Below are 94,528 nucleotides of genomic sequence, written 5' to 3' on the forward strand. Positions count from 1 at the left end.
CTCGGTTTGGCGACCTGGCAGCGGCGCTGGCTGGGCGCCCAGGCGCCCCGGCTGCTGGCCGGCCTGGCCTACGTGGCGCTGGGGGTGATCCCGGCGACGTTCCTGGTGGGCCAGATCGGCCTGGTGGGGGAGCGCACGATCCCGTACCTGATGGGCGTCGCCGTGCTGGCGCTGGGCATCGGGGTGGTCGCCTGGCTGGCGGACCGGCGGCGGCGCGGCATCGGGGCGCTCGTGGGTGTCGGGTTCACCGTCGGGATGGTGACCGTGGACGTGCTGCTGGGCGCGCCGCTGCAGCTCAACACGGCGTTCGGCTACTCGGTGGCCGTGGCCGGGCGGTTCACCGGCCTGGGCAACCTGGCGTTCGCCCTGTTCGGCTCGGCCACGATCATGCTGGCCGTGCTGATCGTCGACCGCGCCGGCCGGCCCGGGCTGCGCGTCGCCTACGCCCTGCTGGTGGCGGCGATCGTGCTGGAGGGGCTGCCGATGCTGGGCGCCGACGTGGGCGGCGTCACGTCGATGGTGCCGGCCTTCGGGGTGACCGCGCTGCTGCTGGCCGACCGCCGGGTGACCAGCCGCGACCTGTGCATCCTGGTGGCGGTGACCGCCGGCGTGCTGCTGGGGTTCGCCTTCGTCGACGCGGCCCGCCCGTCGCAGTCGCAGACCCACCTGGCGCGCCTGGCGCAGCACCTGGTGGCGGGCCGGTGGTCGGCGTTCGCCGACACGCTGACCCGGCGCTGGCAGGCCAGCTTCGGCGGCGCCGAGCTGGCGGCGTGGGGGGCGGTGCTGGGGGTGATCGTGGTGACGGCGTTGTACGTGGTGCTGGTGGCGCTGGGGCGCGCCGGACCGGAGGCACCCCGCCGCACCGGGCCGTGGGTGGCCGGCGCCGGTGGGCTGGTGGTGCTGGCGGTGGTGGGCCTGGTGGCCAACGACTCCTCGATCGCGGTGCCGGCGACGATGCTGCTCGTGGTGGTGCCGGTCGTGGTGCTCCAGGTCCTCCGGGCGACGCCCGGTGGCATCCGGTGGACAGGATCGGCGGAGGGAGCGAGATGACCTCGAAGAGATGGCGCGGTGCGGCAGGAGCGTTGCTGGTCGGCGTCGTGCTGCTGGGGCTGGCGCCGGCGGCGGGGGCGCAGGAGGCGCCGGGCACCGAGGGCACCCGGGGCAGTGACGACGAGCCGCCCCAGCCCGAGAAGCTCCTCCTGCTGTCGCTCCCCGGGGTGACCTGGCGCGACCTCGACGAGCACGACCTGCCGGCGCTCGAAGGGCTGCTGGCCGACTCGTCGCTGGCCGACCTCGCCCCCCGTGGCGTGAACCCCCGGGCGTTGCCGGGCGCCGCCTACCTCACGATCTCGGCCGGCACCCGCGGGATCTCGGAGCCCTCGGTCGACGGCCAGCAGCTGGCGACCGGCGAGGAGTCGGGCGGCTCGACCGCCGGGGAGATCTTCCACCGCCGCACCGGCACCCGCCCCGACGGCGAGTACGTGGCGCTGGCGTGGCCGGCGCTGGTGAAGGCCAACGACCGGGAGCCCTACGACGCCGTGCTGGGGGCGCTGGGCGACTCCCTGCAGGAGGCGGGGCTCGGGGCGGTCGCGATCGGCAACGCCGACGGCACCGACACGATCGGTCCCTCCTACGAGCGCCAGGTCGGCCTGGCGGTGGTGACGAGCGACGGTGTGATCCCGGCCGGCAGCCTCGGCACCGGGCTGCTGGTCGACGATCCCTCTAGCCCCTTCGGCCGGCGGCTCGACATCGACGCCGTGGCCGCGGCGTTCCGCAGCGCCTGGGCGGCACCGGCCGGCCAGAACGGTGGGCTGGTGGTGGTCGAGGCCTCCGACCTGGCCCGCACTCTTCGCTACCGCGACCGGGTCGACAAGGCCCGCTTCGACGACCTGTGGGCCGACGCCCTGGCCGACACCGACCGGCTGGTCGCCCGGCTGCTGGAGGAGGTCGACCTCGACCGCGATGCGGTGCTGACCGCGGCCCCCTACAACCTGTCCAACGACCGCGACCTCACGATCGCCGGCCTGCACCTGCCGGGCCGGGCGCCCGGCTACCTGCGGTCGGCGTCGACCCAGCGGTCGGGCTTCCTCACCCTGGTCGACCTCGCCCCGACCGTGCTGCAGCGCCTCGACGTGGGCCGGCCGGTCGACATGGAGGGCCGCCCCGCCGAGCTGGTCGGCTCCGGCGACACCTACGAGCAGAAGGTCGACCGGCTGGTGACGCTCAACGCGGCATCGCGCTTCCGGGAGCAGACCCTGTTCCCGACCACGCTGGTGGTGGTGTTGCTGCTGGCGATCACGTGCGGCGCCGCGGCGGTGCTGGTGTCGCGGCGCAGCACGGGTCGGGCCCGCCGGGTGGTGTGGTGGCTGGCGCTGGTCGACCTGGCGCTGCTGCCGTTCTCGTACCTGGCCCGGGCGTTCCCGCTGGAGGAGTGGGGCAGCGGGTTCTACTGGGCGTTCATCGTGACCGGCGCCGTGCTGGTGGCGACGGCGGCGACCGTCGTCGCGACCCGGTTGGGCCGGCCCCGGCTGGCGCTGGTGGCGATGCTGCTGCTGGTGATGGGGGTGCTGCTGGGCGACGTGATGACCGGGTCGCGCCTGAGCCTCAGCGCTGCGTTCGGCTACTCGCCGACCGGCAACTCGCGGCTCTACGGCATCAGCAACTACTCGTTCGGGCAGGTGGCGGCGGCGGCGTGCCTGCTGGCGGCGTTCGTGGCCGCGCTCCCGCCGGAGCGGCGCACCCGCTGGCAGTCCCTGGCGCTGCTGGGGGCGGTGCTGGTGGTGATCGGCCTCCCGATCTGGGGGTCCGACGTGGGTGGCATCATCGCCTTCACGCCCACGATCCTGGTGTTCGCGGGGCTGCTGTGGCGGCGGGGCGTGAACGTCAGGAACCTGGTGATCGCCAGCCTGGCCACCGTCGCCGCGGTGACCGTGTTCGGCTTCGTCGACCTGGCCCGGCCGGCCGACGAGCGGGCGCACCTGGGCCGCCTGTTCGAGCGGATCGGCAACGAGGGACTGGAGCCGCTGCTGTCGATCGTCGAGCGCAAGCTGCTGGCCAACCTGCGGGTGTCGACCACGTCGTTCTGGATCGCGGCGATCCCGGTGGCGGTGGCGTTCCTGGTGTTCCTCGTCCGGTACTCGGGGCGGCCGCTGGAGGCGGTGCGGGCCCGGATCCCGACGCTGCACGTCGGTCTGGTGGCAGCGGCGGTGGCGGCGGTGCTGGGCAGCCTGGTGAACGACTCGGGCGCGATCGTGGGAGGCGTGACGCTGATGGTCATGACGGCCTCGCTGGTGTGCCTGGTGCTGGAGCCGGGCCAACCCCTGGTGGTGGACGATGGCGACGCCGACTGACGTCACCGAGGTCCCGCGCACCGCCCGCTGGTTCGTGGCGGTGCTGTTCGCCCTGCTGCTGGTGCCGGGCGTGGTCGGCTTCGACACGTGGCCGCTCACGGGCTGGCGGCTGTTCTCGGCGCTGCGGGACGAGAGCCAGAACCGCTGGGTGGTGCAGGCGGTCGACGGCTCGGGCGAGGCGCGGATCGTCAGCCTGGAGGAGCTGCCGCTGGGCTACCGCCATGCCGAGTGGCCGATGGCCGACCTCCCCGGCTCGTCGGAGGCGCACCGGCGGTCCGTGTGCCGGGCGCTGGCCGACGCGGTCGTGAAGGTCCGCCCCGACACGGTCGAGGTGCAGATCGCCGAGGACGCCCAGAGGTTGGTCGAGCGGGACGGCGAGTGGGTCCTGACCCACGACCCGGAGGTGGAGGCGACCTGCACGCCCCGGCGAGGGGAGCAGGCGTCGTGACCCGCTTCCGCCGCTGGCTCGACGACACCCTGTGGGGCCCCGAGACGGCCGCCCGGCTGGTGGTCGTGCACGTCGGGCTGTCGCTGCTGATCGGGGCGCGGGTCGCCCTGGGGTCGTACCGGCAGCTGGCCGACACGCCGCGGGCGCTGGTCGACCCGGTGCCGCTGCTGTTCTGGGTCGAGCGGATGCCGCCGGTGTGGGTGTTCGTCGCCCTCCAGGTGGTGGGGACCGTGGCCGCCCTCGCGGCCGCCTGGCGCCGCAGCCCCCGGGTGACGTTCGCCGTCGCCTGGGTCTGCTACCTGGTGCTGGCCGGGCTGCGGGGGAGCCGGGGCAAGGTGCTGCACAACGACCTGCTGCTGCTGTGGGCGTCGGCGCCGTTCCTGCTCGCCCCGGTCGGGGGTGCGGCCGCCCGGCTGAAGGATGCGTGGCGGTCGCGGGAGCCCCGGTCGGCGTGGGGCTGGCCGATCCGGGTGGCGACGGTGATCATCGTCCTCGTCTACTTCCTCGCCGGCTACCACAAGCTGCGGCGCTCCGGGCCCGAGTGGGTGCTGGGCGACAACATGCGCTACGTGATGCTGTGGGGGCCGAGCATCGGGTCGCCGGCGTGGGGCGACCTGGCCCGCTGGGTGGGGGAGCACGTGTGGGCGGCCCGGGTGTCGGCGGGGTTCATCCTCGGCATCGAGCTGACGTTCCCCGTGGTGCTGGTGGTGCGCCGTGTCCAGGTGCTCTACGCCCTGGCGGCGGCGGTGCTGCACGTCGGCACGTGGTTCCTGCTGGGCCTCGACTACTGGGCCTGGGCGATCACCGTGCCGCTGGTGCTGGTCGACTGGCCGGCCGTCGCTCAGCGCTTCTCGACGAACCGGGTGAACAGCTCGGCGAAGGTGCGACGTTCGTCGGCCGACCAGCCCTCCATGCCCTCCGCCATGTGAGCGCGGCGGACGTCCTGCTCCACCTCGAACACCCGCTGACCGAGCTCGGTGAGCGTGAGGTGGATGCGGCGGCCGTCCTCCTGGGAGGCCTCCCGCCGCACGAGCCCGGTGGCGACCGCGCTCGCGACGAGCCGGCTGGCGCGTGAGGCGTCGAGCCCGAGGCGTTCGGCGACGAGCCCGACGGTGACGTCCGCGCCGTCCGACGTCGGTTCCTCGACGGCGTCGACCACCGCCGCGGCGCCGGAGTCGAGCTCGATCCCGAGGCGCTCCTCGACCGCCCGCAGCATCGGCGGCCAGAGCGCCCGGCGGGTCTGCGACCGCCGCACCCCGACCATGGCCCGTTCCACCGCGGCGACGGTCGGGTCGTCGGGGGAGAGGGGCTTGCTCATCGGTGGGACACCGTACCCAACCAGGGAGTGTGCGATTCGCAATCAATTGCGATAGGCATATGGATGCGAAACGCACAGGAGGTACTTCGCATGACGACGCTCCCCACCCTCGATCCCGACGGCCGGCCCACGCCGGTGACCCTGTTCCTGGCCATCCACCATGCTCTGCGGCGCGATGCCCACCGGTTCCCGGTCGCGCTGCGGGCGGCGACCGACCTCCCCCGGGTCGCGCGGCACTGGGACCAGTACCGGGAGATCCTCGTCTTCCACCACGACCAGGAGGACGCCCTGCTGTTCCCCCAGGTGCTCGCCGAGGCGCCCGAGCTGGCCGGGGTCGTCGAGCAGCTCGCCGCCGACCACCACTCGCTCGACGACCTCCTGGTCCGGGTCGACGCGGCCTGCGCCGCCCTCCCGGCGGGGGCCGCTGCCTGCGCCGACCTCGTCGCCCACCTGGCCACCGTCCTCGGCCGGCACCTCGACCTGGAGGAGGAGCACCTCGTCCCGGTGATGGAGCGCGGCACGCTCGCCGACGGCCCCGCGCCGGGCGGCGGGCCGCAGAACCCGGCGTTCACCCTGCCCTGGCTCGCCGACGACCTCGCTCCCGACGTCGTCACCGCGCTCCTGGCCGCCATGCCGGCCGACTGGCGGTCGTCGTTCCCGGAGTGGCAGTCGGCCTACCGCACCGGCCCCGTTCCCTCCGCCGTCTGACCACCCGCGGCGCAGTACCGTCGGCGGGCTATGGCTGTCGTGGTTGCGTTCGTCGCAGGGGTCCTGGGTGCGGTGGTGGGGTGGAAGGCGCTCGAGCCGGCGTTCGGCGCCGAGGTGTTCACCCGGGAGAACTTCCGGCAGCGGACGTTGCCCACCGCCGTCGGGGTCGTCGCGGCGCTCGTGGTGGTGGCCGGGGCGGCGGTCGTGGCGGTCGCCGACGCGGCCGGGTGGGACCTCGACCCGGCGATCCCCGCGGGACTGGCGGCCGCCGTTCCCGTGGCGGTCGGCTTCGCCCTGCTCGGCCTGCTCGACGACCTGGGCGGCGTCGGCCAGAGCGGCGGCTTCCGGGGCCACCTCACCGAGCTCGCTCGTGGTCGCCTGACGACCGGCGGCGCCAAGCTGTTCGGCGGCGCCGCCCTGGGTGTCGTCGCCGCGGCGCCGTTCGCCGACGGCAGCGTGTGGCGCCTGCTGGCCGACGGGGCCCTCGTCGCCCTGGCCGCCAACCTCGCCAACCTCTTCGACCGCCGGCCGGGCCGCGTCGTGAAGGTCAGCCTCCTGGCGGGCCTGGTGCTCGTGGTGACCGTGGGCCTCGAACCGGAGCTGACCGGCGTGGCCCTCGCGCTCGGTGCTGCCGCCGGCCTCCTCGTCCCCGACCTCCGGGAGCGCCTCATGCTGGGCGACGCCGGCGCCAACGTCCTCGGCGCCGTCCTCGGCCTCGGCGTGGTGCTGACCTGCGCTCCCTGGGTCCGCACGGTGGTCCTGGTCGGCGTCCTGTGCCTGAACCTGGTGAGCGAGGTCGTCTCGTTCAGCAAGGTGATCGACGCCGTTCCGCCGCTGCGGGCGCTCGACCGGTTGGGCCGCCAGTCACCCTAGGTGCGGTCGGGGTCACGGATGGTGCTACGGTCCGCGGCTGGCGCGGCACGATCCAGGAGAGATAGATGAACAAGGTTCGAGCGAGTCTGGCGGCCGTCGGCGTGTCCCTCGCGGTGCTCGCACTGCCTGCGGCTGCTGGTGCGCAGGTCCCCGAGATGCCTTCGTTGCCGGAGCTCCCCGAGATGCCGGCCAGCGACATGGGTGGGGTCGGTGCCAAGGTTGCGGACGTCGGCATGACCGCCGGCCAGACCGTGGGCGAGCTCGCCGCCACGACCGTTGCCGAGCTCCTCGGCAGCACGGCCGCCTCGGTGATGGGCGGGATGTAGTCCCCGACGGCGCGCCGGCCGACGTTGTGTCGGCGCGCCGTCGACTGTTCGCACAAGGCGGGCCGGAAGAGGAACGAAGTGGAAGAGAGCAAGGACACGGGCGACGGGCGTGAGGCGTCGTCGTCGCCGGTCGCACGATCGAGAGGGATCACCAGGCCCCGCTCGGCCATCGTCGCCGCGCTGGCGATCGCCGGCGGCGTCGTGGCCGGTGGGGCCACCGCCGCCAACGCGGCACCGGTGGAGACCGCGCCGCCGGCCGCGGTGGTGAAGCACTTCGAGCTGCGGCAGATGCAGTCGCCCCTCGGGCTGGTGATCGGGACCGCCGAGCAGCTCCTGGGCATCAGCTGATGCGCGCCGCCCGACTGATCGTGGGAGCAGCCGTCGGCGTGCTCGCGCTGACGGCGAGCGCCGGTGCCGCGTCGGCGGCCGAGCCGCCGGCCGACGCGCTCACGCCGAGGAGCCTGGTGACCGACCTGGTCGGCACGGTGGCGCAGCCGGTCGACAAGATCGGCGACGCCGTCGTCAGCGCCGGTGGCACCACCATGACCCAGGAGCAGGTCACGCAGGCGATCCTCGACTGGTACCAGACCCAGCCCCAGCTCTAAACCCGTTCTGTCTTCGCTCAGCCGGCTATGCCGGGCTGAGCGAAGACAGAACGTAGTCTCGGGGGCTATGGAGCGACGTGGGGGTACCGGCGGCCGGCTGGGGCTGGCGCTGCTTATGCTGGGGGCCGGGGTGACGCACTTCGTCGCCCCGCAGTACTACGACAAGATCGTGCCCCGCTGGCTGGGCGACGCCCGCCGGGTGGTCCTCGTCAGCGGTGCGGCCGAGCTGGTGTGCGGGGCGCTGCTGCTCGACCGGCGCACCGCCCGCACCGGGGGCTGGCTGACCGCGGCGCTGCTGGTGGCGGTGTTCCCCGCCAACGTGCAGATGGCGCTCGACGCCGGCACAGAGCACCAGGCCGCCGACATGCCCGTCGACCGCTTCCGCCTGGTCGCCCTGTGCCGCCTCCCGCTGCAGCTCCCGCTGATCGTGTGGGCGACGCGGGTCGCCCGGCGTCCGTAGACCGACCACACCACGGGGGAACACAACATGCGGGCTGCAGTGCTGGAGAGCGTCGGCTCCCTGAAGATCGACGACGTCGACGTCGGGGAGCCACGCGCCACCGAGGTGCTGGTGAAGGTGACCGACTGCGGGGTCTGCCACTCCGACCTCAGCATGATCGACGGCGCCATCCCGGCCGTGGTCCCGTCGATCCTGGGCCACGAGGTGGGCGGGATCGTGGAGGCCGTGGGCTCGGCGGTGACCGACCTGCGGCCCGGCGACAAGGTGGTGCTGTGCCCGCTGCCCAACTGCGGCCGCTGCTACTTCTGCGTGCGCGACCAGCCCACGCTGTGCGCCAAGTTCTCGAGGTCGCTCTACACCGCCACCCGGGCCGACGGCACCAGCCCGTTCTCCCGGGACGGCTCGACCGTGTACCGGGGTGTCGGTGTGGGCGGTTGGGGCGAGTACACGGTCGTGCCCCAGGAGGCGGCGGTCAAGGTGCCCGACGACGTCGACCTCGGTGACGCCTGCGTGGTCGGCTGCGCGGTGCTGACCGGCGTCGGCGCGGTGCTCAACACCGTGGCGGTCGAGGCGGGAGCGACCGTGCTGATCACGGGCGCCGGCGGCATCGGCATCGCCGTGACGCAAGGGGCCCGCATCGCCGGGGCGTCGAAGATCGTCGTGGCCGACCCGGTGGCGGAGCGCCGCGAGGGCGCGCTCGGCTTCGGCGCCACCCACGTCGTCGACCCCGGGGCCACCGACGTGGCCGCGCACTGCCGGGAGCTGACCGGCGGCATCGGCGTCGACTACGCCTTCGAGGCGGCCGGCATCGGCGTGCTGGCGGAGACCGGCATCAAGGCCACCCGCAACGGCGGCACGACGGTGGTGATCGGGGCCCCACCGATCGACCAGGGCATCCACATCGCCATCGCGGCCGCGTTCGGGATCGCCGAGAAGCGGCTGGTGGGCTGTGCGCTCGGCTCGGTGAACGCCCAGCGTGACATCCCGCGGTACCTGGAGTTCGCCCGGACCGGACAGCTCGACCTCGCCGGCATGGTCACCGACCGCTTCGACCTCGACCACGTCGACGACGCCATCGCCAACCTGCGCGACCACAAGGGCGTGCGCACCACGCTCCGCATCGGTTGACACAGCGGCCGATAGCCGAGAAAGCACGGGGGGATCCACGGCCGCGAGGGGTGGTGGCGGTAGGCTGGGGTCCCGTGGCCAAGCACATCTTCGTCACGGGGGGCGTCGCCAGTTCCCTCGGCAAAGGCATCACCGCGTCCTCTCTGGGTCGTCTGCTGAAGTCCCGCGGCCTGCGGGTCACGATGCAGAAGCTCGACCCTTACATCAACGTCGACCCGGGCACCATGAACCCGTTCGAGCACGGGGAGGTGTTCGTCACCGACGACGGTGGCGAGGCCGATCTGGACCTCGGGCACTACGAGCGCTTCATCGACGAGCCGTTGTCGCGGGCGTCCAACGCCACCACCGGCTCCATCTACTCGGCGGTGCTCGCGGCCGAGCGTCGGGGCGACTACCTGGGCAAGACCGTCCAGGTGATCCCCCACATCACCGACGAGATCAAGCGGCGCATCACCCGCCTCGACCGCGACGACGTCGACGTGGTGATCACCGAGATCGGCGGCACGGTCGGCGACATCGAGATCCTCCCGTTCCTCGAGGCGATCCGGCAGTTCCGCCTCGACGTGGGCCGGGCCAACGTCTGCTACGTGCACGTCACGCTGGTGCCGTTCATCGGCCCGTCGGGCGAGCAGAAGACCAAGCCCACCCAGCACTCGGTCACCGAGCTGCGGGCCCGGGGCATCCAGCCCGACATCATCGTCTGCCGCAGCGAGCGGCCACTGTCCGACGCGCTGAAGCAGAAGATCTCCCGCCTGTGCGACGTGCCGGTGGCGGCGGTGGTCAACGCGGCCGACGCCAGCAACCTCTACGAGGTGCCGCTGACGCTCCACGACGAGGGCTTCGACGCCGAGGTGTGCGACCTGCTGGCGCTGGAGGCCAAGCCCGCCGACCTCACCGAGTGGGAGCGGCTGGTCGCCCGGGTCGACGCCGCCACCCGCAGCGTGCGGGTCGGGATCATCGGCAAGTACGTGAGCCTGCCCGACGCCTACCTGTCGGTGGTCGAGTCGCTCCGCCACGGCGGCTTCCACCACGGCACCCGCATCGAGGTCGAGTGGATCCAGGCCGAGGAGGTCGAGGGCCTGCTGGCCGACGGCCGCATGCACGACCTCGACGGCGTGGTGATCCCCGGCGGCTTCGGCGAGCGGGGCACCGAGGGCAAGATCGCGGCGGCCACCTACACCCGCGAGCACGACATCCCCTGCCTGGGCCTGTGCCTGGGGCTGCAGATGATGACCATCGAGTACGCCCGCAACGTGCTGGGCCTGGCCGGCGCCAACTCCACCGAGATGGACGCGTCGACGCCGCATCCGGTGATCGACCTGATGGACAGCCAGCGCGACGTCACCGACATGGGCGGCACGATGCGCCTGGGCGCGTGCGTCGCCGAGCTGATCCCCGGCTCGCAGGTGGCGCAGGCCTACGAGAAGACGGTGGTGTCGGAGCGGCACCGGCACCGCTACGAGTTCAACCCCCGCTACCGGGCCCGCTTCGACGAGACCGACTTCGTGTGCTCCGGCGAGTCGCCCGACGGGCGGCTGGTCGAGTTCATCGAGCTGCGCAACCACCCGTTCTGGGTGGGCACGCAGGCACACCCGGAGTTCAAGAGCCGCCCGAACCGCCCGGCCCCGCTGTTCCGCGAGTTCGTGGCGGCGGCGCTCAACCGGGCCGAGGGGCGCCGGCCGCACCTGTTCCCGGTCGACGACGAGTCGGTCACGCCGGCCGGCGTCGAGCCGACCGACACGGAGCCGGAGCCGCTCCGGGCCGTCCAGTGACGGAGGCGCGCTCGGGGTTCACGGTCGTCGAGGACCGCACCGTCTGGCAGGGCAAGCGGCTGCTGAGGGTGGCCGAGGTGACCGTCGAGTCGCCGGAGGGCGAGCGGCTGGAGCGCGAGGTGCTGCACCACCCGGGTGCGGTGGCGGCGCTGCCGCTGCACGACGACGGCACGGTCACGCTGGTGCGCCAGTACCGGGTGTCCACCGACTCCGACATGTGGGAGCTGCCGGCGGGCCTGCGCGACGTCGACGGCGAGCCGACCGCCGAGACCGCCCGGCGCGAGCTGGTGGAGGAGGCGGGGCTGGCGGCCGGCGAGCTCCAGCACCTGCTGACGTTCCACAACTCGCCGGGCTGCTCTGACGAGACCGTCGAGGTGTTCCTGGCGACCGGCCTGCAGCCGGTGCCGCACGATCGGCAGGGGCCCGAGGAGCAGCACATGCTGGTCGACCGCCTGCCGCTGGCGACGGCGCTGGCGATGGTGGACGACGGGCGGATCACCGACAGCAAGACCGTCATCGGCCTGCTGCTCGTCGCCCGCCGGGGCTGAGCCGGGCCGGGTGGGGCCGGTGGATCCGGTGGGACTGGTGGACGAGCCGGCGCTCCTCCCGCTCGACGTGGAGGAGTGGCTGTCGTGGCTGGCCGCCGAGAAGGGCCGCGCCCGATCGACCCTCGAGGCCTACCGCCGCGACATCCACCGCTTCTGGGACTGGCTGGGCCCGGGTGCCGAGCTGGGTGAGGTCGACGAGGCGACGGTCGAGCGCTACATCGCCCACCTGCGGGCGTCGGGCCTGGCGCCGGGGACGGTGAAGCGGGCGGTGGTGGTGATCCGGTCGCTGTACCGGTTCCTGGTGGAGGAGGAGCGGCTGGCGGTCGATCCCGGGGCCGACGTCGCCGTCCCCGGGGTGCCGGCGGGTCTCCCCAAGGCACTCGACGAGGCGGAGGTGATGTCGCTGCTCGACGCGGTGGTCGGCGACGAGCCGGTCGCCCGCCGCGACCGGGCCGTGCTGGAGACCCTCTACGGCACGGGGGTGCGGATCTCGGAGCTGGTGGGGCTGTCGCTGGGGGCGGTCGACCTGGAGTCGCGGCTGCTGCGGGCGTTCGGCAAGGGGTCGAAGGAGCGGATCGTGCCCATCGGCCGGCACGCGGCCGCGGCGTTGGCCCACTGGCTGGCGCCGTCCGGGCGGGGCGCGCTCGAGCCGAAGCAGTGGCGCCGGCGGGGCGACGCCGAGGCCGTGTTCCTCAACCAGCGGGGCGGCCGGCTGACCCGCCAGGGCGCCTGGTTGGTCGTGAAGCGCTACGGCGACGTGGTCGGACTCGGCGACCGGCTGACCCCCCACGTCCTGCGCCACTCCTGCGCCACCCACATGCTCGACCACGGCGCCGACATCCGCACCGTCCAGACGATGCTGGGCCACGCCTCGATCGCCACCACCCAGGTGTACACGAAGGTGTCGACCGAGCGGCTCTTCGCCGCCTACCGGGCCGCCCACCCCCGGGCGACGCTGTGACCCACCCGAAATCTCGACAGAAGTGGTGGCTATAACGCCATCTGTGTCGAAGTTTCGGGGTGTCCGTCGGTTCGCAGCGAGAGTGGCTCGCTACTCGGCGTGTCTCGCCGGAAGTCGCGACGTGGCCGTCCCGTCATTGCCGGTCGGACGCATCTGCCCTGCTCAGAGGCCTGTTCTTGCGGCTTGGCGACACTTCGGACGTGCATCGGCCCCGTCCGGTACCCTTCCTCGGGTGCCGGACAGAACCTTGCTCTCGACGTTGCGCGGCCGCCTCGTGGCCGAGAGCGAGCGACTCCGCGCCCAGATCGTGGCCCTGGGCGGCGAGGGCGAGCTGTCCTACGACGAGAACTTCGCCGACTCCGGTCAGGTCGCCGCCGAGCAGGGGGAGAACAAGGCGTTGCTCAACCAGCTGCGCGAGCAGTTGGCCGACACGGAGCACGCCCTCGCCAAGTTCGACGCCAGCACCTACGGCGTGTGCGAGCGCTGCGGCAACCCCATCGCGGAGGCCCGTCTCGAGGCGATGCCGGCCACCCGCTACTGCATCGAACACGCCTGAGGGCCTCCAGTGCCGGCGCACCAGGAGCCGAGCCGACAGGCGAGGCGTGGCCCGAGCGGCCCGGCGCCGCAGGCGCCATGAGCGGGAAGCTCGCGCATGGCTTGACCTCTCGGCCGCGAAGCGCCGAGGACTCGCAGACGTGACCTATCCGCACAACCTTTTGACGCACCTGGTCCATCTCGTCCGGCGGTTCCTCGGCTCGCTGTGGCCCGGTGGTCCCGCGGCCGGCGACGACGCCTGGGCGACGGCACAGCTGCTGCCCGGCGAGGTCGACCTGTGGCGGCAGATGTCGGCGGCCGACCGGCGTCATGCCGTGGGCGTCGCCCGTCGCACCGCCGCGGAGCTGGGCGACGCGGCGACACGGCCGGTGCTGGCGGCGGCGCTGCTCCACGACGTCGGCAAGGTGGCATCGGGCTTCGGGCCGTGGCGGCGGGCGATCGCCACGGTGGTGGGCGCCGTCGCCGGCCACCAGCGCGCCGAGCGTTGGCGGAGCGAGGGCCCGGCGCCGCTGGCCCGCGTGGGTCGCTACCTGTGCCACGACGCGATCGGGGCCGACCTGCTGGCGGCGGCGGGCAGCGACCCGCTGACCGTGACGTGGGCCCGGGAGCACCACCTCGCCCCCGAGCGCTGGACCCTGCCGGCGCCGGTGGGAGTGGCGCTGAAGGTCGCCGACGACGACTGATCCCGCTCTCCAGCTGCGAGACTGGTGGCTCGGAAGTTGGGGAACGCAAGACATGAACCACCCCGGGTGACGGGCGAACGACACGGTTGTGATTAACATCGGCTCGATGTCCTATGAGGTGCAGACCCCTGTCTTCGAGGGGCCTTTCGACCTGCTGCTGCACCTCATCCTGCGCGAGCAGGTGGACCTCTACGAGGTGAGCCTGTCGACGATCGTCGACGGCTACATCAGCTACCTCGATGCGCTCGAGGGCCTCGAGGGCCTCGACCTGGAGATCACCACCGATTTCCTGATGATCGCGGCCACGCTGGTGGAGCTGAAGAGCCGCCGCCTGTTGCCCACGGTCGACGAGATGGAGCTCGACGACGAGCTGGCCCTGTGGGAGGAGCGCGACCTGCTGCTCCACCGCCTCGTCGAGTGCAAGACCTTCAAGGAAGCCGCCATCGCCATGCAGGTGCTGGCGGGCGAGGCCGGTCGCTCCTACCCCCGCACGCTGGGGATGGAGGAGCGCTTCGTCGGTCTGATGCCCGACCTGCTGGCGGCGATCACCGGCGACGTCCTGCGGCGGGCCTTCCTCAAGGCCAGCGCCCCCAAGCCGATTCCCCGGGTCGACCTGGAGCACGTTGCGCCGATCCGGGTGTCGGTCACCGACGCCATCGCCGAGCTGGCCGACGAGCTGCCCCGGGTGGGGCGCATCACGTTCCGGCGGCTCACCGGCGGCCTGGTCGAGCGGCTCGACGTGGTGGTCCGCTTCCTCGCCATCCTGGAGATGTTCAAGCGGGGCCTGATCGACCTCGACCAGGGCGAGCGCTTCGGCGACATCGAGATCGTCTGGTGCGGCCCCGAGCGCGGCGACCTCGACCTCGGCGCCCTCGAAGCCATGGACGTCTACGAGGGATGACGGATCTCGGGGATCGGCTCAGGTCGGCGACCAAGCGGGCCATCGAGGCGTTGGTGCTGGTGGCCGAGGAGCCGTTGACGTCGCACCTGCTGGCGCAGCTGCTCGAGGTGTCGCCGACGGTGGTCGACGAGCTGTGCCGTGAGCTGGCCGACGGCTACGACGCCGACGGTCGGGGCTTCCAGCTCGTGCGGGTGGCCGGTGGCTGGCGCTACCAGACCCACCCCGACCTGGCGCCCTACGTCGAGCGGCTGGTGCTCGAGGGCCAGAGCGGCAAGCTGTCGGCCGCGGCGCTGGAGACGCTGGCGATCGTCGCCTACAAGCAGCCGCTGTCCCGGGCGCAGGTGGCGTCGATCCGAGGCGTGAGCGTCGACGGCGTGATGCGGACGCTGCAGCAGCGCGGCTACATCGACGAGATCGGCAAGGACCCGGGGCCCGGCCAGGCGATCCTGTTCGGCACCACCCGGCAGTTCCTGGAGAAGCTGGGCATCGACAGCCTCGACGAGCTGCCGCCGCTGCGGGAGTTCGTGCCCGCCGCCGACGTGGTGGAGCAGCTGGAGCGGGGCCTGCGCCCCGATCGGGAGCCGCTGCGGCCCGAGGACGCCATGCCGCGGGACGACACGGCCCTCGACGACGATCTCGACGGCGACGACCTCGGCCCGCAGGTCGAGGGCCTCGGGGACCTCGGGGACGACGAGGCCGAGGACGAGGACGACGACGTCGGTCCCGACGAGTCCGACGACCTCGAGGAGCTCGACTTCGTCGACACCTACTTCGACGACGAGGACGACACCCCCGCCGCCCGCAGCGAGGGTTAGTGACCGACGACGTCGAGGATGTCGAGGGCGAGCGGCTGCAGAAGGTGCTGGCCCGGGCCGGGCTGGGCAGCCGGCGGGTGTGCGACGAGATGGTCGCCGACAGGCGCGTCACCGTGAACGGCGTGCTCGCCGAGCCGGGCGCCCGGGTCGACCCGGAGACCGACCGCATCGAGGTGGACGGCGTGACGATCGGCGTCCGCCCCGGCCTCGTCTACTACCTGGTGAACAAGGCGCGGGGCGTGGTGTCGACGTCGTCCGATCCCCAGGGCCGCCCCACCGTGGTCGGCCTGGTGCCCGCCGAGCCCCGGGTGTTCTCCGTCGGCCGTCTCGACGCCGACACCGAGGGCCTCCTGCTGCTCACCAACGACGGCGACCTGGCGCAGCGGGTGGCCCACCCGTCGCACGGCGTCGACAAGGAGTACCTCGCCGAGGTGAAGGGCAAGCCCAGCCGGGGGGCTCTGCGGCAGCTGCGCGACGGCGTCGAGCTGGACGACGGTCGCACCGCACCCGCCAAGGTGTCGCTGGTGGGCGACGGCGCTCTGCGCATCGTGCTGCACGAGGGCCGCAACCGGCAGGTGCGGCGGATGTGCGAGGCGGTCGGCCACCCGGTGCGGCGGCTGGTGCGCACCCGCATCGGCCCGCTGACCGACCGGAAGCTGGCGCCGGGGGAGTGGCGGGAGCTCACGCAGGCCGAAGTGCGTTCCATGGAGCGCGCCACCGGAGCGGCGCGCCGCTAGTCTCGGTCCGCCATGCCCCCGACCATCCGCGCCCTCCGTGGCGCCACGACCATCGACGTGGACGAGAAGGAGCACCTGTTCGAGCGGGTGATCGCGCTGCTGGAGGCGCTCTTCGACCGCAACGACATCGACCACGACGACGTCGTCAGCGTGATCATGACCGCCACGCCGGACGTGCACAGCGCCTTCCCGGCCGTGGCGGCCCGCAAGTTCGGCCTCGGCGACATCCCGCTGCTGTGCGCCCAGGAGCTCGACGTCCGCGACGCCACCCCGCTCTGCATCCGGGTGCTGGTCCACCTGACCACCGAGCGGACCCGCCCCGAGCTGCACCACGTCTACCTCGAGGGCGCGCGCAACCTGCGCGACGACCTGCCCGACTGATCGTGGCGCTGGGTCAACCGCCCCTCCCGGGGCGCGCGATGGTGGTCGGCACCGGTCTCATCGGAGGTTCGGTGGGGATGGCGCTGCGGCGGCTGGGCTGGCACGTGACCGGCCGCGACCTCGAGGCCGACCGGGCGACGCAGGCGCTGCGGCTGGGGGCCCTCGACGCCGTCGGCGACGACCCCGAGGCCACCGTCACCTTCGTCGCCACCCCCGTGCGGTCGGTGGCGGGCGAGGTGCAGGAGGCGCTGGCGAAGACGTCGGGCCTGGTGACCGACGTGGGCAGCGTGAAGGCCCCGATCGTCGGGGCCGTGAGCGACGCCCGGTTCGTGGGCGGTCACCCCATGGCCGGCTCCGAGCAGGAGGGCGTCGAGGGCGCCACCCCCGACCTGTTCCAAGGCGCCACCTGGGTGCTCACCCCCACGGCCGGCACCGACGCTGGGGCCTACTCCCAGGTGCAGCAGCTGGTGGTCGCCTTCGGGGCCGAGGTGGTGGCGCTGTCGGCCGAGCGCCACGACGAGCTGGTGGCCGTGATCTCGCACGTGCCCCACCTGACCGCGGCGACGCTGATGCGCCTGGCCGCCGGGCGGGGCGAGGAGCAGCGGGCGCTGCTGCGGCTGGCCGCGGGCGGCTTCCGCGACATGACCCGCATCGCCGGCGGCAGCTCGGCGATCTGGCCCGACATCTGCGGCGAGAACCGGCTGGCCATCGTCGACGTGATGGACGAGCTGCTGGCGGCGCTCGGGGAGATGCGCGACGTGGTGGCCCGTGGCGACCGGTCGCAGCTCCTCGACGCGCTGGAGGAGGCCCGGGCCGCCCGGGTGAACCTGCCGGTGCTGATCGGGCCGGCCGACGACCTGCGCGAGCTGCGCATCCCCGTGCCCGACCGTCCGGGCGTGCTGGCCGACGTCACCACGCTGGCCACCGACCTCGACGTCAACATCGCCGACCTGGAGATCGCCCACTCGTCCGAGGGGCCACGCGGTGTGCTGATCGTCCTGGTGGAGGCCACCGCGGTGCCGGTGCTGCGGGAGGCGCTGGCAGCCAAGGGCTACCGCTCGTCGGTGCACCCGGTCGACGGCCTCCAGGCCTGAACCGACCGCTCCGGCCGCCGCCCGGCCGCCTGGCACACTCTCGGGAGCAGATCTCGTCGGCCGCAACGAGGTGGTGGGCACGGCGCAGCCGGACCGGGTGCTGACGTCGCCGGTGACCGGCGAGCCGTGCGTGTGGTTCGAGTGGCTGGTGGAGCAGTACCGGGAGACCCGCGACAGCAAGGGCAACGTGTCCGGGGGCTGGCACGACGTGGGTCAGCGCTCGTGGGTTCTACAACGACGCGGTGACGGTATTGCGCGACCGCCGGCAGGCGTTCCCCGGTAACTTGCTGGCGCGGTACGTGACGACCCCGTCATGGCACCTGTTCGACGCCCACGACCACGAGACCTACGTGCCCCCAGTCACCCCCCTTCCCTCCGGATGACGGAGTCGTCGGCCCCCCGAGCCGTCACTCCGCTGCCGGGCCCGGTCGACGCCACCGTTCGCCCCCCGGGGTCGAAGAGCCTCACCAACCGGGCCCTCGTCTGCGCCGCCCTGGCGGACCCTCCCGGCGAGAGCGACATCGGCGGCGCCCTCGACGCCGACGACACCCAGGCGATGGCCGCGGCCCTCCCCGTCGCGCTCGGCCTCGACCCCGACACCTCGGCGCGACCGGAGGAGGTGCCGACGGTGGACGCCCGGCTGTCGGGGACGACGGCCCGGTTCGTGCTGCCGCTGCTGGCGCTGGCGGCGGGACCGGTCCGGCTCGACGGTGCGCCGCCCCTGCGGAGGCGACCGATGGCCGACGGCATCGCCGCGCTGGGGCAGCTCGGCGTCGACGTGGTCGAGGAGGGCGAGCCGGGCCACCTCCCGGTGGTCGTCCACGGTGCCGACGTCGGCCGCCGCCGCTCGACGGTCGAGGTGGCCGGCGACGCCTCGAGCCAGTTCCTCTCGGGGCTGCTGATGGTGGGCCCGGTGTGGCCGGGGGGCCTGCGGGTGACGACGAGCGGTCCGCTGGTGTCGCGGCCGTACGTCGACATGACGGTGGCGGTGATGCGGGCGTTCGGGGCCACCGTGACCGACGACTCCCGGGGCTGGACGGTGGCGCCGAGCGGCTACCGGTCCACGTCGTACGAGGTCGAGCCGGACGCCAGCACCGCCTCCTACTTCTTCGCCGCGGCCGCGATCTGCGGTGGCCGGGTGACCGTCGAGGGCCTGGGCAAAGCGAGCCTGCAGGGCGACCTGGCGTTCGTCGACGTGCTGGAGCGGATGGGCTGCCGGGTGGAGCGGGGGGTCGACGCCACCACCGTGGAGCGCCGGGGGGAGCTGGTGGGCGTGGACGCCGACATGGGCGACATGTCCGACACCGCCCAGACCCTGGCCGCGGTGGCGGTCTACGCCTCGTCGCCCACGCGGGTGCGGGGCATCGGGTTCATCCGGGCCAAGGAGACCGACCGGGTGGGCAACGTGGTGCGAGAGCTGCGGCGCTGCGGCATCGCCGCCGACGAGGAGCCGGACGGCTTCCTGGTCCGCCCCGGCACCCCTCGCCCGGCCACGATCGAGACCTATCACGACCACCGCATGGCGATGAGCTTCGCCCTCCTCGGCCTCCGTGCCGAGGGCATCCGGATCGCCGACCCCTCCTGCGTTGCCAAGACGTTCCCCACGTTCTGGCAGGAGCTGGATCGGCTCCGATAATCACCGATATCAACTCATCACCGCGATATCATGGTGGTCATGAAGCAGCTCCTCCTCCGAGTCCCCGAGGACGTCCACGCCCGCCTCGCCGCTCGCGCCCAGCGCGAGGGGCGCAGCATCAACTCGATCGCCACCGAGATCCTCGACCTGACGGTCGACGTCGACAAGGGCGACCTCCGCGCCCGGGTCCGGGCGAAGGCCGCTGCTCTGGGCATGCTGCACCCGGGCACCACCGACGGCGGCCCGCGCATGACGCCGGAGGAACGCCAACGGGCCCTCGACTCGACACGCGGGCTCGGCCCGATCGCCGACCGGCTCATCGACGAGGAACGTAACCGGCTGTGATCGCCTACATCGATTCCTCGACGCTCGTGCGGGCCTACCTCTCGGATGAGCCCGACCATGCCGACGCGCTCGCGTTGCTGGCCGATGCGGACGTGGCGGCCGTCACCGGCAGCTGGACGTGGATCGAGGTGTCCGGGGCGCTCGTGCGGGCGGCCAGAGCCGGCCGGGGCGACGCGGACGAGTTCCTGAAGTCGCTCGACGAGGACCTCGACGCGGGCGGGCTGATCACCATGATGAAGGTGTCCCAGGTCGACGCGGAGGAGAAGGCGCTCGGGTTGGTGCGTGAGTACGGCATCCGGGCGATGGATGCGTGGCACCTCGCGGCGGCGTCGCTGATGCTGCCCGAGCTGGTCGGGCCGGGCCAGACCGCCGCGTTCGCCACGAGGGACGCCGATCAGGCGAAAGTGGCGAAGTCACTGGGGTTCGAGGTGATCTGACCGTGGCTAGGGTTTACGTTCCGTGAGGGTGATCGCGATCGATGGGCCGGCCGGATCGGGGAAGTCGACCGTGGCGAGGCTGTTGGCCGAGCGGCTGGGCCTCGAGTACCTCGACACGGGGGCGATGTACCGGGGGGTGACGTTCGCCGCGATCCGGCGGGGGATCGACCCGGCCGATCCCGAGCCCGTGGCCCACCTGGCCAAGGTCGTCGAGATGGAGATCACCGACAGCTCGATCCGGGTCGACGGGGTCGACGCGTCGATCGAGATCCGGGGTCCCGAGGTGTCGCGGGCGGTGTCGGTCGTGTCCGCCAACCCGCAGGTGCGCGAGGAGCTGGTGCGCCGCCAGCGCGAGTGGGCCTACAAGCGCGACGGCGGCGTGATGGAGGGGCGCGACATCGGCACGGTCGTCTTCCCCGACGCGGTGCTCAAGGTGTACCTCACGGCCCGGCCCGAGGTCCGCGTCGAGCGGCGGGCCGCCGAGGCGTCCGACCTTAGCTACGAGGCCGTGGCCGCCGACATCACCCGGCGAGACACCTACGACTCCGGCCGGGAGGCGTCGCCGCTGCAGCAGGCGTCCGACTCGGTGGCGCTCGACACCAGCGACCTCAGCCTCGACGAGATCGTGGAGGAGATCGTCGAGCTGCTGGCCCGGAGGGTCGACGAGGGTCACGTCGATGACTGACGTGGCGTCGGAGGAAGCGGAGAAGGACGAGGCCGCCAAGGCCACCAAAGTCGATACGGCCCGGGCCGACCCGATCGACGTCCACCCGCCCAAGTGGTACGAGCGGGCGGTCTACCGCGGGATCCACCTGCTCCTCACGGCGATCGCCGCGGTGTGGCTGCGGGTCGAGGTCGTCGGCAAGGAGAACGTGCCGAAGAACGGGCCGTTCGTGCTGGCGCCCGTCCACCGGTCGAACGTCGACTTCCTGCTGGTGGCCCTCGTGCGCACCAGCCGGATGCGCTACATGGGCAAGGCGTCGATCTGGAAGTACAAGTGGCCCGGCCGCTTCTTCAACATGCTGGGCGCCTTCCCCGTGCACCGGGGCCACGCCGACCGGGCGTCGCTGCGCACCTGCATGCAGGTGATCGAGTACGGCGAGCCGCTGGTCATGTTCCCCGAGGGCACCCGTCAGGCGGGGCCGGTGGTGCAGGAGGTGTTCGACGGCACCGCCTACGTCGCCGCCCGCACCGGTGTGCCGCTGGTGCCGGTGGGCATCGGCGGCTCCGAGGAGGCCATGCCCAAGGGCGCCAAGTTCCTCAAGCCCCACAAGGTGGTGCTGGTGGTGGGCGAGCCCATCCCGGTCCCGAAGGGCGACGGCACCGGCCGCGTGCCCCGCCGGGTCGTCCGGGAGCTGACCGAGGAGCTGCACACCGCGGTGCAGACGGTGTTCGACGACGCCCGCCGCCGCGCCGGCACCGCGTAGGTCGAGGCGGGGCCAGGGCCGGGGGCCGGGGCCGGGTCGAAATCTCGACAGAGATGGCGCCATAGCGACCGTCTCTGTCGAAGTTTCGGGTCAGAGGAGTGACAGCACGTCGCTGGCCTCGAGGTGGCGGTCGTTGAGCGACGGGCGGTCGGGGACGGAGCCACCGAACGCGAACGTGGCGGCCACGTCGATGCCGGCGAGCATGTCGCGCAGCTCGCGGGGCGGGGGGAAGTACTCGTCCTCGTCGGTGATGCGCACCTCCTCGACGCCCGCCGTCGGGGCGAGGTGGGCGATCACGGCCTCGACCAGCTCCTCGGGGGCCGACGCCCCGGCGGTGACGCCCACGATCCCCGTGAGGTCGTCGGGCAGCTCGGCGGCGCCGTTCACCCGGAACACCCGGGGGCAGCCCGACTCGACCGCCAGCCGCTCCAGCGCCCGCGTGTTCGACGAGTTCGCCGACCCGATCACCACCACCGCGTCGCTGCGGGGGGCGATCTCGGCCAGCGCCGACTGCCGGTTGGTGGTGGCGAAGCACAGGTCGCTGCGGCCGGGGCGCCACAGGGCGGGGAAGCGCTCGGCGGCCCGCTCGGCGATCGCCGACCAGTCGCGGTGCGACAGCGTGGTCTGGGCCAGGAGCGCGACGGGCGTCTCGGGGTCGGCGATCTCGATGGCGTCGACCTCGGCGATCGACTCGACCAGGTCGATGGCCTCGGGGGCGACGGCCATCGTGCCGACCGCCTCCTCGTGACCCTCGTGGCCCACGTAGACGATGCGGAAGCCCTTGCCGGCCCGCACCTTCACCTCGTGGTGCACCTTGGTGACCAGCGGGCACACCGCGTTCACCACGTAGGAGCCCTTGGCCCTGGCCGCCGCGACCACCTCGGGGGCGGAGCCGTGGGCCGAGAGCATGATGGGCTGGCCGTCGGGCACCTCGGCGATGTCGTCGACGAACACCACGCCGAGGTCGCGGAAGCGGTCGACCACCAGCTGGTTGTGGACGATCTCGTGGTAGCAGTACACAGGCGGCTCGAAGGCCCGCACCATCCAGGCGAGAGCCTTGATCGCCATCTCCACCCCGGCGCAGAAGCCCCGCGGCGCTGCCAGCAACACCTTCTCGACGGCCACCCACCAAGGGTACGCCTCGGCGCAGCCGAGACCGCTTGGGGGGGGCGGCGGGGTGGTTGGCGGGGGTATCGATCGGTCTCCGCCCAACATGCCTCAGGATGAGGGCCGGGTCGAGGGCCCAAGCGCCGTAAGCTGGCTGGCTATGTCCGTTCCCCGTGTCGTCGCTGTCGCGCCCGGTTCCCCTGCCGCGCGCGCCGGCGTGGCGGAGGGCGACGAGATCCTCACGGTGAACGGCGAGATGCCCCGTGACCTCATCGAATGGCGGATGCTGGTGGACGAGCCCCACGTCGTGCTCGACATCCGGCGGGGGACGCTGGCCGAGACGTCGCTGGCCGTCGACAAGCAGGCCGGCGAGCCGCTGGGCGTCGAGGTGCACTCCGCCCTGTTCGACCGGGTGCGCACCTGCGACAACCACTGCGAGTTCTGCTTCATCTACCAGCTGCCCCCGGGTCTGCGCCGCAGCCTCTACCTGAAGGACGACGACTACCGGCTGTCGTTCCTCTATGGGAACTTCACCACGCTCACCCGCTTCACCGAGGCCGACCTGGAGCGGGTCGTGACCGAGGGGCTCAGCCCGCTGTACGTGTCGATCCACGCCACCGACCCCGAGGTGCGGTCGGAGCTGCTGCGCAACCGGCGGGGCGCCACGAGCCTGCGCTGGCTGCGGGCGCTGCTCGACCACGGCGTCGAGGTGCACGGCCAGGTGGTGGTGTGCCCGGGCGTCAACGACGGTGCGGTGCTGGACGACACGCTGGCCGGCGTGCTCGACCGCTACCCCGAGCTGGCGTCGCTGTGCATCGTGCCGCTGGGGGTGTCGCGCTACAACCGGGAGGCCCGGATGCGGCCGCACACCCGGTCGGAGGCGGAGGCCGTCGTCGAGGCCGTGGACGACTGGCAGTCGGTCTTCCTGTCCGCCCTGGGCCGCCGCCTGGTCTTCGCCGGCGACGAGTACTACCTGCTCGCGGCCCGCCCGTTCCCGTCCGCGTCAACGTACGGCGACTTCTCCATGCACGAGGACGGCATCGGCATGGCCCGCTCGTTCGAGGCCGAGCTCCTCGGCCCCGCCGAGCAAGCCCACCGAAATGTGCACGGAAACGCACGGATTCCGTCCGCTTCGGTGCACATTTCGGGGTGTGAGCGCGGCGGCTTCTTCCAGTGGGCCGACGGCGACCTATCGAAGTCCGTCGACTCGGAGTACGAGCCCTACCGCACGGTCCGGTCGTCCGAGCAGTCCGAGCAGTCCGTGCAGCTGAGCCCCCGGAAGGACGCTCCCGTCGCCATCCTCACCGCCCCGTACGGCGCCCAGGTGCTGGAGCCGCTCGTGGCCCAGCTCGGCCGCCCCGAGGTCCGCCTCGTCCCCGTCGAGAACCGCTACTTCGGTGGCAACATCGCCGTGTCGGGCCTGATGGTCGGCGAGGACCTGCAGCGCGTGCTGCTCGACCAGCCCTCGGGCCACCGCTACCTGCTTCCCGACGTCTGCCTGTCGCAGGGGCGCTTCCTCGACGGCACCGGCCCCGAGGACCTGCCGCACCCCGTCGAGGTCGTCCCCACCACGGGCGCCGCGCTCCGCGACGCTCTCGGCCTGGTGACCTCGTGACCCAGCCCGTCGTCGCCATCGTCGGCCGACCCAACGTCGGCAAGTCGACGCTGATCAACCGGGTCGTCGGCCGCCGGGCCGCGATCGTGGAGGAGCGGCCCGGCGTCACCCGCGACCGCAAGGACCTCGACGCCAACTGGCTGGGCCGCGACTTCCTCATCGTCGACACCGGCGGCTGGATGGTCGGTGGCGACACCCTCGACCAGAAGGTGAGCCACCAGGCGGAGCGGGCCATCGCCGACGCCGACCTCGTCCTCCTCGTGGTCGACGCGACCACCGGCATCACCGAGGACGACAGCCGCGTCGCCGAGCTGCTGCGCCGCTCCGGCAAGCCGGTCCTCCTGGTCGCCAACAAGGTCGACGATCTCACCCACGAGAACCTGAAGTGGGAGCTCCTGTCGCTCGGCCTGGGCGAGCCCCTCACCGTGAGCGCCCTCCACGGCCGGGGTTCCGGCGACCTGCTCGACCGGGTGGTCGACATGCTGCCGCCGGCCGACGAGCCCGAGCTGGTCGTGGACGACGACCTCGACGCGGCCGAGAAGTCCGAGGACGAGACCGCTGTGTCGGTCGCCATCATCGGCCGGCCGAACGTGGGCAAGTCGACCCTCTTCAACCGCCTCATCGGCGACGACCGGGCCGTCGTCCACGACATGCCCGGCACCACCCGCGACGCCATCGACACCGTGATCGAGACCGAGCTGGGGCGCATCCGGCTGGTCGACACCGCGGGCATGCGGCGCAAGTCCAAGGTGTCGGAGGCGACCGAGTACTACTCGCTCGTCCGGGCGCTGGAGGCGGTCGACAAGTCCGAGGTGGCGCTGCTGGTGATCGACTCCGTCGATGGCGTCACCGGCCAGGACCAGCGGTTGGCCGAGCGGATCGACGCCGCCGGCTGCCCCATCGTCGTGCTGTTGAACAAGTGGGAGCTGCTCAACACGGAGCAGCGGGCCGACCTGCGCTGGCAGGTGGGTGACAAGCTGCGGTTCGTCGGCGAGGCCCCGGTGCTGCCGATCACCGCGATCTCGGGCAAGGGCGTGCACAAGCTGATGCCGGCGCTGGAGAACAGCATCGACGCCTACCACCGGCGGGTGCCCACCCGGAAGGTCAACGACGTGATCCAGGCGGCCCAGCAGATGCAGGCGGCGCCCGGCGGGGCCCGCGTCCTCTACGCCACGCAGGGGGCGACCGACCCGCCGACGTTCACGCTGTTCGCCAACCGCGAGCTGCCCCGGACCTACCTCCGCTACATCGAGCGCAAGCTGCGGGAGGCGTTCGACCTGGGCGCCACGCCCGTGAAGCTCCGCGTCCGCCGCCGGACGTCGTGAGAGGGGTCGAACGTTACGTGTACGCGTGCACCCATGTTTTACTTACGTTACGACTTGGGGTGGGGCACTCCCCGCGGCCCGGTCCGCGCCAGTAACATCTCGCCTGCGCATGAGTTTGGTCCTGACCCTCGTGGCCGTCGCGTGCTTCCTCGCCTCTGTGGTGTGGGGGCGGTCGGCCCTCCGTGTCCGCTCGGTGTGGCGCCGCGTGGAGGGTGAGCACGGGTCCGACGCCGACACAGTTGTCCTGTTCCGCTCGTCGTTCCGCAAGGACCTCCACAACGCCACTCTGTACGGCGCGGTGGCGGTCGGTGCCAGCGCCGTGGCGATCTGGGGCACGTCGGCGGCTCCGGTGTTCGCCCTGGTGCTCATCCCCGTCGCGGCGTCGCTCGGCTACAGCCGTGAGATGGTGAAGGACACCCACCTCGCCGAGGACCGGGCGTCGATCGAGCGCCGGGCCGAGGAGGTGCTCACCCAGGAGGAGCTGGCGCCGAGGCGCTGGGCCGCCCGCCTGGCGCCCGAGGACCTGCCCGACTTCGCCGGGTTCGAGCTCGGCCGGGTCTACCAGGCCGGCACCGGCATGATGGCCGGCGACTTCTACGACGTGTTCCAGCTCGACACGCACCGCATCGCCGCGGTGATCGGCGACGTGACCGGCCGCGGCATCGAGCCGTCGATCACGGCGTTCCAGGCGAAGTACCTGCTGCGGGTCTTCCTGCGCCAGTACCGCGATCCGGCGCAGGCGCTGGAGGAGCTGAACACCCAGATGTCGGCGCTCGAGCGCGGCGAGGAGTTCATCTCGCTGGTGGTCGTGGTGTTCGACACCGACGCCGGCACGCTGCGGTTCTCCTCGGCGGGCCACCCGGCGGCGTGGCTGTGGCACGACAAGGGCGTCAAGCCGCTGCGGGCCACCGGTCCGCTGCTGATGCTCGACCCCCACTCCCGCTTCCACAGCCGGGAGATCCCGCTGGCGCTGGGCGACCTGCTGCTGCTCTACACCGACGGGCTGGCCGAGGTGCGCAACGGCGAGCAGATCTTCGGCGAGGAGCGCATCGCCAACACCCTGCGGCGCGACCCGGGGGCGACGCCGGCGGTGCTGTGCAAGAGCCTGCTGGAGGCGGCACGCGACTTCGCGTCCGACCCGATGTCGGACGACGTCGCCATCCTCGCGATCCGCCGCACCTGACCCGTCCCGCCGGCCGGCCGGCTAGCGGACCTCGATGAAGTCCCAGGTGGCGGGGAAGGTGGGTGCGGGCCCGGTCGAAGTGGAGATGATGCCGACCGCCGGGCCGGCGGCACCGGAGAGCCACGACGCCGGGATCGCCTGCGGGGGGCCGACGGCCACCGGTGCGGCGCCGTCGAGCGAGTAGCTGGCCTGCACGGTCAGCGCGGCCGGGTCGACCCGCAGGAAGAGGTCGACCGTGGGCCCCGACGCCGGCCACAGCGGGCCCGGTGCGGTCACCGTGGATGCGGCATCCGCCACCTCCCGCACCAGGGTGAACCCGCCGGCTCCACCGTTGGCGGCGACCACCAGCTTCACGTAGTCGCTCTGGGTACCGGTCCCGAAGGTCACCCCGTAGGACTGGCCGCCGAACGCGGACGTCCCGGCGAACGGCGCCGGCAGCCGCGTCCGCACCGTGAACGGCTCCGACGACGCCGTCACGTCGATGCCGAACTGGAAGCCGTACTCCTGGCTGTTGGGCGCGCCCACGGCGTCCCCGTCGGCCACCTCGTCGACGGTGAGGACCCCCGCGGCGCCGCCCGCGGTCATCTTCGAGGGGTCGAACAGGCTGGCGTAGTCGGCGGCCCCGTTGGTCATGAGCCCGGTGAAGCCGAGGCCGAGGATCCCGCCCGCGGGCGGGGCGTCGTTGTCCCAGGTGTAGCTGACCGGCAGCGACGTGGTCCGGCCGTTGGCGGGGTCGCGGGCGAAGCGGTCGGAGGTGTCGGCCGCCCCGTCGTTGTCGTCGTCGGGGTCGTTGCGGTCGGAGGTGTGGTCGCCGTCGGCGTCGGGCGGGACGTCGGCGGCCGAGCACGGGTTGGTGCCGTTGTCGATCTCGTCGGCGTTGTCGAACAGGTCGCCGTCCTCGTCGACGCCGGGGTCGTCGGCGCCGGAGCAGACGAAGTCGGCGGGCTCGAACACGACGATGGCGTCGCCGACCATGTCGGCGACCCAGATCGTCCCGGGGAACGGATCGTCCACGCCCGAGGCGGTGAGGTCGAGCGGCAGCTCCGCCGCCGACGAGAACATCGCCGAGCTGTGGGTGACCGCAGTGCCGGCCGCGTCGAGTTGGATGCGGTAGATGCCCTTGTCATGGGAGGCGGCGAACAGGTCGCCCTGGAGGGCGCCGGCGAAGTTGGGGGCGGTGTACTCGTCGAGCCCGTTGGTCGAGAAGCCGAAGCTGGCCAGGGCGCCCCGCTCGACCTCGTTGCGGTAGTCGCACTCGACCGGGTTGGCGGCCGACACCGGTGACTGTGGGTTCGCCGGGTTGAAGGTGTTGCCCGGGTTGGCCCGGGTGGGGTTGGGGTGGCCGCCGTAGAAGCCGGGGCCGGTGATGCGCATGAGGGTGTCGCTGTCGGTGTCGCTCGACTCGACGGTGGCGTTGGTGCACGTGCCGCCGGGGCCGTCGGGCTGGGGGACCCCGCCCCAGCCGGCGTTGCCGCCGTTGTCGATGGTGTAGAGGGCTCCCGAGGTGGTGCGCACCAGGTCGTAGGGGTTGCGGAAGCCGGGCGCGTAGACCTGCACCGGGCCGCCGGGCACCAGCCGGGCCATGTTCTGGCCGTCGTTCCCGCCGAACGGGTCGTTGGCGTCGGTGGTGCCGGGGCGGTCCTCGTCGTCGAGCGTGGGCAGGTTGTAGGTGGTGCTGCCGATGGCGTCGAGGTCGATGCGCAGGATCGCGCCCGACAGGGCGTACTCGGGCAGGAAGGCGAAGTTGTGCGACGGCCCGCCCTTGTTGGTGTTGCCGCCGTAGGCGAGGAGCAGGTCGTTGGTGGCCGGGTCGAGGGACAGGCCGTTGCCGGTGTGGTTCTCCTCGGAGCGGGGCAGGCCGCGGACCAGGTCGGTCCTGGTCCAGGTGCTGCCGCTGCGCTGCAGGCGCGACACGATGCCGGAGTTGGTGTCGAGGTTCAGGTCGTTGCCGGCGGGGCCGCCGTCGGAGCCGGCACCGATGCGCGGGTCCGACGAGTTGACGTAGACCACCGGGTTGGCCGCCGTCCCGGTGACCAGCAGCCCGGTGACGAGACGGCCGGTGACCGCGGGGTTGGGCACGCCGTCGTCGTTGCGGTTGGGCAGGGCACCGACGAGGCCGATGGTCTCGGCGGCGGTCACCGCGTACGCGTCCTCGCCGGTGCGGGCGACGGTGAGCACCCGGATGGTGCCGTTCATCTGGGCGACGTAGAGGCGGCCGTCGGGGCCGAACTGCAGCGACGTCGGCGCGGCCAACCCGAGGCCGGCGACACCTGCGAGCTGCGACTTCCCGAACGACGGGTGGATCGTCGACGGCGGCGGGCCGGCGGTGCCGCCGAGGGGCACGACCAGCGGTGCGTTGGTGCCGGTGTGGTTGACGGTGAGGTTGGCGGACTTGGTGCCGGTGCTGCTGGCGAGGAACGCGACCGGCACGCTGGTCGACCCGCCGGGGGCGAGCACGACCGGCTGCCCGTCGGCGAACCGGTCGGTGAACATCTTGGCGTTGGTGCCACCGATCGTCGTCGAGGTGATCGTCAAGGGACCGAGGGTGCCGACGTTGGTGAGCACCACGTTCTGGGTGGAGGTCTGGCGGACGGTGGCCGACGCGAAGTTGGTGCCCCCGGAGGCGGCCAGCGTGGGGGGCGCGTCGTTGGAGGCGGTCACGACCTCGATCGCGCCGATGGCGGGGTTCTGCACGCCGTGGCTGAACGAGACGTTCACCGTTCCGTCGGACATGGCGGGCACCGAGAGGACGATCGCCTTGTTGGCGCCGGCGAGGGCGAAGACGTCGACGTCGCGCAGGGCGACGCTGCCCTCCACGACGACGTCGTAGAGGCGGGCGCCGACCGACTGGGTGGACGGGTAGGTGTCGGCCAGGTACAGGCGCACCGTGACCGGCAGCCCCGCGGTGACCGGGAACGCCCAGGCGAGGTTGGGTGACGGGGGATCGTCGTAGCGCTCGTTCTGCAGCAGTGCCATCGGGGTGCCGGCCGGCACCGACGGGTGGGTCATGTTGACGGTGGCCGTGCTGGTCGCCACCTTGTTGCCGGTGGCCGCCGCGTTGACGAGGGCCGACGGGGCGGCGGCGGTGTCGGCCGCCCATGCCGGGGTGCCCGCTTGGCCGACGACGGCGGGCCCGCCGGCGTTGACCCGGTGCAACACCACGGGCGGGGCGGTGGTCTGCCCGGTGCCGCTGAGCGACACCTTCACGGGCGAGTTGGTGCCGGTGTGGCTGACGACCAGCTGGGCGGCCCGAGCGCCGGCGGCCGTGGGTGTGAAGCGGGCGGTGAGGGTGACGGTCTCGCCCGGGTCGAGCACCACGGGCTGGTCGGCGAAGCTGTCGGAGAACATCGCCGCCGCCGTGCCGGTGACGCTGGTGGAGCTCACCGTGACCGTGCCGGAGGTGCCGGTGTTCGTCAGCACGACGTCGTGGTTGGCGGTCTGCCCCAAGGTAGTCGTGGGGAAGGCGACGGAGCCGGGCGTGGCCTGCAGGGGGTGGACCCCGAGGGGCGCCGCCACGGCCGTGCCCGCGATCGGCACGCTGAACGCGCCACTGGCGTTGTGGTTGATGCGCAGGGTGGCGTCGTGGGTGCCGGTGGCAGTGGGGGAGTAGGTGATGGCGACGATCGTGGTCTGGCCGGCCCCGAGCACCCGCGACGAGGCGTCGTCGAAGCTGTCGGTGTACATGGCGGCGCCGGTGCCGGCCATGCCCATCGACTCGAGTGTGATCGACCCGCTGGTGTTGGTGTTCTTGATGGTGAGGTTCTTGTTCACCGACTGCCCGACGGTGACCTGGCCGAAGTCGAACGGGTTGGGGGTCACCGCGATGCCGGCCGGCGTGACGAGGCAGCCGGTGAGCCCGGCGGCCAGGGCGGCGACGAGCGCGCCCGCGATCCCGCGACGACCCTTGCCTGCCCGTCCGCCCATGCCCTGTCCTGCCTTCGCCTGCGCCTCGCCGGCTGTTTGCCGTCCATTTACTAGCGCGGACCGGGCCGGCCGTGTCGAGCAACCCGGTGAAGGCCTTCGGCTTCACTGTCACACCGGTTAAGTAGCCTCGGTGGCATGACGGTGTTCGGTCCCGACGAGTTGCCCGAGGGGTCCAGCGAGCTGACCCAGCGGGTGGAGCGCGCGCTCGCCGGCAACCTCGCCAAGGTGGGCGACAAGCTGGCGAAGCAGAACAAGCTGTTCGTGCGCGACCGGCTGGCGCTGCTGCTCGACGAGGGGTCGTTCGCCGAGGACGCCCTGCTGGCCAACAACACGGCCGACGACCTGCCGGCCGACGGGGTCGTCACCGGGGTGGGGCGGGTCGACGGCCGGCCGGTGTGCGTGATGGCCAACGACCCCACGGTGAAGGCGGGGTCCTGGGGGGCCCGTACGGTCGAGAAGATCGTGCGGCTCACGGAGTACGCGCTGCACCACGAGCTGCCGGTGTTCTGGCTGGTCGACTCGGCGGGTGCCCGGATCACCGACCAGGTCGAGCTGTTCCCGGGCCGTCGGGGCGCCGGTCGGATCTTCTACAACCAGGTGCGGCTGTCGGGGCGGGTGCCCCAGGTCTGCTGCCTGTTCGGGCCGTCGGCGGCGGGCGGCGCCTACATCCCGTCGTTCTGCGACGTGGTGTTCATGGTGGAGGGCAACGCCTCCATGTACCTGGGGTCGCCGCGGATGGCCGAGATGGTGATCGGCGAGAAGGCCACGTTCGAGGAGATGGGCGGTGCCCGGATGCACGCCACCTTGTCGGGCTGCGGCGACAACCTGGCGGTCGACGACGCCGACGCCCTCGACCAGGCCCGCGCCTGGTTCAGCTACTTCCCGCAGACGTGGCGGGAGGTCCCGCCGCGCTACGAGGCCCGACCACCGGCCGCGGCGCTGACCGCGGCGGTCGTGCCCGCCGAGGAGCAGCTCGCCTACGACATGCACGAGGTGATCGACGGGCTGGTCGACGCCGAGTCGTTCTTCGAGCGCATGCCGCTGTTCGCCCCGGAGCTGATCACCGGCCTGGCGCTCCTCGACGGGCAGCCGGTGGGCGTGGTCGCCAACAACCCGCAGAACAAGGGCGGGGTGCTGTTCGTCGACTCGGCCGACAAGGCGGCCCGGTTCGTCTGGCTGTGCGACGCCTTCAACGTCCCGCTGCTGTTCCTGGCCGACGTGCCGGGCTTCATGATCGGCACCGAGGTCGAGCGGCACGGGATCATCCGCCACGGGGCGAAGATGGTCACGGCGGTGAGCGAGGCGACGGTGCCGAAGCTGTCGGTGATCGTGCGGAAGGCCTACGGGGCCGGGCTGTACGCCATGTCGGGGCCGGCGTTCGAGCCCGAGGCGACGATCGCCCTCCCGACGGCCCGCATCGCGGTGATGGGGCCCGACGCCGCGGTCAACGCGGTGTTCGCCAACAAGATCGCCGCCATCGAGGATCCCGACGAGCGCGAGGCCTTCGTCGAGGCGCAGCGCCGGGAGTACGAGGCCGACGTCGACCTGTACCGCCTGGCCTCCGAGCTCGTGATCGACGCCGTCGTCGACTTCCCCCAGCTCCGCGACGAGTGCATCCGCCGCCTCGCCCTGGCCACGGGCAAGCGGCGCGAGTTCTCGGACCGCCGCCACGGGGTGCCGCCGGTATGAGCGCGTCCGAGCGGGTGACGATTCGGGAGGTGGGGCCGCGTGACGGGCTCCAACCCGAGGCGGTGCAGCCGGTGACGGTGCGGGCGGGGTTGGTCGACCGGTTGGTGGCGGCGGGGGTGACGACGGTCGAGGCGGTGGCGTTCGTGTCGCCCAGGGCGGTCCCGCAGATGGAGGGCGCGGGCGAGGTGCTGGCCGCGGTGGAGCGGGTGGAGGGGGTCCGGTACCTGGCGCTGGTCCCCAACGCCAAGGGGGCCGAGCTGGCCGTGGCCGCGGGGGTCGACGGGCTGTCGCTCACGGTGTCGGCCTCGGCCGTCTACAGCCAGCGCAACGTGCGGATGTCGGTGGAGGAGTCGTTGGGCCAGGTGGCCGCGGTGCGCCGGGTGGTGGGCGCCGCGCTGCCGCTCGACACCGTGATCTCCTGCGCCTTCGGGTCGCCGTACGAGGGTGACATCCCGGTCGCCGAGGTGGCGGCCATCGCCGGCCGGGCCACCGACGCCGGTTCCACCAGCCTCACGTTCGCCGACACCACCGGCATGGGCGGCCCCCGGGGCGTGGAGGAGCTGCTGGCCGTGGTGGGCGTCGACGTCGGCCTGCACCTCCACGACACCCGCGGCACCGCGCTGGTCAACGCCTATGCGGGGCTCCAGGCCGGCGTCCGCCGCTTCGACACCGCGGTGGGCGGCATCGGCGGCTCCCCGTTCGCCAAGGGGGCGGGCGGCAACCTCGCCACCGAGGACCTGGTCAACCTGTGCGACAGCCTCGGCCTCGCCACCGGCATCGACCTGGCGCAGCTGCTCGACGTCTCCCGCGGCCTCGCCGACACCCTCGGCCACCCCATGCCCTCCCGCCTCACCGCCGCCGGCCCGTCGACGGCGCCTACGGCGCCTGAGAAGGGCCGCGGATAGGTCCGCCTCGCCCCGGAGCGAGGTGCTGTGCTGCCGGGAGGCCCCGCTGCCGAGCAGGTCGTCGGCCGCCGAATGCCCACGTGTGGGCTGCACGAACGCCCTGTTCGCGGGCCTCTACAGCAGGGTGAGCGATGTGGCGATCTCGTCGGCGACCTCGCGCTCGAGGTCGAGCTGGCGGAAGGTGAGGTAGGTCAGCTTCCACACCTGGCCGCCATGGACGAGCAGGTAGTCGACGCGGCTGAACGCTCCCGATGCGGTGTTCTCGACCCAGGCGATGTCGCCGGACGGACCGGTCAGCCGGCCCTGGGCGGGGTTGGTGACGCCCACGCCGGCGTAGGCGTCGACGAACGTACTGACCACCTGGTCGAGCCCCATGTCGCCGGGGTTCCGCTCGATCGCGACGAACGCCGGCTGCGCCGGGCCGGAGTCGGGAGCCTCGCCGTCGAGGGCGAGCAGACGGGGACCGGTGGAGGCGATCTCGGCGGCGACGTTGTCGGCGAACGTGGCGCCGTCGGGGCTGTCGGGCTGCAGCTGCGCCCCGACGCCGGTGGCGTCGCCGTCGAGCACGGCGTAGCGCCAGGTGCCCGGGAGGCGGATCGTGAACCCCTGGGCGCCGCCGTCGACGTCCTGCCAGGCGGGCTCGGGAGCGGTGGTGGTGGTCGTCGAGGTGGAGGTGGAGGTGGACGTCGTGGTGGTCGCCGCCGGCTCCTCCCCGGCGTCCTCGCCGGCGGCGGTGTCGTCCGCCGGGTCGTCGTCGCCCGACCTGGTGACGACGAACACGCTCGCCGCGGCGACCACGGCCACGATCGCCGCCAGCGCCACCCACAACCCGACCTTCCGCCCTGCCGGCGGCGGCTCGGCCGCCACCGTGTCGTCGCCCGTGCCGTCCTGTGTCCCGTCCGCCTCGTCGCCCATGGTGGCGAGACGCTAGCGCTGGCAGCATGGGGGGATGTCGTCGCCCGGGCCTGCGCAGAACCGGGTGACGCCGGGCGGGGAGATCGTGGCGCTCGACCAGCGGGGGATGTTCATGGGCAACCGGGGGTGCATCCACCGGCGGGTCGGGGAGATCGCCCGGCCGTGGCAGGTGCGCCGCTGGATCACCTGCCGGCTGGAGCACAAGGGCTGGGTGGCGCCCAAATGGGAGCCGAACCGCTGGACGCCGCTGTTCTTCTGGGACGAGGCGGTGGCGCTGGCGGCGGGCCATCGCCCCTGCGCGCTGTGCCGTCGGCCCGACTTCGACCGCTGGTGCGATGCCTGGGCAGCGGCGTTCGGGGAGCGCCAGCGGGTCGACCCGATGGACCGCCGGATGCACGACGACCGCGTCGACGCGACCCGTTCCCAGCGCCACCACCTCCTCGCCTGGGCCGACGTCCCCGCCGGTGCGTTCGCCCTGGTGGACGGCTCCCCGTCACTGGTGCTCCGCGACCGGGTCGTGCCGTGGTCGCCCGCCGGCTACGGCCCGCCGCACGACCGGCCGACCGTGGGCGAGGCCGTGGTGATGACACCGGCCTGCACCGTCGACGTGCTGCGGCACGGCTACGAACCGGTGGTCCACCCGTGATCCTGGAGTTCTGCGCCGACTGCGGCGCACCGCTGGGGAAGCCGCCGCCCTGCGCGTGCGCGTCCTGCGGGGCCGAGTTCTGGGACAACGCCAAGCCGTGCGGCGGCGCCTTCGTGACCCACCGCGGGCGGTTGCTCTTGGTCCAGCGGGCGCACGCACCGTGGGCCGGCCACTGGGACGTGCCGGGCGGCTTCTGCGACGGCGCCGAGCACCCGGAGGCGACCACCCTGCGGGAGGTCCGGGAGGAGACGGGCCTGGCGATCCGGCTGACGGGCCTGCTGGGGATGTGGATCGACCGCTACGGCGACGACACCACGTACGCCACCCTCAACATCTACTTCCACGCCGTGCCCGACCCCGACGGCCCCGACGGCCCCGATGGCGTCGATGGGGACGTCGTCGCCGCGGTAGTCGCCGAGGACGAGATCGCCGCCGTCCGTTGGTTCACACCCGCCGAGCTGGCCGATGCCCCGCTGGCGTTCTCGGATCACATGCGTGACGCCGTCGACCGCTGGCTCACGTGGGACGCGGGGCGTACATGATCACCGCCACGCCGAGGAGGCAGAGGGCGGCGCCGGCGAGGTCGTAGCGGTCGGGGCGGAAGCCGTCGGCCGCGACGCCCCAGGCCAGGGAGCCGGCGACAAAGATCCCGCCGTAGGCCGCCAGGATCCGGCCGAAGTTGGGGTCGTCCTGGAGGGTCGCGACGAACCCGTAGGCGGCCAGCGCGGCGATGCCGGCGCCGATCCAGGCGACGCCGCGGTGCTCGCGGACGCCCTGCCAGACGAGCCAGGCGCCGCCGATCTCGGCGACGGCGGCGAGGGCGAACAGCAGGAGGGAGCGCAGCACCGACATGGCGGCCGACGCTACCCACGCCGGGTGGTGCGGCGTGGGGCTTGACCTTCAAGTCGACTCGAAGGCTTACCCTGCCGTCATGGCCACCACGTACCGGATCGCCGAGGTGGCGCAGCGCTCGGGCTTCACGCCGGCCACGCTGCGCTACTACGAGGACATCGGCCTGCTCACGCCGTCCGGTCGCACCGCGGCGGGCTACCGGCTCTACGACGACACCTCGCTGGACCGGCTCCGCTTCATCGGCCGGGCCAAGCAGCTCGGTTGCAGCCTCGACGAGGTCGCCGAGCTGACGGAGGCCTGGGACGGCGGGCGCTGCGGGCCGGTGCAGGAGCGCCTGCGGGCGGCCGTCGACGCCAAGGTCGCCGAGGCCCACGCCCAGATCGCCGAGCTCACCACCTTCACGGCCGACCTCCAGCGGGCCGCCGCGGTGCTGTCGACACACCGCCCCGAGGGCCCCTGCGACGACCACTGCGGCTGCGTCTCGGCCGGCGGCGCCGACTCGGTCGGGGCGCCGGTGCCGCTGGTCGCCAAGGCCGACGCGGGTGGCGGGGAGCCGATCGCCTGCACGCTCGGCGCTGCCGACATGGCGGGGCGCCTGGGGGAGTGGCAGTCGCTGCTGGAGGGTGTCGTCGCCCGCCGGCCGCTCGACGATGCCGGCCTCCGCCTCGAGCTCGGCGCCGACGTCGACGTGGCGGAGGTCGCCCGCCTCGCCGCCGCCGAGCAGGTCTGCTGCCGGTTCTTCGGTTTCGCCCTGGTGATCGACGCCCGGGGCACCGCCCTGGAGGTCCACGCCCCGGCCGACGCCGCCGACGTCGTGTCCGCGCTCTTCGGCTAGGGGGCGTCACCCACACCGGCGAGGCCGGTCTGGTAGGCGACGACGACGAGTTGGGCGCGGTCGCGGGCGTGGAGCTTGGTCATCGCCCGGTTGACGTGGGTCTTCGCCGTGTGGGGGCTCATGACCAGGTGGCGGGCGATGGCGTCGTTGGTGAAGCCGTGGGCGACCAGTCGGGTGACCTCCCGTTCCCGGTCGGTGAGCACGTCGAGGCGCTCGGGGGCGACGGGCCGGGGTGAGCGGCGGGTGAACTCGTCGACCACCCGGCGGGTGACGGTGGGCGCCAGCAGGCTGTGGCCGGCGGCGACGGTGCGGACCGCGGCGTGGAGCTCGTCGGCGTCGAGGTCCTTGAGCAGGAAGCCGCTGGCGCCGGCTTCGAGCGCCCCGAACACGTAGTCGTCGATCTCGAAGGTGGTGAGCACCACGACCCGCACGTCGTCGAGCGTGGGGTCGGCGGCGATGGCACGGGTGGCGGCGAGCCCGTCGAGCACCGGCATGCGGACGTCCATGAGCACGACGTCGGGCCGGGCGGCGCGGGCGAGGTCGATGGCGTCGCGGCCGTTGGCGGCCTCGCCGACCACGACGATGTCGTCGGTGAGCTCGAGCATGGCCCGGAACCCGACGCGCACGACGGTCTGGTCGTCGGCGAGCAGCACGCGGATGGTCATGCCGAGGCAGCCGTGTCGGTCGTGGCGGGGAGGACGGCGTGGACGGCGAAGCCACCGCCGGGGACGGGGCCGTGCGAGAGGTGGCCACCGGCAGCGCCGGCTCGTTCGGTCATGCCGAGCAGGCCGTAGCCGTTCCCGGTCGGCGGCGCCGGGGTGGTGCCGTCGTCGGTCACGTCGACCACCAGGCAGTTGCCGCGCCGCCGCAGCGACACGGCGACCGTGCGGGCGTTGCTGTGGCGGACCACGTTGGTGAGCGCCTCCTGGACGATGCGGTAGGCCGCCAGCTCGGTCGCCGCCGGTAGCTCGACGGCCGCGGCAACTGGGTCCTCGTCGACGGTGACGGCGATCCCGGCGGCCCGGGCGGTGTGCGCCAACCCGTCGAGGCCCGCCAGCCGGGGCGCCGGACCGATGCCGTCGCCGGCGCCGTCGCGCATGAGGGCCACGGTGGCGCGCAGCTCCTGCAGCGCCTCCTTGCTCGACGCCCGGGCCTGGGCGAGGGCGGCGCGGGCCGTGTCGGGGTTGGTGTCGAACGCCGCGACCGCCAGCCCCATCTGCACGTTGACCGCCGCCATGGTGTGGGCGACGAGGTCGTGGAACTCGTGGGCGATGCGGGCCCGCTCGGCGTCGACCCGGCGCCCGGCCTCCCGCTCGCGCTCGGCGTGCGCCCAGGCGAGCAGCTCACGGCGATTCCGGGTCGCCTCGCCCAGGGCGAGCGGCACGAGCGGCCACAGCATCTCCATCACCGGCGACCCGCCGCGGGCGCCGATCGGGTCGCTGCTGGTGAACCCGAGCAGCCCCGACCACGCCGACGCCACCGCCCCGGTGACCAGCGTGGTCCGGCGGTCGTGGGACACGGCGACGGCGTAGAGGGCGACCATGGTGGGAAGGTTGAGCAGCTCGCCGTGGTGGCCGAGCAGGTACCAGCCGGTCAGCGCCGCGCCGCACACGAGGGCGGTGGCGAAGGGCCGGCGCCGCCGGAACCACAGCGCCCCGATCGACACGACGGTCAGGGCGTAGGTGAGGGCGTCGGCCTGGCGGGTGCCCGCCTCGTTCCACCAGGCATCCATCGCCGTCGGGAGGCCGACGGCGACGAGCACGGCCGCGTCGAGCACGGCCGGCGGTGCTCGACGCACCCGATCGAACCAGGTCACGGTCGCCACGGTACGCGAGCCGGCTCAGGAGTCCCGGGAACGCAGCAGCCACACGGCGCCGCCCACGGTCACGAGCGTGTAGGCGGCGACGACCGCCAGCGAGAGCCAGGCGCCGAGGCTCCCGACCGCCTCGGGTGTGGCGTCGCTGCTCTGGGTCATCTTCTGCAGGACCCCGTTGAGGGAGGCGCCGCCCACCCAGCGCTCGACGTCGCCCAGCAGCGGCGCGACGAGCCCGGGCACGAGCACCACGCCGACCACGGCGGCGATCGCGCCCGCGGAGTGGCGCACCATGCTGCCGACCCCGACGCCGAGCACGCCGATGGCGGTGATCGCCAGCACGACGCCGGCCAACGCTGGGAACGGGTCGCCGGTGGCGTAGCCGTCGCCGTCGAGCAGCACCCGGCCGATCCCGAACGCGGCCACCGCGGAGGGTGCCGTGACCGCGGCCACGACGCCGGCGACCACCGTGGCCTTGGCCGCCAGCACGACGAGGGGGCGGGGGCAGGCGGTGAGGGTGGTGCGGATCATGCCGGTGCGGAACTCGCCGGTCACCACCAGGGCACCCAGCGCGGCGGCGGTCAGCTGGGCGAGGACCGCGCCGCCCAGCAGGCTCGCCCCGAGGATGGTGTCGTCGGGCTGCAGGCTCCCGGTGGCGGCCACCACCGCCGCCAGCAACGGCAGCGCGGCGCCCAGCGCCACGGTGACCCCCACGGTCGACCGCACCGTGCGGAACTTGGTCCACTCCGACCGCACGGCCTCCCCGAACCCGGCCCGGGCGTCGCCCAGGTCGCCGCTCATCGGGCGACCGCCTCGGTCGGCGCGGCGTCGGTCGGTGGGAGGGCCCGGTACTCGACGCTGGTGGTGGTCAGGCGGGTGTAGACCTCCTCCAGGGTGGAGCGGAGGGGGTGCAGTGCGTGGAGGGGGACGGCGTGGTGGTGGGCGAGGTCGCCGATCGTGGCGGCGGACATCCCGGTGACGCGCCAGCCGCCGCCGGGGTCGGGTGCCACCACCGCGCCGGCGGCCTCCAGCCCCGCCAGCAGGTCGGCGCCCCGGGGCGAGCGGACCACCGTGACCGGCCGGGTGTGGGTGTCGATGAACTCCGTCACGGTGGTGTCGGCGATCAGGCGGCCCCGGCCGATGACCACCAGGTGGTCGGCGGTCAGCTCCATCTCGCTCATCAGGTGGCTCGACAGGAAGACCGTGCGACCCTCGGCGGCCAGGCGCCGCAACAGGTCGCGGATCCAGCGGATGCCCTCGGTGTCGAGGCCGTTCACCGGCTCGTCGAACAGCAGCACCGACGGGTCGCCGAGCAGCGCGGCGCCGATCCCGAGCCGCTGGCGCATCCCCAACGAGAACGCCCCGGCCCGCCGCTGGGCCACGTCGGACAGGCCGACGAGGTCGAGGACCTCGCCGACCCGCCGCTCCGGGAGGCGGTTCGAGTGCGCCAGGGCCAGCAGATGGTCAGCAGCGCGGCGCCCGCCGTGCAGCGCCGTCGCGTCCAGGAGCGCGCCCACCTCGCGCAACGGTGCCCGCAGCGACCGGTAGGGGCGGCCGTTCACCGTCGCCGTCCCGGACGACGGGCGGTCGAGCCCGAGGATCACCCGCATGGTGGTCGACTTGCCGGAACCGTTGGGCCCCAGGAAGCCGGTCACCCGACCCGGTCGCACGGTGAAGGAGAGGTCGTCGACCGCCGGCGTCCTCCCGTAGCGCTTCGTCAGGCCCTGCACGTCGATCATGGAACCGACGGTACGGACACCCGGCCGCCGGCCGCATCGCCCAACGGGACCGTCGGGCTACCACCGCTGCAGTACGCGTCAACTTCGAATTGACGTCGAGCTGTTCGTCAATCCATGATTGACGCATGGACGTCAGGAACCTCATCGCCGAGGTCGAGCGGGGCGCCACCAGCGACGAGCCGCTCGACCGATTGACCGCCGCCGTCACCCGCCACCGCGAGCTGACCGATCAGGCCGACCAGCTGCTCGACCACTTCGTCATCGCCGCCCGCGAGACCGGTTGCTCGTGGGCGCAGGTGGGCGAGGTGCTGGGCGTCACCAAGCAGGCCGCCCAGCAGCGGCACGGTCGCTGGCGGCTGCCCCGCGAGCTGCTGCGGGGCGTGCTCGGCAAGCGGCCGGGCCTGTTCCAGCGCTTCACCCCGCGGTCGCGCGCCGCCGTGGTCGACGGCGTGGAGGCGGCCCGCCAGCTGGGGCACGTCTCCATCGGTACCGAGCACGTGCTGGTGGGGATCCTCGGTCAGCCCGACAGCGTCGGCGCCAAGGTGCTGGCCCGGTGGGGGCTCACCCGCGACGGTGTGTTCGCCGACGTGGCCGAGCGGCTCGGGCGCAACGAGCCCGCGACCAGCCGTCGGCACATCCCGTTCAGCCCCCACGCCAAGAAGGCCCTCGAGCTGGCCCTGCGGGAGAGCATCAGCCTCGGCCACAACCACATCGGGACCGAGCACGTGCTGCTGGGCCTGATCCGCGTCGACGACGGGGCGGCCGCCATCCTCCGCGACCACGGCGTCAAGCTCGGCGACGCCCGCACCGCTGTCGTCGAGGAGCTGGCCGCAGCCGAGGCCGACGACTCCGACCCGGTCCACTCAGGCGAGTGACGCTCAGCGGCTGTAGCCGGCCACCGGGAGGGCGGGGGCGCCCTCCACCAGGAGGGTGAGCGGGAGGTGGACGACCGCCGTGATGCCGCCGCCCTGGGAGGCGTAGAGGGTGACGCCGATGCCGTGGCGGGCGGCGAGGTGGCCGGCGACGTAGTGGCCGAGGTACTTCGACGGGGCGATCGTGAACGACTCGGCGCCGGCGAGGCGGCGGTTGGCCCGGTCGATCTCCTCGGTCCGCATGCCCAGGCCGGCGTCGATCACGGCGAGGGTGTAGCCGCCGCCCTCGACGTCGGAGCGGCGCCCGCCGCGCACCTCGACGGCCTGGTCGGGCGGTGAGTAGATCAGGGCGTTGTCGATCAGCTCGGCCAGCAGGTGGGCCAGGTCGGCGGCCGCGACGCCCAGGATCATGGCGGGTTCGACGCCGCGGTCGACCACCCGCTGGTAGTCCTCGACCTCGCCCAGCGCGGCGCGGATGACGTCGTTGACCCGCACCGGCCCCGACCACGTCCGGGGCGGATCCACGCCCGCCAGTAGCAGCAGCGACTCGGCGTTGCGGCGCATGCGGGTGGCGAGGTGGTCCAGGCGGAAGAGGTTCGACAGGATCTCGGGGTCGGTCTCGTTGGCCTCGAGCTCGGTGATGAAGTTGAGCTGCCGGGACAGCAGGTGCTGGTTGCGCCGGCCCAGGTTGACGAACGAGTCGGAGATGTTGCGGCGCAGCACGGCCTGCTCCACGGCCAGGCTGAGCGCCGAGTCCTGCACGGTGTTGAGCGCGCTGGCCACGTCCGCGACCTCGTCCTTGGTCTCCACCTGGACGGACTCCACCGCCGGCACGCTCACGTCGTCGCCCAGCGGTGTGTCCAGGATCCCGACGACCGCCTCGGGGAGCCGGTGGTTGGCCATGTCGGTGGCCTGCCGGGTGAGCGCCCGCAGCGGTCCCGTGATCGACCGGGACACCACGTAGGTGGCGATCGCGGCCGCGACCACCGCGACGGCGGCCAGGATGCGGAAGAGGTTGACGCGCCGTTCGGCGGTCGACTTGATGTCGTCGGCCTCGGTGAGGAGCTGCGCGGAGAACTCGTCGCGCAGGCCGTTGTAGGAGTCCTCGACGGGGATGTTGGCCACGTCGAGCACGTGGGTGATGTCGACGTTCCCGGCGACCGCGGCGTCGACCACCTCCTGGACCTCCACGCCGAAGCTCTCCGGCACCCCGTTGGCGGCGATGCGGCGGTAGGGATCCGTGGCCTCCGCGATGGCCGTCTCGTTGCGGCGGGCCTCGGCGGCGTACCCGGAGATCAGGCGGATGTCGTGACGGTCGACGCCCCGGTTCAGCTCGCCCTGGATGGTCCCCCGGATCACGAGGGCGATCGTCTCGACCTGCCGCGAGGCGAGGTCGATCAGCTCGACGCCCTTGCGGAGGGTCGGGTCGTCGATGGCGAGGGCCAGGCGGCTGTTGCCGTCGTGGAACGGCGTGATGAGCGCGGCGTAGCGCTCGAACACCTGGTCCGCGAACAGGTTGTTGCCGTCGAGGGTGCGGGGCTCGTCGTTGGCGTCGATCTCCTGGCGGAGGGCGACGAGCTTCCCGAGCTGCTCGAGCGCGGGTCCGTAGGCGTCGGCCACGGCGCCGCCCTTGCTGGCCACCTCCCGCTGGAACTCGGCGATGGCCCCGTCGGTGTTCGCCCGGGTCTCCTCGTAGCCGGTGACCGGCATGGTGACCGTGGCCTGCTGCCCGATCAGCTCGACGACGGCCCAGGTGCGCTCGTCCTGGAGCCCGGTCATGAGCCCGGCCGGACCGACCGCGGCCGTGGCCATGTCGGTCTCCTCCCGGATCTCGGCGGCCCGCCCGGAGGTGCTCACGACCTCCACGAGGATGACGCCGAGCAGGCACAGGAGCGGTGCCGCGAGGGCACCGAGGAGTTTGAAACGGATAGGTATGCGGCGCACGGTGACCCCCAGCCTCAAAATGCCCCACTGCATTCAAAAGGCGCGCTGATCTGGGACTTTAGCGGCCTTCGATGGGTCGTTCGCGATGACGAACCGAGGGTGAGGAGACGGCTACGGGGAGCGTCCGGGGACCCGCGTGGGCGCCACGGTTTGGAAGACTGCGGCGGTGATCGAGGGGAGGGGCCGGGTCGCGATCGGCAGCGTCGTGGTCGTCGTGCTGGTGTCGGTAGCGGCGTGTTCGGTGCTCGACGACGGTGGGTCGGGCGCGGCGCGGTCGGTGGCGGCGCTGCGGGTGCCCGCGACCACGGTGACGACGTCCACCGCGACCACCCTCGCCGCCACCACGACGACGCTGCCGCCGACCACCGCGACACCCTTGACCACGGCAGCGCCGCCGCCGGCCGACTGCCGCGACGTCCCCGCCGACAGCCACTGGCACGCCCGGGTCGACGGACTGCCGGTGCACCCTCGCAGCGGCGACTACGTGGCCAGCATCGGTGCCGGCAGCGGCGTGAAGGCCGACTTCGGGGCGGGCCTCTGGGAGGGCGGGCCGATCGGCATCCCCGTCACCGAGGCGGCAGCGGGGCAGGCCGAGGTGCCGGTGTCGTTCGAGTACGCCGACGAGAGCGACCCGGGCCCCTACGCCATCCCGCCCGACGCCCCGGTGGAGGGCGGCCCCGACGCCGACGGCGACCGGCACGTGCTGGTGGTCGACCCGGGCCGGTGTCGCCTCTACGAGCTGTACGCCGCCCACCCGAACGCCGACGGCTCGTGGCGGGCGGGGTCGGGCGCCGTCTACGACCTGCGCTCGCACGACCTGCGGCCCGCGGGCTGGACGTCGGCCGACGCCGCCGGGCTGCCGATCGCCCCCGGCCTGGTCCGCTACGACGAGGTGGCGGCGGGCCGGATCGACCACGCCATCCGGGTGACCGTGCCCTCCAGCCAGGACGCCTACGTCTGGCCGGCCCGCCACGCCGCGTCCGACAGCACCGACCCGGCGCTCCCGCCGATGGGCCTGCGGTTGCGCCTGCGGGCCGACGTCGACCTGTCGGGGCTGGCTCCGCAAGCCCGGGTGGTCGCCGAGGCGATGCGGGACCACGGCGTGATCGTCGCCGACAACGGGTCGGCCTGGTACCTCGGTGGCGTGCCCGACGACCGCTGGGACAACGACGCCCTCCAGACCCTCGGCTCGCTCACCGGCGCCGACTTCGAGGCCGTCGACTCGGCACCCCTGATGGTCGACCCCGATTCCGGCCGGGCGGGCCCTTGAGGGGTGACGCGGGTTGGGATTAATGTAAATCCTCGTTTACACATTTGAGCGTTCACGGGGGTGGCGATGGCGTCGACGACGATCGTGCCGGCGACACTGGTCGAGGCGTTCCGCCGTGACGGCTACGTGGTGGTGCCCGACCTGCTGTCCCACGACGAGCTCGACCGCTACGCCGTCGAGGTCACCCGGGCGGTGGCGGCGCGCAAGGCGGGCGACGGGCGGGCGCTGGAGGAGAAGTCCCGCTACGAGCAGTCGTTCGTGCAGTGCCAGAACCTGTGGGAGGACTGGCCGACGGTCCGGCCCCTCACGTTCCACCCCCGGCTCGCCCAGGTGGCGGCCGAGCTGCTGGGCGCCGAGGGGGTGCGGCTGTGGCACGACCAGGCCCTCTACAAGGAGCCGCACGGCCGGGAGACCGACGCCCACCAGGACCAGCCCTACTGGCCGATCGAGGAACCGCTCACGGCGACGGCGTGGATCCCGTTCGAGGGGTCGACCCTGCGGTCGGGGGCGATGGGGTACGTGCCGGGGTCGCACCGGATCGGGCTCCGGCGGTTCGTGGACATCTTCACCGGGGAGCCCGACGACCTGCTCGCGGAGCCGTCGCTGCAGGGGCGGGAGCCGGTGTTCGTCGAGGTGCCGAAGGGCTCGGTGGCCTTCCACCACGGCCTGACCGCCCACCTGGCCCGGCCCAACGCGACCGACCGGCCGCGGGCGGTGCACACGGTGATCTACCTGGCCGACGGCTGCCACCGCTCGTCGGGCCGGCAGCGGCACCCGGCGGTCGACCGGCCCGGCATCCCGCCCGGCGGCCTCATCGCCAGCGGTGTCACCCCGATCGCCTGGCCCCGCCCTGCGGGTGACCTCCCACCCCGCCCGTCCGAGCCCTGGCCGTCGACGGCCCACGTCCGGTCGGGCGTCACCCCGACCACCGAGTCGCCCGAGTCGTCGGGCGAGACCGAGGCTCCGGGCGGGACCGAGGCGCCGGGCGGGACCGAGGCGCCGAGGCCGTCGGGGGCGGGTTGACGGCGTGGCCGGGATCAAGGGCCAGGTGCAGCGGCGGGGGGTCGTCCGGCGGGAGGCGATCCTGCGGGCCGCGGCCGAGGTGTTCGCCCGCCAGGGCTACCGGGGCGGGTCGCTGGCGCTGATCGGCGAGCGGGTCGGGTTGACGCCGGCGGGAGTGCTGCGGCACTTCAAGTCGAAGGAGGCGCTGCTGCTCGCCGTCATCGCCGACCGCGATCAGCGGGCCTCGGCGATCGCCGCCGAGCTGGCCCCGCTGCCGGCGCTCGACGCCATCCGGGGAATCGTCCGCTACGCCGAGCTGTCGGAGTCGGAGCCCGGGATCGCTGCGCTCTACACGGTCCTCCAGTCGGAGCACCTCGAGGCGGAGGGCGAGGTGCGGCGGTTCTTCCTCGACCGCAACCGCCTGATCCGCGACGCCGTCGCCCAGTCGCTCGCCCGGGGCCGACGGGAGGGCGTCGTCCGCCCCGACGTCGACCCCGCCCGGGTGGCGACCGAGCTGGTCGCCTTCATGGAGGGCGCCTCGCTCGTCTGGCTCCTCGACCGCACCCAGTCCCTGGTCGACATGTACCGCCACTACCTCACCCGCCTGGCCACCGACCTCCACCCCGGGTCGTGACCGGCGACCACTTGACAGCCGCCCATCGGTCAGTCTCTACTAACGGTTCGTGGAGACTTACCAAGATGAGGACGGCCTAGGGGCCCTCGGTGACCGGACCAGACGGGCGATCGTCCTGCTCCTGGCCGAACGACCCCAAGCGGTCGGCGAGCTCGCCGCCGAGCTCCCCGTCAGCCGCCCCGCCGTGTCCCAGCACCTCAAGGTGCTCAAGGACGCCGGTCTCGTCGACGAGGAACCGATCGGCACCCGACGGGTCTACCACCTCAACGCCGCAGGTCTCCTCGCGCTCCGCGACCAGCTCGACACCTTCTGGAACCGGGCACTCAACGCGTACCAGGACATCACCGAACAACCAGCAGAGGAGACCCCATGAGCCTTGCCGACGACACCATCGTCCGCCACGAGATCGTCGTCGACGCGCCGATCGACCATGCGTTCTCGACCTTCGTCGAGCGCTTCGGGGACTTCAAGCCACCCGAGCACAACCTCCTCGGTTCCCCGATCGCCCGGACGACCTTCGACCCCCACGTCGGCGGAAACATCTACGACGTCGCCGAGGACGGCTCCGAGTGCCGTTGGGCCCGCATCCTCGCCTACGACCCCCCGCACCGGGTCGTGTTCAGCTGGGACATCAGCCCGTACTGGCAGCTCCAGACCGATCCCGACCAGGCCAGCGAGGTCGAGGTCCGCTTCTCCACCGAAACGCCCGAACGCACCCGCGTCGAGCTCGTGCACCGCCACCTCGAGCGACACGGCCAAGGCTGGGAGGGCGTCCGCGACGGCGTCGACGGAGATGCCGGCTGGCCGCTCTACCTCTCGCGCTACGCCACCCTGCTCGACACAGCCACCTGAGGGGCGCCAGCTCGTCCGGCTGGTGGCGCCCTTCATGGCCCGGGCCGTCCGCTTCGGCCCTCGGGGGTCTCGCTCGCCGGGCGCGACCTTGGATCCGTGGGTTCTCCGGGTAGGGATGTCCATCTGGGCCGAGGCCCTTCGTAGTGAGGGAGAGCGGCGGGACACGCCCACCGCCCGACGAGGAGATCAGCGATGGCGAAGTACATGTTGGCGACCCACACCGTGGAGGGTGCCTCCCGCGAGCCGGTGACCGAGGCCGAGGCGCAGGCCGGCTGGCAGAAGCTCGGCGAGGTGGAGGAGGAGATGAAGGCGACCGGTGCCTGGTTCTTCTCGGGGCGCCTCCACGACCCCGACACCGCCACAGTCCTGCGGCGGGCCGGCGACGAAGTCGTGACCACCGACGGCCCCTTCGTCGAGTCCAAGGAGCACATCGCGGGCTTCTACATCATCGAGGCCCCCGATCTCGACGCCGCGCTCGGCTGGGGCTCGAAGGTGACCGTGTGCATCGGCGCGCCGATCGAGGTGCGTCCCTTCCTGGACACCGGGTCCTGACCGAGCCGGACGTGGACGAGGCCAGGGTCGGTCGGATCTTCCGTGAAGAGGCCGGGCGGTCGGTGGCCACGCTGGTACGGGCCTTCGGTGACATCGACCTGGCCGAGGACGCCGTCCAGGAGGCGTTCGCCGTCGCCCTGCAAAGGTGGCCGGCTGAGGGCCTACCGCCGAACCCGGGCGGGTGGATCACCACCACCGCCCGCCACCGGGCCATCGACCGGCTGCGCCGCGACGACCGCGGCCGGGAACTTCAGGAGCAGGCGGCGCTCGGCCGGTCCGAGGACGAGCCCGAGGCGACAGGTCCCGTGATCGACGATCGGCTCCGCCTCATCTTCACGTGCTGCCATCCCGCACTGTCGACCGAGGCCCGGATCGCGCTCACCTTGCGACTGCTCGGGGGCCTCAGCACCCGGGAGGTCGCTGCAGCCTTCCTGGTCCCGGAAGCCACCATGGCCAAGCGCCTGGTCCGAGCGAAGCACAAGATCAAAGCGGCCCGGATCCCCTACCGGGTGCCGACCGACCCCGAACTGGTCGATCGCCTCCCGCCCGTCCTCGCCGTCCTCTACCTCGTCTACAACGCCGGTGCCCCGGGCGCTCCCGGGGCCGACCTGCGCGGCGAGGCCATCCGGCTGACGCGCACCGTCGCCGCGCTGATGCCCGACGAGCCCGAGGTCGCCGGGCTGCTTGCCCTCCTGGTGCTCACCGAGGCACGGCAACCCGCCCGGGTCGACCACGACGGTTCACTTGTGGTGCTCAGGGACCAGGACCGCATCCTCTGGGACCACGCCCTCGTCGACGAGGGCCACGCCCTGGTCCGGGCCTGCGCCCGCCGAGACCGGCCGGGGCCCTACCAGCTCCAGGCCGCGATCGGTGATGTCCACAGCCAGGCGGCCTCGATCGAAGCAACGGACTGGCCCCAGATCCTCGCCCTCTACGACCACCTGCTCCGCTTGTCCCCGACACCGGTCGTGGCCCTCAACCGCGCCATCGCCTACGGCGAGGTCCATGGCCCGGCCCCCGCCCTCGCTCTCGTCGACCGGCTCGACCTCGACACCTACTACCTCTTCCACGCCACACGCGCCGACCTCCTCCGGCGCCTCGCCCGCCCGGCCGACGCCGTCCGGGCCTACCAGACCGCCGCCGACCTGGCGCCCAGCCCGGCCGAGCGCACCTTCCTCGAAGGCCGCGCCGAACGACTTGCTCCTTGATCGGACCGGCGTACCGGCAACCTCGTCGTAAGCTCTCCGAGCCACGAGTCGACGTCGCCGCTAGCGGTGGGGGCGGGGGTGGGCGGGGGGCGGGATCCAGCGGGGGTCGACGTCGTCGTCGGGTTCGAGGGGGCGCATCGCCAGGTCGACGGCGCTCCACAGGGTCTTCGAGAACGGGTAGAAGACCAGCGGGACGACGACGGCGACCGTCACCGTGACCGCGATCAGGGGCCCGACGGCGATGTCCGGGTAGGTGATGATCAGGCCGGCCGTCATCGTGACGAACAGGGCACCGAAGCTGACGATCGTGTTCATGCCCAGGGCGCCCATCCAGTGGCCCTCGATCCGCTGCTCCAGCGGGAAGTCGCAGCGGGGGCAGCGCTCCCGGATCGTGAACCAGCGCTGGAACAGGCCCGACGCCCCGCACACCGGGCACCGCCGGGTGAGCCCCCGCCCCAGCAGCCGGGGCACCGTCAGCGGGGCCAGCCGGCCGGGTTCGTCGTCCACGGGCCCAGCATGCCGGACGCGGCCGCGGCGACCTAGCGTCTCCGGGCATGGGGGAACTGCACTTCCGATCGGCCAGCGAGCTGTGTGCGTTGCTGGCGAAGGGCGAGGTGTCCAGCGTCGAGCTGCTGGACCACTTCCTGCGCCGGGTCGAGTCGGCCGACCTGGGCGGGCGGGTCAACGCCGTCGTCGCCCTCGACGTCGACCGCGCCCGGCAGCGAGCCGAAGATGCCGACGCCGCCCGCGCCCGGGGCGAGAGCTGGGGGCCGCTGCACGGGCTGCCGATGACCGTCAAGGACACCTTCGAGACCAAGGGCCTGGTCACCACGTCCGGGGCGCCCGAGCTGCGCGACCACGTGCCCGACGCCGACGCCACCTCGGTCGCCCGGCTCAAGGCGGCGGGCGCGGTCGTGTTCGGGAAGACCAACACGCCCCTCTACGCCGGCGACCTGCAGACCTACAACGACGTCTACGGGCGGACCGACAACCCGTGGGCACTCGACCGCACGGCGGGCGGGTCGTCGGGCGGCCCGGCCGCGGCGCTGGCCGCCGGACTCACGGGGTTCGAGCTGGGCAGCGACATCGGCGGCTCCATCCGCAACCCGGCCCACTTCTGCGGGGTCTTCGGCCTCAAGACGACCTGGGGCATCATCCCGGCCCGGGGTCACATCCCGGGCCCGCCGGGCTCGCTCGGCACCCCGGACGTGGGCGTCTTCGGCCCGATGGGGCGCAGCGCCGCCGACCTGGCCCTCGGCCTCGACGTGCTGGCGGGGCCCGACGAGCGCGACGGCGTCGGCTGGCGGCTGGAGCTGCCGGCACCCCGCAACGGGGGAGCGCTCGCCGGCCTGCGGGTGGCGACCTGGTTCGACGACCCGTTCGTCCCGCTGGCGGCCGACGTCCGGGCCTGCCTCGACGAGGCGGCCGCGGCGCTGGCCGACGGGGGCGCCACGGTGGTCGCCCTCGACACGCCGCCCGTCGGGCTCGGTGACCTCACCCGCTCGTGGGAGAGCCTGGTGCTCCCCCTGACCTTCGCCGGTCTGCCCGACGAGACGTTCGCCGGGTTCGCCGCCGCGGCCGACAGCACGCCGACGACCGGTCCCGGAGCCGACGAGCCGGCGATCCGGGCGCTGCGCGCCATCACCCGGCGCCACCGGGACTGGCTGCGGGCCGACGAGCGGCGCCAGCACCACCGCGCCGCCTTCGCCCGGCTGTTCCGGGACCACGACGTGCTGCTCGCCCCGGTCATGACCACCGCCGCCTTCCCGCACGACACCGAGCGCGAGATCATCGCCCGCACGCTCGACGTCGACGGCACGACCCGCTCCTACATGGACGGCATCGCCTGGAACGGCGGTATCGGCACGCTGCTGGTGCCGGTCGCCGTGCCGCCGGCCGGCCGGACGCCGCAGGGGCTGCCCGTGGGCGTCCAGGTGGTGGCCGGCCATCTGGAGGACCGGACGGCGATCGCCGTCGCGGGCCACCTGGAGGATCTGCTCGGCGGCTTCACCCCGCCGCCGGACTTCGCCTGAGCCCACGTTGCGGCGTCGACGCACCGAAACGGTCGCTCCGGGCCGCAACGACGGCGACGTTCCGTCAGGGCGTCACGTGACGGGCTCGACGCTCACGACGGCGCTGTAGGCGGGCACCTTCGAGCCCGGCTCGCGGTGCTCGGCGCCGGTCGGGATCAGCACGTTGCCCTCCGGCCAGTGGACCTGCAGCGAGCGGGCGGGGAGGCGCACCAGCTTGGCGGTGCCCTCGAAGGTGCCGGTGTCCGACGTCAGGCGCACCCGGTCGCCGTCGGCGAGGCCCAGGTCGGCAGCGTCGGCGTGGTCGACGAACACGGCATCGCGGACCGCGCCCGTCAGCGGGTCGACCGCGGCGTGGACCATCGAGTTGAACTGCTTGCCCCGGCGGGTGGTCACCAGGAACCGGCCGTCGGGCAGGTCGGGCTCGACCGGGGTCAGCACGGAGAAGTGGCCTCGGCCATCGGGCGTGGGGAAGGCGCCGTCGGCGCACAGGTGCCGGCCGCCCCACTGCACCTGGTCACCGGGCTCGGCGAGGGTCTCGATGCCGGCGTAGAACGGCACGACGTCGGCGATCTCGGCCCGCAGGTCGCGGTTGGTGGGCCAGGCGAAGCGGTCGGCGAGGTCGGGCCGGGTACGGGCGGCGACCTCGGCGAACAGGCGCCACTCGCTGCGGGCCTCGCCCACCCGGCGGGGGATCTCGGGGCTGAAGATGATGCGGCGCTCGGTGGTGGTCTCGGTGCCGCCGCCCTCCTGCTCGTAGCGGGTGGCGACCGGCAGGAGCAGCACGTCGTCGCCGTCGACCAGCATCTGGCTGCTCAGCACCACGTCCTGGTGGACCCGCAGGGGAACGTTGGCCAGCGCGGCCTCGACCCGGGGCGGGTCGGGCAGCACGTCGAGGAAGTTGCCGCCCGACATCCACAGCACGTCGAGGTCGCCCCGCTCGGCGGCGTCGACCATCTCGGGGGCGGTGAGGCCCGGAGCCGGAGGGACGGGGAAGCCCCACTGCTCGGCCAGCGCCGCGGCGTGCACGTCGTCGACCGGCAGGCCGCCCGGGAGAGCCGTGGCGTAGGCACCCATCTCGGCGCCGCCCTGCACGCCCGAGTGGCCCCGGATGGGCATGAGGCCCGCGCCGTCCCGGCCCACGTCGCCCCGGGCGAGGGCCAGGTTGACGATGGCCTGCACGCCGGCGACCGAGTCGCGGTGCTGGGTGATGCCCATCGACCAGAGGTGGATGGCGGCGCCGGCCTTCATGAGCTCGTCGACGAAGGCGTCGACGGTGGGGCGGTCGACGCCGGCGAGACGCAGGAGGTCGTCGAGGTCCTGCCCGTCGAGATCCTGCCGCAGCGCCGCGAAGCCCTCGGTGTGCTCGGCGACGAACCGCTCGTCGATCCCGCCCCGCTCGACCAGCAGCTTGAGCGCCGCGTTGGCCAGGGCGACGTCGCCGCCGGGGCGGACCGGCACGTGCAGGTCGCTCATCTTCGTGCCGAAGACCGCCGACTCGACGTTGGACGGCACCCAGTAGCGCTCGAGCCCGGGCTCCAGGTAGGGGTTGACCACGACCACCCGGCAGCCCCGGCGACGGGCCAGGTAGAGGTACTTCATGAACACCGGCTGGTTGTTGGCCGGGTTGGCGCCCCACAGGACCACCAGGTCGCTCTCGATCACGTCCTGGTAGGAGCAGGTGGTGGCGGCCACGCCGATGGTCGCCTTGAGGCCGAGGGTCGAGGGGGCGTGGCAGACGCGGGCGGCCGAGTCGACGCCGGCGATCCCCAGCGCCCGGGCCGCCTTGCCGGCGACGTAGTAGGTCTCGTTGGTGATGCCCCGGCTGGTCAGGTAGAGGGCGACGCGGTCGGGCTCCGCGGTGCCGAGGGCCGAGGTGAGGGCGTCGAGGGCCTCGTCCCAGGTGACGCGGCGGAACCCGGGCTCGCCGCGGCGGCGTCGCATGGGGTGGGCCAGGCGGCCGAGGCGGCGGAGCTGGCTGCCGGTCTTGGTGCGGAGGGGGCCGACGTCGGCCAGGAGCGCCGGGTCGAACGGGTCGGCGGTGTTGAGCTTCAGGAGCTGCAGGCGGGTGGAGCAGAGGTGGACGCCGTCGAGGGTCCAGTCGTGCAGCCCGGTGACGCCCAGTGCGCAGCCGTCGCAGGCGCCCCGGTTCAGGACCTTCAACGCGTAGACGGGGTGCTTGCGGTTGTCCCACGCCGTCTTGGCCATCTCGCGGTAGTGGTGGGGCTTCTGCTCGCCGACGCCGTTGGGCCGCCAGCCCGCCCACAGCCGGGGGTTCCAGCCGGTGAACTGCTCGCGGAGGCTCACGTCAGCCGACCCCCGCGCCCGAGTAGACGTTGAGCCGGCCGTCGCGGGCGAAGCCGCACAGGGTCATCTCGGCCAGGCGGGCGGCGCTCACGGCGAGCGACGACGGGGCGCTGACCGCCACCACCGTCGCGACGCCGGCGGCCCAGGCCTTCTGCACGATCTCGAAGCTGGCCCGGCCGCTCACCCACAGGCCCAGGCCGGTGGCGGGGAGGCGGCCGTCGAGCAGCAGGCGCCCGACCACCTTGTCGACGGCGTTGTGGCGACCGATGTCCTCCCTGGTGACCAGGGGTTCGCCGTCGGGGGCGAACAGCATGGCGGCGTGGACGGCGCCGGTGGCGTCGAACAGCTCCTGCGACTTGGCGGCCCGGGATGCGAGGTCGGCGAGGACGTCGAGCGGTGGGGGCTCGCTCGGCGGGAGGGGCCGCAGGCGGTCGCGCAGCTCGTCGATGGCGGTGGTGCCGCACATCCCGCACGCCGAGGTGGTGGCGGTGAGGCGGGGCGTCGGTGTCGGGGCGAGGCCGCCGGTCTCGACGGTGACGACGTTGAAGTCGCTCTCTATCGCCGCCCCGGTGCCGCAGTAGCGGCAGCCTCGGACGGGCGCGCCGGCCAGGAGCCCTTCGGTGTGGCAGAAGCCGGCGGCCAGCTCGAAGTCGTGGCCGGGGGTGCGCATGGTGGTGGCGACCAGCACGCCGTCGAGGTGGATCTCCAGCGGCTCCTCGACGATCAGCTCGTCCGGCCGCTGGCTGGACGTCCGCCCGTCGAAGTGCCGCGTGAGCACCTTCATCGTCCGACCGCGCGACATGTCCCGGAGGGTAACGGGGCGACGAACCCGTGGTGTCCACGTCGTCGCCGGGTCCACTACTCATCGCGCTGGCGGCGGCACGGGTCGACCCCGGGACGAGTAGGGTCGGGTTTGCAAGTGGGGTGCCCGAACCTGGGGGGCGGGAACATGACCGAAGTCGCCGGTGCGTTGCGCGCTCGCCCCGCCACGTACGCGGGCCTGTTCGTCGTGACGCTGACCACGCTCATGTACGAGATCGTGCTGACGCGGATCTTCAGCGTGACGATGTGGTACCACTTCGCATTCGTCGCGATCTCGGTCGCGCTGTTCGGCATGACGGTGGGCGCGTTGATCGTGCACCTGCGGCCCGCCATGTTCCCCGACGAGGCGGTCAAGCGGCAGATGCACCGCTTCTCGCTGTTCTTCTCCGTGTCGATCGTGGTGGCGTTCCTGACCCAGCTCGCGGTCCCCTTCGTTCCCCGCCTGACCGCGGTCGGCCTGTGGTCGGTCCTGCTCACGTGCGTCGTCATCTCGGTCCCGTTCGTCTGCAGCGGGGTGGTCGTGTGCCTGGCGCTGACGAGGTTCCCGAGCCGGGTGAACCGCCTCTACGCCACCGACCTGGTCGGTGCGGGGCTGGGCTGTGTGTTGCTGGTGGTCGCCTTCAACTGGCTCGACGGTCCGAGCCTGGTCGTGGGTGTGGCCGCCCTCGCGAGCGTCGCCGCGCTCGCCTTCGCCGTCGACGCCGGCGTCCGCGGCGGCAAGATCGTGTCGGTCGCCGTCCTCGCGACGTTCGCGGTCGTGTCGGTCGGCAACAACATCCGCCACGACGACGGCAAGCCGTTCATCCGCGTGCTGTGGACCAAGGAGGTGCAGGATCCTCTGCACGTCCAGGATCGCTGGAACGCCTTCTCACGGGTCACTGTCGACGGCGACATGAACCGGGCCGGGCCGCCCGCGGGCTGGGGCCTCAGCACGACTCTCGATCCGAGCATCACGGTGCCGCAGCTCACGCTCACGATCGACTCGACGGCGGCCACGTCGATGACCGGGTACGACGGCGGCGCCGACGAGACCGATTTCCTGCGCTACGACGTGACCAACATCGGCTTCCACGCGCAGGACCGGGGCTGCGACGTCGCCACCATCGGCGTCGGGGGAGGCCGCGACGTCCTGTCGGCCCTCGAGTTCGGGTGCGACGACGTCACCGGGATCGAGATCAACGGCAACATCCTCGGCCTGCTCAACGACACCTACGGCGACTTCAGCGGGCACCTCGACGAGGACCCACGGGTCCACTTCGTCAACGACGAGGCTCGGAGCTGGCTTACCCGCACCGATCGTCGCTTCGACCAGATCCAGATCTCGATGATCGACACGTGGGCGGCCACGGCGGCGGGGGCGTTCTCGCTCAGCGAGAACTCGCTCTACACGACCGACGCCTGGGCGACCTTCTTCGACCGGCTCAGTCCCGGCGGCGTCCTGTCGGTGTCACGTTGGTACGAGGCCCCCGGTCGGGAGCCGCTCGAGATGCTGCGCACGACCGCGCTGGCGGCCCAGGCGCTGACCGAGCGGGGTGTCGAGAACCCGCGCGACCACATCCTGATCTACGCGGGCCCCCAGAACCTCGACGGGGTCAGCGTCGCGACGCTGCTGGTCAGCCCGGAGCCCTTTCCCGAGGCGACGATCGACGCCCTGACACGGACGGCCGACCGGATGGAGTTCCCGGTCGTCCTGACGCCCGACAGCGTGGGCGACTCCCGGTTCGCGGAGCTCGCGGTCGCCGGTGGACCGGAGGAGGCGATCGGGCGTTTCAAGCCCGACATCTCGGCGCCGACCGACGACCGGCCGTTCTTCTTCCAGATGGCGAGGCTCAGCACGTTCCTCGGCGGCGAGGGGTTCAGCGACGAGCAGGTGTACCGGTCCGTGGCCACCCTCGCGCTGCTGGCACTGGCCGTGCTGCTCCTGGCCGGAGTGTGCATCGGGGGCCCGCTGGTGCACATGGCCCGGGCGGAGGGCCGGCGGCGGGACCGGGCGATGCGGCCGTTCTACCTGTTCTTCGCCGGCATCGGGCTCGGGTTCATGTTCGTCGAGTTCAGCCAGCTCCAGCGGTTGTCGACCTTCCTGGGGCATCCCACCTACGCCCTGGGCGTGGTGCTGTTCACGGTGCTGCTGTTCGGCGGGGTGGGCAGCATGCTGGTCGAACGGGTGACCGACCCCCGGCGACCCCGGTCGTTGCTCCTGCCCCTGGCCGCGCTGTTGGGCCTGCTGGTGGTGTTCGGGGTGGCGACGCCGCAGGTCATCGACACCATGGACGGCGAGACGACGCCGGTGCGGATCCTCACCGCGGTGGCGATCCTGGCCCCGCTCGCGCTCCTGATGGGCATGCCGTTCTCGATCGGCATGCGGGCCGCGGGGCGCGTCACCGGTGCACCGACCGCGTTCCTGTGGGGCATCAACGGGGCGATGTCGGTGGTGGGATCGGTGATGGCGGCGCTGGTGTCGATCTTCTTCGGCATCACGGCCACGTTCGCCACCGGGTTCCTCACCTACGTCCTCGCGGCGGTCTCGCTGTGGACGATCGTGGGCACGCTGCGGGCGGGCACCGGCGCCGACGAGCCCGACGAACCGTTGGTGGCCCCCGCGGACCCGTCCGAGGTCCTCGCCGACGTCGCCCCAGCCGGCGGGTGAGCGGGAACGCCCCCTCGGCCGTCTCCTAGGGTGACCCCGTGGCGGACGACGAGGCGCAGGAACCCGACGTCCCGGCCGAGGACGACGACGAGCCCGCCGCGGAGGACGAGCCCGCCGACGGTGGCGATGGCGGTGGGGGATCGCGGCGGGGTTGGATCGTCGGGGGAGTCGCGGCGGTCGCGGTCGCCTGTCTCGTCGGGCTCGTCGTGGTGGTGCGGTCGGGCGACGACGACTCCGCGGAGCCGGGGACGACCACGACGACGGAGGCCGCCGACGACGAGGGGGACGTGACCACGCCGTCGTCGGAGCCACCGGCCGACGGGGAGGAGCCGGTGCCGGGCCCGGCCGGGCTCGTACCGGTGGATGGGGAGCCGTGGGAGCCGGCCGACGTGGGGATCGGCGGGAGCGCCCACGGCGAGACGTTCGTGTCGGAGCCGATCGGCGGCTGCGAGGGCGGCGCCACCCGCACCGTCACCTACGACCTCGGCGGCGGCTACACCCGCCTCGACGGCACCCTCGGCCTGGCCGACGACTCGGCGCCCGGCGTGACCGTCGAGATCCGCTTCTCGCTCGACGGCGCCGAGGTGTACTGGCGCTCCTTCGTCGTGGGTGAGGCCAGCCGCATCCAGCTCGACCTCACCGGCGCCCGGCAGCTCACCGTCACCGCCACCCGGGTCTTCGGCGGCGACACCGCCCCCGACGCCTGCGCCCGCGCCGCCCAGGCCGACCTCATGCTCACCTGAACGCCGGCCGGCGGTCAGTCGACCAGGGCGCGGGTGATCTCGGCGACGGTGGGGGCGCCGACGAGGGCCATGGTGCGGCGGACGTCGGCGTCGAGGAGGGCGAGGGCCTTGTCGACGCCACGCTCGCCGCCGGCGCCGAGGCCGTAGAGGTAGGCGCGCCCGGCCATGCAGGCGGTGGCCCCCAGCGCCAGGGCCTTCACGATGTCGCTGCCTCGCCGGACGCCGCCGTCGCACAGCACCGGGGCCGCGTCGCCCACCTCCTGCACCACCGGCTCGACCAGGTCGAGTGGGGTCGGCGCGGTGTCGAGCTGCCGGCCGCCGTGGTTGGACAGGGCGATCGCGTCGACCCCGGCGTCGACGGCCAGGCGGGCGTCCTCCACGGTCTGGATGCCCTTCACGACGATCGGGCCGTCCCAGATCGTGCGCATCCAGTCGAGGTCGCGCCACGACAGCGACGGGTCGAACTGGGAGTTGACGTACTCGGCCAGTGAGACGGCGTCGCTGCCGTCGCCCACCTCCCGGGTGACCACGTTGGCGAACTTGATCGGCTCGGACCGCACGAACGCCCACGTCCAGGCCGGGTGCACGGCCCCGTCGACCAGCGTGCCCAGCCCGATCTTCGGCGGCAGCGAGAAGCCCCGGCGGACGTCGCGCTCGCGCTTGCCGAGCACGGCCGTGTCGACGGTGACCACGAGCGCCTCGTAGCCGGCGGCCGCGGCCCGGCGGATCAGCTCCTCGACCAGACCCCGGTCGCGCCACACGTACACCTGGAACCAGCGGGGCCCGTCGCTGACCGCCGCGACCTCCTCGATCGAGCGGGTGGCCAGCGTGGACAGCGTGTAGGTGAGCCCCGCCTTCGCCGCCGACCGGGCGACGGCCAGCTCACCCTGGGGATCGGCGATGCGGCCGAACCCGGTGGGGGAGAGCACCAGCGGCAGCGGCAGGCGGCGGCCCAGCAGGGTGGTCGACGGGTCGACCTCGGCGACGTCGCGCAGCACCCGGGGCCGGAAGCCGAGCCGGGCGAAGGCGTCGCTGTTGGCGGCCAGGGTGCGCTCGTCCTCGGCGGCGCCGTCGATGTAGTCGAACACGCCGCGGGGCAGGCGCCGCCGGGCGATCGACCGCAGGTCGCCGATCGACGCCGCCCGGTTGAGCCGCCGCACGACGGGGTCGAGCTCGAGCGCCCGGAACTGGAGCACCGAACGGAGCGTCTCGACCATGCCCATCAGAGGACCTCCCAGTGCTCCCGGTAGGGGTCGAGGCGCTCGTCGGCCGGGTCGAGCTCGGTGACGAGGACGTCGATCCGGTCGGGGAACAGGCCCCGCGCCACGCCCCGCTTGCCGAGCTTGCTGGAGTCCATGGCCACGATCACCTCGCCGGCGACGTCGGCCAGCGCCTGCTTCACCTCGGCGTCCTCGAGCGTCATCTCCGAGGTGCCGTAGCGCGTGTGGACCGCCGCCGCCGACACGAACAGCCGCCGCAGCAGCAGCTGGCGCGCCGAGTGGGTGGCCAGCGGGCCCACCAGGCTGCCGCTCCGCGGGTCGAGCTGGCCGCCGGTGAGCAGGGCGGTGACGCCGGGCTTGTTCTGGAGGGCGTTGAACGTGTCGGGCCCGTTGGTGACCACGGTGAGGTCGACGACGCCGCCGAGGTGGGAGGCGATCCCCTGGACGGTGCTGGAGGCGTCGACGCCGATCGCGCCGCCGTCGCCGACCAGCTCGGCCAGCTTGGCGGCGATGCGGCTCTTGGCCCGGGGGTGGCGGGTGAAGCGCTCGGCGAACGGCTCCGCTCCGATGCTCACCGCCCCGCCGCGGATGCGCCGGACGACCCCCTGCTCGGCGAGGATGTCGAGGTCGCGGCGGATGGTCATCTCGCTGACGTCGAACTCGGTCGCCAGCTCACCGACCTTGGCCTTCCCGGCCCGCCGCACCTCGGCCTCGATGCGCTGCAGGCGGATGAGGGCGTCGACGCTCATCGGGTGGCGGTCCTTTCGGGGGTGAGGCCCAACGCCATGCCCTGGACCAGGGCGTTGCCGAGGGCCGTGGCCTCGACGGGGCCGGCGGCGACGGGCAGGCCGGTCTGCTCGGCGAGGCGGCGGCGGTAGAGGGCCGACCGAGCGCCGCCGCCGATGACTTCCACGTTCTGTCTTCGCTGAGCCGGGTATGGCCGGCTCAGCGAAGACAGAAGCACCCGGGCCGTGGCGTCGACCATCGACTCGACGATCGTGCGGACCACCACGGGCGGCGGCGTGGAGCGGGGGAGGCCGGCCGCCCGGGTGACCTCGCCGAGCATGTCGTCGGGGTGGAGGAAGCGGGTGTCGGTGACGTCCACGATCGTCCCATCGTGCTCCACGGCGGCCGCCGCGGCGAGCAGGTCGTCGATCGGCGGGTCGCCCCAGGCCGGGCGGCACCCCTCGATCAGCCAGCTGCCGGCCAGGTTCTTGAGGAAGCGGATGCCGCCGAGGGCGCCGGCCTCGTTGGTGAAGTTGGCGAGCCGCGCCCACTCGGCCAGCTCGGGTGCGGGCTGCTCCCGGCCGACCAGCATCCAGGTGCCCGCGGAGACGAACGCCGCCCTCGGGCCCAGGTCGAGGGCGGCGACCGCCGAGGCGGTGTCGTGCCCGCCGACCAGGTGGACCGGGACGCCCTCCCAGGTGCCGACCCGGGTGCCGGCCGGCTCGATCGGGGCGAGCAGCATGGGGTCGACGCCGATCGCCTCCAGGAGCGCGGGCGACCAGTCGCCGGTGGCGAGGTCGACCAGCGCCGTGGTGCCGGCACTGGTGCGCTCGGCGTGGACCTCGCCGGTGAGGTGGTGGGCGAGGAGCTCGGGGAGGAGCACGACGTGCCGGGCCCGGGCCAGCTCGGCGCGGTCGTGGACGGCCAGCTGGAACAGCGTGTTGAACGGCTGCAGCTGGACCCCGGTGGTCCGGTAGAGGGCGACCTCGCCGAGGCGGTCGACGATCGTGCGGTAGCCGTCGGTGCGGGGGTGCCGGTACGAGAACGGCGGGGCGACCAGGCGACCGTCGGCGTCGAGGAGCCCGTAGTCGACGCCCCAGGTGTCGATCCCGATCGACGCCACCGGCCCGGCGGCCCGGGCGAGCTGCAGGCCCCGGATCATCTCGTCGACCAGGCGGTCCCAGTCCCAGCGGCCGTCGGGGGTCGGTTGGTGGGCGTGGCGGTGGACGACCTCCAGCCGGGCCGACGGCAGGTCGACCCGGCAGACCCGGATCGACGCCGCGCCGAAGTCGACGGCGACGACCGTGGTGACCTCGCCGGCGCCCCCGGTCACAGGCCGGTCGCGACCGTGTCGCTGCCCCGGGCTGCGATGGTGGCCGCCCGGTAGCCGAGGGCGCGGTAGGTGGCCAGGGGGTCGAGGGCGGCGCCGTTGCGGCGGCGGGCCTCGGCGACCAGCGGCCGGACGTCGGTGCGCCACGCCCGGTGCAGCACCTCGGCGGCCCGGGCGGGGTCGTTGGCCTCCTGGGCGTCACGCAGCGACGGCCGGTCGAGGCACAGCGCCTGCGCCAGCGCGTGCTGGATGGCGTCGCTCGCCTGGATCAGGTCCTCGAGCGGGTCCTTGAGGTTGTGGCTCTCGTCGATCATGTAGGCGAGCTCGGGCATCCGCCCACCACCGGCTTCGAGCAGCTCCAGCACGATGAGGTACAGCTGGAACGGCGTGATCGACCCGACGGTGAGGTCGTCGTCGCCGTACTTCGAGTCGTTGAAGTGGAACCCGCCGAGGCGGCCCACCATCGCCAGGCGCGACACCACCTGCTCGATGTTGGTGTTGGGCAGGTGGTGGCCCAGGTCGACCAGGCACCTGGCCCGGTCGCCGGTGCCCTGGGCGAGGAGCAGCGACGTGCCCCAGTCGTTGTTGACCGACGAGTAGAAGGCCGGCTCGAAGGGCTTGTGCTCCACGTAGAGCTCCCAGTCGGCGGGCAGGTGGGCGTAGATCTCCTGCAGCCCCGCCAGCACCCGCTCGAACTGGCCCCGGAACGACGCCTGGCCGGGGTGGTTCATCCCGTCGGCCAGCCACACCGTGAGTGCCCGCGACCCCAGGGCGACGCCGAGGTCGACCACGTAGCGGTTGTGCTCGACGGCGGCCTCCCGCACCGCGGGGTCGGTGTTGGCCAGGCTCCCGAACTTGTAGGACACGGCGCCGTCGCGGGTGGTCGACGGGTTGTCCTGGAAGGTGTTGGAGTTCATGGCGTCGAAGCCGATGCCCCGCTCCTCGGCGTGGCGGCGCAGGGCCGCGGCACCGACGCCGAGGCCGGGGTCGTCCCAGGGGACGTGCAGGCTGACGGTGGGGTTGGCACCGGTCAGGGCGTGCAGCGCGGCGACGTCGTCGATCTTCTCGTAGGTGTCGCGGGGCTCGCCGCCGCCGGGGAAGCGGCCGAAGCGGGTGCCGCCGGTGCCGACCGCCCACGACGGCGCGGCCACGCTGAAGCGGGCGACCTCGGCGATCACGGCCTCGCCGTCGACCCCCGTGCGGCCCACGACGTCGAGCGTGTGCGCCAGGTCGGGCTCGTGCCAGGCCCGCCGCAGCTCGTTCTCCTCCTGGACCCTGGTCGGATCGATCATGGTTCCCCTCTTCCCCCGGGACTCAGCGGACGAACGCCATCGGCACGCCGCCGTCCACGGGCACGATGCTGCCCGTCGTCAGGGCCAGGTCGCCACCCACCAGGGCGAACACGGCGGCGGCGACGTGCTCGGGCAGCACCTCCTGCTGGAGCAGCGTGCGGCCGGCGTAGAAGCGGCCCAGCTCCTCGGGCGGCACCCCGTAGACCTTGGCCCGCTCCTCGCCCCACCCGCCCGAGAAGATGCCGGAGCCGCGCACCACACCGTCGGGGTTGACGCCGTTCACCCGGATGCCGGCGGGCCCCAGCTCGGTGGCGAGCAGCCGCACCTGGTGGGCCTGGTCGGCCTTGGCGGCGCCGTAGGCCACGTTGTCCTTCCCGGCGACCACGGCGTTCTTCGACACCACGTACACGATGTCGCCGCCCGTGCCCTGGTCGAGCATCGTGCGGGCGGTCTCCCGGCTCACCAGGAACGAGCCGCGGGCCATCACGCTGTGCTGGACGTCCCAGTCGGCGGCGGTGGTGGCGAGCAGCGGTTTGGAGATGGAGAGGCCGGCGTTGTTCACCACGAGGTCGACACCGCCGTAGGCGACGCCGGCCTCGGCGACGAGGCGGGTGATCGCGGCCTCGTCGGCCACGTCGACCGCGACGGGGACGGCGACGTCGGCCCCGCCCAGGGCCTCGGCCAGCGCGGCCGCGCCCTCGTGGTCGCGGTCGGCCAGCACCACCGCGGCGCCCTCGGCCGCGAGCCGCACCGCGATGGCCTTCCCGATGCCCGACGCCGCGCCCGTCACCAGCGCCACGCGCCCGGCCAGCGGCCGCGGCGGGGGGAGCCGCCGCAGCTTGGCCTCTTCGAGCGCCCAGTACTCGATGCGGAACTTCTCGGCCTCGTCGATCGGGGCGTAGGTGGACAGCGCCTCGGCGCCGCGCATCACGTTGACGGCGTTGAGGTAGAACTCGCCGGCGATGCGGGCGCTGCGGGCGTCGGCGCCGAAGCTGAACATGCCGACGCCGGGCACCAGCACGATCGCCGGGTCGGCACCCCGCATCGGCGGCGAGTCGGGCCCGGCGTGGCGGGCGTAGTAGGCCGAGTAGTCGTCGCGGTAGGCCTGGTGCAGCTCGCGCAGCTCGGCCACCAGCTCGTCGAACGGCGTGCCCCGCGGCAGGTCGAGCAGCAGCGGCCGCACCTTGGTGCGCAGGAAGTGGTCGGGGCACGACGTGCCCAGCTGCACCAGGCGAGGGGCCTCGGTGCGGGCGAGCAGGTCGAGCACTGCGGGGTCGCTGGTGAACCGCCCGACGACCCGACCGTCGGTGGAGCACAGACCCCGGACGTGGGGTGCGAGCCGGGCGGCGAGGGCGTGCCGGTCAGCGCCGGGGAGCGGTTCGTAGCCGGGGCGGAGCTCGCCGAAGGGATCGGGGCGGCCCCGCTCGCGGATGAACCGCTCGGCCTGGTCGATCACCGCCAGCGACGTGGCGCGGCAGCCGTCGGCGGTGTCGGCCCACGTGGTCAGGCCGTGCCCGCCGAGCACCACGCCCCGCAGGCCGGGGTTGTCGTGCTGCAGCGCCCGCAGCTGCAGGCCCAGCTCGAAGCCGGGACGGCGCCACGGCACCCAGGCCACCTCCCGCCCGAAGCACTCCTTGGTCAACGACTCGCCGTCGGCGGCGGCCGCCAGGGCGATGACGGCGTCGGGGTGCAGGTGGTCGACGTGGCGGGCGTCGAGGAGGGCGTGCATGGCCGTGTCGATCGACGGCGCCGCCCCCGCCGGGCCGAAGCCGCAGTGGGCGAACAGACCGACGACCTCGTCCTCGTGCTCGGGCCCCCGGTAGGCGCCCTCGATCGCCCGCACCCGGTCGAGCCGCAGCCAGGCCAGGCCCTCCGGCGTGAGCGTGCCGAGGTCGCCGCCCGAGCCCTTCACCACCAGCACGTCGGTGGGCTCACCGGTGACCGGATCGTCGACGGACGTCTTGCACGACGTGTTGCCGCCGCCGTGGTTCGTGACCCGCGGGTCGGCCCCGAGGGCGTGCGAGCGCTCCAGCAGGGCCTCGACCTCGGTGTGAGCGGGGGCGTCCATCACGTGTCCTCGGCGGGCAGCTCGTAGGACCAGTGGTGCGTCCCGGAGCCCACCTCGACGGGCTCGCCGGCGCCGTTCGGCGGCACCACCGTGGCCGTGGTGTTGGGCGGGACGATGGCCGACAGCTCGAACGTGTCGCCGCGGAGCCGCCACGCCGACTCGGCCATCCCGTAGGGCGTGCGGTGACGGCTGGTGGCCCAGGTCAGGCCGCCCTCGGCCCGATCGACCACGGGAGCGATGCGGATCCGGCGGTGGCCCGGCGCCGCCGGTGCCAGGCCACCCACCCGACGGTGCAGCCAGTCGCCGATGGCGCCGAGGGCGTAGTGGTTGAACGAGTTCATCTGCATGGCGTCGGGGTTGATCCGGCCGTCGGGCAGCAGGCCGTCCCAACGCTCCCAGATCGTGGTCGCCCCCAGCTCGACGGGGTGCAGCCAGGACGGCGACTCGGTCTGCAGCAGCAGCTGGTAGGCGGTGGACACGGCCCCGGCGCGGCACAGCGCGTCGCACACGATGGGCGTGCCCACGAACCCGGTGGCGATCTTGTGGCCGGCCTTCTCGACCAGCTCCACCAGCCGCCGGCCGGCCCGCTCCCGCTCGGCGTCGCCCGGCAGCAGGTCGAACTCGAGGGCCAGGGCGTAGGCGGTCTGCGAGTCGGAGGCGACCCGGCCGTTGGGGGTGACGTACTCGCGGAGGAACGCCGCCCGCACCTCCCCGGCGAGGCTCCGGTAGCGCTCGGCGTCGTCGTCGTGGCCGAGCAGGCGGGCCGATTCGGCGACGATGTCGAGCGAGCGGCACAGGTAGGCGCTGGCCACGAGGTGGACGTCGGTGCGCCCGTCGAACGGGTTGCCGGCCGGCGCGTGGGGGTCGAGCCAGTCGCCGAACTGGAACCCGTCGTCCCACAGCCGGTTCTGGCCGGCCATCTCGACCACGAAGTCGACCCAGGCGCGCATGCTCGGGTACTGCGTCTCCAGCACGCCCACGTCGCCCGAGTGCCGGTGGACCACCCACGGCACGATCGTGGCGGCGTCGCCCCAGGCGGCGGCGCCGAGCTTGTAGCCGAGCGCGTCGGGGACCACGAAGGGCACCACGCCGTTGTCGTACTGGTCGGCGGCGAGGTCGGCCAGCCACGACGCCAGGAACCCGGCGGTGTCGTAGAGGAAGCCGGCGGTGGGGGAGAAGACCTGGATGTCGCCGGTCCACCCGAGCCGCTCGTCGCGCTGGGGGCAGTCGGTGGGCACGTCGAGGAAGTTGCCCCGCATGCCCCACACGATGTTGCGGTGCAGCTGGTTGACCCGCTCGTCGGAGCACTCGAACCAGCCCGTGCGCTCCATGTCGGAGTGGCACACGACCGCCACCAGGTCGTCCGCGGTCAGATCACCGGGCCAGCCCTCGACCTCCGCGTAGCGGAAGCCGTGGAACGTGAACCGGGGCTCCCACGCGGCACCGTCGGACGCGTCGCTGACGACGTAGTGGTCGGTCGCCTCGGCCAGGCGCAGCGGTTCGGTGCACAGCTCGCCGTCCTGCAGGACCTCGGCGTGGCGCAGGGTGATCGTGGTGCCGGCGGGACCGGCGTCGGCCGGCAGGGTCAGCCGGAGGCGGCCGACCAGGTTCTGCCCGAAGTCGACCACCGTGCGCCCCGACGGCGAGGTGACGATCTCGACGGGACGGATCTCCTCGGTGCGGCGCACGGGCGGCCCGACCCGGGCGACGAGGGTGTCGAGGGCCCGGTCCAGCACGCGGACCCCGTTCCAGCCGGCGTCGTCGAATCCGGGGGACGACCACCCGGGCCGTTCGAGACGGGCGTCGTACGTCTCGCCCTCGTACAGGCCCGTGCGGACGATGGGGCCGGTGCCGGCGCGCCAGCTCCCGTCGGTGCCGACGACGGTGGTGGTGCCGTCGGCATGCACGACCTCGAGCTGGGCCAGGAACGCGAGGTGGTCGCCATAGATGTTGCGCCGGCCGCCCCGCCACCCGAGGGTGCCCCGGTACCAGCCGTCGCCGAGGACCGCCCCGATGGCGTTGCGGCCCGGCCGGAGCAGCTCGGTGACGTCGAAGGTCTCGTAGCGCAGCCGCTGCGCGTAGCTGCTCCAACCGGGGGCCAGGACGTGGTCGCCGACCCGGTGGCCGTTGATCTCGACCTCGTAGACGCCGAGCGCGGTGACGTACAGCCGGGCCCGCTGGGGCGGCTCGTGGAGCTCGACCTCCCGGCGCAGGTAGGGGCAGGGGGTGATGGCGGTGGTGTCGTCGTCGCCGTCGGGGGTGACGAAGTGGGCGCTCCAGTCGGCAGGGTCGAGCAGGCCGGTCTCGACGGTGACCGGCGCGCTCCACGCGGAGGCGTCGCCGCCCTCGTCGCCCCAGACCCGCACCCGGACGGCCCGCCGCTCGCGGGACCCGAGTGGCGCCGCGGGCCAGGCGACCAGCACCGACTCGTCGGACTCGATCCGGCCGGACGACCACGGTGCGCGGCCCTGGCCGGGGATCGAGACCTCCACCTCGTAGGCGGCCTGACGCCAGCCGGCGGCGTCGGTGGACGTGGTCCACGACAGGCGCGGGGCCGCCTGCCCGATCCCGAGCAGGTCGTCATCGCGACGGTGCTCGACGGTGAGGGACGGGTGGGTCACGTGTGCGAAGTTAGTCGATCGAACAGCTCCGAACAAGGACCTCACCCCGCTCCACTGCGGGCGATGGCCCGCTCGTCGGTGCCCAGATAGCTGGCGACCACGCGGGGGTCGGCGCAGACCTCGTCGGGGTCGCCCTCGGCGATCACCCGGCCCGCCTCGAGGCAGTACAGCCGCTGCGAGATCGACCGGATGAACGGCATGTCATGCTCGATCACCACCATGGCGGCGCCCAGCTCACGGCCGACGCCCCGGAGCAGCGGGGCCAGCGCCTCGGTCTCCCGCTGGGCGATGCCCGCCGTGGGCTCGTCGAGGCACAGGACCCGGGCGTCGAGCGCCAGCAGGCACGCCAGCTCGACGATGCGACGCGTGCCCGTGGACAGCTCGGCGACGGTCTTGTCGGCGTAGCCGCCGAGCCCCAGGAGATCGACGAGGTCGACCGCCTCCGCGCGCTTGCTGCGCTCGGCCCGGCGGCGACCCCGGGCCTCCAGGGCGACGAGGATCGTCTCGCGCACGGTGAGGGAGGAGAAGAGGGGCGCCGCCTGGAAGGTGCGGCCCAGGCCCCGGCGGGCGCGCCGCGGGGCGGACAGCCCGGTGACGTCGGCGCCCCACAGCTCGATGCGGCCGGTGGCGGGCACGAAGCCGCCGACGGCGTTCAGCAGCGTCGACTTGCCCGCGCCGTTGGCACCGATCAGGCCGACCACCTCGCCATGGTGGACGGCGATCGACGCCCCGTCGACCGCCGCGTTGCCCCCGAAGCGCACCACGATGTCTGACGCCACCAGCGCCACGCCGTCGGCGGGAGCTTCGCTCGGTCCCGGTCGAGCACCGTTCACGTGGACGCGGGCGGCGACCGGGGCGGGGGCGAGACGACGTTCGGCCCAGGCGAACAGCCCGGCGCGCACGCGGTGCGGGACGTCGACCAGGCCGCCCGGCAGGTAGAGCAGCAGCACCAGCAGCCCGATGCTCGACGCGAACAGCGGCACCAGCTCGTTGTCGGGGAACAAGGCCGGCAGCCCGACCACCCACACCGCCCCCAGCACCGGGCCGGACGTGGAGCCCAGGCCGCCGATCACCACGATGGCGACCAGCGCCAGCGAGTCCTCCACCTGGAAGAAGCGCTCGGTGAGGGGAACGCTGCCGGCCGCGCCCGCCAGCAGCGCGCCGCCGAGCCCGGCGATCCCGCCCGACAGGGCGAAGGCGACCACCTTGGTGCGGAACGGCGACACGGTGAACGCCGCCGCACCGGTCGGGTTGTCGCGGACGGCGATCGTCGAGCGGCCGGCACCGGTGGCCCGCAGCCGTGCCACCAGCGCCAGGACCAGCACGAGCACCGCCAGCACCACGTAGTAGTAGGTGCGCTGGGACGCCAGGTCGAGGCCCCACAGGTCGGTGCGGGCGAAGCGCACCGACGACGTGGCGCCGTCGGACAGCGCCGGTCGGCGGTAGAGGTACTGCGCGGCGGCGAGCCCGAAGGCGAAGGTGATCACCGCCAGCAGCAGGCCCCGCACCCGCAACGCCAGGGCTCCGATCACCGCGGCCAGCACCGCCATCGCCACGGCCGCCCCCAGCACCGCCGTGGGGAAGGTGAGCGCCGGCAGGTCGATCCGCAGCAGCGAGACGCCGGCCAACCCCACCTCGGTGGTCAGGCCCCGGGCCAGCGCCGCCGCCACGAGGGCACCCAGGCCGGCGAAGCCCATCTGGCCCAGCGACAGCTGCCCCGCCCAACCGGTGAGCACGGTCAGCGACGTGGCGCACAGCGCGAAGGCCAGCACGGTGGCGTACACCAGGACGCTCGACGGGCGGGTCACCAGCAGCGGCAGCGCCACCCCCACCGTCAGCACCGCGCCCAGCGCCAGCCGGTCGAGGTGCCGGGCCCACCACCGCGCGCGCAGGCGGGGCGGTACGACGGCGGCTCTGGCCGCTCGACCGGGGAACGAGCCCTGCGCCGGGTCGTCGTGCCGCGCCTGCAGGGCGACCGCGGCCAGCACGGCGACGAACAGCAGCATGTCGACCAGCCCGGTCTGCTCGGGCAGGTTGAAGCGGACCAGCGCCTGGCCCACGCCGATGGCCACCCCGGCCGCCAGCGCGCCCCGGAACGACACCATTCCGGCCAGCACCGCGGCGGCGAGCGCCCGCACCATGGTGTTGGGGCCGAGGTCGGTGATGCCCGCGACCCGTCCCGACTGGCCGGAGATCAGCACCATCGAGACGGTCGAGAGCAGCCCCGCGATCGACCACACCGCCGTCGACACGATCTTCGGGTTGATCCCCACCGTGCGGGCCAGCCGGGGGTTGTCGGCGGCGGCGATCACGGCGTGGCCGAGGGTCGTGCGGTTGAGGAGCCACGAGAGGCCGGCGGCCAGCACCGGCACCACGCAGAGGATGGCGAGCTGCGGGCCGGACACCCGCACCCCGGCGACGGTCCACGAGCCGTCGACCGCGACGGGATAGGCGGTGTTGAGCCCGCCGTCGATCTGCGGCAGCGCCTCGACCACCGCCAGCGCCAGCTGCGCCACCCCGATCGTGGCGACCAGCAGCGTGACCCGCGACGCCTCGAACAGCCGCCGCACGACCACCAGCTCGACCGCCGCCCCCGCCAGCGTGCCGACCGCCACGGCCGCGGGTGCCGCCAGCCAGAACGGCACCCCGTGCTCGACGCAGAGCAGCGCCACCAGGGCGGCGCCGATCAGCCCGAGGTTGCCGACGGCGAAGTTCACCACCCGGCTCGACCGGTACACGAGCACGATCCCGAGGGCGATCAGCCCGATGGCCAGGCCGTTGACGACCCCGTCGAAGACCAGCTGGCCCGTCAGCACCGAACCGAGCATCAGCCGGTCCCCGGGTCCGCTGGGCCCAACGGGCCGGTCCCACCCACGTGCACGTCGCCGAGGAACACGGCGCGCAAGAGATCGTCGCGCCCGGCGAGGTCGCCCGCCGCGCCCTCGAAGCGGACCCGGCCCCGCTCCAGGAACACCACGCGGTCGGCGAGCGCCAGGGCCACGTTCAACGACTGCTCGACCACCACCATGGCGATCCCCTGGGCCCGCAGGCCCTGGACCACCTCGATCAGGTCGGCCACCACGGTGGGAGCCAGGCCCAGCGACAGCTCGTCGAGCAGCAGCACCTCGGGGTCGTGCAGCAGCGCCATCGCCAGGGCCAGCACCTGCTGCTGGCCTCCCGACAGCGCGCCGGCTCGCGTCCGCCGGCGCCCCGCCAGCTGCGGGAAGAGCGCCAGCGACCGGTCGATGCGGCGGGCGACGTCGGCGGCGTCGTGGCGGTAGACGAACGCGCCCATCGTCAGGTTCTCGTCGACGGTCAGCTCGGGGAACACCCCGGCGCCGCCGGCGAGCGAGACGATGCCCATCCGCAGCCGCTGCTCCGGTGCCACGAAGGTGACGGTCTGGCCGTGGAGGCGGACCACGCCGCGGGAGGGCGTCGCCCCACCGTCGATCAGGCGCAGCAGCGTCGACTTGCCGGCGCCGTTGGTGCCGAGCAGCGCCAGCACCTCGCCCCGGGCCACCTCGAAGCCCACGTCGAACAGCACCGGCACCGAGCCGTAGGAGAAGTCGATGCCGTGCACCTGCAGCACGGGCACGTGGTCGGGGTCGGCCGCGCGGCGGACCAGCTCGTCACGCTCCTCATGCAGCTCCGCCACCACCAGGGCGAGGTCGTCGCGGATCGACCGGGAGCTCTGCAGGATCAGCAGCCCGCCCACCACGGTGGCGGGCACGAGCAGGGCCGGCACCGCGACGGCCGGGTCCCAGGCGTTGACCAGCGGCGCCGCCAGCAGCGCACCGCCGGTGGCGCCGAGCAGGAAGATGTAGACCATCCCGAGCGACGCGCCCAGGCCCCGCAGCCGGTAGGGGACGATCGTCTGGAGCAACGGGCCGATCATCACGAACGCCGCCGACAGCAGCACCCCGAGCGGCAGGCCGAACAGCGTGAAGAGGACCACGTTGGGCATCTGGAACTGCAGGGGGGTGAGCAGCCCGGCCGGCAGGATCAGCAGGCCGACCTGGCGGAGCGTGACGGCGGGGTCGCGGCGGTAGGAGCGGTCGTAGGCGCGCCCCACGAACGGCAGCACCAGCAGGCCCGCCAGCCCGCCGATCGAGGCGACGACGCCCCGGCCGGCGGCGTCGAGGTCGTAGCGCTCCTCGAGGAAGAGGTTGAGCAGCACCGGCGCGGTGAACAGCCCGAAGCCGATGGCGGCGAAGCCGAGCACCACTGTGCGCAGGGTGCGGATGCCGCGCAGCCGGGTGAAGGCCGCCTCGACGGAGACGGGCGGGGCGGGCCGGTCGTCGTCGACCACCGTGGCGAGCACGTCGCGCTGCTCCCACTGGCCGCGGCGGGGCTCGGGCAGCAGGAACGCGGCCAGGGCGACGACCGCCACCGGGATCCCCAGCAGGTAGTAGGCCCAGCGCCAGCCGTCGACGCCGCCGGCCGCCGCGGCGATGCCGCCGACCACGACCGGGCTGAGGATGCCGCAGATCCGGCCGGCCACGCCGGTGACGGCGCCGATGCGGCCGCGGACCCCGATCGGGTAGGCGTCGGCCAGCAGCGACCCGTGGACCGGGAGGGTGTTGGCCTTGGCGATGCCGGCACCGAACCGGGTGCAGAAGAGCATGAAGGCGTTGACGGCCAGGCCCGACAGGAACACGGTCGCCCCGAAGATCAGGCTCGACACGGCGATGACGGGGGCCCGCCGGTAGCGGTCGGCCAGCCAGCCCATCGGTACGGCGCCGAGCACGGTGAAGGCCACGGCGGCGGCGGAGATGAACACGATGGCGCCGTCGCTGATGCCGAACGTGTCGCGGATGTCGGGGGCGAGCACCGCCAGCACGGCGCCCTCCAGCTCGTCGAGCGAGTTGAGCAGCAGGAGCACCACGAAGATGCTGAGGCCGCCCTGGTGCAGGCCGTCGCGCAGCGACATCGCGTCGCTGCCGACGCCGGGCAGGTGCTCGTCGCCGTCCGGCGCCGTCGTGCCCCCGACTCCGGTGCCGGCATCGGCTCCGGCACCGCGGCGTTCCTCCTCGGCCGCGACCAGCGTCCCCGCCAACCCGGCGAGGCCGCCCGCCGGAGCGTCGGCGCCGGGCTCGGCGACGGAGGGGCCGCCGGACGTCACGCGGGCGCCTCGATGGGCGGCTCGGTGGCGACCATCCGGCCCGCGGCGGCGTCGTAGCGGTAGTGGCCGATGGCGTCGCCGGCGCTGTGCTTGTCGGCGGACAGCGACGCGAACGGCATGCCGGGCAATTCGAGCTCGCCCAGCGACTCGGCGCCGCGGCCCCACGACTCGGGGGTCAGGTCGTCGCCGGCGGCCTCGGTGGCGAGCACGAACAGCCGGAACGCGGCGCAGTCGTTGGCCAGGGCGTCGAGCGTGTCGACGGTCGATGCGGCCATGTCGATCGGCTCCTCGGGCTGCGTGGCGTTGTACTCGTCGACGCAGCGCTGCACCTCCGGGTCGGCGAGCAGCTCCTCCTTCGTGGGCGCGTAGGGCGCGGCCACGGTGACCCGGGCGAGGGTCTCGGCGTCGAGGCCACTGTCGGCCAGGACGCCCCCGACCAGGGCCTGGGCCGACGTCGACAGCACCTGGTCGGGCAGCCAGCCGTTGCGCTGGAACGCCACCAGCGGCTGCAGGAAGTCGGACACGTTGAGGACCGCGTCGGGCTCCGCGGCGCGGATCCGCTCGACGATCGTGTCGAGGGCCTGGTCCTCGGCGGCCTGGTCGCCGCCGAAGTCGTCGAGGGCGGTCTCCACCACCACCTCGACGCCGGCCTCGTCGAGCGCCGGCTTCACGTACTCCTCGACGGTCGCCGTGTCCGCTGCGCCCCAGTAGAGGGCGACGCGCCCATCGAGCGCCCCCTCGTCGAGGAACACCTGGAGGCCGGCGAGACGCTGGCGCTCGTCGGCCATCTCCAGGGCGACGAACGGCGCCTTCGAGCGCTCGTCGCGCTCCGCCGAGTGCCCGTACTGGCCGAGGTAGGGCGTTGCGTGGGCCTCGGTGAAGCAGAGGGGCGTGTCGCCGGTGAGGATCCCGGTGACGAGGAAGACCTGCTCGTCCTCGGTCAGGGCGACGCAGGCGGCCTCGGCCTCGGTGTCGCCCAGGGGGAGGAAGGGCTCGAACACCAGCTCGATCTGGCGGCCCGCGACGCCGCCCGCTTCGTTCTGGGTGTCGACCCAGGCCTGGTAGAGCGCTTCGGGAGGGACGAAGTCGGCCTCGAGCCCCAGGTCGGCCACCTGCTGCGGGTCGACGCCGGCGACGCCGAGCCGCACCGTGTCGTCGGTGACGCCCGTGACGGCGGCGGGCGTGTCGCTGTCGCCGCCCTCGTCGCTCGTGTCGTCGCTCGTGTCGTCGGATGCCGTGCAGCCGCTCGCCACCGCGAGCGCCAGCAGCCCGGCGATCCATCGTCGTGTCCGCATGTTCCCCCTCGGGCGAGTCCTGTCGATGTTCGAAGATATGTGATCGCACGTTCTCGCACAAGCACGATCTCGGAGGTCTAAGGTGGCACCCATGTCGCTCGACCCACCGATCCAGCGCATCTTCGACCTCCTGACCACGGGCGACGCGCCGCCGGACGACCTGAACGAGCGCCGCCGGCTCGCCGACTCCACCATGCTGCTGGCGTCGACCGGCCCCCAACCCGACGTGGACGTGTGCGATCACACGGTTCCGGTCAGCGGCGGGGCGATCACCGTGCGGGTCACCCGGCCCACCCGGTTCGACGGCGTCGCGGCCCCGGCGTTCCTGTTCATCCACGGCGGCGGCTGGTCCCAGGGCAACCTCGACACCGCCGAGGTCGAGTGCGGCCCGCTGGCGTCGCTGGTGCCGTGCGTGGTGGTGTCGGTGGGCTACCGGCTGGCGCCCGAGCACCCCTTCCCGATCCCGCTCGACGACTGCGTCGCCGCCTACGCCTGGCTGCTCCGCCAGGCCGACGCGCTCGGCGTCGACCCCGCGCGCATCGCCGTGGGCGGCACCAGCGCCGGCGGCAACCTGGCGGCCGCTCTCTGCCTCGCCGCCCGGGAGCGAGGGCTGCCGCTGCCGTGCTTCCAGCTCCTGGAGGTCGCGTGCCTCGACCTGACCCTGGCCTCCCCGTCGATGCGCGACGTGACCACACAGGTCGGGCTCACCGCCGAGGCCGTCGCGGAGTTCGCCGGGCGCTACGTCCCCGACCCCGCCCACCGCACCGACCCGCTGGTCTCGCCGCTCCTCGCCGACGACCTCTCGGGCCTGCCGCCCGCGGTGATCGTGGTGGCGGAGCACGACCCGGTGCGCGACGACGGCGAGCGCTACCTGGCCGCCCTCCATGCCGCCGACGTGCCGGCCGCCGCGGTGCGCGTGCTGTCCCACCCGCACGGTGGCTGGGTGATCCCGGGCACGTTGACCCACCACCTGGTACGAGACCTGCGCGCCGGCGCACTCCGCCAGGCGTTCGTCACCGGGTAGCCCCTGGACCGAGGTCGTGGGGTCGATGCGGCGCCGGTGCGCCGAAACGGTCGCCCCCACACCGCATCGACGGATCGGTGATTGGCACCCCCGGCCACCGTGCACGCCGGGTCGAAGGAGCGGCGGCTGACGTAACGTCGCCGGGTGCGCCCCTTCCGTCGTCGCCCCCCGGATCCGGGGCGGACGGCGCTCCTGCGGCAGCGGTTGCTGTCGGCGCTGCTGGGCCGTTTCGAGCGGCGGCTGGTGACGGTCGTAGCGCCCGCCGGCTTTGGCAAGACCACGCTGCTGGCCCAGGCGGTGGGGGAGAACGCCCTGCTGCCCCGGGGCATCGACGTGTGGCTGAGCTGCGAGCCGGCCGACGCCGCCGGTACGTCCCTGTTGTCGGGGCTCGCCGCGGGGCTCGGGACGCCGGGCGACCGCCGGGCCGCCACGAACGGCAGCAACGACCTCGACCGGGTCGTCGCCGCGGTGTGGAGCCGGTCGCCGCTGCCGGTGGCGCTGGTGCTCGACGACGTCCACGAGATCCCCGCCGGCAGCGACGGTGCGGCCCTGCTCGACGAGCTGGTGGTTGCCCTGCCCGAGAACGGCCACCTGGTGCTGGCCGGCCGGACCGAGCCACCGGTGCGCACCGGGCGACTGCTGGCCGAGGACCGGGTGCTGCTCCTCCACGCCGACGACCTGCTGCTGACGCCCGCCGAGCGGGCCGAGTTGGCCGACCTGCTGAGCGTCGACGTCGCCGTGCTCGACGACTGCGGTGGCTGGCCGGCGCTGGCCCGCCTCACCGCGGTGGCCGGCCAGGCCGGCGCCGAGCGCTACGTGTGGGAGGAGGTGCTCCACAGCCTCCGTCCCGAGGCCCGCCACGTGCTGGCCACGCTGTCGGCCATCGGCGGCGCCGACGACGGGCTGGCCTCGGTCGTGCTGGAGCGCCCGGTCGCCCTCGACGAGCTGTTGGGCGACGTGCCGCTCGTCGCCCAGCGCCAGGTCGCCGAGCACGGCCGCTGGTACGTCCCCCACGACCTGTGGCAGCCGTTCCTGGCCGCGGACATCGGCCCCGACGTCGCCGCCACGGCCCGCCGCCGTGCCGCCCGGGCGCTGCGCGAGCGGGGTGACCTGCGGCGGGCGGGCGAGCTGCTGCTGTCGGACCCGGTCGACGACGCCGGCTGGGCCGAGCTGGAGGCGCTGCTGGTCGACGGCGCCGCCGCGGCCAGCTCGCTGACCGGCACCGTCCCGGTCGGAGCGTGGCTGTCGGCCGTGCCCCCGGAGCGCCGCGACGCCGCCGAGGTGCTGCTGATCGAGGCCGTGGTGGCGCGGCTGCGGGGCCACTCGGTTCCGGCGCAGGCCGGCTTCCGTCGGGCCTGGGACGCGGCCCGCGCCCAGGCCGCCGGCGAGGTCGAGCTGGTGGCGATGTCGCACCTGGTCCACCAGGCCTGGTGGCAGGGCGACCTGGGCCTGTTCGCCGAGCTGTTCGCCCGAGTCGAGGAGCTCGGCGCGGCGGGCGACAGCCGGGTCTGGGCGTTCAAGGCTCTGGGGTCGGCCCTGCTCACCGAGACCACCGGCGACCCCGCCGCGGCGCTGGCCCAGCTGGACGAGGTGCCCACGCTGCCGGCCGGGCTCGTGGCCGTGCGCGACTGGCTGCGGGTGCGGTGCCTGCTGGCGCTCGGCCGGGGCGACGAGGCGTTCGCCATCGCCGACCCCGCCGCCGGGCCGCCGGACGCCCTGCCGGCGATCCAGATGCAGCCGCTGACCTCGCTGTGGCTGGCGGCCCGGCCCCGCGACCTGATGGGTCGCATCCAGCGGGTCGTCCCCGGCGCCGACACGCTGCCCCGCGACCGGCTCCTGGCCAACCTCTCGTTGAGCGCCTACGCGGCCAGCCTGGGCCGCGCTGAGGAGGCGGAGGTCCGTCTCGAGGAGGCCCGCCGTCACCTGGGGGCGATCGAGGGCGACCGGCCCGCCCGGCTCCTGGCGGCGGTGGCGGCGACGGGCGCGGTGTGCCGGGGCGACGAGGCGGCCGCCCGGCAGGAGGTCGCCCGCCTGCCCGACGACCCGGCCACCCGACTGCTGTTCCGCATGCTGCTGCCCCTGCTGGCGGTGGCCGACCCCCGGTGGCGTGCCGGCCTGGCCGCCGAGTCGCTCGGGCCCGACCACGCCACCAACCGGGAGGTGGCGCAGGCTCTGATCGCGGCGCGCGCGGGCCGGCCCTCGGCGGGTGGGCCGTGGCCGCCGCCCCGGGTGCTGGTGGCGGTCGGCTACCGGCTCGCCACCGAGCTGGCCGCCCGCACCGGCGACGACGAGCTGCTCCGCTACCTGCTGACGGTGGTGGGGCCGCCGGTGCGGGAGGCGCTGCGGGCTCTGGCGCCGGCGGTGCCGGGAGCCCGCCGGATGCTGCGCAGCGTGCCGTCGCCGCCCGACCACGCCCTGCACATCCGGGTGCTCGGGCCGCCGTCGGTGGAGCACGACGGGATCGCCGCCGGTCGGCCCGAGTGGGGGAGGGAGCGGGTGCGGTCGCTGCTGTGCTGGCTGGTGGCCCGGCGCCGGGTGACCCGGGCCGAGACCGAGGCGGCCCTGTGGCCCGAGTTCGACGCGCTGACGTCGGGCGGCAACCTGCGGACCACGCTCGGCTACCTCCAGCGGGTGGTGGAGCCCGCGCGGGCGGCCGGCGACGCGCCGTTCCACGTGCGGGCCGACGGCGACGCCCTGCTGCTGGCCGACGAGGCGGTCACCGTGGACGCCTGGGAGTTCGAGCGCCTGCTCGACGAGGCCGCCGACGCCGAGGCCGCGGGCGCCCCGTCGGTGGCGTTGGTGGCGTACGAGTCGGCGGTGGCGCTGTGGGGCGGCGACTACCTGGTCGACGTGTACGACGACTGGGCCGGTCCCGAGCGCGACCGGCTGCGGGCCCGGTTCCTGGCCGGTTCGGTGCGGGCGGGGGAGCTGCAGCTGGCGGCCGGCGACGTCGACCGGGCGCTGCTGCTGGCGACCCGGGCGATCGAGGCCGAGCCGTGGTCGGAGCCGGCGCACCGGTTGGCGATCGCCGCCCACCTGGCCCGGGGCGATCGGGCGTCAGCCCGTCGGGCGCTCGACCGTTGCCACCGCGCCCTCGACGACCTCGGCGTCGGTCCCGACGAGCTGACCGTGATGCTCGAACGGGCGGTGTTGGGCTGACCCCCCGAAATTGCGTGGCAGGCGGTCGTATAGCAGCCACCAGCCACGCAATTTCGGGCTTGTCGACGGCCCGCTGACGAGTCGCTGACGGCGGCGTGGGCATGATCCCCCGGTGCTGCCGCCCCGCCTCACCGAGCCGCTCGACCGGCTGCTCGCGCCCGGCGGGGTCGACCTCCCCCTGGGGGTGCTGGCGTGCTTCCATCCGATCCTGCCCCCGCAGGCCGGCTGCCATCCGGCGACGTGGACCGCCCTGCGGGTGCGGCGGGACCAGCGCTGGCGGGAGCACCAGGGCCCCATCGGCGACGCCCTCCGCGCCCTGGCCGACGAGGGGATCATCTGGGTCGACATCGCCGGCGTGCTCCGCGACCCGTTGACCCGCGAACCCCTCACCAAGCTCCCTGAACTGGGTCACGTCATCAACGGCGAGGACCTGTGATCGGGATCGGATCCACCATGGCGGCCGCGGTCGTCGGAACGTCGCGGCGGGCGTTCCGGCGGCTGACGGGGTGGTGACGTCGGTCGCTGCGGCGGCGGTCGGCGTCACCATCACCTTCGGTCAGTTCACCTTCGGACCTGCACAGGATCTGCACGATCCGGCCCGAAGACCGCCACATCTCTTCCCTACGGTCGGTGCGGAACCCGGGGAGGGATCGGATGCGCCAGGGATACACCGCCGGATGGCATCGACAGGTCGACACGGCGCCGCCGCCGCGCCCGTTCGCCGGGCTCGGGCCGCCCTCCCTGGTCGACAGTGCGCCGGCACGGCTGCTGCTGTGGGCGCTGGCCGGCGGGATCGCCCTCGACGTCGGCATCCGGGGCGGCGTTGCGAACCTGGTGGTCACGGCGGCGGTGGCGCTCGTCGTCGCGGCGCTCGTCACCGACGGGCGCCTGGCGCAACCTCAGGCCCGCGCCGTCGCCCTCGTGGCGCTGCTGCCGGCGGCCGGCCTCGCGCTGCGGGCCAGCCCGTGGCTCGCAGCGACCAACCTGACCGCCGGCGCCGCCCTGCTCGTGATGGCGATCGTGCTGTCGCGGTCGGGCTCGGTGTTCGACACGACGCCCCTCCGCCTGCTGCGCCGCGCCGGGTCGGCGTCGTGGCGGTCGCTGGCCGCCCCCACCGCCCTGGCGCCCCTGCGTCCCCACCTCGACGGCGCTGCCGCGGGCCGGGCGGCGCGGGTCGGCCTCGCCCTGCTGGTGACGCTGCCGCTGCTGTTGCTGGTCACGGTGCTCCTGGCGGCGGCCGACCCGGTGTTCGCCGGCCTGGTGACACCCGACGTCGAGGTCGCCCCCGTGGTCGGGCACCTGGTGCTGGCGGGGTTCTTCGCGGTGGCGGTCCTGCTGACGCTGGCGGCGGCGCTCGGCGACACGGCCGACGGCGGGCACGGCGGCGGCTTCGGCACCCTGGAGGTCCTCACGATGCTGGGCCTGGCCGCGGCGCTGCTGGCCCTGTTCGTGGTGTCGCAGCTGGTGGCGCTGACCGGCGCGGGCGACCGGCTGGTCGAGGAGGCGGGGCTGGAGCCGGCCGAGTACGCCCGCAGCGGCTTCTTCCAGCTGTGCTGGGCGGTGGCGCTGATCGTGGGGTTCCTCGGCGTGGTGGGCTTCCTGGCGGCGCCCGGCGTGCTGGACCGGCCGGCGGTGCGGCTCCTGGCCGCCGCGGTGCCGCTGCTGGCGCTGGGCCTGGTGGTGGTGAGCCTGCGGCGCATGGCCCTCTACGACGAGGCGTTCGGCCTGACCATGCTGCGGCTGTGGGTGGTGGGCGCGGCGCTGTGGCTGGGTGCGGTGCTGCTGATGACCGCCGTCCGGAACCTCGGTGTCGGGGGCGGGCGCAACTGGGTGGTCGGCGGGGCGGGCGTGGCGGCGCTGGTGCTGGTCGTCGGCGCCAACCTGGCCGATCCCGAGGCCTTCGTCGTCCGCCACAACGTGGCCCGCGCCACCGACGGCGCCCCGCTCGACCTGCGCTACCTGGCCGGCCTGTCCGACGACGCGGTCCCGGCCCTGGTCGACGAGCTGGGCCCGTCGGCGTTCACCGTGGTCGGCCGCAGCACCTACCGCTGCTCCGACGCGGTGACCGGCGTGGCGGCGCTGAACGTGGCGGTCACGCGGGCCGCGGACGCTCGCCAGGAGACGTGCGCGGCAAGCTGACCGCATGGACCAGGACCCCGCGACCGCCGCCAAGGCCATCGTCGACGCCAACCCCTACATGGTGCTGGGCACCGCGGACGAAGCCGGGGTGCCGTGGGTGTCGCCCGTCTACTTCACCCACGTGGGCTACCGGGACTTCCTCTGGGTCTCGAAGCCCGGCGCCCGGCACTCGCAGAACATCGCGGTCCGGCCCGAGGTGGGCATCGTCGTCTTCGACTCGTCGGTGCCGGTCGGCCAGGGTCAGGGCGTCTACCTGTCGGCCGTCGCCCACCAGCTGGCCGGCGACGACGTCGGGCCCGGGATCGCGGCGTTCTCCGAGCGGTTGCTCGAGCACGGCGAGGACGCCTGGACCGTCGACGACGTGGGCGCTTCCGCCCGCCACCGCCTCTACCGGGCCACGGCGGACGCCCACTTCGTCCTCGACGACCACGACGAGCGCATCCCGTTCACGCTCGACTGATCCTGGGCCTCGCGATCCTGGGCCTTGCGGCCCCGCGGATCAGTTGTTCTTGAGGTCGAGGTACTCCTTCAGGGCGCGGCGGTGGCCGTTGGCTCCCGAGCCGATCACACCGCCGTCGCGGGCCTCCTTGACCTTCGACTCCAGGTCGGCGAGCAGGTCGTGGAGGTCGTCCTCGGGGCCGGCGGCCTCGACCTTGTCCAGCGCCTTGTGGATCTTCTCGAGCTTGCGACGTACCTGACCGAACTCGTCGTCGAGACGCTTGCGGGCATCCGCGAGGCTGTCCATCGATCCTCCCCTGGTCGACCTGATCGGGGCTCGATCATGCCACGGCCAGCGCGGCGAGCGTGCGGCGGACCCGTTGCTCGCTGACCGGTCGGGCGGTGCCGAGCGCCTGGGCGAACAGGCTCACCCGCAGCTCCTCCAGCAACCAGCGGGCGTCGACGACGTCGGGCTCGGCCCGCCGCTCCGTGGGGAGGTGGGCGACGAGGTCGTCGTACGCGATCTCGACGGCATGGGCGCGGGCCATCAGCTCGCGGTCCCGGTCGGGGCGCTCGCGGAGCTTGTCGAGGCGGACGCGGACGGCCTCGAGGTAGCGGGCCACGTCCTGCAGGCGGGTGAGTCCCGCAGCCGTCACGAACCCCGGGTGGACGAGGCGCGCCAGCTGCCGCCGCATGTCGTCGGTCGCGGGCGCCAGCGCCGGGGCGGAGATGCCGCCGAGTCGTACCTCCAGCGCGGCCACCGCGGCTCCGATGCCTGCCGCCTGCCCCGCCGCAGCGACCGCCAGCGCCGCCAGCCGGTCGCGGGCCGCCTCCACCAGCCGCCGATACCCGTCCTCGTCCCACGCCGGTCCACCTCGCGCGGCGAGGAGCCGATCCGCCGCCGCCTTCACGCAGTCCGCCGCCAACCCGGCGACGTCGACGACGCCCGCGAGCTCCGGCTGCGTGCGCAGGCGGCGGACGACCTGGGACCCGGCCTGCGGGACCGCCAGCAGCAGCAGGCGGCGGGTGGCGGCCCACATCAGGCGCTCCTGGTCGGCCGGGGTGGTCACGATGCGGACGCCGACCGTGGCGCCCTCGTCGACCAGCGTCGGGAACGCCAGCGCGCCGCCCGAGCCCTCGACCCGCCGGGGTAGTCCGCCCGCGGGCCACTCCCGCAGCCCGCTGCGCTCCAGGTGACCCGGGGTGGCCACCGCCACGGCCCGCCGCGCCCGCTCCGCCAGCGCCGCCGACAGCGCGTCGAGGTCGCGGCCCGCGGCGACGACCGTGCCCTCGCCGTCCTCGACGCTGAAGCGCAGCTGCAGGTGGCGGGGCAGCCGGGTCACGTCGAAGTCGTCGGGCCCGACGCCCAGCCGCCGGGCCAGCACCGCCAGCAGCGGACCGTCGGACGGGGAGATGCCGTCGAGCGCCTCCCGGGCCCGCTCGGGGACCGGCGAGAGCTCCCGGCGCAGCGCTTTCGGCAGCGTGCGGATCAGGGCCGTGACCAGCTCCAGCCGGTGGCCCGGCACGTGCCAGTCGACCCCCGCCGACGACAGCCGCGGCAGCAGCACCAGCGGCACGTGCGCCGTGACGCCGTCGTCGTCGGCGCCCGGCTCGAACACGTACGACAGGTCGAGCACGAGGTCAGCTGCACCCGGCGGGGTCCAGGTGAGCGGGAAGCCACCGGTGTCGACCTCCGCGGCATCGAGGCCGAGCAGGTCGTCCAACGTGAAGGTGAGCGCGTCCGGGTCGTGGCCAGAGGTCTCCTTCCACCAGCGCCCGAACTCCCGCGCCGACACCACGTCGTCGGCCAGGCGCTCGTCGTACAGCTCCGCCAGGCGCCGCTCGTCCACCACCAGGTCGGCGCGCCGGGCCCGCGCCTCCAGGCCCCGCGCCTTGTCGAGCACCAGCCGGTTGGCGTCGAGGAACGGGAAGCGACCGTCGTCGTCCCAGTCGCCGTCCACCAGGGCGTGCTCGACGAACAGCGCCCGGGCCTCGTCCGGGTCGAGGCGCTCCAGCGGCACCGGTCGCCCCGGCACGATCGGCAGGCCGTAGAGCGTCACCTGCTCGTCGACCAGCGCCGTGCCCCGCCGCCGGCTCCAGCGCGGCTCGCCGTACGAGCGCTTGACCAGGTGCCCGGCCAGGGGCTCGATCCACGACGGGTCGATGCGGGCCACCACCCGGGCCCACAGGCGCCCGGTCTCCACCAGCTCGCCGGCCATCACCCACGCCGGCGTCGAGCGGGCCAGCGTCGAGCGGGACGCGACGGTGAAGCGGGCCTGGCGGGCGGCCCGGTAGTCGCTCTTGGCCCGGTCCCACATCCCCACGTGCGACAGCAGCCCCGCCAGCAGCGACCGGTGGACGTCGTCCGGCGCGGCGGGGTGCTCGCGACGGTCGTTGCGGCGCAGGTGCAGCTCGTGGGCAGCCTCCCGGAGCTGGCGGACCAGGTCCTGCCACTCGCGCACCCGCACGAAGTTCAGGTACTCGGCCCGGCACATCCGGCGGAACGCGCTGCTCGTCCGGGCGCGCTGCTCGGTGGCCAGGTGCTCCCACAGGTTGAGGTAGGCGAGGAAGTCGGAGCCCGGCACCTTGAACCGGGCGTGCAGCTCGTCGGCCTTCTGCTCCTCACCGGTCGGGCGCTCCCGGGGGTCCTGGATCGACAGGCCGGCCACGATGACCGTCACCTCCCGCAGGCAGTCGTTGGCCTCGGCGGCGAGCAGCATCCGCCCGAAGCGGGGGTCGACCGGCAGGCGGGCCATGCGCCGGCCGTCGGCGGTGAGCGTCAGCTCGTCGCGGTCGGGGACCAGTGCCCCCAGCTCGACCAGCAGGGCGACCGCGTCGCGCACGGCCCGGGCGTCGGGCGGGTCGATGAACGGGAACGACTCGACGTCACCCAACCCCAGCTCCGCCATCTGCAGGATGACCGAGGCGAGGTTGGTGCGGAGGATCTCGGGTTCGGTGAACGCGGGCCGGGCGTCGAAGTCGTCCTCGCCGTAGAGGCGGATGCAGATGCCGGGCGCCACTCGGCCGCAGCGCCCCGCCCGTTGGTTGGCGGAGGCCTGGCTCACCGGCTCGATCGGGAGGCGCTGCAGCTTGGTGCGCCGGTTGTAGCGGGAGATGCGGGCGGTGCCGGTGTCGACCACGTAGCGGACGCCCGGGACCGTGATCGACGTCTCCGCCACGTTGGTCGCCAGCACGATGCGGCGCTGGTGGCGGCCGGGGCGGAAGGCCCGCTGCTGCTCGGCGGCCGACAGCCGGGCGTACAGCGGCAGGACCTCGGTCTGCGGGAGCTGGGCCTCGCTCAGGGCGCGGGCGGTGTCGTGGATCTCGCGCTGGCCGCTGAGGAACACCAGGATGTCGCCGGGGCCCTCCTTGCGCAGCTCGTCGACCGCGCCCCGGATGGCGTCGATCTGGTCGCCGCCCTCCGGCTCGCGGTAGCGGACGTCCACCGGGTGGCCCCGCCCGGACACCTCCACCACGGGGGCGTCGAAGTGCTGGGCGAACCGCTCGGTGTCGATGGTCGCCGAGGTGACGATCACCTTCAGGTCGGGGCGGCGGGGGAGGAGGTCGGTGAGGTAGCCGAGGAGGAAGTCGATGTTGAGGCTGCGCTCGTGGGCCTCGTCGACGATGAGCGTGTCGTACCGGCGCAGCTCACGGTCGCGGCGCAGCTCGGCGAGGAGGATGCCGTCGGTCATCAGCTTGACCATGGTCTGGTCGCCGACGTGGTCGGAGAAGCGGACCTTGTAGCCGACCAGGTCACCGATCTCGGTGCCGAGCTCCTCGGCGATGCGGGCGGCCACGGTGCGGGCGGCGAGACGGCGGGGCTGCGTGTGGCCGATGAGCCCGTGCTCGCCGCCGCGGCCGAGCTCCAGGCAGAACTTGGGCAGCTGCGTGCTCTTCCCCGACCCGGTCTCGCCGGCGACCACGACGACCTGGTGGTCACGGATGGCGTCGAGCACCGTCTCCCGCTGTGCCGTGATCGGGAGGTCTTCCGGATACGTCAACCGGAGACGCGACTCGTTCCCGACCACGTCGCCAAGCTACCGACCACCCCTGGCGGGTCCGAACCGATTTCGTCAGAGGGACTGGTAGGCGGCGAGGACGACCATGGCGCCCCGGAGGTCGCCGACCAGGCCGCCGGCCATGCGGTTCATCACGTAGGCGACCGAGAGCCGGGCGTCGAGGTCGAGCACGGCGACGGAGCCGCCCCAACCACCCCAGAAGCACGACCGCGGGTTGGGGCTCAGGGGCACGATGTCGTTCATCAGCCCGAACCCGGTGCCGAGGCGCATCTTCACGCCCAGCACCTGGTCGACGTCGTGGCACTGCTCGACGAAGATCCGCTCGACGCCCTCGGTGGAGAGCAGCCCATACCAACCACCCCGCCGCCGCCCCAAGTGGCGAAGGGCTTCGCCTTCACTGTTACAACTTGTCCCCGTCGACGCTGCCGCCGTTGGCCAGCGCCGCGTGCACCCGCGCCACCGAGCGGGCGTTGCCGGTGCCGCCGGCGGCGGGGATCTCGGCCGCCCGCCAGGCCCGGGTGTTCGGCTCGGCGCCGGAGAGCGGGCAGCTGAGCAGGGCCCGCGCCGCCACGCTGGTCGGGTCGACGGCGGCGGCGTCCATGGCCTCCTCGGGTGGGACCATCCGGCCGGTGCGGTGGTCCTCCGACTCGGGCAGGCCGATGTGGAAGTCGGCGCCCAGCGGCTCGGCGACCTCGTCGCGGAAGAACGTCCCGATCGTGCGGCCCGTCACCCGCCGGACCACCTCGCCCTCGAGGAAGCCCTGGGTGACGGCGTGGTAGCCGGACGCGGTGCCCGGCTCCCACCACGGGGCCTGGGCAGCCAGGGCGGTGGTGACGCGGTCCCAGTCGAGGATCTCGTCGGGGGTGATCGGCGGGTCCCAGCCGGGCAGGCCGGCGGTGTGGCCCATGACGTGCGCCACCGTGATCCGGTCCTTGCCGTGGGCGCCGAACTCGGGCCAGTAGGTGGCGACGGGTGCGTCGAGTCCCCCCGACGGCAGGAGCCGGTCCTCACGGACCGGCTCCCACCAGGGTTTCTGCCAGGGTTTCCGCCAGGAAGGGTCAGCCCCAGCGGGGCTGCTCGTCGGGGTTGATGCCGAGGCTGAGCTTGCCGACCAGCTCGTGGGTGATCATCGGGTTGCCCGGGTGGATCCGGCCGAGGCGGGCGTCACGCACCAGCTGCTCCAGCCGCGTCCGCTTGAAGATCCCCGAGCCGCCGGACACGTCGAGGGCGGTGTCCACCACCGACCACGCCCGCGAGACCACGTCGTGCTTGCACGCCATGATCTTCACGGGCCAGTCGCCGCCGTGGTCGACGCCGGTGCTCCAGTCGTCGCACACCCGGTCGAGGTGGGCGGTGGCCGCCTCGAGGGCGATCCGCATCTCGGCCACCATGTGCTGGACCTCGGGGTGGTAGGCCATCGAGCGGGTGAGCGCCACCGACGACCGCCGCGGCAGCATCGCCAGGACCTCGTCGAACGCCCGCCGGGCGATGCCCAGGTAGACGCCGGCGAAGCCCAGCAGCGCCCAGGCGAACAGGGCGACGTGGTACGGACCCGCTCCGGCGAATCCGGCAGGGGAGAGCATGACCACGTCGTCGTCGGGGATGAAGGCCCGGTCGAGCAGGGTGTCCTGTGAGGCCGTGGCGCGCATGCCGAGCACGTCCCAGGTCTCCTCGATCCGGCAGCGGGGCGCGTCGCGGTGCACGAACCCGTGCAGCACCCGCGGCCCGGCCGGGTCGGAGGTGTCGAGGGCGTGCACACCCAGGTAGGTCCAGACGGGGGAGAGGCTGCCGAAGATCTTGTGCGCCGTGATCTCCCAGCCGCCGTCGACCCGGTCGGCCTGCGACGACGACATCAGCACCGGGATGTCGTTGCCCGCCTCGCCGTGGCCCGCGGCCAGGATCTCGCCGGCGGCCGCCTTGGCCAGGATCCAGTCGCCGCCGGGCGCACCCATGCGCTGCAGGTCGGCGGCCAGCCCGACCCAGTAGATGTGCATGTTGACGGCGAGGGCCGTCGCGGGGGCGTGGTAGGCCAGCCGGCGTTGCAGCCGGTTGACCTCGGCGAGCGACAGCCCCGAGCCGCCCAGCTCCCGGGGCAGGGCCACGTTCAGGTAGCCGCTGGCCCGTAGCTCGTCGAAGTCCTCCTGGAAGAAGCGGTTCTCGCGGTCGTAGATGGGTGCCCGCTCGTCGAACCGTCCGAGCATGTCCTCGGTGAGCACGTCGGCTGCCTGTTCGGTCGTCGTCATGGCAGGGACCGTACGGAGCGACCGGCGGGCCCACATGACCAGGCCTGACCTACTTCCGGCGCGGAACTGCTCAGGCCGAACTGATCAGATCTGACTACTCTCGACCGGTGGCTGGCGTGCGGACGATGACCGCGACCGTCCTCGTGGCCGTGGGGTCGGGGGAGTGGTCGGGAGGCGAGGGGCAGGTGCTGTCGCGGGGGCGCGACCGCACTGTCGTCCTGTTCGACTCGGTCGGTGCCGCGGTCACCGCCGCGCAGCACGTCGCCGACGAGGGCGCCGCGGTCGGCCTGGCCGTCGGCGAGCTCACGACCAGCGGCGACTGGTGGGCGGGCCCGGCCTACGACATCGCCGAAGCGCTGGCCGAGCGGGCCCGCCGGGCCGGTGGTGGCCACATCGTGACCACCACGACCCTGGCCGCGCTCGCTCCGGCACCGGGCCGCAACGGGGGCATCCGCTGGGTGCCGGCCGGACCGGTGGCGGCCGGCAGCCTGGGCACGGTCGACTGCGTCGAGGCCTCGGCGACGCTGGCCGCTCCCGCGGCCGCGGTCGACGTGCCGCTCCCGGCGGTCCTGGGGCTCGGCGCCGAGTACCCCTTCGTGGCGCGGCGTGAGGCGTGGGAGTCGCTGACGCGCACCTGGTCGCTGGCGTCCGCCGGAGGCCGTCGGGTGGTGCTGGTGGGCGGCGAGGCCGGGTCCGGCAAGACCCGCCTGGTGACCGAGCTGAGCCGCTGGGTGCACGAGCGCGGCGGGGCCGTGATGTACGGCGCCTGCAGCGAGCAGCCGTCCGTCCCGTACGAGCCCTTCACGATGGCCGTCGACCAGCTGATGACCAGCCTCGACGCCCCGACCCGGGCCTGGTTGCTGCGGGGCCGGGCCGACGAGATGGCCCGGCTGCTCCCTCGGCTGGGCGACGCGGGCGACGACGTCGGTCCTGCGGCGGTCGGGGCGGCCGGAGCCGGTGCGGCCGGCCCCGGGCCAGCATCGCCGGGCCGGGCGAGCGACCCGGGGGCCGAGCGGTTCCAGCTGTTCAGCGCGGTGGCGACGTTCGTCGCCGCGCTGGCGTCACGCCGGCCGCTGCTGCTGGTGCTCGACGACCTGCACTGGGCGCGCCGGCCCACCGTCGAGCTGCTCGACCACGTCATCCGGAGCCCCGGAGCGGCGCCCGTGTGCATCGTCGCCACCTACCGCTCGACGCCTGCCGAGGTGGGCAACGACCTGAAGGCCGCCCTGCCCGACCTGCGGCGCCAGGCCGGCGTGAGCCGGGTGACGTTGCCCGGCTTCGACCGCGACGGTGTCCGCTCGTTCGTCCGGGCCGCGGCCGGTCACGACCTCGTCCCGGCCCTGGAGCCGGCCGTCGACGTGCTGGCCGACGAGACCGGCGGCAACGCCTTCCTCCTGGGCGAGCTGTGGCGCCACCTGGTCGACGCCGGTGACCTGGTGCAGTTCGGCGGGCGCTGGCGAGTGGCCCGTCCGCTGGAGGCGGTGTCGAGCCCGGAGGGCGTCCGCGAGGTGGTCGCGGCCCGCCTCGACCGCCTGCCGGAGGAGACCCGCGGGCTCGTGCACCTGGCCGCGGTCGTCGGCACGCGCTTCTCGCTGGCGGTGCTGGCGACCGCCTCGGGGACCGACGTCCGGCGGGTGATGGAGCTGCTCGACCCCGCCGTGCGGGCCCACATCGTCGAGGAGGGCGGGCCCGGAGAGCATCGCTTCGTGCACGCGCTGGTCAGCCGGGCGGTCGTCGACGCACTGTCCGCCGGGGCCCGGCGCTCGCAGCACCTCGACGTCGCCCGGGCGCTGGAGCAGGTCGAGGGCGAGCGGGCCGTGGCCGAGATCGCGCGCCACAGCCTGGCCGCGGTGCCGGTGCTGGCTGCCGGGGAGGCGGTCGAGGCGGGGCGGCGGGCGGCCGACGCGGCTCGACGGGCCGTGGCCTACGACGACGCCGCCCGCCTGTACGAGGCGGTCCTGCCGCTGGCCCCACCCGACCGGCAGCGCTGCGAGCTGCTGCTCGAGCTGGCCGACGCCCGGATGCGGGCCGGTGACGTCGCCGCCGCCCAGGACCGCTGCAGCGAGGTCACCGAGCTCGCCCGAGCCCTCGACGAGCCGGACCTCGTCGTCGCCGCCGCCCTGGCCTACGACGACGCGAACTGGCGGGCTGCGCTCCACGGCGGCCGGGCCGGCGAGATGCTGCGGGCCGCGCTGCCGCTGGCGTCCGACCCGGCCGTGGCGCTGCGGGTCCAGGCCGGCCTGGGGCGCGCGCTCTCGTTCTCGGGCCACGGCGACGAGGCCGAGCAGATCGCCGAGACGACGATCGCGGCGGCACGCGAGCTGGGCGATCCCGAGACGCTGCGCGTGGCGTACGGGGCCGCGCTGTTCACGCCCTGGACGCCCGCCAACCTCGACCTCCTGCGGCACTACGCCCGCGAGCTCATCGAGGTGGCGCGGGCCGAGAACGACCTCGAATGGGAGCTCGGCGCGCTCGACAAGCTCATGTTCGCCGAGGTGACCGCCGGCGACGTCGACGAGGCGCGCACGATCGCGGCCCGTCACCGGGCGCTCAGCTCCCGCATCGGCCAGCCGCTGTTCCGGGTGCTCGACCTGCAGGCCAGCGCGCTGCTGGCCATGGGGGAGGGCCGCTTCGCCGAGGCCGAGTCGATGGCCGAGGAGGCCGACGACCTGGCCGGCTTCCTGTCCGGCAACGACGCCGCGGGCGGCTACGGGGTGCAGATGTTCAGCATCCGGCGCGAGCAGGGCCTGCTCGACGAGGCCCGCCCGCTGGTCGAGGCGGTGGCCCGGTTCGACCAGGCCGGCGCCACGTGGCGTCCCGCCCTGGCGGTGCTCTACGCCGAGCTGGGCCTGCACGCCGACGCCGCCCGCGAGCTGGACCACCTGGTGGCCGACGAGCTGGAGGCCGTGCCCCGCGACTCCCTGTGGTGGGCGTCGCTCAGCTACCTGGCCGACACCAGCGTCCTGCTCGGCGATCGGGCCGCGGCCGAGGCCGTCTACCGGGAGCTGGTACCGGCCCGCGGGCTGATCGTCCAGGTGGGCAACCTGCTGGCGGCCTACGGCGCGGTCGACCGCTACCTCGGGGGGCTCGCGGCCCTGCTGGGGCGCGACCGCGACGCCGAGGCCCACTTCGAGCTGGCCCTGCGCATCGACCGGCGTACGCGGATGCCGGTGTGGCTGGCCCGCACGCAGGCCGCCTACGGGCGGTTCCTGGTCGACCGGGGCCGGCCGGGTGACCTGGAGCGGGCCGCGGCGCTGCTGCGCGCCAGCCACGAGGTCGCCCGGGGGAGCGGGATGGCGCGGCTCGCGGCGCAGACCGCCGAGCTCCTGGACCGGGCCTCGGCGGCGCTGCCCCGACCCACTGCCGGGGCTTCCGCTCGGAACAGCGGGCTGACCCGCCGGGAGCTCGCCGTGCTGCCGCTGCTGGCGGAGGGCTGCACCAACCGCGAGGTCGGCGCGCGGCTGCACATCAGCCAGCACACCGCGGCCAACCACATTCGCTCGATCCTGCAGAAGACGGGCTGCACCAACCGCACCGAGGCGGCGGCCTGGGCGCTACGCCGCGGCCTCGTCGGCGACTAGGTGCTCGAGGGCTCGACGCCGACGTCGGCGCCGGCGCCGGCGCCGGCCACGATGGCGTCGGGCACCAGCTCGCTGACCGGGACGATGACGTCGGCCGGGATGCCGTTGCGCCGCGCCGCCTCCCGGATCGTCTCCACGTTGGGTGCCTCGTACAGGCAGTAGGTCTTGCGCTTGTCGGCACTCAGGAACGAGTACACCCAGCGCACCCCGACGTCGTCGTTGACCGCCCGAATGCCCAGCACCTCGTCAGCGCCCAGCTCCAGGTCTTCCGCAAAGTTCCGTTCCACCAGGAACAACGGCATGGTCCCACCCCTTCCGCCGCTCCGACCATAGCGCGGGCGGCGAGCGTCGCCGTCGCGTCGAAGCTGTCAGGCGCCGACCGGCAGGAGCCGGCGCTGCAGCTGCTGCGTCGAGTCCGACGGGTCGACGCCCAGGTCCTTGAGGGCGTCGAGGCACCGGCCCAGCATCCGCAGCGCGGCCGATCGGTCGTGGCGGGTGAGGGCCGCGCCGACCAGCACGGTGTACGCCGCTTCCGCCCACGGGTCGACGCCGAGGGCGCGGTGGGCCATCGTCTGGGCCCGGTCGACGTCGCCCATGCTCAGCAGCAGCTGCCCGGCCCGCACCGCGGCGGCGACGAAGCGGGACCGGTAGTGCTCGCGGTCGAGGGCGAACCAGTCGGTCTCGGGCAGGTCGGCGTGGAGCTGGTCGCGGTAGAGGTCGACGGCGGCCAGGTGGTGTTCGAGCGCGACCGACGGGGCGCCGTCGGCCTCGGCCTCGGACGCGGCCCGCAGGTGCTCGTCGAAGCGGTCGACGTCGAGGTGGAGGTGCTCGCCGGTGACCAGCTGCACCGCCGGGCCCTCCAGGCGCAGCAGGTAGGCGGGCTCGCCGGCGTCCCGCCACGGTTCCAGCAGCCGGAGGAGGTGGTTCAGGGTGACGCTCAGGTTGTTGCCGGCCGAGCGTTCGTCGTGGTCGGGCCAGAGAGCGGCGGTGATCGCGGACCGGGTCGTCCGCCGGTGCCCGACGAGGAACGCGACCAGCTCCTGCAGGCGGGCGCGGCGCAGGTCGGGGTCGGCGACGTCGTCGCTGTCCCAGCCGTCGCGGTGGACGCCGAGCGGGCCCAGGACCCGCAGGTAGGTGGTCTGCGGCGGGGGCGCCGGTACCGCGGCCAGCAGCGCCCGGGCCGCCTTGGCCTGGCCGGCCCGGCCCCGCACCGTGTCGCGCACCGCGGCGCGGCCCGGCGGTCCGAGCAGCTCGAGCAGTGTCCGGCCCTCGGTCCGGCCGATGGCGGTCAGCCCGACCGCCAGCTCGGCCGCGAGCCGATGGTGCAGCGCAGCCCGGACGACCCCGAGGTCGCCGAGGTCGAGGCGTCGCACCACCTTGTCGGCTCCGCCCTCGCGCATCGACACGACGGCGACGGCGAGATCGCGGGCCAGGCCGAGGTGCCCCCGCAGCGGGACCGCGTCCCAGTGGGCCCGGGTCTCGGGGAGCAGGACGTAGCTGGTCGCCATGATCTGCCGCCACGCCCGGCGGTCCTGGCCGGCGTCGAGCCCGTGGTCGGCGAGCGCCTCGCGCAGCGTGGCCACCGCGGCCGCCTCGTCGTCCTCCGCCAACTGCTGCGACGCGGTCGCCGACGCGACCTGCGCCGACAGCCGGCCGGCCGGTGGCGGTGGGGCGGTCATGAGCGCGTCGTCGAGGTAGCGACGGCCGGCGGCGACATCACCGGCGTGCGAGAACACGACGCTGCCCAGGATCTGGCCGATGTGGACGCTGTAGGTGGCCCCGCCCCGCTCCTCGGCGGCGATCACCGCCGGCAGCTTGGCCAGCACCTCGTCGACCTGACCCTCCCGCCAGGCGATGCGCAGGCGGAGGGCGTCGACGACGTGGTGCATGGCGGCATCCGAGGGCGTCAACCGGTCGACGATCTCGGTCGCGCCGGCCAGGTCGCCCAGGTCGAGCTGGACCACCCCGCAGAGCCAGCCGGCGGAGATCTCCCACACCGTGTCGAGCACCGTGGAGTCGATGCTGCCCAGCTCGGCGACGACCGTGACGTCGTCGCCGTCGAGGTCGGCGAGCAGCGCGCGGGCGATCGAGGCCAAGGCCCGGGCCACCGGATGCCCGGTCGGCTCCACCTCGAGGACCCGGCCGGCCAGGTCGCCGAGCGCGCTCAGGTCCTGACGCCACCAGGCGATCTGGCCGAGCTGGGCGATGGCCGCCATCTCGGCGTCGACGTCGCCGTCGGCGCGGCCCCGGGTCGCCGCCTCCCGCAGCGGCGCCACCGCCCGGTCGGGAGAGGTGAACGTGGTGTGCACGCCCGTCGCCAACCGGCCCGCCAGCGACTCGCGCACGCTGTCGGGGCTCATCGCCAGCCAGCGGCCGAGCTGGTTGGGAACCAGCTGATCGATCGCCAGGCACGCCGATCGCAGCACCGGCGGGGCGGCGTCCCACAGGTCGGCGCCCTGCAGCAGCGAGAAGGCGTCGTCGAAACGGCCCCGGTCGTTGAGGTGCTCGACGGCCCGGCGCCGGGTCTGGCCCCGCTCCGTGGGACCCAGCTCGATGCCGGGGGCGTTGCGCCACAGGCCGTGCGGTACGTACCAGCCGTCGCCGCCCTGGGCGACCAGCGGGATGCTGTCGAGCGCGGACGCGAGGTCGACGGGCGTGCCGATCGCCGCCGAGACCAGATCCTCGTCGGCCCCGCCAAGGTCGCAGAGCACGGCGAGCAGATGGCGGCGCACGGTGCCCAGCGGCTCCAGCACCTCCTCCCAGAGGTAGGTGCCGGCGAAGCGGCTCTCGACGCTCGCCGCCAGCTCGGCCATCGCCGGCCACCCGCCCGTGTCACCGAAGCGGCGGGTCTCGAGGCCCCGGCGGGCGGCGAAGCCGGACAGCTCGTCGTCGGAGAACCGCAGGTCGTCCTCGCCGAGGCGCAGCACCGAACCCTGGACCCCGATCCGGGTCAGCGGGATCGGCGGCTCGGTACGGCTGGCGACCACCACGTGGCCGTTGGCCGGCAGGGCCGCAACCAGGTCGGCCAGCCAGGCGGCGCCCGTCGAGCCCACCGGGAGCAGGTGCACGTCGTCGAGGACGATGCAGGCTTCGGTGGGCGACCGGTGCCAGACCGAGGCGGCCACCGCGGCGGGCTCCGGGGTTGCCGCGGTGCGGGCGCCGTGGTGGGGATCGTCCTCGTCGCGCCCGGCGACCGCCGCGGCCACGACCCGGGCCAGCCGATCGGCGTCGGCGTCGAGCTCCTCGACCCCGATCCACACGTCCTCGCCCCGGGGCGCCAGGCGGTTCTCGGCGATCGCCTGGGCGAGCAACGTCGTCTTCCCCAACCCCGCCCCGCCGGTCAGCGCGGTGACGCGATGCTGCCAACGGCCCAGCAACGATCGCAACAGCCGAGGCCGCGTCAACGAGTCGGGCCGCGGTTCAGGAGGAACGAACCGAAACGACCGATACATCTGCCCGCACAGTACGTCCCCGCGTCAACACGTGCCGGCGTCAGGAGCGGCACAAAATGAGGTCGCGGTCAAGAGCGGTGGGCGATAGACAGACGACGTGGACCCTCAGGACCTCCGATGACTGAGTTCCAAGTCACCTTCGACTGCGCAGAACCTGAGCGTGTCGCTCGCTTCTGGTGCGAGGTGTTGGGGTACGTCGTACCGCCGCCCCCGAGGGGGTTTGCCACTTGGGACGACTTCGATCGCGCACGGCCGCCGGAGAAACAGGGTTCGGCGTTCGCCTGCGTCGATCCCTCAGGTGTGGGCCCGCGACTGTTCTTCCAGCGCGTTCCCGAAGGCAAGGTCGTCAAGAATCGGGTGCATCTCGACGTGCGAGTTGGCACCGGGCTCGTGGGTGAGGAGCGCCTGGCCACGCTGGAGGCCGAATGCGCACGACTGCTCGCGCTCGGCGCGACACGCGTCCAGCTACTGGCTGCCGATGACGACAACGAGTCGTGCATCGCGATGCAGGACATCGAGGGCAACGAGTTCTGTCTCGACTGAGTGCGGGAAGCAGAAGAGCCACCCCCGGGGGAGTGGCTCTGGTCTGCATGTTCCTCGGTCGGGATGACAGGACTTGAACCTGCGACCCCTTGACCCCCAGTCAAGTGCGCTACCAAACTGCGCCACATCCCGAGGGGGAACTGCCACCTTAGCGCAGCTACAGGACCACCCAGCTGATCATCTGGATGATCCGCCAGGTCAGGTAGATCACCGTGACGGCCACGAGGAGCTTGAAGTGCCACGGGGCCTTCGTCGGGCCGGCGGCGGCCTGCTGCACGGTCTCGGGGTCGGCGACGGTGCGGCCGCACTCCGGGCACGTCCCGTCGGCGTGGAGGGTGTTGGGGTTCAGGAAGCGGCTGCAGCCTTCGCACCAGGGCACGGCTAGCCGCGGTTCTCGCCCTGGCCCTGACCTGGCCCCGGCAGGTCGGCGAACCTCGGCCCCAGCCGGCACGGGGTGATCTCCACCCGGCGCCACACGTCGCCCACCACGTAGGGCTCCCGCTCCAACCAGCGGTCGACGTCGTCCCGGGTGGGGAAGTCGACGACGATCGCCGAGCCGACCATCCGGTCGTCACCGTCGAGCAGCGCCACGGCGATGACCATGTTGCCCTGCGCCCACAGCTCGTCGCCGTGCGCCAGGTGGGCCTCGCGCACCTTCATCCGTCGCTCGAGCGCCTCGTCGTCGTCGCCGTCGTAGCCACACACCAGGAACTGCATCGCTACAGCATGCTCCACAGCGCGCGGTGGCTCCTACGTAGGCTCCGGGGCGATGGACATCGGGGAAGCGGCGTGGCTCGGGTTCGGGGGAGTGGTGGCGGGGGCCGTGTTGGGGTTCGCCTCGTCGTCGGCGCAGGAGGCGGCCCGGCGGCGGCACGACCTGCGGCGGCTCCGGGAGGAGCAGGTCCGGGAGGACGAGATCCGCTTCGAGAACCGGCGCTTCGACGCCTACGTCGCCATGATCACCGCCGCCACCCGCTTCTACGGCGTCGCCAAGTACCCCGTCGCCGCCGAGGCGTCCGTCGAGCCGGGCACCACCATGCGGCCGATCGACGTCGCCTACGAGCAGTTCACCGCCACCCTCAGCCCCAGTTTCCTCATGGCGACGTCGCCGACCACCCGCGACTGCCTCGCCGCCCTGGCCTCCGCCGTCCGGGCGCTCCGTGACGGCATCGGCGGCGACGTCACCGACCGCGACGTCCTCTTCAAGGCCCACCGCCGGGCGGTGCGGGCGGCCGAGACGGCGATGCGCGAGGAGTTCGGGCTGGTCCCGACGTTGCCCTAGCCGTAGCCGGCTGGTTCCCCGGCAGGCTGGCGAGT

At 73.6% G+C, this 94,528-nt stretch carries 84 protein-coding genes and 1 tRNA gene; 53 read left to right on the forward strand and 32 right to left on the reverse strand.

The window, feature by feature from the left end; genetic code table 11:
* The 4 genes from VK611_06030 to VK611_06045 form a co-directional block, all read left to right on the forward strand.
* The coding region (locus VK611_06030; GenBank protein ID HMG40867.1) for a hypothetical protein at positions 1-1,050 on the forward strand (1,050 nt) is incomplete at its 5' end.
* Positions 1,047-3,350: a hypothetical protein gene (locus tag VK611_06035; GenBank protein HMG40868.1), complete on the forward strand. Its 2,304-nt coding sequence runs from the start codon at positions 1,047-1,049 to the stop codon at positions 3,348-3,350. The genes VK611_06030 and VK611_06035, both read left to right, overlap by 4 nt.
* The gene (locus VK611_06040) at positions 3,334-3,798 is read left to right on the forward strand and encodes a hypothetical protein (protein ID HMG40869.1); all 465 of its coding nucleotides are present in this window, start codon (positions 3,334-3,336) and stop codon (positions 3,796-3,798) included. Before VK611_06035 ends, VK611_06040 begins: the two co-directional genes overlap by 17 nt.
* Positions 3,795-4,727, forward strand: coding sequence for a hypothetical protein (locus VK611_06045; GenBank protein HMG40870.1), 933 nt, complete (start codon positions 3,795-3,797; stop codon positions 4,725-4,727). The genes VK611_06040 and VK611_06045 overlap by 4 nt, the downstream gene beginning before the upstream one ends.
* Here the strand turns inward: VK611_06045 and VK611_06050 are convergent.
* On the reverse strand, positions 4,640-5,116 hold the full coding sequence (locus VK611_06050) for a MarR family winged helix-turn-helix transcriptional regulator (protein HMG40871.1): 477 nt from the start codon (positions 5,114-5,116) through the stop codon (positions 4,640-4,642). The two genes, VK611_06045 and VK611_06050, sit on opposite strands and share 88 nt — an antisense overlap.
* A gap of 90 nt (positions 5,117-5,206) precedes the next feature.
* Here VK611_06050 and VK611_06055 point away from each other — a divergent pair, with 90 nt between their 5' ends.
* The 22 genes from VK611_06055 (at position 5,207) to VK611_06160 (ending at position 21,508) form a co-directional block, all read left to right on the forward strand.
* Positions 5,207-5,824: a hemerythrin domain-containing protein gene (locus VK611_06055; protein ID HMG40872.1), complete on the forward strand. Its 618-nt coding sequence runs from the start codon at positions 5,207-5,209 to the stop codon at positions 5,822-5,824.
* 30 nt (positions 5,825-5,854) lie between these two features.
* Positions 5,855-6,697 carry a hypothetical protein gene (locus VK611_06060; protein HMG40873.1) on the forward strand — a complete coding sequence of 281 codons (843 nt, stop codon included), beginning with the start codon at positions 5,855-5,857 and terminating at the stop codon, positions 6,695-6,697.
* Between the two features lie 65 nt (positions 6,698-6,762).
* Positions 6,763-7,023 (forward strand): hypothetical protein, encoded by a 261-nt coding sequence (locus tag VK611_06065; GenBank protein HMG40874.1) that lies wholly within the window; start codon positions 6,763-6,765, stop codon positions 7,021-7,023.
* A 78-nt stretch (positions 7,024-7,101) separates the two neighbouring features.
* Positions 7,102-7,371 carry a hypothetical protein gene (locus tag VK611_06070; protein HMG40875.1) on the forward strand — a complete coding sequence of 90 codons (270 nt, stop codon included), beginning with the start codon at positions 7,102-7,104 and terminating at the stop codon, positions 7,369-7,371.
* The gene (locus tag VK611_06075; GenBank protein HMG40876.1) at positions 7,371-7,628 is read left to right on the forward strand and encodes a hypothetical protein; all 258 of its coding nucleotides are present in this window, start codon (positions 7,371-7,373) and stop codon (positions 7,626-7,628) included. The genes VK611_06070 and VK611_06075 overlap by 1 nt, the downstream gene beginning before the upstream one ends.
* A gap of 67 nt (positions 7,629-7,695) precedes the next feature.
* Positions 7,696-8,088, forward strand: coding sequence for a hypothetical protein (locus VK611_06080; GenBank protein HMG40877.1), 393 nt, complete (start codon positions 7,696-7,698; stop codon positions 8,086-8,088).
* A gap of 27 nt (positions 8,089-8,115) precedes the next feature.
* Positions 8,116-9,216 carry an alcohol dehydrogenase catalytic domain-containing protein gene (locus tag VK611_06085; GenBank protein HMG40878.1) on the forward strand — a complete coding sequence of 367 codons (1,101 nt, stop codon included), beginning with the start codon at positions 8,116-8,118 and terminating at the stop codon, positions 9,214-9,216.
* A gap of 74 nt (positions 9,217-9,290) precedes the next feature.
* A complete protein-coding gene (locus VK611_06090) occupies positions 9,291-10,988 on the forward strand; it encodes a CTP synthase (protein HMG40879.1) in 1,698 nt (565 codons plus the stop codon).
* Positions 10,985-11,536, forward strand: coding sequence for an NUDIX hydrolase (locus VK611_06095; GenBank protein HMG40880.1), 552 nt, complete (start codon positions 10,985-10,987; stop codon positions 11,534-11,536). Before VK611_06090 ends, VK611_06095 begins: the two co-directional genes overlap by 4 nt.
* A 37-nt stretch (positions 11,537-11,573) precedes the next feature.
* Positions 11,574-12,497 carry a tyrosine recombinase gene (locus VK611_06100; protein ID HMG40881.1) on the forward strand — a complete coding sequence of 308 codons (924 nt, stop codon included), beginning with the start codon at positions 11,574-11,576 and terminating at the stop codon, positions 12,495-12,497.
* A 232-nt stretch (positions 12,498-12,729) separates the two neighbouring features.
* Positions 12,730-13,053, forward strand: a complete 324-nt coding sequence (locus VK611_06105; protein HMG40882.1) for a TraR/DksA C4-type zinc finger protein — start codon at positions 12,730-12,732, stop codon at positions 13,051-13,053.
* A 139-nt stretch (positions 13,054-13,192) separates the two neighbouring features.
* Entirely contained in the window at positions 13,193-13,735 is a 543-nt protein-coding gene (locus VK611_06110) for a hypothetical protein (GenBank protein HMG40883.1), read from the forward strand.
* Between the two features lie 106 nt (positions 13,736-13,841).
* Positions 13,842-14,636: a segregation/condensation protein A gene (locus tag VK611_06115; protein HMG40884.1), complete on the forward strand. Its 795-nt coding sequence runs from the start codon at positions 13,842-13,844 to the stop codon at positions 14,634-14,636.
* A complete protein-coding gene (scpB, locus tag VK611_06120; protein ID HMG40885.1) occupies positions 14,633-15,451 on the forward strand; it encodes an SMC-Scp complex subunit ScpB in 819 nt (272 codons plus the stop codon). Before VK611_06115 ends, scpB begins: the two co-directional genes overlap by 4 nt.
* Positions 15,451-16,188 carry a pseudouridine synthase gene (locus tag VK611_06125; protein HMG40886.1) on the forward strand — a complete coding sequence of 246 codons (738 nt, stop codon included), beginning with the start codon at positions 15,451-15,453 and terminating at the stop codon, positions 16,186-16,188. The genes scpB and VK611_06125 overlap by 1 nt, the downstream gene beginning before the upstream one ends.
* Before the next feature lie 12 nt (positions 16,189-16,200).
* Positions 16,201-16,569, forward strand: a complete 369-nt coding sequence (gene aroH / locus VK611_06130) for a chorismate mutase (protein HMG40887.1) — start codon at positions 16,201-16,203, stop codon at positions 16,567-16,569.
* A gap of 77 nt (positions 16,570-16,646) precedes the next feature.
* Positions 16,647-17,663, forward strand: a complete 1,017-nt coding sequence (locus VK611_06135; GenBank protein ID HMG40888.1) for a prephenate dehydrogenase/arogenate dehydrogenase family protein — start codon at positions 16,647-16,649, stop codon at positions 17,661-17,663.
* Positions 17,664-18,042: 379 nt separating this feature from the next.
* The gene (gene aroA, locus VK611_06140) at positions 18,043-19,299 is read left to right on the forward strand and encodes a 3-phosphoshikimate 1-carboxyvinyltransferase (GenBank protein HMG40889.1); all 1,257 of its coding nucleotides are present in this window, start codon (positions 18,043-18,045) and stop codon (positions 19,297-19,299) included.
* Between the two features lie 39 nt (positions 19,300-19,338).
* The gene (locus VK611_06145; GenBank protein ID HMG40890.1) at positions 19,339-19,644 is read left to right on the forward strand and encodes a toxin-antitoxin system HicB family antitoxin; all 306 of its coding nucleotides are present in this window, start codon (positions 19,339-19,341) and stop codon (positions 19,642-19,644) included.
* Positions 19,641-20,081 carry a type II toxin-antitoxin system VapC family toxin gene (locus VK611_06150; protein HMG40891.1) on the forward strand — a complete coding sequence of 147 codons (441 nt, stop codon included), beginning with the start codon at positions 19,641-19,643 and terminating at the stop codon, positions 20,079-20,081. The genes VK611_06145 and VK611_06150 overlap by 4 nt, the downstream gene beginning before the upstream one ends.
* Before the next feature lie 28 nt (positions 20,082-20,109).
* The gene (cmk, locus tag VK611_06155; protein HMG40892.1) at positions 20,110-20,766 is read left to right on the forward strand and encodes a (d)CMP kinase; all 657 of its coding nucleotides are present in this window, start codon (positions 20,110-20,112) and stop codon (positions 20,764-20,766) included.
* Positions 20,759-21,508, forward strand: coding sequence for a lysophospholipid acyltransferase family protein (locus VK611_06160; GenBank protein HMG40893.1), 750 nt, complete (start codon positions 20,759-20,761; stop codon positions 21,506-21,508). The genes cmk and VK611_06160 overlap by 8 nt, the downstream gene beginning before the upstream one ends.
* Before the next feature lie 90 nt (positions 21,509-21,598).
* On the opposite strand, the gene ispH is transcribed toward VK611_06160, so the two are convergent.
* Positions 21,599-22,633 (reverse strand): 4-hydroxy-3-methylbut-2-enyl diphosphate reductase, encoded by a 1,035-nt coding sequence (gene ispH, locus VK611_06165; GenBank protein ID HMG40894.1) that lies wholly within the window; start codon positions 22,631-22,633, stop codon positions 21,599-21,601.
* Positions 22,634-22,775: 142 nt separating this feature from the next.
* On the opposite strand from ispH, the gene VK611_06170 reads away from it, so the two are divergent.
* The 3 genes from VK611_06170 (at position 22,776) to VK611_06180 (ending at position 26,738) form a co-directional block, all read left to right on the forward strand.
* On the forward strand, positions 22,776-24,230 hold the full coding sequence (locus VK611_06170) for a DUF512 domain-containing protein (GenBank protein ID HMG40895.1): 1,455 nt from the start codon (positions 22,776-22,778) through the stop codon (positions 24,228-24,230).
* Entirely contained in the window at positions 24,227-25,555 is a 1,329-nt protein-coding gene (gene der, locus VK611_06175; protein ID HMG40896.1) for a ribosome biogenesis GTPase Der, read from the forward strand. Before VK611_06170 ends, der begins: the two co-directional genes overlap by 4 nt.
* A 109-nt stretch (positions 25,556-25,664) precedes the next feature.
* Positions 25,665-26,738, forward strand: a complete 1,074-nt coding sequence (locus VK611_06180; GenBank protein HMG40897.1) for a PP2C family protein-serine/threonine phosphatase — start codon at positions 25,665-25,667, stop codon at positions 26,736-26,738.
* 21 nt (positions 26,739-26,759) lie between these two features.
* On the opposite strand, the gene VK611_06185 is transcribed toward VK611_06180, so the two are convergent.
* Positions 26,760-30,662 carry a choice-of-anchor D domain-containing protein gene (locus VK611_06185; protein HMG40898.1) on the reverse strand — a complete coding sequence of 1,301 codons (3,903 nt, stop codon included), beginning with the start codon at positions 30,660-30,662 and terminating at the stop codon, positions 26,760-26,762.
* A 135-nt stretch (positions 30,663-30,797) separates the two neighbouring features.
* Here VK611_06185 and VK611_06190 point away from each other — a divergent pair, with 135 nt between their 5' ends.
* Positions 30,798-32,351: an acyl-CoA carboxylase subunit beta gene (locus tag VK611_06190; GenBank protein HMG40899.1), complete on the forward strand. Its 1,554-nt coding sequence runs from the start codon at positions 30,798-30,800 to the stop codon at positions 32,349-32,351.
* Positions 32,348-33,256 carry a hydroxymethylglutaryl-CoA lyase gene (locus VK611_06195; GenBank protein ID HMG40900.1) on the forward strand — a complete coding sequence of 303 codons (909 nt, stop codon included), beginning with the start codon at positions 32,348-32,350 and terminating at the stop codon, positions 33,254-33,256. The genes VK611_06190 and VK611_06195 overlap by 4 nt, the downstream gene beginning before the upstream one ends.
* A gap of 114 nt (positions 33,257-33,370) precedes the next feature.
* Here VK611_06195 and VK611_06200 read toward each other — a convergent pair whose 3' ends face one another.
* On the reverse strand, positions 33,371-34,171 hold the full coding sequence (locus VK611_06200; protein ID HMG40901.1) for a hypothetical protein: 801 nt from the start codon (positions 34,169-34,171) through the stop codon (positions 33,371-33,373).
* A 34-nt stretch (positions 34,172-34,205) separates the two neighbouring features.
* Between VK611_06200 and VK611_06205 the strand changes: the two genes are divergently transcribed.
* Together VK611_06205 and VK611_06210 are read left to right on the forward strand one after the other, a co-directional pair.
* Positions 34,206-34,817 (forward strand): hypothetical protein, encoded by a 612-nt coding sequence (locus tag VK611_06205; GenBank protein ID HMG40902.1) that lies wholly within the window; start codon positions 34,206-34,208, stop codon positions 34,815-34,817.
* A complete protein-coding gene (locus VK611_06210; protein HMG40903.1) occupies positions 34,814-35,359 on the forward strand; it encodes an NUDIX hydrolase in 546 nt (181 codons plus the stop codon). The genes VK611_06205 and VK611_06210 overlap by 4 nt, the downstream gene beginning before the upstream one ends.
* Here VK611_06210 and VK611_06215 read toward each other — a convergent pair.
* On the reverse strand, positions 35,334-35,669 hold the full coding sequence (locus tag VK611_06215; protein ID HMG40904.1) for a YnfA family protein: 336 nt from the start codon (positions 35,667-35,669) through the stop codon (positions 35,334-35,336). The genes VK611_06210 and VK611_06215 overlap by 26 nt on opposite strands.
* Positions 35,670-35,748: 79 nt before the next feature.
* Between VK611_06215 and VK611_06220 the strand changes: the two genes are divergently transcribed.
* Complete coding sequence (locus VK611_06220) at positions 35,749-36,504, forward strand: MerR family transcriptional regulator (protein HMG40905.1); 756 nt, start codon at positions 35,749-35,751, stop codon at positions 36,502-36,504.
* Here VK611_06220 and VK611_06225 read toward each other — a convergent pair.
* The 4 genes from VK611_06225 to VK611_06240 are packed head-to-tail and all read right to left on the reverse strand — an operon-like array spanning position 36,501 to position 40,056.
* Positions 36,501-37,169 carry a response regulator transcription factor gene (locus tag VK611_06225; protein ID HMG40906.1) on the reverse strand — a complete coding sequence of 223 codons (669 nt, stop codon included), beginning with the start codon at positions 37,167-37,169 and terminating at the stop codon, positions 36,501-36,503. The two genes, VK611_06220 and VK611_06225, sit on opposite strands and share 4 nt — an antisense overlap.
* Positions 37,166-38,320, reverse strand: a complete 1,155-nt coding sequence (locus VK611_06230) for a sensor histidine kinase (protein HMG40907.1) — start codon at positions 38,318-38,320, stop codon at positions 37,166-37,168. Before VK611_06230 ends, VK611_06225 begins: the two co-directional genes overlap by 4 nt.
* 24 nt (positions 38,321-38,344) lie before the next feature.
* The gene (locus tag VK611_06235) at positions 38,345-39,118 is read right to left on the reverse strand and encodes a hypothetical protein (protein ID HMG40908.1); all 774 of its coding nucleotides are present in this window, start codon (positions 39,116-39,118) and stop codon (positions 38,345-38,347) included.
* Positions 39,115-40,056 carry an ABC transporter ATP-binding protein gene (locus tag VK611_06240; protein HMG40909.1) on the reverse strand — a complete coding sequence of 314 codons (942 nt, stop codon included), beginning with the start codon at positions 40,054-40,056 and terminating at the stop codon, positions 39,115-39,117. Before VK611_06240 ends, VK611_06235 begins: the two co-directional genes overlap by 4 nt.
* A 125-nt stretch (positions 40,057-40,181) precedes the next feature.
* Between VK611_06240 and VK611_06245 the strand changes: the two genes are divergently transcribed.
* Positions 40,182-40,931, forward strand: a complete 750-nt coding sequence (locus VK611_06245; GenBank protein HMG40910.1) for a Clp protease N-terminal domain-containing protein — start codon at positions 40,182-40,184, stop codon at positions 40,929-40,931.
* A 3-nt stretch (positions 40,932-40,934) separates the two neighbouring features.
* Here VK611_06245 and VK611_06250 read toward each other — a convergent pair whose 3' ends face one another.
* Positions 40,935-42,872, reverse strand: coding sequence for a nitrate- and nitrite sensing domain-containing protein (locus VK611_06250; protein ID HMG40911.1), 1,938 nt, complete (start codon positions 42,870-42,872; stop codon positions 40,935-40,937).
* Between the two features lie 166 nt (positions 42,873-43,038).
* Here VK611_06250 and VK611_06255 point away from each other — a divergent pair, with 166 nt between their 5' ends.
* The 7 genes from VK611_06255 (at position 43,039) to VK611_06285 (ending at position 48,390) form a co-directional block, all read left to right on the forward strand.
* Positions 43,039-44,142 carry a hypothetical protein gene (locus tag VK611_06255; protein ID HMG40912.1) on the forward strand — a complete coding sequence of 368 codons (1,104 nt, stop codon included), beginning with the start codon at positions 43,039-43,041 and terminating at the stop codon, positions 44,140-44,142.
* Positions 44,143-44,208: 66 nt separating this feature from the next.
* On the forward strand, positions 44,209-45,165 hold the full coding sequence (locus tag VK611_06260) for a phytanoyl-CoA dioxygenase family protein (GenBank protein ID HMG40913.1): 957 nt from the start codon (positions 44,209-44,211) through the stop codon (positions 45,163-45,165).
* A 4-nt stretch (positions 45,166-45,169) separates the two neighbouring features.
* The gene (locus tag VK611_06265) at positions 45,170-45,778 is read left to right on the forward strand and encodes a helix-turn-helix domain-containing protein (protein ID HMG40914.1); all 609 of its coding nucleotides are present in this window, start codon (positions 45,170-45,172) and stop codon (positions 45,776-45,778) included.
* 49 nt (positions 45,779-45,827) lie between these two features.
* On the forward strand, positions 45,828-46,151 hold the full coding sequence (locus VK611_06270; GenBank protein ID HMG40915.1) for a metalloregulator ArsR/SmtB family transcription factor: 324 nt from the start codon (positions 45,828-45,830) through the stop codon (positions 46,149-46,151).
* Positions 46,148-46,630: an SRPBCC family protein gene (locus VK611_06275; protein ID HMG40916.1), complete on the forward strand. Its 483-nt coding sequence runs from the start codon at positions 46,148-46,150 to the stop codon at positions 46,628-46,630. Before VK611_06270 ends, VK611_06275 begins: the two co-directional genes overlap by 4 nt.
* Positions 46,631-46,822: 192 nt before the next feature.
* Complete coding sequence (locus VK611_06280) at positions 46,823-47,182, forward strand: YciI family protein (protein HMG40917.1); 360 nt, start codon at positions 46,823-46,825, stop codon at positions 47,180-47,182.
* An 11-nt stretch (positions 47,183-47,193) separates the two neighbouring features.
* Positions 47,194-48,390: a DUF6596 domain-containing protein gene (locus VK611_06285; GenBank protein HMG40918.1), complete on the forward strand. Its 1,197-nt coding sequence runs from the start codon at positions 47,194-47,196 to the stop codon at positions 48,388-48,390.
* 60 nt (positions 48,391-48,450) lie between these two features.
* On the opposite strand, the gene VK611_06290 is transcribed toward VK611_06285, so the two are convergent.
* Complete coding sequence (locus tag VK611_06290; protein ID HMG40919.1) at positions 48,451-48,897, reverse strand: hypothetical protein; 447 nt, start codon at positions 48,895-48,897, stop codon at positions 48,451-48,453.
* 47 nt (positions 48,898-48,944) lie between these two features.
* Here VK611_06290 and VK611_06295 point away from each other — a divergent pair, with 47 nt between their 5' ends.
* A complete protein-coding gene (locus VK611_06295) occupies positions 48,945-50,423 on the forward strand; it encodes an amidase (protein ID HMG40920.1) in 1,479 nt (492 codons plus the stop codon).
* Between the two features lie 72 nt (positions 50,424-50,495).
* Here the strand turns inward: VK611_06295 and VK611_06300 are convergent, their stop codons facing one another.
* Positions 50,496-52,727, reverse strand: a complete 2,232-nt coding sequence (locus VK611_06300; protein ID HMG40921.1) for a molybdopterin-dependent oxidoreductase — start codon at positions 52,725-52,727, stop codon at positions 50,496-50,498.
* Position 52,728: 1 nt separating this feature from the next.
* Positions 52,729-53,529: a formate dehydrogenase accessory sulfurtransferase FdhD gene (gene fdhD / locus VK611_06305; GenBank protein ID HMG40922.1), complete on the reverse strand. Its 801-nt coding sequence runs from the start codon at positions 53,527-53,529 to the stop codon at positions 52,729-52,731.
* 147 nt (positions 53,530-53,676) lie between these two features.
* Here fdhD and VK611_06310 point away from each other — a divergent pair, with 147 nt between their 5' ends.
* Both VK611_06310 and VK611_06315 read left to right on the forward strand, forming a co-directional pair.
* The gene (locus VK611_06310) at positions 53,677-56,196 is read left to right on the forward strand and encodes a hypothetical protein (GenBank protein ID HMG40923.1); all 2,520 of its coding nucleotides are present in this window, start codon (positions 53,677-53,679) and stop codon (positions 56,194-56,196) included.
* A gap of 38 nt (positions 56,197-56,234) precedes the next feature.
* Positions 56,235-56,939, forward strand: coding sequence for an NPCBM/NEW2 domain-containing protein (locus tag VK611_06315; GenBank protein ID HMG40924.1), 705 nt, complete (start codon positions 56,235-56,237; stop codon positions 56,937-56,939).
* A gap of 14 nt (positions 56,940-56,953) precedes the next feature.
* Here VK611_06315 and VK611_06320 read toward each other — a convergent pair whose 3' ends face one another.
* Genes VK611_06320 through VK611_06360 form a run of 9 tightly spaced genes read right to left on the reverse strand, consistent with a single transcriptional unit; the run spans position 56,954 to position 72,613 of the window.
* Positions 56,954-58,162, reverse strand: a complete 1,209-nt coding sequence (locus VK611_06320; protein ID HMG40925.1) for an alpha-hydroxy acid oxidase — start codon at positions 58,160-58,162, stop codon at positions 56,954-56,956.
* Positions 58,162-58,908: a DeoR/GlpR family DNA-binding transcription regulator gene (locus tag VK611_06325; protein HMG40926.1), complete on the reverse strand. Its 747-nt coding sequence runs from the start codon at positions 58,906-58,908 to the stop codon at positions 58,162-58,164. Before VK611_06325 ends, VK611_06320 begins: the two co-directional genes overlap by 1 nt.
* Positions 58,905-60,218, reverse strand: a complete 1,314-nt coding sequence (locus VK611_06330) for an FGGY-family carbohydrate kinase (protein ID HMG40927.1) — start codon at positions 60,216-60,218, stop codon at positions 58,905-58,907. The genes VK611_06325 and VK611_06330 overlap by 4 nt, the downstream gene beginning before the upstream one ends.
* Complete coding sequence (locus tag VK611_06335) at positions 60,215-61,507, reverse strand: TIM barrel protein (GenBank protein ID HMG40928.1); 1,293 nt, start codon at positions 61,505-61,507, stop codon at positions 60,215-60,217. Before VK611_06335 ends, VK611_06330 begins: the two co-directional genes overlap by 4 nt.
* A gap of 22 nt (positions 61,508-61,529) precedes the next feature.
* Entirely contained in the window at positions 61,530-63,575 is a 2,046-nt protein-coding gene (gene rhaD / locus VK611_06340) for a bifunctional rhamnulose-1-phosphate aldolase/short-chain dehydrogenase (GenBank protein HMG40929.1), read from the reverse strand.
* Positions 63,575-66,196 (reverse strand): family 78 glycoside hydrolase catalytic domain, encoded by a 2,622-nt coding sequence (locus VK611_06345; protein HMG40930.1) that lies wholly within the window; start codon positions 66,194-66,196, stop codon positions 63,575-63,577. Before VK611_06345 ends, rhaD begins: the two co-directional genes overlap by 1 nt.
* A gap of 41 nt (positions 66,197-66,237) precedes the next feature.
* Complete coding sequence (locus VK611_06350; GenBank protein HMG40931.1) at positions 66,238-69,024, reverse strand: ATP-binding cassette domain-containing protein; 2,787 nt, start codon at positions 69,022-69,024, stop codon at positions 66,238-66,240.
* Positions 69,024-71,318, reverse strand: a complete 2,295-nt coding sequence (locus tag VK611_06355) for an MFS transporter (protein HMG40932.1) — start codon at positions 71,316-71,318, stop codon at positions 69,024-69,026. The genes VK611_06350 and VK611_06355 overlap by 1 nt, the downstream gene beginning before the upstream one ends.
* Positions 71,315-72,613: an ABC transporter substrate-binding protein gene (locus VK611_06360; protein HMG40933.1), complete on the reverse strand. Its 1,299-nt coding sequence runs from the start codon at positions 72,611-72,613 to the stop codon at positions 71,315-71,317. Before VK611_06360 ends, VK611_06355 begins: the two co-directional genes overlap by 4 nt.
* A gap of 91 nt (positions 72,614-72,704) precedes the next feature.
* Here VK611_06360 and VK611_06365 point away from each other — a divergent pair, with 91 nt between their 5' ends.
* The 5 genes from VK611_06365 (at position 72,705) to VK611_06385 (ending at position 79,395) form a co-directional block, all read left to right on the forward strand.
* The gene (locus VK611_06365; GenBank protein HMG40934.1) at positions 72,705-73,637 is read left to right on the forward strand and encodes an alpha/beta hydrolase; all 933 of its coding nucleotides are present in this window, start codon (positions 72,705-72,707) and stop codon (positions 73,635-73,637) included.
* 144 nt (positions 73,638-73,781) lie between these two features.
* Complete coding sequence (locus VK611_06370; protein HMG40935.1) at positions 73,782-76,796, forward strand: BTAD domain-containing putative transcriptional regulator; 3,015 nt, start codon at positions 73,782-73,784, stop codon at positions 76,794-76,796.
* Between the two features lie 112 nt (positions 76,797-76,908).
* Positions 76,909-77,232: a hypothetical protein gene (locus tag VK611_06375; protein ID HMG40936.1), complete on the forward strand. Its 324-nt coding sequence runs from the start codon at positions 76,909-76,911 to the stop codon at positions 77,230-77,232.
* Between the two features lie 218 nt (positions 77,233-77,450).
* Positions 77,451-78,935 (forward strand): DUF4173 domain-containing protein, encoded by a 1,485-nt coding sequence (locus VK611_06380; GenBank protein ID HMG40937.1) that lies wholly within the window; start codon positions 77,451-77,453, stop codon positions 78,933-78,935.
* 4 nt (positions 78,936-78,939) lie between these two features.
* Positions 78,940-79,395 (forward strand): pyridoxamine 5'-phosphate oxidase family protein, encoded by a 456-nt coding sequence (locus VK611_06385; protein ID HMG40938.1) that lies wholly within the window; start codon positions 78,940-78,942, stop codon positions 79,393-79,395.
* Between the two features lie 39 nt (positions 79,396-79,434).
* On the opposite strand, the gene VK611_06390 is transcribed toward VK611_06385, so the two are convergent.
* The 5 genes from VK611_06390 to VK611_06410 all read right to left on the reverse strand — a co-directional run bounded on the left by VK611_06390 (position 79,435) and on the right by VK611_06410 (position 85,635).
* Positions 79,435-79,680, reverse strand: coding sequence for a hypothetical protein (locus VK611_06390; protein HMG40939.1), 246 nt, complete (start codon positions 79,678-79,680; stop codon positions 79,435-79,437).
* 34 nt (positions 79,681-79,714) lie between these two features.
* Positions 79,715-83,374, reverse strand: coding sequence for an ATP-dependent RNA helicase HrpA (hrpA, locus tag VK611_06395; GenBank protein ID HMG40940.1), 3,660 nt, complete (start codon positions 83,372-83,374; stop codon positions 79,715-79,717).
* Between the two features lie 72 nt (positions 83,375-83,446).
* Entirely contained in the window at positions 83,447-83,767 is a 321-nt protein-coding gene (locus tag VK611_06400) for a hypothetical protein (protein HMG40941.1), read from the reverse strand.
* A 25-nt stretch (positions 83,768-83,792) separates the two neighbouring features.
* Positions 83,793-84,389, reverse strand: a complete 597-nt coding sequence (locus tag VK611_06405; protein ID HMG40942.1) for a serine hydrolase domain-containing protein — start codon at positions 84,387-84,389, stop codon at positions 83,793-83,795.
* 61 nt (positions 84,390-84,450) lie between these two features.
* On the reverse strand, positions 84,451-85,635 hold the full coding sequence (locus tag VK611_06410) for an acyl-CoA dehydrogenase family protein (GenBank protein HMG40943.1): 1,185 nt from the start codon (positions 85,633-85,635) through the stop codon (positions 84,451-84,453).
* A gap of 125 nt (positions 85,636-85,760) precedes the next feature.
* On the opposite strand from VK611_06410, the gene VK611_06415 reads away from it, so the two are divergent.
* Positions 85,761-89,216, forward strand: coding sequence for an AAA family ATPase (locus VK611_06415; protein ID HMG40944.1), 3,456 nt, complete (start codon positions 85,761-85,763; stop codon positions 89,214-89,216).
* Here VK611_06415 and VK611_06420 read toward each other — a convergent pair.
* A complete protein-coding gene (locus VK611_06420) occupies positions 89,213-89,518 on the reverse strand; it encodes a DUF4242 domain-containing protein (protein ID HMG40945.1) in 306 nt (101 codons plus the stop codon). The two genes, VK611_06415 and VK611_06420, sit on opposite strands and share 4 nt — an antisense overlap.
* A gap of 66 nt (positions 89,519-89,584) precedes the next feature.
* Positions 89,585-92,602: a BTAD domain-containing putative transcriptional regulator gene (locus VK611_06425; protein HMG40946.1), complete on the reverse strand. Its 3,018-nt coding sequence runs from the start codon at positions 92,600-92,602 to the stop codon at positions 89,585-89,587.
* A gap of 183 nt (positions 92,603-92,785) precedes the next feature.
* Between VK611_06425 and VK611_06430 the strand changes: the two genes are divergently transcribed.
* Positions 92,786-93,211 carry a VOC family protein gene (locus VK611_06430; GenBank protein HMG40947.1) on the forward strand — a complete coding sequence of 142 codons (426 nt, stop codon included), beginning with the start codon at positions 92,786-92,788 and terminating at the stop codon, positions 93,209-93,211.
* Positions 93,212-93,269: 58 nt separating this feature from the next.
* Here the strand turns inward: VK611_06430 and VK611_06435 are convergent.
* The 3 genes from VK611_06435 to VK611_06445 all read right to left on the reverse strand — a co-directional run bounded on the left by VK611_06435 (position 93,270) and on the right by VK611_06445 (position 93,928).
* Positions 93,270-93,343, reverse strand: a tRNA-Pro gene (locus tag VK611_06435).
* A 25-nt stretch (positions 93,344-93,368) separates the two neighbouring features.
* Entirely contained in the window at positions 93,369-93,590 is a 222-nt protein-coding gene (locus VK611_06440; protein ID HMG40948.1) for a hypothetical protein, read from the reverse strand.
* Between the two features lie 2 nt (positions 93,591-93,592).
* A complete protein-coding gene (locus VK611_06445) occupies positions 93,593-93,928 on the reverse strand; it encodes a YciI family protein (GenBank protein HMG40949.1) in 336 nt (111 codons plus the stop codon).
* A gap of 52 nt (positions 93,929-93,980) precedes the next feature.
* On the opposite strand from VK611_06445, the gene VK611_06450 reads away from it, so the two are divergent.
* Positions 93,981-94,493, forward strand: a complete 513-nt coding sequence (locus VK611_06450; protein ID HMG40950.1) for a hypothetical protein — start codon at positions 93,981-93,983, stop codon at positions 94,491-94,493.
* Positions 94,494-94,528: the final 35 nt, after the last annotated feature.

The organism is Acidimicrobiales bacterium (genome assembly GCA_035316325.1).
GTDB lineage: Bacteria > Actinomycetota > Acidimicrobiia > Acidimicrobiales > VFJN01 > DASXTK01.

Coding starts and splice junctions, on each gene's coding strand:
- VK611_06035 (HMG40868.1), top strand. CDS start 1,047: ATGACCTCGAAGAGATGGCGCGGTGCGGCAGGAGCGTTGCTGGTCGGC.
- VK611_06040 (HMG40869.1), top strand. CDS start 3,334: ATGGCGACGCCGACTGACGTCACCGAGGTCCCGCGCACCGCCCGCTGG.
- VK611_06050 (HMG40871.1), bottom strand. CDS start 5,116: ATGAGCAAGCCCCTCTCCCCCGACGACCCGACCGTCGCCGCGGTGGAA.
- VK611_06055 (HMG40872.1), top strand. CDS start 5,207: ATGACGACGCTCCCCACCCTCGATCCCGACGGCCGGCCCACGCCGGTG.
- VK611_06060 (HMG40873.1), top strand. CDS start 5,855: ATGGCTGTCGTGGTTGCGTTCGTCGCAGGGGTCCTGGGTGCGGTGGTG.
- VK611_06065 (HMG40874.1), top strand. CDS start 6,763: ATGAACAAGGTTCGAGCGAGTCTGGCGGCCGTCGGCGTGTCCCTCGCG.
- VK611_06075 (HMG40876.1), top strand. CDS start 7,371: ATGCGCGCCGCCCGACTGATCGTGGGAGCAGCCGTCGGCGTGCTCGCG.
- VK611_06080 (HMG40877.1), top strand. CDS start 7,696: ATGGAGCGACGTGGGGGTACCGGCGGCCGGCTGGGGCTGGCGCTGCTT.
- VK611_06085 (HMG40878.1), top strand. CDS start 8,116: ATGCGGGCTGCAGTGCTGGAGAGCGTCGGCTCCCTGAAGATCGACGAC.
- VK611_06115 (HMG40884.1), top strand. CDS start 13,842: ATGTCCTATGAGGTGCAGACCCCTGTCTTCGAGGGGCCTTTCGACCTG.
- scpB (HMG40885.1), top strand. CDS start 14,633: ATGACGGATCTCGGGGATCGGCTCAGGTCGGCGACCAAGCGGGCCATC.
- aroH (HMG40887.1), top strand. CDS start 16,201: ATGCCCCCGACCATCCGCGCCCTCCGTGGCGCCACGACCATCGACGTG.
- VK611_06135 (HMG40888.1), top strand. CDS start 16,647: ATGGCGCTGCGGCGGCTGGGCTGGCACGTGACCGGCCGCGACCTCGAG.
- aroA (HMG40889.1), top strand. CDS start 18,043: ATGACGGAGTCGTCGGCCCCCCGAGCCGTCACTCCGCTGCCGGGCCCG.
- VK611_06145 (HMG40890.1), top strand. CDS start 19,339: ATGAAGCAGCTCCTCCTCCGAGTCCCCGAGGACGTCCACGCCCGCCTC.
- VK611_06160 (HMG40893.1), top strand. CDS start 20,759: ATGACTGACGTGGCGTCGGAGGAAGCGGAGAAGGACGAGGCCGCCAAG.
- VK611_06170 (HMG40895.1), top strand. CDS start 22,776: ATGTCCGTTCCCCGTGTCGTCGCTGTCGCGCCCGGTTCCCCTGCCGCG.
- VK611_06180 (HMG40897.1), top strand. CDS start 25,665: ATGAGTTTGGTCCTGACCCTCGTGGCCGTCGCGTGCTTCCTCGCCTCT.
- VK611_06185 (HMG40898.1), bottom strand. CDS start 30,662: ATGGGCGGACGGGCAGGCAAGGGTCGTCGCGGGATCGCGGGCGCGCTC.
- VK611_06190 (HMG40899.1), top strand. CDS start 30,798: ATGACGGTGTTCGGTCCCGACGAGTTGCCCGAGGGGTCCAGCGAGCTG.
- VK611_06195 (HMG40900.1), top strand. CDS start 32,348: ATGAGCGCGTCCGAGCGGGTGACGATTCGGGAGGTGGGGCCGCGTGAC.
- VK611_06200 (HMG40901.1), bottom strand. CDS start 34,171: ATGGGCGACGAGGCGGACGGGACACAGGACGGCACGGGCGACGACACG.
- VK611_06205 (HMG40902.1), top strand. CDS start 34,206: ATGTCGTCGCCCGGGCCTGCGCAGAACCGGGTGACGCCGGGCGGGGAG.
- VK611_06215 (HMG40904.1), bottom strand. CDS start 35,669: ATGTCGGTGCTGCGCTCCCTCCTGCTGTTCGCCCTCGCCGCCGTCGCC.
- VK611_06220 (HMG40905.1), top strand. CDS start 35,749: ATGGCCACCACGTACCGGATCGCCGAGGTGGCGCAGCGCTCGGGCTTC.
- VK611_06225 (HMG40906.1), bottom strand. CDS start 37,169: ATGACCATCCGCGTGCTGCTCGCCGACGACCAGACCGTCGTGCGCGTC.
- VK611_06235 (HMG40908.1), bottom strand. CDS start 39,118: ATGAGCGGCGACCTGGGCGACGCCCGGGCCGGGTTCGGGGAGGCCGTG.
- VK611_06240 (HMG40909.1), bottom strand. CDS start 40,056: ATGATCGACGTGCAGGGCCTGACGAAGCGCTACGGGAGGACGCCGGCG.
- VK611_06245 (HMG40910.1), top strand. CDS start 40,182: ATGGACGTCAGGAACCTCATCGCCGAGGTCGAGCGGGGCGCCACCAGC.
- VK611_06260 (HMG40913.1), top strand. CDS start 44,209: ATGGCGTCGACGACGATCGTGCCGGCGACACTGGTCGAGGCGTTCCGC.
- VK611_06275 (HMG40916.1), top strand. CDS start 46,148: ATGAGCCTTGCCGACGACACCATCGTCCGCCACGAGATCGTCGTCGAC.
- VK611_06280 (HMG40917.1), top strand. CDS start 46,823: ATGGCGAAGTACATGTTGGCGACCCACACCGTGGAGGGTGCCTCCCGC.
- VK611_06295 (HMG40920.1), top strand. CDS start 48,945: ATGGGGGAACTGCACTTCCGATCGGCCAGCGAGCTGTGTGCGTTGCTG.
- fdhD (HMG40922.1), bottom strand. CDS start 53,529: ATGTCGCGCGGTCGGACGATGAAGGTGCTCACGCGGCACTTCGACGGG.
- VK611_06310 (HMG40923.1), top strand. CDS start 53,677: ATGACCGAAGTCGCCGGTGCGTTGCGCGCTCGCCCCGCCACGTACGCG.
- VK611_06320 (HMG40925.1), bottom strand. CDS start 58,162: ATGGGCATGGTCGAGACGCTCCGTTCGGTGCTCCAGTTCCGGGCGCTC.
- VK611_06325 (HMG40926.1), bottom strand. CDS start 58,908: ATGAGCGTCGACGCCCTCATCCGCCTGCAGCGCATCGAGGCCGAGGTG.
- VK611_06335 (HMG40928.1), bottom strand. CDS start 61,507: ATGATCGATCCGACCAGGGTCCAGGAGGAGAACGAGCTGCGGCGGGCC.
- rhaD (HMG40929.1), bottom strand. CDS start 63,575: ATGGACGCCCCCGCTCACACCGAGGTCGAGGCCCTGCTGGAGCGCTCG.
- VK611_06350 (HMG40931.1), bottom strand. CDS start 69,024: ATGCTCGGTTCGGTGCTGACGGGCCAGCTGGTCTTCGACGGGGTCGTC.
- VK611_06360 (HMG40933.1), bottom strand. CDS start 72,613: ATGCGGACACGACGATGGATCGCCGGGCTGCTGGCGCTCGCGGTGGCG.
- VK611_06365 (HMG40934.1), top strand. CDS start 72,705: ATGTCGCTCGACCCACCGATCCAGCGCATCTTCGACCTCCTGACCACG.
- VK611_06380 (HMG40937.1), top strand. CDS start 77,451: ATGCGCCAGGGATACACCGCCGGATGGCATCGACAGGTCGACACGGCG.
- VK611_06385 (HMG40938.1), top strand. CDS start 78,940: ATGGACCAGGACCCCGCGACCGCCGCCAAGGCCATCGTCGACGCCAAC.
- VK611_06390 (HMG40939.1), bottom strand. CDS start 79,680: ATGGACAGCCTCGCGGATGCCCGCAAGCGTCTCGACGACGAGTTCGGT.
- VK611_06410 (HMG40943.1), bottom strand. CDS start 85,635: ATGACGACGACCGAACAGGCAGCCGACGTGCTCACCGAGGACATGCTC.
- VK611_06415 (HMG40944.1), top strand. CDS start 85,761: ATGACCGCGACCGTCCTCGTGGCCGTGGGGTCGGGGGAGTGGTCGGGA.
- VK611_06420 (HMG40945.1), bottom strand. CDS start 89,518: ATGCCGTTGTTCCTGGTGGAACGGAACTTTGCGGAAGACCTGGAGCTG.
- VK611_06430 (HMG40947.1), top strand. CDS start 92,786: ATGACTGAGTTCCAAGTCACCTTCGACTGCGCAGAACCTGAGCGTGTC.
- VK611_06445 (HMG40949.1), bottom strand. CDS start 93,928: ATGCAGTTCCTGGTGTGTGGCTACGACGGCGACGACGACGAGGCGCTC.
- VK611_06450 (HMG40950.1), top strand. CDS start 93,981: ATGGACATCGGGGAAGCGGCGTGGCTCGGGTTCGGGGGAGTGGTGGCG.